The sequence below is a fragment of the Pseudomonas sp. RA_105y_Pfl2_P56 genome, assembly GCF_963970845.1.
Classification (GTDB): domain Bacteria; phylum Pseudomonadota; class Gammaproteobacteria; order Pseudomonadales; family Pseudomonadaceae; genus Aquipseudomonas; species Aquipseudomonas baetica_A.
Genome location: NZ_CAXAPL010000014.1, coordinates 1 through 115343, shown reverse-complemented (window position 1 = coordinate 115343; position 115343 = coordinate 1). Strand labels below are relative to the sequence as shown.

The 115343-nt window shown below is 60.0% G+C and carries 96 protein-coding genes, 1 tRNA gene and 3 pseudogenes (1 of these 100 running past the window's edge); 55 read left to right on the top strand and 45 right to left on the bottom strand.

What is annotated here, in order from left to right:
• The 5 genes from AACY11_RS12250 to AACY11_RS12230 all read right to left on the bottom strand — a co-directional run.
• Positions 1 to 67 (bottom strand) — tRNA-Phe (locus AACY11_RS12250) (it extends 9 nt beyond the left edge of the window).
• Positions 68 to 170: 103 nt separating this feature from the next.
• Positions 171 to 443 carry an oxidative damage protection protein gene (locus AACY11_RS12245; RefSeq protein WP_339494867.1) on the bottom strand — a complete coding sequence of 91 codons (273 nt, stop codon included), beginning with the start codon at positions 441 to 443 and terminating at the stop codon, positions 171 to 173.
• On the bottom strand, positions 440 to 1507 hold the full coding sequence (gene mutY, locus AACY11_RS12240) for an A/G-specific adenine glycosylase (RefSeq protein ID WP_339494866.1): 1068 nt from the start codon (positions 1505 to 1507) through the stop codon (positions 440 to 442). Before mutY ends, AACY11_RS12245 begins: the two co-directional genes overlap by 4 nt.
• Positions 1504 to 3729: an AsmA family protein gene (locus AACY11_RS12235; protein WP_339494865.1), complete on the bottom strand. Its 2226-nt coding sequence runs from the start codon at positions 3727 to 3729 to the stop codon at positions 1504 to 1506. The genes mutY and AACY11_RS12235 overlap by 4 nt, the downstream gene beginning before the upstream one ends.
• 78 nt (positions 3730 to 3807) lie before the next feature.
• On the bottom strand, positions 3808 to 4212 hold the full coding sequence (locus AACY11_RS12230) for an acetyl-CoA sensor PanZ family protein (protein WP_339433539.1): 405 nt from the start codon (positions 4210 to 4212) through the stop codon (positions 3808 to 3810).
• A gap of 233 nt (positions 4213 to 4445) precedes the next feature.
• Here AACY11_RS12230 and AACY11_RS12225 point away from each other — a divergent pair, with 233 nt between their 5' ends.
• From AACY11_RS12225 to AACY11_RS12195, 7 genes are all read left to right on the top strand, one after another.
• Positions 4446 to 6110 (top strand): OFA family MFS transporter, encoded by a 1665-nt coding sequence (locus AACY11_RS12225; RefSeq protein WP_339494863.1) that lies wholly within the window; start codon positions 4446 to 4448, stop codon positions 6108 to 6110.
• A 284-nt stretch (positions 6111 to 6394) separates the two neighbouring features.
• Complete coding sequence (hisB, locus tag AACY11_RS12220) at positions 6395 to 6988, top strand: imidazoleglycerol-phosphate dehydratase HisB (protein ID WP_339494862.1); 594 nt, start codon at positions 6395 to 6397, stop codon at positions 6986 to 6988.
• Positions 6988 to 7626 (top strand): imidazole glycerol phosphate synthase subunit HisH, encoded by a 639-nt coding sequence (hisH, locus tag AACY11_RS12215; RefSeq protein WP_025110934.1) that lies wholly within the window; start codon positions 6988 to 6990, stop codon positions 7624 to 7626. The genes hisB and hisH overlap by 1 nt, the downstream gene beginning before the upstream one ends.
• Positions 7627 to 7887, top strand: coding sequence for a DUF2164 domain-containing protein (locus AACY11_RS12210; RefSeq protein WP_221733149.1), 261 nt, complete (start codon positions 7627 to 7629; stop codon positions 7885 to 7887).
• 42 nt (positions 7888 to 7929) lie between these two features.
• Positions 7930 to 8667, top strand: a complete 738-nt coding sequence (hisA, locus tag AACY11_RS12205; protein ID WP_339433536.1) for a 1-(5-phosphoribosyl)-5-[(5-phosphoribosylamino)methylideneamino]imidazole-4-carboxamide isomerase — start codon at positions 7930 to 7932, stop codon at positions 8665 to 8667.
• Between the two features lie 9 nt (positions 8668 to 8676).
• Positions 8677 to 9447: an imidazole glycerol phosphate synthase subunit HisF gene (gene hisF, locus AACY11_RS12200; RefSeq protein ID WP_095058287.1), complete on the top strand. Its 771-nt coding sequence runs from the start codon at positions 8677 to 8679 to the stop codon at positions 9445 to 9447.
• A gap of 82 nt (positions 9448 to 9529) precedes the next feature.
• Positions 9530 to 10285, top strand: coding sequence for a substrate-binding periplasmic protein (locus tag AACY11_RS12195; protein ID WP_339433535.1), 756 nt, complete (start codon positions 9530 to 9532; stop codon positions 10283 to 10285).
• On the opposite strand, the gene AACY11_RS12190 is transcribed toward AACY11_RS12195, so the two are convergent.
• The 5 genes from AACY11_RS12190 to gpmI form a co-directional block, all read right to left on the bottom strand.
• Positions 10266 to 11639 (bottom strand): Vps62-related protein, encoded by a 1374-nt coding sequence (locus AACY11_RS12190; RefSeq protein WP_339494861.1) that lies wholly within the window; start codon positions 11637 to 11639, stop codon positions 10266 to 10268. The genes AACY11_RS12195 and AACY11_RS12190 overlap by 20 nt on opposite strands.
• A 118-nt stretch (positions 11640 to 11757) precedes the next feature.
• Positions 11758 to 12534 carry a divergent polysaccharide deacetylase family protein gene (locus AACY11_RS12185; protein WP_339433533.1) on the bottom strand — a complete coding sequence of 259 codons (777 nt, stop codon included), beginning with the start codon at positions 12532 to 12534 and terminating at the stop codon, positions 11758 to 11760.
• 2 nt (positions 12535 to 12536) lie between these two features.
• The gene (locus AACY11_RS12180; protein ID WP_339433532.1) at positions 12537 to 13856 is read right to left on the bottom strand and encodes a S41 family peptidase; all 1320 of its coding nucleotides are present in this window, start codon (positions 13854 to 13856) and stop codon (positions 12537 to 12539) included.
• A gap of 34 nt (positions 13857 to 13890) precedes the next feature.
• A complete protein-coding gene (locus AACY11_RS12175; protein ID WP_339494859.1) occupies positions 13891 to 15177 on the bottom strand; it encodes a murein hydrolase activator EnvC family protein in 1287 nt (428 codons plus the stop codon).
• A 241-nt stretch (positions 15178 to 15418) separates the two neighbouring features.
• Positions 15419 to 16948 carry a 2,3-bisphosphoglycerate-independent phosphoglycerate mutase gene (gene gpmI, locus AACY11_RS12170; protein ID WP_339494858.1) on the bottom strand — a complete coding sequence of 510 codons (1530 nt, stop codon included), beginning with the start codon at positions 16946 to 16948 and terminating at the stop codon, positions 15419 to 15421.
• Positions 16949 to 17101: 153 nt separating this feature from the next.
• Here gpmI and AACY11_RS12165 point away from each other — a divergent pair, with 153 nt between their 5' ends.
• The 3 genes from AACY11_RS12165 to secB are packed head-to-tail and all read left to right on the top strand — an operon-like array spanning position 17102 to position 18313.
• Positions 17102 to 17515: a rhodanese-like domain-containing protein gene (locus AACY11_RS12165; RefSeq protein ID WP_339494856.1), complete on the top strand. Its 414-nt coding sequence runs from the start codon at positions 17102 to 17104 to the stop codon at positions 17513 to 17515.
• A 1-nt stretch (position 17516) separates the two neighbouring features.
• On the top strand, positions 17517 to 17771 hold the full coding sequence (gene grxC / locus AACY11_RS12160) for a glutaredoxin 3 (protein WP_221733140.1): 255 nt from the start codon (positions 17517 to 17519) through the stop codon (positions 17769 to 17771).
• 56 nt (positions 17772 to 17827) lie between these two features.
• Positions 17828 to 18313, top strand: coding sequence for a protein-export chaperone SecB (gene secB, locus AACY11_RS12155; RefSeq protein WP_339494854.1), 486 nt, complete (start codon positions 17828 to 17830; stop codon positions 18311 to 18313).
• A 122-nt stretch (positions 18314 to 18435) separates the two neighbouring features.
• Here the strand turns inward: secB and AACY11_RS12150 are convergent, their stop codons facing one another.
• Positions 18436 to 18891 carry a tRNA (cytidine(34)-2'-O)-methyltransferase gene (locus tag AACY11_RS12150; protein WP_339433526.1) on the bottom strand — a complete coding sequence of 152 codons (456 nt, stop codon included), beginning with the start codon at positions 18889 to 18891 and terminating at the stop codon, positions 18436 to 18438.
• On the opposite strand from AACY11_RS12150, the gene AACY11_RS12145 reads away from it, so the two are divergent.
• Together AACY11_RS12145 and AACY11_RS12140 are read left to right on the top strand one after the other, a co-directional pair.
• The gene (locus AACY11_RS12145; protein WP_339433525.1) at positions 18890 to 19330 is read left to right on the top strand and encodes a hypothetical protein; all 441 of its coding nucleotides are present in this window, start codon (positions 18890 to 18892) and stop codon (positions 19328 to 19330) included. The genes AACY11_RS12150 and AACY11_RS12145 overlap by 2 nt on opposite strands.
• 403 nt (positions 19331 to 19733) lie before the next feature.
• Positions 19734 to 21557 carry a leucine-rich repeat domain-containing protein gene (locus AACY11_RS12140; protein WP_339494852.1) on the top strand — a complete coding sequence of 608 codons (1824 nt, stop codon included), beginning with the start codon at positions 19734 to 19736 and terminating at the stop codon, positions 21555 to 21557.
• Positions 21558 to 22036: 479 nt separating this feature from the next.
• Here AACY11_RS12140 and ntrC read toward each other — a convergent pair whose 3' ends face one another.
• From ntrC to glnA, 5 genes are all read right to left on the bottom strand, one after another.
• Complete coding sequence (gene ntrC / locus AACY11_RS12135; RefSeq protein ID WP_339494850.1) at positions 22037 to 23473, bottom strand: nitrogen regulation protein NR(I); 1437 nt, start codon at positions 23471 to 23473, stop codon at positions 22037 to 22039.
• Positions 23470 to 24555: a nitrogen regulation protein NR(II) gene (gene glnL / locus AACY11_RS12130; RefSeq protein WP_339432995.1), complete on the bottom strand. Its 1086-nt coding sequence runs from the start codon at positions 24553 to 24555 to the stop codon at positions 23470 to 23472. The genes ntrC and glnL overlap by 4 nt, the downstream gene beginning before the upstream one ends.
• A gap of 231 nt (positions 24556 to 24786) precedes the next feature.
• Positions 24787 to 25410, bottom strand: a complete 624-nt coding sequence (locus AACY11_RS12125) for a DUF4124 domain-containing protein (RefSeq protein WP_339494848.1) — start codon at positions 25408 to 25410, stop codon at positions 24787 to 24789.
• On the bottom strand, positions 25407 to 25919 hold the full coding sequence (locus AACY11_RS12120; protein ID WP_339432993.1) for a DUF4124 domain-containing protein: 513 nt from the start codon (positions 25917 to 25919) through the stop codon (positions 25407 to 25409). The genes AACY11_RS12125 and AACY11_RS12120 overlap by 4 nt, the downstream gene beginning before the upstream one ends.
• 283 nt (positions 25920 to 26202) lie before the next feature.
• Positions 26203 to 27609, bottom strand: a complete 1407-nt coding sequence (gene glnA, locus AACY11_RS12115; protein ID WP_016985745.1) for a glutamate--ammonia ligase — start codon at positions 27607 to 27609, stop codon at positions 26203 to 26205.
• A gap of 327 nt (positions 27610 to 27936) precedes the next feature.
• Here glnA and thiI point away from each other — a divergent pair, with 327 nt between their 5' ends.
• Together thiI and typA are read left to right on the top strand one after the other, a co-directional pair.
• Entirely contained in the window at positions 27937 to 29391 is a 1455-nt protein-coding gene (gene thiI / locus AACY11_RS12110) for a tRNA uracil 4-sulfurtransferase ThiI (protein WP_339494846.1), read from the top strand.
• 139 nt (positions 29392 to 29530) lie between these two features.
• On the top strand, positions 29531 to 31351 hold the full coding sequence (gene typA, locus AACY11_RS12105; RefSeq protein ID WP_339432991.1) for a translational GTPase TypA: 1821 nt from the start codon (positions 29531 to 29533) through the stop codon (positions 31349 to 31351).
• Positions 31352 to 31566: 215 nt separating this feature from the next.
• Here typA and AACY11_RS12100 read toward each other — a convergent pair whose 3' ends face one another.
• Positions 31567 to 32004, bottom strand: coding sequence for a YkgJ family cysteine cluster protein (locus tag AACY11_RS12100; RefSeq protein WP_339432990.1), 438 nt, complete (start codon positions 32002 to 32004; stop codon positions 31567 to 31569).
• 258 nt (positions 32005 to 32262) lie between these two features.
• Here AACY11_RS12100 and AACY11_RS12095 point away from each other — a divergent pair, with 258 nt between their 5' ends.
• The 5 genes from AACY11_RS12095 (at position 32263) to AACY11_RS12075 (ending at position 41838) form a co-directional block, all read left to right on the top strand.
• Positions 32263 to 34713, top strand: coding sequence for a glycogen/starch/alpha-glucan phosphorylase (locus AACY11_RS12095; protein WP_339432989.1), 2451 nt, complete (start codon positions 32263 to 32265; stop codon positions 34711 to 34713).
• Between the two features lie 254 nt (positions 34714 to 34967).
• Positions 34968 to 38552, top strand: a complete 3585-nt coding sequence (locus AACY11_RS12090; RefSeq protein WP_339494844.1) for a DUF2339 domain-containing protein — start codon at positions 34968 to 34970, stop codon at positions 38550 to 38552.
• A complete protein-coding gene (locus AACY11_RS12085; RefSeq protein WP_339494842.1) occupies positions 38549 to 39913 on the top strand; it encodes a DUF3999 domain-containing protein in 1365 nt (454 codons plus the stop codon). The genes AACY11_RS12090 and AACY11_RS12085 overlap by 4 nt, the downstream gene beginning before the upstream one ends.
• Before the next feature lie 308 nt (positions 39914 to 40221).
• The gene (locus AACY11_RS12080; RefSeq protein ID WP_187678860.1) at positions 40222 to 41232 is read left to right on the top strand and encodes a class 1 fructose-bisphosphatase; all 1011 of its coding nucleotides are present in this window, start codon (positions 40222 to 40224) and stop codon (positions 41230 to 41232) included.
• 3 nt (positions 41233 to 41235) lie between these two features.
• Entirely contained in the window at positions 41236 to 41838 is a 603-nt protein-coding gene (locus AACY11_RS12075) for a DUF924 family protein (RefSeq protein WP_339432986.1), read from the top strand.
• A gap of 100 nt (positions 41839 to 41938) precedes the next feature.
• Here AACY11_RS12075 and AACY11_RS28390 read toward each other — a convergent pair whose 3' ends face one another.
• Together AACY11_RS28390 and AACY11_RS28385 are read right to left on the bottom strand one after the other, a co-directional pair.
• Entirely contained in the window at positions 41939 to 42703 is a 765-nt protein-coding gene (locus AACY11_RS28390; RefSeq protein ID WP_401139223.1) for a methyl-accepting chemotaxis protein, read from the bottom strand.
• 93 nt (positions 42704 to 42796) lie between these two features.
• Positions 42797 to 43831: pseudogene (locus tag AACY11_RS28385) on the bottom strand (cache domain-containing sensor histidine kinase); the annotation flags it as partial.
• A 282-nt stretch (positions 43832 to 44113) separates the two neighbouring features.
• Between AACY11_RS28385 and AACY11_RS12065 the strand changes: the two are divergent.
• Complete coding sequence (locus AACY11_RS12065) at positions 44114 to 44368, top strand: lipoprotein (RefSeq protein WP_042557222.1); 255 nt, start codon at positions 44114 to 44116, stop codon at positions 44366 to 44368.
• 30 nt (positions 44369 to 44398) lie between these two features.
• Positions 44399 to 44968, top strand: a complete 570-nt coding sequence (locus AACY11_RS12060) for a lipocalin family protein (protein ID WP_221733125.1) — start codon at positions 44399 to 44401, stop codon at positions 44966 to 44968.
• Between the two features lie 122 nt (positions 44969 to 45090).
• Here AACY11_RS12060 and AACY11_RS12055 read toward each other — a convergent pair whose 3' ends face one another.
• On the bottom strand, positions 45091 to 46455 hold the full coding sequence (locus AACY11_RS12055; RefSeq protein ID WP_339432984.1) for a formimidoylglutamate deiminase: 1365 nt from the start codon (positions 46453 to 46455) through the stop codon (positions 45091 to 45093).
• Positions 46456 to 46600: 145 nt separating this feature from the next.
• Between AACY11_RS12055 and hutC the strand changes: the two genes are divergently transcribed.
• From hutC to AACY11_RS11975, 16 genes and pseudogenes are all read left to right on the top strand, one after another.
• Positions 46601 to 47311, top strand: coding sequence for a histidine utilization repressor (gene hutC / locus AACY11_RS12050; RefSeq protein ID WP_221733185.1), 711 nt, complete (start codon positions 46601 to 46603; stop codon positions 47309 to 47311).
• Positions 47308 to 47877 (top strand): HutD/Ves family protein, encoded by a 570-nt coding sequence (locus AACY11_RS12045; RefSeq protein WP_339432983.1) that lies wholly within the window; start codon positions 47308 to 47310, stop codon positions 47875 to 47877. The genes hutC and AACY11_RS12045 overlap by 4 nt, the downstream gene beginning before the upstream one ends.
• A 403-nt stretch (positions 47878 to 48280) precedes the next feature.
• Positions 48281 to 49963 (top strand): urocanate hydratase, encoded by a 1683-nt coding sequence (gene hutU / locus AACY11_RS12040; protein ID WP_339432999.1) that lies wholly within the window; start codon positions 48281 to 48283, stop codon positions 49961 to 49963.
• A gap of 174 nt (positions 49964 to 50137) precedes the next feature.
• Positions 50138 to 51610 carry a purine-cytosine permease family protein gene (locus AACY11_RS12035; protein ID WP_339494841.1) on the top strand — a complete coding sequence of 491 codons (1473 nt, stop codon included), beginning with the start codon at positions 50138 to 50140 and terminating at the stop codon, positions 51608 to 51610.
• Between the two features lie 70 nt (positions 51611 to 51680).
• A complete protein-coding gene (locus AACY11_RS12030; RefSeq protein WP_339432981.1) occupies positions 51681 to 52649 on the top strand; it encodes an ABC transporter substrate-binding protein in 969 nt (322 codons plus the stop codon).
• Between the two features lie 70 nt (positions 52650 to 52719).
• The gene (locus tag AACY11_RS12025) at positions 52720 to 53571 is read left to right on the top strand and encodes an ABC transporter permease (RefSeq protein ID WP_221733120.1); all 852 of its coding nucleotides are present in this window, start codon (positions 52720 to 52722) and stop codon (positions 53569 to 53571) included.
• Positions 53568 to 54398: a quaternary amine ABC transporter ATP-binding protein gene (locus tag AACY11_RS12020; protein ID WP_339432980.1), complete on the top strand. Its 831-nt coding sequence runs from the start codon at positions 53568 to 53570 to the stop codon at positions 54396 to 54398. The genes AACY11_RS12025 and AACY11_RS12020 overlap by 4 nt, the downstream gene beginning before the upstream one ends.
• Positions 54399 to 54532: 134 nt before the next feature.
• Complete coding sequence (gene hutH, locus AACY11_RS12015) at positions 54533 to 56056, top strand: histidine ammonia-lyase (RefSeq protein WP_339494840.1); 1524 nt, start codon at positions 54533 to 54535, stop codon at positions 56054 to 56056.
• 117 nt (positions 56057 to 56173) lie between these two features.
• Positions 56174 to 57706 carry a histidine ammonia-lyase gene (gene hutH, locus AACY11_RS12010; RefSeq protein WP_339494838.1) on the top strand — a complete coding sequence of 511 codons (1533 nt, stop codon included), beginning with the start codon at positions 56174 to 56176 and terminating at the stop codon, positions 57704 to 57706.
• A 100-nt stretch (positions 57707 to 57806) separates the two neighbouring features.
• On the top strand, positions 57807 to 59012 hold the full coding sequence (gene hutI / locus AACY11_RS12005; protein WP_339464004.1) for an imidazolonepropionase: 1206 nt from the start codon (positions 57807 to 57809) through the stop codon (positions 59010 to 59012).
• 10 nt (positions 59013 to 59022) lie between these two features.
• Positions 59023 to 59826: an N-formylglutamate deformylase gene (hutG, locus tag AACY11_RS12000; protein ID WP_339432976.1), complete on the top strand. Its 804-nt coding sequence runs from the start codon at positions 59023 to 59025 to the stop codon at positions 59824 to 59826.
• A gap of 227 nt (positions 59827 to 60053) precedes the next feature.
• The gene (pip, locus tag AACY11_RS11995) at positions 60054 to 61025 is read left to right on the top strand and encodes a prolyl aminopeptidase (protein WP_339432975.1); all 972 of its coding nucleotides are present in this window, start codon (positions 60054 to 60056) and stop codon (positions 61023 to 61025) included.
• Complete coding sequence (gene dtd, locus AACY11_RS11990; RefSeq protein ID WP_339494836.1) at positions 61022 to 61459, top strand: D-aminoacyl-tRNA deacylase; 438 nt, start codon at positions 61022 to 61024, stop codon at positions 61457 to 61459. Before pip ends, dtd begins: the two co-directional genes overlap by 4 nt.
• A gap of 277 nt (positions 61460 to 61736) precedes the next feature.
• Entirely contained in the window at positions 61737 to 63551 is a 1815-nt protein-coding gene (locus tag AACY11_RS11985) for a glucan biosynthesis protein G (RefSeq protein ID WP_339432973.1), read from the top strand.
• Positions 63544 to 66114: a glucans biosynthesis glucosyltransferase MdoH gene (gene mdoH, locus AACY11_RS11980; RefSeq protein WP_339494834.1), complete on the top strand. Its 2571-nt coding sequence runs from the start codon at positions 63544 to 63546 to the stop codon at positions 66112 to 66114. The genes AACY11_RS11985 and mdoH overlap by 8 nt, the downstream gene beginning before the upstream one ends.
• A gap of 106 nt (positions 66115 to 66220) precedes the next feature.
• Positions 66221 to 66352: pseudogene (locus AACY11_RS11975) on the top strand (IS110 family transposase); the annotation flags it as partial.
• A 285-nt stretch (positions 66353 to 66637) separates the two neighbouring features.
• Here the strand turns inward: AACY11_RS11975 and AACY11_RS28380 are convergent.
• The 11 genes and pseudogenes from AACY11_RS28380 to ubiE all read right to left on the bottom strand — a co-directional run bounded on the left by AACY11_RS28380 (position 66638) and on the right by ubiE (position 74721).
• A complete protein-coding gene (locus tag AACY11_RS28380) occupies positions 66638 to 67351 on the bottom strand; it encodes a methyl-accepting chemotaxis protein (RefSeq protein WP_401159731.1) in 714 nt (237 codons plus the stop codon).
• 141 nt (positions 67352 to 67492) lie between these two features.
• Positions 67493 to 68437: pseudogene (locus AACY11_RS28375) on the bottom strand (methyl-accepting chemotaxis protein); the annotation flags it as partial.
• Positions 68438 to 68656: 219 nt separating this feature from the next.
• Positions 68657 to 69364: a 16S rRNA (uracil(1498)-N(3))-methyltransferase gene (locus AACY11_RS11965; protein ID WP_339432970.1), complete on the bottom strand. Its 708-nt coding sequence runs from the start codon at positions 69362 to 69364 to the stop codon at positions 68657 to 68659.
• On the bottom strand, positions 69361 to 70149 hold the full coding sequence (gene tatC / locus AACY11_RS11960) for a twin-arginine translocase subunit TatC (RefSeq protein WP_260455779.1): 789 nt from the start codon (positions 70147 to 70149) through the stop codon (positions 69361 to 69363). Before tatC ends, AACY11_RS11965 begins: the two co-directional genes overlap by 4 nt.
• Entirely contained in the window at positions 70146 to 70592 is a 447-nt protein-coding gene (gene tatB / locus AACY11_RS11955; RefSeq protein WP_339494832.1) for a Sec-independent protein translocase protein TatB, read from the bottom strand. The genes tatC and tatB overlap by 4 nt, the downstream gene beginning before the upstream one ends.
• Before the next feature lie 10 nt (positions 70593 to 70602).
• Positions 70603 to 70893: a twin-arginine translocase TatA/TatE family subunit gene (locus AACY11_RS11950; protein ID WP_339494830.1), complete on the bottom strand. Its 291-nt coding sequence runs from the start codon at positions 70891 to 70893 to the stop codon at positions 70603 to 70605.
• A 25-nt stretch (positions 70894 to 70918) separates the two neighbouring features.
• Complete coding sequence (locus tag AACY11_RS11945) at positions 70919 to 71251, bottom strand: phosphoribosyl-ATP diphosphatase (RefSeq protein ID WP_007909355.1); 333 nt, start codon at positions 71249 to 71251, stop codon at positions 70919 to 70921.
• Positions 71244 to 71645, bottom strand: coding sequence for a phosphoribosyl-AMP cyclohydrolase (gene hisI / locus AACY11_RS11940; RefSeq protein ID WP_123470722.1), 402 nt, complete (start codon positions 71643 to 71645; stop codon positions 71244 to 71246). The genes AACY11_RS11945 and hisI overlap by 8 nt, the downstream gene beginning before the upstream one ends.
• An 81-nt stretch (positions 71646 to 71726) precedes the next feature.
• Positions 71727 to 73331: a ubiquinone biosynthesis regulatory protein kinase UbiB gene (ubiB, locus tag AACY11_RS11935; protein WP_339432968.1), complete on the bottom strand. Its 1605-nt coding sequence runs from the start codon at positions 73329 to 73331 to the stop codon at positions 71727 to 71729.
• Complete coding sequence (locus tag AACY11_RS11930) at positions 73328 to 73951, bottom strand: ubiquinone biosynthesis accessory factor UbiJ (RefSeq protein WP_339494829.1); 624 nt, start codon at positions 73949 to 73951, stop codon at positions 73328 to 73330. Before AACY11_RS11930 ends, ubiB begins: the two co-directional genes overlap by 4 nt.
• On the bottom strand, positions 73951 to 74721 hold the full coding sequence (ubiE, locus tag AACY11_RS11925) for a bifunctional demethylmenaquinone methyltransferase/2-methoxy-6-polyprenyl-1,4-benzoquinol methylase UbiE (protein WP_221731323.1): 771 nt from the start codon (positions 74719 to 74721) through the stop codon (positions 73951 to 73953). The genes AACY11_RS11930 and ubiE overlap by 1 nt, the downstream gene beginning before the upstream one ends.
• A gap of 154 nt (positions 74722 to 74875) precedes the next feature.
• Here ubiE and AACY11_RS11920 point away from each other — a divergent pair, with 154 nt between their 5' ends.
• From AACY11_RS11920 to AACY11_RS11910, 3 genes are all read left to right on the top strand, one after another.
• Positions 74876 to 75151, top strand: coding sequence for a polyhydroxyalkanoic acid system family protein (locus AACY11_RS11920; RefSeq protein ID WP_339432966.1), 276 nt, complete (start codon positions 74876 to 74878; stop codon positions 75149 to 75151).
• A 243-nt stretch (positions 75152 to 75394) separates the two neighbouring features.
• Positions 75395 to 75817: a phasin family protein gene (locus tag AACY11_RS11915; protein ID WP_221731321.1), complete on the top strand. Its 423-nt coding sequence runs from the start codon at positions 75395 to 75397 to the stop codon at positions 75815 to 75817.
• Positions 75818 to 75827: 10 nt separating this feature from the next.
• Complete coding sequence (locus AACY11_RS11910) at positions 75828 to 76658, top strand: phasin family protein (protein ID WP_339432965.1); 831 nt, start codon at positions 75828 to 75830, stop codon at positions 76656 to 76658.
• A gap of 196 nt (positions 76659 to 76854) precedes the next feature.
• On the opposite strand, the gene AACY11_RS11905 is transcribed toward AACY11_RS11910, so the two are convergent.
• The 10 genes from AACY11_RS11905 to AACY11_RS11860 form a co-directional block, all read right to left on the bottom strand.
• Positions 76855 to 77475, bottom strand: coding sequence for a TetR/AcrR family transcriptional regulator (locus AACY11_RS11905; protein WP_339432964.1), 621 nt, complete (start codon positions 77473 to 77475; stop codon positions 76855 to 76857).
• A 30-nt stretch (positions 77476 to 77505) separates the two neighbouring features.
• A complete protein-coding gene (gene phaC / locus AACY11_RS11900; protein ID WP_339432963.1) occupies positions 77506 to 79188 on the bottom strand; it encodes a class II poly(R)-hydroxyalkanoic acid synthase in 1683 nt (560 codons plus the stop codon).
• A gap of 137 nt (positions 79189 to 79325) precedes the next feature.
• Positions 79326 to 80180, bottom strand: coding sequence for a poly(3-hydroxyalkanoate) depolymerase (gene phaZ, locus AACY11_RS11895; RefSeq protein ID WP_221731317.1), 855 nt, complete (start codon positions 80178 to 80180; stop codon positions 79326 to 79328).
• Positions 80181 to 80333: 153 nt separating this feature from the next.
• Positions 80334 to 82013: a class II poly(R)-hydroxyalkanoic acid synthase gene (phaC, locus tag AACY11_RS11890; RefSeq protein WP_339432962.1), complete on the bottom strand. Its 1680-nt coding sequence runs from the start codon at positions 82011 to 82013 to the stop codon at positions 80334 to 80336.
• Positions 82014 to 82271: 258 nt separating this feature from the next.
• Positions 82272 to 82649: a DUF971 domain-containing protein gene (locus AACY11_RS11885; RefSeq protein ID WP_339494828.1), complete on the bottom strand. Its 378-nt coding sequence runs from the start codon at positions 82647 to 82649 to the stop codon at positions 82272 to 82274.
• A gap of 153 nt (positions 82650 to 82802) precedes the next feature.
• Positions 82803 to 84140, bottom strand: coding sequence for an ATP-dependent protease ATPase subunit HslU (gene hslU / locus AACY11_RS11880; RefSeq protein WP_339464011.1), 1338 nt, complete (start codon positions 84138 to 84140; stop codon positions 82803 to 82805).
• A 48-nt stretch (positions 84141 to 84188) separates the two neighbouring features.
• Complete coding sequence (hslV, locus tag AACY11_RS11875) at positions 84189 to 84725, bottom strand: ATP-dependent protease subunit HslV (protein ID WP_003220875.1); 537 nt, start codon at positions 84723 to 84725, stop codon at positions 84189 to 84191.
• A gap of 232 nt (positions 84726 to 84957) precedes the next feature.
• Positions 84958 to 85662, bottom strand: a complete 705-nt coding sequence (locus AACY11_RS11870) for an SPOR domain-containing protein (protein WP_339432960.1) — start codon at positions 85660 to 85662, stop codon at positions 84958 to 84960.
• 1 nt (position 85663) lies between these two features.
• Positions 85664 to 87400 carry an arginine--tRNA ligase gene (gene argS / locus AACY11_RS11865; protein ID WP_339494827.1) on the bottom strand — a complete coding sequence of 579 codons (1737 nt, stop codon included), beginning with the start codon at positions 87398 to 87400 and terminating at the stop codon, positions 85664 to 85666.
• Positions 87401 to 87635: 235 nt separating this feature from the next.
• A complete protein-coding gene (locus tag AACY11_RS11860) occupies positions 87636 to 89855 on the bottom strand; it encodes a primosomal protein N' (protein ID WP_339494825.1) in 2220 nt (739 codons plus the stop codon).
• Between the two features lie 284 nt (positions 89856 to 90139).
• Here AACY11_RS11860 and rpmE point away from each other — a divergent pair, with 284 nt between their 5' ends.
• The 3 genes from rpmE (at position 90140) to AACY11_RS11845 (ending at position 92634) form a co-directional block, all read left to right on the top strand.
• Complete coding sequence (gene rpmE, locus AACY11_RS11855) at positions 90140 to 90367, top strand: 50S ribosomal protein L31 (protein WP_339432957.1); 228 nt, start codon at positions 90140 to 90142, stop codon at positions 90365 to 90367.
• A gap of 14 nt (positions 90368 to 90381) precedes the next feature.
• Positions 90382 to 91182, top strand: coding sequence for a thermonuclease family protein (locus AACY11_RS11850; RefSeq protein ID WP_339494824.1), 801 nt, complete (start codon positions 90382 to 90384; stop codon positions 91180 to 91182).
• 183 nt (positions 91183 to 91365) lie between these two features.
• The gene (locus AACY11_RS11845; protein WP_339432955.1) at positions 91366 to 92634 is read left to right on the top strand and encodes a malic enzyme-like NAD(P)-binding protein; all 1269 of its coding nucleotides are present in this window, start codon (positions 91366 to 91368) and stop codon (positions 92632 to 92634) included.
• A gap of 223 nt (positions 92635 to 92857) precedes the next feature.
• On the opposite strand, the gene AACY11_RS11840 is transcribed toward AACY11_RS11845, so the two are convergent.
• Positions 92858 to 95302, bottom strand: coding sequence for a penicillin-binding protein 1A (locus AACY11_RS11840; RefSeq protein WP_401159729.1), 2445 nt, complete (start codon positions 95300 to 95302; stop codon positions 92858 to 92860).
• Positions 95303 to 95521: 219 nt separating this feature from the next.
• Between AACY11_RS11840 and AACY11_RS11835 the strand changes: the two genes are divergently transcribed.
• The 11 genes from AACY11_RS11835 (at position 95522) to hemE (ending at position 111300) form a co-directional block, all read left to right on the top strand.
• The gene (locus AACY11_RS11835; RefSeq protein ID WP_339464012.1) at positions 95522 to 96586 is read left to right on the top strand and encodes a pilus assembly protein PilM; all 1065 of its coding nucleotides are present in this window, start codon (positions 95522 to 95524) and stop codon (positions 96584 to 96586) included.
• Positions 96586 to 97152: a PilN domain-containing protein gene (locus AACY11_RS11830; protein ID WP_339464015.1), complete on the top strand. Its 567-nt coding sequence runs from the start codon at positions 96586 to 96588 to the stop codon at positions 97150 to 97152. Before AACY11_RS11835 ends, AACY11_RS11830 begins: the two co-directional genes overlap by 1 nt.
• Entirely contained in the window at positions 97149 to 97772 is a 624-nt protein-coding gene (pilO, locus tag AACY11_RS11825; protein WP_339432951.1) for a type 4a pilus biogenesis protein PilO, read from the top strand. The genes AACY11_RS11830 and pilO overlap by 4 nt, the downstream gene beginning before the upstream one ends.
• Positions 97769 to 98296: a pilus assembly protein PilP gene (locus tag AACY11_RS11820; protein ID WP_339494823.1), complete on the top strand. Its 528-nt coding sequence runs from the start codon at positions 97769 to 97771 to the stop codon at positions 98294 to 98296. The genes pilO and AACY11_RS11820 overlap by 4 nt, the downstream gene beginning before the upstream one ends.
• A 13-nt stretch (positions 98297 to 98309) precedes the next feature.
• The gene (pilQ, locus tag AACY11_RS11815) at positions 98310 to 100391 is read left to right on the top strand and encodes a type IV pilus secretin PilQ (protein ID WP_339432949.1); all 2082 of its coding nucleotides are present in this window, start codon (positions 98310 to 98312) and stop codon (positions 100389 to 100391) included.
• Between the two features lie 4 nt (positions 100392 to 100395).
• On the top strand, positions 100396 to 100914 hold the full coding sequence (aroK, locus tag AACY11_RS11810; RefSeq protein ID WP_221731302.1) for a shikimate kinase AroK: 519 nt from the start codon (positions 100396 to 100398) through the stop codon (positions 100912 to 100914).
• A gap of 152 nt (positions 100915 to 101066) precedes the next feature.
• The gene (gene aroB / locus AACY11_RS11805; protein WP_339432948.1) at positions 101067 to 102167 is read left to right on the top strand and encodes a 3-dehydroquinate synthase; all 1101 of its coding nucleotides are present in this window, start codon (positions 101067 to 101069) and stop codon (positions 102165 to 102167) included.
• A 10-nt stretch (positions 102168 to 102177) separates the two neighbouring features.
• The gene (locus AACY11_RS11800; RefSeq protein WP_339432947.1) at positions 102178 to 103740 is read left to right on the top strand and encodes an AAA family ATPase; all 1563 of its coding nucleotides are present in this window, start codon (positions 102178 to 102180) and stop codon (positions 103738 to 103740) included.
• A gap of 349 nt (positions 103741 to 104089) precedes the next feature.
• On the top strand, positions 104090 to 108535 hold the full coding sequence (gltB, locus tag AACY11_RS11795) for a glutamate synthase large subunit (RefSeq protein WP_339432946.1): 4446 nt from the start codon (positions 104090 to 104092) through the stop codon (positions 108533 to 108535).
• Between the two features lie 33 nt (positions 108536 to 108568).
• Positions 108569 to 109987 carry an FAD-dependent oxidoreductase gene (locus AACY11_RS11790; protein WP_007909438.1) on the top strand — a complete coding sequence of 473 codons (1419 nt, stop codon included), beginning with the start codon at positions 108569 to 108571 and terminating at the stop codon, positions 109985 to 109987.
• Positions 109988 to 110232: 245 nt separating this feature from the next.
• Entirely contained in the window at positions 110233 to 111300 is a 1068-nt protein-coding gene (gene hemE / locus AACY11_RS11785) for a uroporphyrinogen decarboxylase (RefSeq protein WP_339494821.1), read from the top strand.
• 109 nt (positions 111301 to 111409) lie between these two features.
• Here the strand turns inward: hemE and AACY11_RS11780 are convergent, their stop codons facing one another.
• The gene (locus tag AACY11_RS11780; protein WP_339494820.1) at positions 111410 to 112684 is read right to left on the bottom strand and encodes an MFS transporter; all 1275 of its coding nucleotides are present in this window, start codon (positions 112682 to 112684) and stop codon (positions 111410 to 111412) included.
• A 118-nt stretch (positions 112685 to 112802) separates the two neighbouring features.
• On the opposite strand from AACY11_RS11780, the gene AACY11_RS11775 reads away from it, so the two are divergent.
• Positions 112803 to 113705, top strand: coding sequence for a LysR family transcriptional regulator (locus tag AACY11_RS11775; protein ID WP_339494819.1), 903 nt, complete (start codon positions 112803 to 112805; stop codon positions 113703 to 113705).
• A gap of 86 nt (positions 113706 to 113791) precedes the next feature.
• Here AACY11_RS11775 and AACY11_RS11770 read toward each other — a convergent pair whose 3' ends face one another.
• Positions 113792 to 114229 carry an excinuclease gene (locus AACY11_RS11770; RefSeq protein WP_339494818.1) on the bottom strand — a complete coding sequence of 146 codons (438 nt, stop codon included), beginning with the start codon at positions 114227 to 114229 and terminating at the stop codon, positions 113792 to 113794.
• Between the two features lie 414 nt (positions 114230 to 114643).
• Complete coding sequence (locus tag AACY11_RS11765) at positions 114644 to 114988, bottom strand: hypothetical protein (RefSeq protein WP_339494817.1); 345 nt, start codon at positions 114986 to 114988, stop codon at positions 114644 to 114646.
• Positions 114989 to 115343: the final 355 nt, after the last annotated feature.

Sequence of the window (115343 nt, the reverse complement as noted above, 5' to 3'; positions counted from 1 at the left end):
GAGACGGAATCGAACCGCCGACACGGGGATTTTCAATCCCCTGCTCTACCGACTGAGCTATCTGGGCAACGGGGCGCATTAAAAGGGTTTTTCGGATTCTCGTCAACGACTTTTTTAAAATTTCTTAAATTAATTCCGTTGCTTACGACCCGCCCCCCGATTTTGCGGGGTTACTCGGCAGGCGGAACGTAGCCTTCAGCCTTGGCGTATTCCTCGCCGGAGAAGTACTTGTCCATTTCGCCCTGAAGATATTTGCGGTCTTCGGCGTTCATCATGTTCAGGCGTTTTTCGTTGATCAGCAGGGTTTGGTGTTTTTGCCAGTCGTCCCAGGCCTTGGCCGAGACGTGGTCAAAAATATCCTGACCTTTGGCGCCCGGGAACGGAGGGCGCTCCTGAGCGGGTAATTCTTTTTTGTACTTGCGGCACATTACGGTGCGGGTCATGGCGACTCTCCTGTATTCAATACGGCGGCCGCGCGTTCGAGCAAGGTTTTGACCGGGGCGGCGAGGCCCAGGCGCGGCGGGGTGGCGAGGTTATACCAGAGCCAGTCGGCCTCGGCCACGTGATGGCTGGCCTCCTGCACCTGAACCAGCCAGGGTTCGATGGACAACTGGAAGTGGCTGAACGTGTGGACGAGGCTCGGCAACGCCTGCTGCTCGCCCAGTGCCAGCGAGTGCTGATCGGCCAGATGTTGCAGGTCATCGAGGTCGTCGAGTTCCGGCAGGCTCCACAGGCCGCCCCATAGCCCGCTGGACGGGCGGCGATAAAGCAGAATCGCACCGTCGCCATTGGCGAGCATCGGCATCAGCGTGCGTTTCTGCGGGATGGCTTTGCGTGGCTTGGGAATCGGGTAGCGAGTTTCCAGACCCAGCATGTGCGCCTCGCAGCCACGTTCCAGCGGGCACAGCAGGCAACTCGGCTTGCTGCGCGTGCATAGCGTCGCACCGAGATCCATCATCGCCTGAGTGTAGGCGTTGACCCGATCGTGCGGCGTAAAGCGCTCTGCGTTGGCCCACAGCTGTTTGGCGACCTTCGGCTCGCCCGGATAACCCTCTTGCGCGGTAAAACGCGCCAGCACGCGTTTGACGTTGCCGTCGAGGATCGGCGCGCGCAGGCCCATGCTGATGCTGGCGATGGCGCCAGCCGTGGACAGACCGATGCCCGGCAAATCCGTGAGCTTTTCGACATCACGCGGAAACTCGCCACCGTACTGGCTGACGACGATTTTTGCGGTCTTCTGCAAATTGCGCGCGCGGGTGTAGTAACCCAGGCCCGTCCACAGGTGCAGCACTTCGTCTTCCGGCGCGTCGGCCAGGGCTTCGACGGTCGGCAGCGCGGCCATGAAACGGTCGAAGTAATTGAGCACGGTGCTGACCTGCGTCTGCTGCAGCATGATCTCCGACACCCACACCCGATACGGGTTGATGTCTTGCTGCCAGGGCAGATCGTGGCGGCCGTGGCGGTCGAACCAATCCAGCACCGCCGTGGAAAACTGCTCCGCTTTCATCGCTTGAACAGCCCCTTCAATGCGTTTTTCAATTCCGGACTGACCTTGTCGCCCAGTTTCTCTTCGATTTTTTCGCTGAGCTTGTCGCCGGCCAGTTTGGTCGCGACCTGGCCGAGTCGTTCGTTGTCGATGCGACAAGCCTTGGCGCCCAGTTCCAGAGGGCCACGGCAGCGCAGCGGCCACTCGATACCGACGAATTTGTCACCCACCTGACAGGCCGGGTCGGGCATAGCGCTGGTGTCGCCCTCGACGATGATGCCAACGCGATAATCCATGCCCAGCACGCGCAGGTCGATGTCGCCGTCGCCGTTGACGGTCAAGCCGGGGATGCGCACTTTCAGGTCGGGGTTGCTGGCGATGCCGTTGCGCAACGTCAGGTTGCCTTTGAGTTCCTGGAACGGTGTGTCCTTGCCCCTTGGCTCGCCGCTGAGGGTTTTGCGGTTGAGGGTGGCGATGCCTTTGCACAGTTGCTGTTCAAGGTTGGCGTTGAGCAGCACGCCGTTGTTGATCACGAAACTGGCGTTGCCGTTGAGTGAGTCAATCAGTGCCTGCTGGCTGTTGCCGCTGCCAGTGACGTTGCTGTTGAGGGTTACCAGACCTTTGACCGGCGGGTTCTTGCCTTGGCTCTCAAGGATTTTTTCCACCGGCACACGGTTGATTTTGGTCTGCATGTTCAGCACGGGTGCGCTCGGACGGACGTCGAGTGTGCCTTTGGCTTCGAAAGTGCCGTTGTACAGTTCGCCGCTCAGATTGGTCAGGGTCAGCAGGCCACCCTGGCCGTTGGCCTTGAGCGAAGCGTTCTGGATGGGCAGTTTGTCGAGCGTCAGTTGGCCGAAGGTCAGGTCGGCATCCACGTCGAGCTTGGCCAGACGTTCCACCGGCAGCAGGCGCTCGGTGCTCCAGGCGCTTTTGCTCGGTTTGTCCGGCAGTGGCGTCGTGCCGCCGCCGGCCACGGCATTGGCTTCGGTACTGGCGACTTCAGCCTGACGCACTTGCGTGGCGCTTGTGGCCTGAGCCGATTTCGGCGGCAGGTAGCGGTCAACGTTGAAGGTGTCAGCCTTGAGCGTCGCCCGCAGCGATTGCTTGGCAAAGTCGTCGACGGCGATTCGGCCGCTGAAGCTGCTGTCGTCGAGTTTCAGGTTGATGTTGTCGAACGCGACGCTGGTTGGCGTGGCGGACACGCGGCTGACCAGTTCGACCTTGCTCAGGCTGCCTTCAGCCATGGCTGGCAGGGTCTGGCCGATGCTGTCGACGAATTTTGCCAGATCGAACTGGGCGATCGAGAGGCCGCCAGTGATCTGTGGGGTCTTGTCGAGGTTGTTGGCTTTCAGTTCGCCCAAGGCGCGCAACTGATTGGCGGAGATTTTGATCCCGGTCCATTCGGCGACGTTTGCTGCTTTATCGAGCAACATCTGGCCCTGAGCGGAGAAGGTCATGGCTTTGCCTTGCAGCGGATCGCCGGTCAGTTCACCGGAGAGCTTCAAGTCTTCGAACTTGTAGCGCTGCAGCGCGCGCTCAATGCGCAGTTCACCATTGAGTTCGGTGCGTACCCGCAGCATTGGCTGATTGGTGCTGAGAAATGCGGTGGCCTTCAGCGGAATATTGGTCGAATCGTGCACCGCGCCGGTGCTCAATTGGATGCTTTCGGCGCTGAACTGCTTGCCGGTCTGCTCGTCGTTGTACTCAACGCGGGCGTTGTTGACGGTCAGGCTGTCGATGTCGAGCCGGATCGGCTGCGGTGGTTTTTCCGCTTTGGCGGTTGTCTCGGCAGCGGGTTCGCTGGCAGGCGGCGGGCTGCCCGCCGGTGCGGCGGCTGTCGGCAGCTTGCCGATGTCTTCCCAGTTGCCGTGGCCGTTCTTGTCGCGGTTCAAGCGCAGGTTGAGGCCTTCGACGCGCACGTCGCTCATCTGCACTTCGCGGCGCAGCAGCGGCAGCACGCGCACGGACAGGCCGAGCATCTGCAGGTCAGCAAACGGTTCGGCAGGCTTGATCAGGGTCGCAACGCTGGCGTCGTGCAATTCCAGCCCGAGCCACGGGAACAGGCTCCAGCCGATATCGCCATTGAGCGTCAACTCGATGTGGGCCTTGTCGCGGGCTATCTGGCGGATCTCGTCTTTGTAGTCATTGGGATCAAAGAGGTGGGTCAGGGCAAAACCTGCCGCCACAATGATCAGCAACAGCCCGAGAAGTACCAGACCCAGGATTTTGCCGAACGCTTTCATGGGCGAGTCCTTGTAGTTAGTCGAATTCGTAATTTAGCCGGGGAGTATAGCGCCGCATCTGCCCGGTTCGGTGTGAAGCTATGTTGCCAGCACCTCCAGCGGCACAGGCAACGTGGCGGCGGTGGCCTGAGTTTGAAGATGTCCGGCGGGTGCCGGCAGGCGCAGTCCGGCCTCCGCTTGCGACGCCATTTTCTGCGCTTGGTTCACCCATCGTTCAGCGACGCCACGGCGTGGGGTAACTTTTCGCACGCACAAATGGAACAGATACCAGACGCTGCCGTGCCTTTGCAGGCGTCCCGTGCCGAGTAAGCGGTGATTGAAACGTCCGGCAATAAATGAACCCCCAGCCAAGGCGCTTTCGATCAGATGAACTCCTCCGGAAAACGGCGCAAACAGCGATTCGGGAACATCGCGGCAGGTTTTCTGCAAGTCCTGCTGATCCTGATAACGGACGTTTTCAAGGGTTTGAAGGATGACCGGCATGGCGTTATCGGCAAGAAATGCTTTGTGCAAGAGATCAGACAACTGAAAAAAGGTGATATCAGTTTGGTTTTTCTGTCATCTGCAAATGGTAACCTTCGCGCGTTCGTCCGTCCTTCTGCGACTTAACGTCGCGCCTTCAGGGAGCTTCACCTTAAAAAACGGTCGTGCCTGCGTGCATAAGGCCGAGGGTGAGCAGTGGCTGGCGAACCATTCTAATAATTGGGGGATACACAATGAGCACGAGCATAACGGCGGACGGCTTCAAAGCCGACCAGCCTGCGTTCCTGTCCAAGGAACGCATCATCGCCAAGCCCGGTTTCAACCGCTGGCTGGTGCCACCGGCCGCCTTGGCCATCCACCTGTGCATCGGCATGGCCTACGGCTTTTCGGTGTTCTGGTTGCCGCTGTCCAAGGCGCTGGGCATTACCGCTCCGGTGGCTTGCGCGCCGGACATGAGCTTCATCGCACAAGTTTTTTCCTCGCAATGCGACTGGCCGATCTCGATGCTCGGCTGGATCTACACCCTGTTCTTCATCTTCCTCGGCTGCTCGGCAGCGATCTGGGGTGGCTGGCTTGAACACGCCGGGCCGCGCAAGGCGGGTGTTGTATCGGCGTTGTGCTGGTGCGGCGGTCTGCTGATTTCGGCGCTGGGTATCTATACCCACCAGATCTGGCTGATGTGGATCGGCTCCGGTGTGATCGGTGGTATCGGCCTGGGTCTGGGCTATATCTCGCCAGTGTCGACCCTGATCAAGTGGTTCCCGGACAAGCGCGGCATGGCGACTGGCATGGCGATCATGGGTTTCGGTGGTGGCGCGATGGTGGGTGCACCGTTGGCAACGGCACTGATGAGTCACTTCGCCTCGCCTGAAAGTGTCGGTGTGTGGCAAAGCTTTGCGGTCATGGCAGCGATCTACTTCGTGTTCATGATCGGTGGCGCCCTGGCCTACCGCGTACCGCCAACCGGCTGGAAGCCTGAAGGCTGGACCGCTCCGGCGAAAAAAGCCTCCAACTCGATGATCACCCACCGTCACGTACACGTGAATGTGGCGTGGAAAACCCCGCAATTCCGTTTGGTGTGGCTGGTGCTGTGCCTGAACGTGTCGGCCGGTATCGGCATTCTCGGCATGGCTTCGCCACTGCTGCAGGAAGTGTTCGGCGGCAAGTTGCTGGGTGTTGACGTGCCGTTTGGTCAACTGGACGCCGGGCAACTGGCTTCGATTGCCGCCATTGCTGCCGGTTTCACCGGTCTGCTGAGCCTGTTCAACATCGGCGGCCGGTTCTTCTGGGCTTCGTTCTCGGACTACCTGGGTCGCAAGAACACTTACTTCGTGTTCTTCGCCCTCGGTTTTGCGCTGTACGCGCTGATCCCCAACCTCGGCCACCTGGGCAACGTTGCGCTGTTCGTGGCGGCGTTCTGCATCATTCTGTCGATGTACGGCGGTGGTTTCGCGACCGTCCCCGCGTATCTGGCCGACCTGTTCGGCACGCAAATGGTCGGTGCGATCCACGGTCGTCTGCTGACTGCCTGGGCTGCGGCCGGTGTACTCGGCCCGGTGCTGGTGAACTACCTGCGTGAGTATCAGTTGAGCATCGGCGTTGAACGCGCGGCCGCTTACGACATTACCCTGTACATCCTCGCAGGCCTGTTGGTCTTGGGCTTCCTGTGCAATCTGATGGTGCGCCCGGTGGCCGACAAGTACTTCATGTCCGACGCCGAACTGGCTGCCGAACAGGCGCTGGGTCACGACAAAGGTGCTGATGGGACCACCGTTCTGGAGTGGAAGGCCGCCCCGGGCAACAAGCCGCTGGCGATTGCTGCGTGGCTGGCGGTAGGTATTCCGTTGGCGTGGGGTGTGTGGGTGACCCTGCAGAAGACAGCGGTACTGTTTCACTGAGTCAATGGCCTGAGATCTCTCAGGCCAGCACTTACTTCTGTGGGAGCGGGTTTGCTCGCGAAGGCGTTCTGTCCGTCGACATCAATGTCGGCTGATCCAGCGCTTTCGCGAGCAAGCCCGCTCCCACAGTTGTTTTGGGGGGCCTGTAATGGCTTGTATGGACATGTCTACCCGCGACAGCCGGGGATTCTATCCGTCAGCCATATTGCGTCTCGTGTTTCTGTTTCGGCCCCGCGCCCCTATAATGGCTGCCTTTTTCGCCCAATGATTTTGCGGAGCTGGTGATGGCCGAACGTAAGGCGTCTGTCGAGCGCGACACTCTGGAAACCCAGATCAAAGCCTCGATCAACCTTGATGGCACCGGAAAGGCCCGATTTGATATCGGTGTTCCTTTTCTTGAGCACATGCTGGATCAGATCGCCCGTCACGGGTTGATCGACCTGGATATCGAATGCAAGGGCGATCTGCATATCGACGATCACCATACGGTGGAAGACGTCGGTATCACCCTCGGCCAGGCCTTCGCCAAAGCCATCGGCGACAAAAAAGGCATCCGTCGTTACGGCCATGTCTACGTGCCGCTCGATGAAGCGCTGTCGCGTGTGGTGATCGACTTCTCCGGCCGTCCAGGCTTGCAGATGCATGTGCCATACACCCGCGCCACCGTCGGCGGCTTCGACGTTGACCTGTTTCAGGAGTTCTTCCAGGGTTTCGTCAATCACGCATTGGTCAGTGTGCACATCGACAACCTGCGTGGCACCAACACTCACCACCAGATCGAAACCGTGTTCAAGGCTTTCGGCCGCGCGCTGCGCATGGCCGTCGAGCTGGATGAACGCATGGCCGGGCAGATGCCATCGACCAAAGGCGTTCTGTAATGCAGACGGTTGCAGTGATCGATTACGGCATGGGTAACCTGCACTCGGTGGCCAAGGCCCTTGAGCACGTCGGTGCCGGCAAAGTGCTGATCACCAGCGATGCGGATGTGATCCGCGAAGCCGACCGCGTGGTGTTCCCCGGCGTCGGCGCGATTCGCGATTGCATGGCGGAGATACGTCGTCTGGGGTTCGACTCGCTGGTGCGTGAAGTCAGCCAGGATCGCCCGTTCCTCGGCATCTGTGTCGGCATGCAAGCCTTGCTCGACACCAGCGAAGAGAACGACGGCGTCGACTGCATCGGCCTGTTTCCGGGGGCGGTGAAGTTCTTCGGCAAAGACCTGCACGAAGACGGCGAACACCTGAAAGTCCCGCACATGGGCTGGAACGAAGTGAAGCAGAAGGTCAGCCACCCGCTGTGGCATGACATTCCGGACATGGCGCGTTTCTACTTCGTGCACAGCTACTACATCGCCGCCGCCAATGCGCGGCAGGTGGTCGGTGGCGGTCATTACGGCGTTGATTTCGCTGCGGCGCTGGCCGATGGCTCGCGTTTCGCTGTGCAGTTCCACCCGGAGAAGAGCCATACCCATGGCCTGCAATTGCTGCAGAACTTCGCCGCGTGGGATGGTCGTTGGTAAATGGCCGTCAAGAAATCCAAACCGCCGATCCTGACCCTCACTCCCGAGCAGGAGAGCGAGGCCAGTCACAAGATCAAGCGGTTCATGGAGGATCGTTTCGAACTTGACCTCGGGTCATTCGAAGCGGCGGAGATTCTTGAGCTGTTTACCCGCGAAATCGCTCCGCATTATTACAACAGGGCGATTTTCGATGTGCAGACCCACCTCAAAGAGCGGTTTGAAAGCATCGAAAGCGACCTGTGGGCGCTCGAGAAAAACTGATTTCCGAGCCAAGCTGAACATTCAAATTTGAAGGTTTGCCAGATGCTGATTATTCCCGCTATCGATCTTAAAGACGGTGCCTGCGTACGTCTGCGCCAGGGCCGCATGGAAGATTCCACAGTGTTCTCCGATGACCCGGTGAGCATGGCTGCCAAGTGGGTGGAGGGCGGTTGCCGTCGTCTGCATCTGGTCGATCTCAATGGCGCGTTCGAAGGCCAGCCAGTCAATGGCGAAGTGGTCACCGCCATCGCCAAGCGCTACCCGAACCTGCCGATCCAGATCGGTGGCGGCATCCGTTCGCTGGAAACCATCGAACACTACGTCAAGGCGGGCGTGAGCTACGTGATCATCGGCACCAAAGCCGTTAAAGATCCGGCGTTCGTCGCTCAAGCCTGCCGCGCGTTCCCGGGCAAGATCATCGTTGGCCTCGATGCCAAAGACGGTTTTGTTGCCACCGATGGCTGGGCTGAAATCAGCACCGTCCAGGTCATCGATCTGGCCAAGCAGTTTGAAGCCGACGGCGTGTCCTCGATCGTTTATACCGACATCGCCAAAGACGGCATGATGCAGGGCTGCAACGTACCGTTTACCGCTGCGCTGGCTGCCGCTACCAAGATCCCGGTGATCGCGTCCGGCGGCATTCACAATCTGGGTGACATCAAGTCGCTGCTCGACGCCAAGGCGCCAGGCATCATCGGCGCCATCACTGGCCGGGCGATCTACGAAGGCACCCTCGACGTCGCCCAAGCGCAAGCTTTCTGCGATTCGTACCAAGGCTGAGGACTGACCATGGCGCTGGCCAAACGCATCATCCCTTGCCTGGACGTGGACAACGGCCGGGTCGTCAAAGGTGTGAAGTTCGAAAACATCCGCGATGCCGGTGACCCGGTGGAAATTGCCCGTCGCTATGACGAGCAGGGTGCCGACGAGATTACCTTTCTCGACATCACCGCCAGCGTCGATGGCCGCGACACCACGCTGCATACCGTCGAACGCATGGCCAGCCAGGTGTTCATCCCGCTGACCGTCGGCGGTGGCGTGCGTACCGTGCAGGACATCCGCAACCTGCTCAACGCCGGTGCCGACAAGGTGTCGATCAATACCGCGGCGGTGTTCAACCCGGAGTTCGTCGGCGAAGCCGCGCAGCATTTCGGCTCGCAGTGCATCGTCGTCGCCATTGACGCCAAGAAGGTTTCTGGCCCGGGTGAAACCCCGCGCTGGGAGATCTTCACCCACGGCGGTCGCAAGCCGACCGGTCTCGACGCGGTCGAGTGGGCGAAGAAAATGGAAGGCCTGGGTGCCGGCGAGATCCTGCTGACCAGCATGGATCAGGACGGCATGAAAAACGGCTTTGACCTCGGCGTGACCCGTGCCATCAGCGATGCACTGGGTATTCCGGTGATCGCTTCCGGCGGCGTCGGCAACCTGCAGCATCTGGCCGACGGCATTATTGAAGGCCACGCCAGCGCGGTGCTGGCGGCGAGTATTTTCCACTTCGGCGAATACACCGTGCAGGAAGCCAAGGCGTATATGGCTCATCGCGCCATCGTGATGCGCTAAGCGCCAAAATCGGTACAGGCCAGTGGACACCATGGCGTACCCAAGGCACTCTTGGGCACGCCATGGATTCCGGTAGCCCGACATGATCAAACGCCTGCTTCTTGTTCTCGCCAGTGCCTCTGTGTTGTTGCTCAGCCCGGCCCGGGCCGAAACCAGTCCTGACACCGATCTGGTGCTTCTCACCGAAAACTTCCCGCCGTACAACATGGCGAAGAACGGCAAGAACTTCGCCCAGGGCGAGAACATCAACGGTATCGCTACCGATATCGTGCGCGAGATGTTCCAGCGTGCCGGCATTACTTACAGCCTGACCCTGCGCTTCCCTTGGGAGCGAGTGTACAAGCTGGCGCTGGAAAATCCCGGTTACGGTGCCTTCGTGATGGCGCGACTGCCGGATCGCGAGAGGCTCTTTAAGTGGGTCGGCCCGATCGGCCCTGACGACTGGATCCTGTTGGCCAAGGCTGACAGCAAGATCACCCTCGAAACGCTCAATGACGCACGCAAGTACAAGATCGGCGCCTATAAGGGCGATGCGATTGCCGAGACGCTGACCAAACAAGGCTTGAAGCCGGTGGTCGTACTGCGCGATCAGGACAACGCCAAGAAACTGGTCAGCGGCCAGATCGACCTGTGGGCAACGGGTGATCCTGCCGGGCGTTATCTGGCGCGGCAGGATGGTGTGAGCGGACTCAAGACCGTGCTGCGCTTCAACAGTGCGCAGTTGTATCTGGCATTGAACAAAGATGTCTCGGACGAAGTCGTTGCCAGGCTTCAGGCCGCACTGGACCAACTGCGCAAAGAAGGCGTGGTGGACGACATCATGGCGCGGTATCTGTAGCCGTCGGCAATTCTGGCTCGGGTAGCGGGGCGGCGGGTTCGTCGTCTGCTGCCAGAGTGTCCAGGGGCATTTGCGCTTCTGGTTCCTGTTCGGGAACGACAATGGCTTCAGGCATTTCAGGTACGTACTGGCTGATGTGCAAGCTGTTGCCATCGGTGTAACTGAAACCACTGGTCACAGGTGTACCGTCGGTACGCCGCAGCCTGTAATCGCTCTGAATCAGGTAAATCGCCACGGACTTTTGTTTGTCCACAACCGCTACAACGTCAATGGCGGCTGCGTTGAGCCATTCGTTCGAGTGTATTTCGCACTGGGTGAAATCATGGTTCAGCCTTGCCGAAAACAGGAACGGGTTGGGCAAGTTGGTTTGCCATTGAGCACCAAATTCGACAGAGGTGTTGTAGGTGAATGACCGCAGGCTTCCCGCTCGCTGCGCACGAGGCGCTACCCACCTGAACGTTCTGCTCTCGTTTTCGGCGTTGTGGGCATGGCCGACGAGCAAATACTGATCCGTGCGCTCCAGAAGATACAAAGGCGATCTGCTTAGCTGCTCGAGTGGCGACAGCAATGGGTCTTTTATCGTGAACCACGGAAGTTCGGCGATGTATGTAGGCTGATCCGGTGCCTCCGGCAGGGTCGGTACTTCCCCGCAAAGCAGCGGCGCCACAGGCTTCGGATTGACCTTGATCGGGATCTGCATGCGTAGCGAGTAGACGAGGAAATTCTCGGGTTTTGAGTAACCGGAAAATCCCACAAAGGTGCCGGGGGCCAGGTGGATTTCACCTGTTGCGGCGGTTGGCGGAACGGCATGCCAGGCGCTGATGCTTTGTCGTGCACCGCTCCCCTTGTCGTTCCATGCCAGTTCGCTGGTCGCTGACGCGATCACCAGGTCGGCGCGGACACAACGAACAGCGTTGAACGAAGGTTTTTCGTGGTCGTTTGAACAGACCGAACCCAGCGCCACGTAGCCTTCGGGGGGGATCGGTCGCCAAATCGAGAGGTCTTTCTTCGATCTTGAACCTGCATCTTTCCAGATCAACTCGAAATCGTCGGGGCGGCGCAGTGCCTTGCCTTTGGTGGGGTCAGCGCTGGGTGTGTCAGCTTCGCGAGCCACAACCACCACTCTTTTTCCGTTGATGTTGCCATGGCCGGCAGCGGCGACATCGCCCAAGGGGAAATAGCCTGGCAGTAGATCGGGTGCCGGAGTGGGGTGCCAGAACGCGGCCGGTTTTGTACGCAAACCGGCGGTATCCCAGACACGGAGAAACTCCGTCGTGAAGTTGATCAGAAGGTTATCGATCTTTATGGAGTCAACCTGCCCTGCGGGCGAGGGGATTGGTTCGTGGGTCGTCATAGTCAATCCTGAAAGTAGAAAGGCGACTCAGCGGAGTCGCGACCTGTTGCAGGTCTCACTATCGGGAATTGGGTCAAGTGTCTGGCGGTAACTATGTATTGAGCAACGTATCAGGGTGTTACCGATAAATGCCGTCTTTGCCATGGCCGACCATGGCGCGGTTACTGCGCACACTGATCATCTGCTTGATGTCGATCCACTCGATGCCCTGAGCTGCGAGTTTGGGCAGCTCGCGCTCCAGCACAGCGAGGGTCTGTGGATAAGGGTGGCCGATCATGACGGCCGAGCCCTGCTTGCGGGCCAGGGTGATCGCAGTCTGCAACTGCGTGAAGATCGCCGCTTCAGTGCGTTCGTCATCGAGGAATACATCCCGCGAAACACTCGCCAGATCAATCTTCTGTGCTTGTTGTGCGGCCACTGTCTGCGCGCTGGTGCGACTGTCGACGAAGAATTTGTGCCGGCGCTGCAACTCGCCCATCAACCACGCCATCGCCGCCGGTTGGGACGTCATGCGGCTACCCATGTGGTTATTGATGCCGACCGCGTAAGGGACCTTTTTGAAGGCGGCGTTCAGGCGCTTCTCAAGCGCTTCGATAGGCAGTTCCGGAAGCCAGGCGTAGGGGCCGGTCGCCGGATCCATGGGCATGTGCAGGATAACGATCTTGCCGGCGCGATGGGCTTCGCGGGCAAACTCGGTGGCATGCGGCGTGTCGGGCATGATCGCCGTGGTCACCGGGCCGGGTAGCGCAAGCACACGGCGATCCCGAGGCAGGTTTTGCCCCAGATCGTCGATGATCAGTGTCAGGTAGGCTTTGTGAGGCGTGGGGCTGGCGGGTTCTGCTTGCACAGCACCCGCCAGACAGCACAACAGGACGAAGACGAAACGCAAAGACATCCTCAACGGCCGGACGTAATGCTCAGGCCTTTGAGCAGGCTCAGGGCCTGGGCCAACTGGTAATCGTCATCCTGCGGCATGGCCTTGGCCTTGGTGCCGGATTTGGTCGGTTTGTCGGCGCCGCCGTTACCGTTGCTCAAGTGGCCTTGCAGATCGGCTTCCTTGAAGTAATCGCCATCCGCCTCATTGGTGATCTTCGCCTTGCGCACTTCGATGTCCGGGACGATGCCCTGAGCCTGGATCGAGCGGCCGTTCGGCGTGTAGTACAGGGCGGTGGTGATCTTCAGCGCGCGATCGTTGTTCAGCGGCAGCACGGTCTGTACCGAACCTTTGCCGAAACTGGTGGTGCCCATGATCACGGCGCGTTTCTGATCCTGCAGGGCGCCGGCGACGATTTCCGAGGCCGAGGCGCTGCCACCGTTGATCAAAACGACCATCGGCACCGCTTCGCTTTCGTCCTTGCCAGTGGCGGAGAAGCGCAGTTCGGAGTTGGCGATCCGGCCTTTGGTGTAGACGATCAGGCCTTTGGTGATGAAGTGGTCGACCACTTCCACCGCCGCCTGCAGCACGCCACCGGGGTTGTTACGCAGGTCAAGAACGATGCCGCTGAGCTTCTTGCCATTGTCCTTGCGCATCTTGATCAGGGCCTTGGAAACCTCTTCGCCGGTCTTGACCTGGAATTGGGTGATGCGAATGTAGCCGTAGCCCGATTCCAGCAACTGTGCCTTGACGCTCTTCACTTGAATCACCGCGCGCGCCAGGGTCACATCGAACGGTGTCCCGCCGTCGCGCACCAGGGTCAGGGTGATTTTCTGGCCGATCTTGCCGCGCATCTTGTCCACGGCTTCGGTCATGGTCTGGCCGCGAGTCGGCTGGCCGTTGATCTTGACGATGAAGTCACCGGCCTTGATACCGGCCTTCGAGGCGGGCGTGTCGTCGATAGGCGAGACGACTTTGATGAAACCGTCTTCGGAACCGACTTCGATACCCAGACCGCCGAACTCGCCGCTGGTGCTTTCCTGCAATTCCGTAAAGTCTTCAGGACCCAGATAGGCGGAGTGCGGATCAAGATTGCTGAGCATGCCCTTGATGGCGTTTTCCAGCAGCGTCTTGTCGTCCACCGGCTCGACATAAGCAGCTTTGATCCGGTCCATGACCTCGGCAAAGGTGCGCAACTCTTCCAGCGGCAGCGGTGCCTTGGAGGTCGCGGCAGTGCCTGCCGGAGCGACGACCGGGGCCGGCTGAGCGGCGAACGCCAGAGGCGCGCCGATCACCAGGGCGATCGTCAGGGCCAGCGAGGTAAGACGGGACAAATGCAGCATGTCGAACGAACTCCTAAAGTTGGTGACTCAACGCCTATCCTTGCGCGCGGCACCATTGCGCCGGATCACTCGGGTGACCCTGCTGACGAATTGCGAAATACAGTGCGGGTGTGTCCTGGCCGCCACTGTTACCCACAGTGGAGATGGACTCACCGGCTTTTACCACGTCGCCGGCCGACTTGAGCAGCGTCTGGTTGTGACCGTAAAGACTCAGATACCCGTTGCCATGATCGAGGATCACCAGCAGCCCGGCACCGCGCAACCAGTCGGCGAACACCACGCGCCCGCCATGTACGGCATGCACCTGGCTGCCGGCGGAGGCGCTGATCATCACGCCGTCCCATTTGGTGCGGGCATCATCGCCACGGCTTTCACCGAAGCGCGCCAGTAGTCGACCATCAACCGGCCAAGGAAGTTTTCCCCGGGTTGCAGCAAAAGGGCCACCGAAGGTCTCGCCGCGGCTGGACACCAAAGGGCCGGAGGTTGATCTGGCGGGTTTGCGTGGGGCATCGCTGTTTTCAGCTTGCGCCTCACGCAAACGCTTTTTTTCCGCTTCCTGCTGGGCGATCAGCGCTTTTTGTCGCGCCTCTTCTGCCTCACGGGCCTGGCGGGCCAAGGTTTCTTCAATGGTTTTAAGGACTTTAGACAGGTCTGCCTGATCTTGCTCGCGAGCGGCGAGTTTCTGATCGCGTGCTTTCACGTCGTCGTTGAGTTTGGCGAGGACTTGCTGGCGCTCCTTGCGGACTTTTTCCAGCGCTTCGCGCTGGGTGTCCAGGCTGCTTTTCTGTACCAGCAACTGCGCTTGTTGCATGGCGATGTCTTTTTCGACACTGGCCAGTTGGCGCAGGGTTTCGTTGAAGTTCTTCAACTGCTCCAGGCGGGCCTGGCTCAGATAATCGTAATAGGTGAGGGTACGGGCGAATTTCTCGGGATTCTGCTGGTTGAGCAGCAGTTTGAGGTATTCCTGGCGACCGTTCTGGTAGGCCGCTCGGGCCTGGATCGCGATCAGTCGCTGCTGTTCAGTGCGCGCGCTCTGGAGTTTTTTTTTCTCCTCATCGAGCCGCTGCAGCTCGGATTCGCTCTTGCGCAGTTCCTTTTGCAGGGCATCGACCTGCTTCTGCAGCTTGCCCATCTCGGTTTCGGTGCCCTTGAGCTCTTTCTGAACGCCGGATTTTTCTTCCTGGAGCTTGCCCAGCAGCTTTTTCAGCTCGGCAATGTCCTGGCGCGTGGCGTCCAGTTGCTGTTGGGTTTGCGCGCGCTCGTCAGCGAAGGCCGTTTGGAGCAGGCATGTCAGAGCAAGGGCGATCAGGACGCGAAGCATAGGGGCGGGCGGTACCAGGGTAAGGGACGGCCTAGTATGCCCGCCCGACGCTGCAAAAAAAACGCCCAATTGGGGCTGTGTGATAACTGGAGCCGATTCGCTATTGAAAATAGCGCAAAACCAATGTGGGAGCGGGCTTGCCCGCGAATACGGTGTGTCGGCAACGTTGATGTTGACTGACACTGCGCATTCGCGAGCATGCCCGCTCCCACAGGGGTTTGCGGTGTTTTGTTGTTGAGGGTCAGACCAGAATCGAAGTACCGGTCATTTCAGCCGGTTTTTCCAGGCCCAGCAGTTTCAGCATGGTCGGCGCTACGTCCGCCAGCACGCCGCCTTCACGGACCTTGAGGTCGCGCTTGCCGACATAAATGAACGGCACCGGCTCGGTGGTGTGCGCGGTGTGTGCCTGGTGGGTTTCTTCGTCGGACATTTTTTCGCAGTTGCCGTGGTCGGCAGTGATCAATGCTTCGCCGCCGACCTTTTCCAGCGCTTCGACGATGCGCCCGACGCAGGTGTCCAGGCATTCAACTGCCTTCACCGCCGCGTCGAACACGCCACTGTGGCCGACCATGTCGCCGTTGGCGTAGTTGACCACGATCACGTCGTAACGCTGGTTTTCGATGGCGTCGACGATGCGATCGGTCACCTCAGGCGCGCTCATTTCCGGCTGCAGGTCGTACGTGGCGACTTTCGGCGACGGGATCAGGATGCGCTCTTCGCCGGGAAACGGTTCTTCGCGACCGCCGGAGAAGAAGAAGGTCACGTGCGCGTATTTTTCGGTTTCAGCGATGCGCAGTTGGGTTTTACCGTTTTTCGCCAGGTAGTCGCCCAGCACGTTTTCCAGGCTGCCGGGAGCAAAAGCAGACGGTGCCGGGATGCTCGCGGCATACTGGGTCAGCATCACGAAACCGGCCAGTTCGGGTTGGCGGGCGCGTTCGAATTCCTTGAAATCGTCTTCCACGAACACGCGGGTCAGCTCGCGGGCGCGGTCGGCACGGAAGTTCATGAATACCATCGCGTCGCCGTCTTCGACCTTCACCGGCTCGCCAATGGTGGTGGCTTTGACGAATTCGTCGCTCTCGCCGCGCGCATAAGCCGCTTCCAGGCCTTGTTGAGCGGTCGCGGCGTTGAATTCGCTGTGGCCGTCGACGATCAGGTTGTAGGCCTGGGATACACGATCCCAGCGGTTGTCACGGTCCATGGCGAAGTAGCGGCCGACGATGCTGGCGATGCGTCCCTTGCCGAGCGCTTTGAACGTCGCATCGAGCAGTTCGATCGACGAAGCGGCGCTTTTTGGCGGGGTGTCGCGGCCGTCGAGGAAGGCGTGCAGGTAGATTTTTTCGGCGCCGCGCTTGAAGGCCAGTTCGGCCATGGCGATCAGGTGATCCTGATGGCTGTGTACGCCGCCATCGGACAGCAGGCCCATGAAATGCACGGCTTTGCCGGCGGCCACGGCTTTATCCACAGCGGCGCAGAGGGTCGGGTTCTCGAAGAACTCGCCGTCGCGGATCGATTTGGTCACTCGGGTGAAGTCCTGATACACCACGCGACCGGCGCCGAGGTTCATGTGGCCGACTTCGGAGTTGCCCATCTGGCCGTCCGGCAGGCCGACGTCCATGCCGCTGCCCGAGATCAAACCGTTTGGCACGGTGGCCCACAGGTGATCGAGTACAGGCTTTTTCGCCGCATAAACGGCATTGGATTCGTGGCTGTCACTGTGACCGAAGCCGTCGAGAATCATCAGAACCAAAGGTTTAGGCGTGGTAGTCATGGAATCCACTCGTGGCTAATAAAGAAGGGGGAGATGGAAAAGGGAGTAGGAGTTTAAAGCGAAGTTCCGACGGCGTCACCGCCGGACGGGGTTTGGCCCACCATAGTGGCTGTGTATACTGGCCGACATTTTAACGCCCTGGAACCTCCTTCGATGGTTGCTCACCTGATTGAATTTGCCACTAACCACTACATTCTTGTCGGTATCTTCGTCGTACTGCTGGCTCTGCTGCTGGTGCACACGATGCAGGGCGGCGGTAAAAGCCTGAGCACCGGCGAGCTGACCGCGCTGGTCAATAAAGATGCAGGCGTGGTGGTGGACATCCGTCCGGCGAAAGATTACGCCGCTGGCCATATCGTTGGCGCGATCAACATTCCCCAGGACAAGCTGGTTGCTCGTATCGGCGAGTTGGAAAAACACAAGGCCAAGACCATCATTCTGGTCGACGCCCAGGGCCAGACCGCTGGCACCCACGCCCGCGAGCTGCTGAAGTCCGGCTTCACCGCCGCCAAGCTGTCCGGCGGGATTTCCAGCTGGAAAGGCGACAACCTGCCGCTGGTGAAGTGATATGAGCGAAGTCATCGTCTACTCCAGCGATTACTGCCCTTACTGCTCGCGAGCCAAGTACCTGCTGGCGAACAAAGGCGTGGCCTTCAAAGAGATCAAGGTCGATGGCAAGCCGCAGGTGCGCGCCGAAATGACCCAGAAAGCCGGACGCACGTCCGTGCCGCAGATCTGGATCGGCAGCAAGCACATCGGCGGTTGTGACGATTTGTATGCCTTGGAGCGCGCGGGCAAGCTCGACGCGCTGCTTAAGGCCTGAACGGCTGCACCCACGTACAGCACTCCCTAAAGACCCAAGATCAGAAAGGATCTGAGATGACTGACCAACAGAACACTGCAGCCAGCGAAGAAGAAACCGCACCGCAATTCTCCTTGCAGCGCATCTACGTACGCGACTTGTCCTTCGAAGCCCCGAAAAGCCCGGCGATCTTCCGCCAGCAGTGGGATCCGAGCGTCGGTCTGGATCTGAACACTCGCCAGAAAGAGCTGGAAGGCGATTTCTTTGAAGTCGTGCTGACCCTGTCCGTGACCGTGAAAAACGGCGACGAAGTGGCCTTCATCGCTGAAGTGCAACAGGCCGGTATCTTCCTGATCAAGAACCTCGACCCATCGTCGATGAGCCACACCCTGGGTGCGTTCTGCCCGAACATCCTGTTCCCGTACGCCCGTGAAACCCTGGACAGCCTGGTGACCCGTGGTTCGTTCCCGGCACTGATGCTGGCTCCGGTGAACTTCGATGCCCTGTACGCGCAAGAGCTGCAGCGCATGCAGGAAAGCGGCGAGGCCCCGACCGTTCAGTAAACGGTTAAGCAACACCCTTGTGGGAGCGGGCTTGCTCGCGAAAGCGGTGTGTCAGGCGACATTGATGTCAGCTGATACGGCCCCTTCGCGAGCAAGCCCGCTCCCACATTTGTTTTGCGGTGTTATTTGAAACCGTTCTGGCGCCAGGCTTCGTACACGGCCACTGCCACGGTGTTGGACAGGTTCAGGCTGCGGCAGCCTTCGCGCATAGGCAGGCGCAGGCGTTGTTCGGTGGGCAGGGCGTCGAGTACCTCTGGCGGCAGGCCACGGCTTTCCGGGCCGAAGATGAACGCATCGCCCGGGACGAACGCGGCATCATGGAATGGCCGCGAACCCTTGGTGGTGAACGCGAACAAGCGTGGATTGCCCAGGCTCTCCAGGCAACTGGCAAGGTCGGCGTGACGTTGCAGCGTGGCATATTCGTGGTAGTCGAGACCGGCCCGGCGCAAGCGCTTGTCGTCCATCTCGAAGCCCAGCGGTTCGATCAAATGCAGGTGGCAGCCGCTGTTGGCGCACAGCCTGATAACGTTGCCGGTATTCGGCGGAATTTCTGGTTGAAAAAGGATGACGTGAAACATGCACGGCTCCGAAGGTAAAGATGACGCGCATTCTACGCCGCAAGCGGACCCGCGTTCGAAACTATTCCCGCGGGTGATCGGTTCGCTGGCGATTGTCGGTTTGATGATCGGTTTGATGATCGGTCGCCTGACCACGCCGGATCCGAGCGTGCTGCAGCAGGTTGACGTCACCGACGATGGCCTGGTGGTGTGGTTCAACAACGAGCCCAAGTTGCACGGCGAGATCGTCGATGGTGCGGTGGCGTTGTTGTTTCAGGCCGAAGGCCGCGCGCAGAAAGGTCAGCTCAAGCTCAATGGCAAAGATGTGAATTGGCGTACGCGAGCAAGTGACGGTGGGCTGCTGCTGACAGTACTGGCGGCGCGGCCGCTGCAAGCAGAATGGGCCGGCAGCAAGTTCGATGACCGCTGGCGGCTGGAGATTCGACTGCACGCGAACTGAGCCGAGGCTTACCGTCCTGCTGGTTCACTCCCACGCTGATTGATGCCGTTTCCTACCACACAAGTCTGCCTTTCCGCTCTTCTTCATCGCTAGTGCGCGCTATCGTGCGCTTCTCTTTCAAACCGGCAGGATGCCGGAACCTTCGTCCCTTGAGCGAATGCCAAGGGCGAGTTCTTCAAGGATGAAAAACATGCCAGTAAAACCACCTCGCGGTGGCAGTACCCACGTGGATGTTCCAGGTAGCTCGAGCCGATCGGTTCAGGCGGACACTTTGCTCCCCGGCCCATCGGGCCGCCGAGGCGCCAATTCGGGTATTTCTCTCGATAATCCTCATCCGCGAGCCGGCTCTTCCGGGGATGCAAGCGTTGATGCCATCCGCCCGGCGCCGGCCGTCGTTGTACACATGGCTCCCGATGACATCCGTCCTCCGGCAGCCGCGCCGCTGCTGGAGAATTACGTGATCAACGCAGGCGTAATGCTTCCGGGTGCCGACAGTAGAGGCATCAGGGTTTTTAACAAGCAAACTTACGTCGATCTGTCAGAGGGCGGCACTGTTCTTGTCGCAATGGATCTGGTCGAGGCAACGGTTCGTGCCCGGTTATCCCGTGAACGGTATGCCTCGGGACCGGAGTTGGTGCGCGACAATGACAGCGGCCTCTGGCATGCGCGCGAGGTGGTTGACTCGACCCTTCGAGCGCAAGTCAAACAATACCTTGCGCAACTGTCTGATCGACAGGCGGATGACTTTGTATCCCGGTTTGGTGACAAGGAGACGGTAGAGGCGGAACTCAAGCGTATTCAATCGGGTTTGCCGCAACTGGAGCGTGAATTAAGCGTCTGGACGGATGCGCTCAAGGATTCTCCCGGCGCTGAGCGCGCTAGTCGACTGTTAATGAGTAGCAAGCTGATTCAACTGTATAAGTGGCAAGGCGACTCTCTCGACCCTTGGGGGCGAGTCTATCGCGGTGGGCGAATGGTGGGCTTCAAGGCGTATATCGATCTGAGTGCATGGCCAATGCAAATGACTCCAGTTTTTTCCACACCGATCAATTCCGTTGTTTCTCTTACTCTGAGAGGTCCTTCGCCGCTGCTCGTGAAGGATTTCTTTGCAGCGTTTCCCAACGTTGAAGTGCTGCGTGCGTCAGGCCAGATGAATGGACTACCTGACGGCGTCGGGATGCTCAAGGCATTGCGAGTCGCTGATCTGAGTGACCCATGGGGCCACATAGCGCCAGCCGATATCGAACAGTTGAAAAAGTTGCCACGCTTGCAGGAGCTGAACCTGGAAGGTCAAACCGTCGGGTACGGTTTTTCGGTGCGCGGTATGGCGCAACTGCGCGTGTTGAAACTAGGTAACACAGGGCTTTTAGACCTGCCCGGCGGACTGAGTGAACTGGCCGTGCGGTCACGGTTAGAGGTACTGGACCTTCAACGAAATCCCTATATACGCAATGCCCCTGACGTTACCGGGATGTCCGAGCTGCGGATATTGGATTTGACGCACACCGGAATCAACCAGTTGCCTGTCGGGCTCGGCGCCGAGAATGGCCCCAAAGGGTTGCAAGTGCTGAAACTTGGCGAGAACGCGCTGCTTGAAACGCCTTCGCTGGAAGGAATGAGCAAGTTGCAGGAGCTCGATCTTTCCAACACCGATATCGACACGTTTCCGGAAGGCATTACGTCTGAAATTCCCCGTACAGTTTTGAATCTCGCGAATAATCGAATCAGATCGATTCCCGAGTCCGTGGAGCTTAGAGCAGGCTTCAATTTAACCGGTAATCCTGTCTCCGACCCGGCGTCCCTGAGGCGATTGATATTCGCCCGTCGGCAAACGGGCACCGATATCTGGTTGGGAGTAGAGAGCGTCGATACGTCGGCGGATCTCTGGCTGCGGCATGTACCGCAAGCGCAAGTGCCAGAGAAGCTGGCGCTTTGGGACAGGTTGAATACCATTTCTGAAAGCAACCTGTTCAAACGGATTCGAAATCTGAGCCGTACGCCTGAATTCTTCGTCGAGCGTCAGCTGTTACAGCGCCGGGTCTGGGCGTTCCTTGAACAATTCGAAAAGGCAGGCGCTGTCGAAAAGTCGCGCTTGAGAAGCATCGCAAAGGAGGAGGTCAGTCCCGGACAGATGCTGGACAGGCTGGAAAAGGAGTTAAAGGCGTTTGATCCTGGGCGGCAGAACCACCCCTTGCATCATTTACCCAAGCGTCCGAGGGTCAATTGACCCCGAAACCGGGCCAGCGGTGTAAAAGCGGGAATCCCTGACCTGCCTGTATCAGGGTTCCCAAAAAGGTGGACTTCGCTGTTGGCGTCGGTCCGCTGTAAAGAGGGAACCCCCGGCCTGCCTGTACCAAGGATCCCAAAAGGGTAGGCGCATCCGTTGTGGTATGAGCCCGGTGTAAAGAGGGGAATCCCCGGCCTGCCTGTACCAAGGTCCCCGAAACGGGTGGTGAATCGAATCACCTGTAAGCGATATTGCAGGGGGCGTGCCAGTTTTCAGTATTCGGAAACAGAAAATGTCCCAAGAAGCATGAAAGCCCCGTAATTCGGGGCTTTCATGCTTCTGCAGCTTGGGGTTTTCAGTTTTTTCTGGGTGTTTTTTGAACAGGTTGCGATGCCCGATCACGGGTCCAAGTGCATTAGGTTGGTGCATGGAGGGCTAAATGTGGGAGCAAGCCCACTCCCACATTGGGTCGTGGCTGATCAGCCTTCGTCTCCCTCATCATCATCCCCACCATCGACCTTCATCCCCAGTTCCTTGATCTTGCGCGTCAGGGTATTACGCCCCCAACCCAGCAACACCGCGGCATCACGACGACGCCCGGCGGTATGTTTCAACGCCGTCTCGATCATGATCCGCTCAAATGCCGGCACCGCGCTGTCGAGCAGGTTCGACTGGCCACGCGCCAACGCCTGATCGGCCCACTGACGCAGGGCTTGCTCCCAGTTGGTCACCGGCGCCGAATCCTGTGGCAAGTTCAGCAGTTCCGGTGGCAGGTCGCTGATGTGCACCTCGCGCCCGGACGCCATGACAGTGATCCAGCGGCAGGTGTTTTCCAGCTGACGCACGTTGCCGCCCCACGGCAGGTTTTTCAGGTATTGCTCGGTCTCGCTTTTCAGCAGTTTCGGCTCGACCGCCAACTCCTGTGCCGCGCGGCTGAGGAAGTGCTTGGCCAGGGTCGGGATGTCTTCGCGACGGTCCGACAGACGCGGGATGTGGATGCGGATCACGTTAAGGCGGTGGAACAAGTCCTCACGGAATTTTCCGGCGTGGACCAGGGTTTCCAGGTTCTGGTGGGTCGCGGCGATGATGCGTACGTCGACTTTGACTGGCACATGCCCGCCAACGCGATAGAACTCGCCGTCGGCCAAAACGCGCAGCAGGCGCGTCTGGGTGTCGGCCGGCATGTCGCCGATTTCATCAAGGAACAGCGTGCCGCCGTCGGCCTGTTCGAAACGACCGCGACGAAGGTTGGCCGCGCCGGTGAACGCACCCTTCTCGTGACCGAACAGTTCGGACTCCATCAGATCCTTGGGAATCGCCGCCATGTTCAGCGCGATAAACGGCGAGGCCGCGCGCGGGCTGTGACGGTGCAGGGCGTGGGCCACCAGTTCTTTACCGGTGCCGGATTCGCCGTTGATCAGCACGGTGATGTTGGAGTGGCTCAAGCGGCCGATGGCGCGAAACACTTCCTGCATCGCCGGCGCTTCGCCGATGATTTCCGGGGTGCGGGTCAGCGAAGGAACGACTTCAAGGCCTTGTTGTTCCTGCGCATGCTGATTGGCGCGTTTGACCAGCGATACGGCTTCATCGACGTCGAACGGCTTTGGCAAGTATTCGAACGCGCCGCCCTGATAGGAGGCAACGGCACTGTCCAGATCGGAGTGAGCGGTCATGATGATGACCGGCAACCGTGGGTGCTGCTCGCGAATCCGCGCCAGCAGATCAAGGCCGCTGGCACCCGGCATGCGGATGTCGGAAATGATCACGTCCGGCTGCTGACGGGCCAGACGACTCATCACGCCGTCGGCGCTGTCGAAACTCTGGGTGGTCATGCCTTCTTGCTGCAGGGCCTTTTCCAGAACCCAACGGATAGAACGGTCGTCATCGACGATCCACACGGTTTCACTACGGCTCATGTCGATGTGGCTCCTTGTTCCAGTGGCAGAAAGATCGAGAACGTGGTGTGGCCTGGATGGCTTTCACACTCGATCAGGCCCTGGTGCTGGCTGATGATGTTCTGGGTAATGGCCAGGCCCAGCCCGGTACCGTCCGGGCGGCCGCTGACCATGGGAAAGAAAATGGTTTCCTGGAGTTCCGCCGCAATGCCCGGGCCGTTATCGATGATCTCGATCTTGGTCACCAGGCGATGGCGGATATGGCCGATGGTGAACTGGCGCATGGCACGGGTGCGCAGGCTGATGCGGCCCAGGCGCAACTCGTTCTGGCTGCTGATCGCCTGCATCGCGTTGCGGACGATGTTCAGCACCGCCTGAATCATTTGTTCGCGGTCGATCAACACGTCCGGAATGCTTGGGTCATAGTCGCGCACCAACGTGATGCAGCCCTGGCTTTCGGCTTCAACCAGATGCCCGACGCGCTCCAGGACTTCGTGGACGTTACACATGGCCAGCGACGGCAGCTTGTTGGAGCCGAGCATGCGGTCGACCAGATTGCGCAGGCGATCGGCCTCTTCAATGATCACATTGGTGTAATCGCGCAGACTGTCTTCCGGCAGCTCGCGGGCCAGCAATTGCGCTGCGCCACGGATGCCGCCCAGAGGGTTCTTGATCTCGTGGGCGAGGCCGCGCACCAGCATCTTGCTGGTTTCCTGCTTGGAAATTTGCGCCTCTTCCTTGGTGATCCGCAGCAAGCGATCACGCGGGTGGACTTCCAGCAGCAGCAGGGTTGCGCCGTTACTGAGGATGGGCGTCACCGCATAATCCACGGTCAAGGTCTGACCGGTGAGGGCGGTGAGCATCGCTTCGCGTTTGGTGAACGGGTGCGCTTGTTCGACCGCCTGGCGCAACGAATTGAGCGCCTCGGTGGATTCGGTGAACAGCTCGCTGATGAACTGGCCATGGCTGCGCTGCCCGCTGATGGCCAGCAGCATCTCCGCGGCCGGGTTCATGTACTCAAGGCGCAATTGGGCATTGAGCAGAATGGTGGCGGTGGTCAGGTTGTCGAGCAGCAAGCGTGGGATTGCGTCGCTAATAGTCATCAAGGCCTCTTTTGGGGGCGGAGCGTGCGCAAGAAACAAGCGTGTTTGGATGGAAAATGCAAAAACCAAACCAAGGCTCCGAAAAGAAGCGTTCAGCCCCTGAAACGGGCGTTTGACGCTCGTTTGCGTGGCGCTTTGCCAGCTCTTGCGGGTACTTTCGAACCAAAATGGGTTGGAATGTGGGAAGTGTGCAGTTTTTTGCACCAATATAGTGCGCAAAGCACAATGGCGTTAGAAGAAACGCAGGAAGGGGTTTTTCGGCTCTTCAGGTTTGTCTTTCAGCGGACATTCCGGGCGCACACCGTAATCGTCTTTTGTGCAGGGTTTGACCTGGCGTTTCTGTGCCAGCGAAATGCGCAGCATGTGGAAAGGCTGGTTGGCGGTGCGCTCGACGGTGCGGCCCGCGGCATCCAGGATTTCCACCGACAGGTTGTGGCTGCCCCGGTCGATGTTGCGTAGCGGAAAAACCGGGCTGACGCCGGGCTCGCCGGCGGCCTGACCATCCAGCAACAGGCGATATCGATCGCCGGCTTGCAGGCCTGGCTCGTTGGTGACACTGACGATCAATTCGCCGGCGCTGCTGCGGATGGTTGCGTCAGGCTCGGGCACCAGAATACGCAGCATGTCGTAATGAAATGGCGGTTGCTCCGGGGGCTTTTTCGCGGGGGTGATCGGTGCTGCGCCGGTCGGATTGGCGGGCATGCGATTGCTGGTCGCCAATGGAACCTTCCTGGCGTTCCCGCGTGGCTGGTCGGTGTAGACGCGATTGCCTTGGCCATCGACGTAGATGAACACCTCCGCCGTGGCTTGCAGTGCCGTCAGTGCCAACACAACGATCAGCCATGCGCGGATCATGGCGTGTGCACCCGCTGCACGGTGAAGGTCACTGGAGGGCTCTGCTGAATGATCGTCTGACCATCGATCACCTGCACCGCGAGTCGATGCTCGCCACGATTGATGTTCACCAGTTGCAGGATGGGTACGTTGCTGGGCTGGCCGTAAGGCTCGTCGTCCAGGACCAGCCTGAATTGGTGCGGCGGCTGCAGGCGCGGCTTGATCAACACATTGACGGTGAAGGTGCCGTTGTTGGCGCGCAGGGCTTCTTCGGTGGGCAGGCCGGCGAGTTCGAGAATGTCATAGGCATTGCGCGACGGCTTCGGGTTGTCGGTAGTGGGCGCGGCGGGTGCGCTCGGTGACGGAGGCTCGACTGTGTTGAGCGGCGGCAGGTCAACCGGCTGTGCCTTGACGCCGTCCGGCGAGTGGTCGCTGTACACCGTGTTGCCGTTGGCATCGGTGTACTTGTAGATCTGCGCGGCCGCGGGAACGGCGATCAGCAGCAGGATGGAGAGAAAGAAGCGACCCATGAAATCGACCGGGAATGAACGCGATGGGTTGCAGCATAGGCCAGGTGCGGCGGTAGGCCCAACCCTGGACATATCCAGAGATTATTTGCCCGCCAAAAATCCCTTGTGGGAGTGGGCTTGCTCGCGAGCGCGGTCGGTCACTGAAGGATATGGTGACTGACAAGACGCCTTCGCGAGCAAGCCCGCTCCAGGGTGGTACGTCGCCAATGAAATCACGGGCAATAAAAAAGGCCTTCCGAAGAAGGCCTCTTTTTGTCACGCCGCGTAGCGCGGCGCTACCGGATCAGCAGCTGTAGTACAGCTCATATTCCAGTGGGTGTACGAAGGTACGGACTTTGATTTCTTCTTCGGATTTCAGCGCGATGTAAGCATCGATGAAGTCGTCGGAGAACACGCCGCCCTTGGTCAGGAACGCGCGGCCCTTGTCCAGCTCTTCCAGGGCTTCTTTCAGGCTACCGCAAACTTGTGGGATCTCTTTCGCCTCTTCAGGCGGCAGGTCGTACAGGTTTTTGTCAGCGGCATCGCCTGGGTGGATCTTGTTCTGGATACCGTCCAGGCCGGCCATCAGCAGTGCTGCGAAAGCCAGGTACGGGTTGGCAGCCGGATCCGGGAAACGTGCTTCGATACGACGGCCGCGTGGGCTGTTGACGTAAGGGATACGGATCGAGGCGGAACGGTTGCGCGCCGAGTAGGCCAGCATGACCGGAGCTTCGAAGCCTGGCACCAGACGCTTGTAGGAGTTGGTCGCCGGGTTGGTGAAGCCGTTCAGCGCTTTGCCGTGCTTGATGATGCCGCCGATGAAGTACAGAGCGGTTTCGGACAGGCCGGCATAGCCTTCGCCAGCGAAGGTGTTCTTGCCATCTTTGGCGATGGACATGTGAACGTGCATACCCGAACCGTTATCGCCGTACAGTGGCTTCGGCATGAAGGTCGCGGTGCGGCCGTAAGCGTCGGCAACGTTGTGTACAACGTATTTCAGAGTCTGAACTTCGTCAGCTTTCTTCACCAGGGTGTTGAACTTGACACCGATTTCGTTCTGACCGGCAGTCGCCACTTCGTGGTGGTGAACTTCAACGGTTTGACCCATTTCTTCCAGTGCGTTGCACATGGCAGTACGGATTTCGTGGTCGTGGTCGAACGGCGGAACCGGGAAGTAACCACCTTTGATGCCTGGACGGTGGCCTTTGTTGCCGCCTTCGATGTCCTGGTCGGACATCCACGAGCCTTGTTCGGAGTAGATTTTGAACATCGAGCCGGAGATGTCGGACTTGAACTTCACTTCGTCGAAGATGAAGAATTCTGGCTCGGGACCTGCGAAGACGGTGTCACCGATACCGGTGGTCTTCAGGTATTCCTCGGCGCGGTGAGCGATGGCGCGCGGGTCACGATCGTAACCTTGCATGGTCGACGGTTCGATGATGTCGCAGACCAGGATCAGGGTCGCGTCTTCGGTGAACGGGTCGAGCACGGCCGTTTCGTCGTCCGGCAGCAGGATCATGTCGGAGGCTTCGATGCCTTTCCAGCCTGCGATGGAGGAACCGTCGAACATCTTGCCGACTTCGAAGAAGTCGTCTTCCAGCGCATCGCGAGCCGGCATGGTCACGTGGTGCTGAGTGCCTTTGGTGTCCGTGAAGCGCAGATCAATCCACTTGACGTCATGATCTTTGATGAGTTGAACCGACTTCGACATAGTGTCCTCCGGGTGGCTTAGGGCTAGTAATGGATGCCCTTAATATGGGTGATGCCGGCGCAGATACTCTGCCAAGGCAACCTGCCTCACAAGGGAGCAAATTGCATGCCAGTGCCCCAGCATGGGTTTTTTGCCCCAAATTTACGCTTTTAAAGGTTCAAAGCGCCTTAAAGATGAAAATGTCGCCCCTTAATGTAGCGCTTCAGGTGAAAAATGACCTGTTTTGGTGCAAGCAAAACCTTCTGCACATTAACTGGTTAAACCTTGAGCAATTTCCGCTATAATCCGCGCCCCCCTTTTTCGGCTGGCCCAGCGCGCGCTGTTTTCATGAAACTAATCGTAAAAGTCTTCCCCGAGATCACCATCAAAAGCCGACCTGTCCGGACGAAATTTATCCGCCAGTTGGCCAAGAACATCCGCACCGTGCTCCGTGACCTGGACCCGGCCGTGGTGGTGAACGGTGTGTGGGACAATCTCGAGCTGGAAACCCGCGTTACCGACCCCAAAGCCTTGAAAGAGATGGTTGAGCGCCTGACCTGCATGCCCGGCATCGCGCACTTTCTGCAGGTCGACGAGTACCCGCTGGGCGACTTCGACGACATCACCGAAAAGTGCAAGCAGCACTACGGCGATGCGCTGGCCGGGAAGGTTTTCTCGGTACGCTGCAAGCGCGCGGGCAAGCATGCATTCAGTTCGATGGACGTCGAAAAATACGTCGGCAGCAAGCTGCGTCGCGAGTGCGGCGCTGCCGGAATCGACCTCAAGGCACCGCAAATCGAAGTGCGGATGGAAGTTCGCGACAAACGGTTGTTTGTCATCCACAGCCAGCACAACGGCATCGGCGGTTATCCGCTGGGCGCACTTGAGCAGACCCTGGTTCTGATGTCCGGCGGCTTTGACTCGACCGTTGCGGCCTACCAGATCATGCGGCGCGGCCTGATGGCGCACTTCTGCTTCTTCAATCTCGGTGGTCGTGCCCACGAATTGGGCGTGATGGAAGTCGCGCATTTCATCTGGAAGAAGTACGGAAGCTCGCAACGCGTGCTATTTGTCAGTGTTCCGTTCGAAGAAGTGTTGGGAGAAATTCTCGGCAAAGTCGATAACAGTCATATGGGCGTCGTATTGAAGCGTATGATGTTGCGCGCATCCACGGCCATTGCCGACCGCCTGCACATCGACGCGCTGGTCACCGGTGAAGCGATCTCCCAGGTGTCGAGCCAGACGCTGCCGAACCTGTCGGTGATCGACTGCGTGACCGACAAACTGGTCCTGCGTCCGCTGATCGTCGCCCACAAGCAGGACATCATCGACACGGCCAACGAGATCGGCACTGCCGATTTCGCCCGGCACATGCCCGAATACTGCGGGGTCATTTCGGTCAATCCGAAGACCGCTGCCAAGCGTGGTCGCGTTGAGCACGAAGAGAAAGAATTCGACATGGCGGTGCTCGAGCGAGCGCTCGAAAACGCCAAACTGGTGCCGATCGATCGGGTGATCGACGAATTGGGCCAGGATTTGCAGATTGAAGAAGTCGGCGAAGCGCTGGCCGGTCAGATCGTTATCGACATCCGTCACCCGGATGCCGCCGAGGATGACCCGCTGCAGCTTGCCGGAATAGAAGTACAGACGATGCCGTTCTACGCAGTGAACGCTCGTTTCAAGGAGCTGGATCCGACTCGCCAGTACCTGCTGTATTGCGACAAAGGCGTGATGAGTCGCCTGCATGCTCACCATTTGCTCAGTGAGGGGCATGCCAATGTGCGCGTTTATCGACCGAGCTAAGTGCCCGGGGCTGTTTGCCTGTGGCCTGCGTCACCGGCCCCCCGACACCGCCGTCAAGCTGTAACGGCCATGCCGGACACTACTGTTAATCGCTGCCAAGACTTGTCAGCAAACCGAATCCTCTGATCGAGATACACAAGTGATCGAAAATCTACGCAACATCGCCATCATTGCTCACGTTGACCATGGTAAGACCACCCTGGTAGACAAACTCCTGCGTCAATCCGGCACTCTGGAGCGCAACGAGCTCAACGACGAGCGCGTGATGGACTCCAACGACCAGGAAAAAGAGCGCGGTATTACCATTCTGGCGAAAAACACCGCCATCAACTGGAACGGCTACCACATCAACATCGTGGACACCCCGGGCCACGCCGACTTCGGCGGCGAAGTTGAACGCGTAATGTCGATGGTTGACTCCGTTCTGCTGCTGGTTGACGCTCAAGACGGCCCTATGCCGCAAACCCGTTTCGTGACCAAGAAGGCTTTCGAAGCCGGCCTGCGTCCAATCGTGGTCATCAACAAGGTTGACCGTCCAGGCGCGCGTCCGGACTGGGTTCTGGACCAGATCTTCGACCTGTTCGACAACCTCGGTGCGACCGAAGAACAACTGGACTTCCAGGTTGTTTACGCCTCGGCCCTGAACGGCATCGCCGGTCTGGATCACACCGCCATGGCTGAAGACATGACCCCGCTGTACCAAGCGGTCGTCGACCACGTTCCGCCTCCGGCCGTTGACCGTGACGGTCCGTTCCAGATGCAGATCTCCGCTCTGGACTACAACAGCTTCCTGGGTGTTATCGGTGTTGGCCGTATCGCTCGTGGTCGCGTCAAGCCGAACACCCCGGTTGTCGCTATCGATGCCGACGGCAAAGAACGCAAAGGCCGTATCCTGAAGCTGATGGGTCACCACGGTCTGCACCGCATTGACGTTGAAGAAGCAGCGGCCGGCGACATCGTCTGCATCAGCGGCTTCGACGAGCTGTTCATCTCTGACACACTGTGCGACCCGCTGACTGTTGAAGCGATGAAGCCGCTGACCGTTGACGAGCCAACCGTTTCCATGACGTTCCAGGTAAACGACTCGCCATTCTGCGGTAAAGAAGGCAAGTTCGTGACCTCCCGTAACATCAAGGAGCGTCTGGACAAAGAGCTGCTGTACAACGTTGCACTGCGCGTTGAAGAAGGCGACACCGCTGACAAGTTCAAGGTTTCCGGTCGTGGTGAGCTGCACCTCTCGGTACTGATCGAAACCATGCGTCGCGAAGGCTTCGAAATGGCTCTGGGCCGTCCGGAAGTGATCATTCGTGAAGTGAACGGCGTGAAACAAGAACCGTTCGAAAACGTGACCATCGACATCCCTGAAGATTCGCAGGGCAAGGTCATGGAAGAGATGGGTCTGCGTAAAGGCGACCTGACCAACATGGTGCCGGATGGTAAAGGCCGTGTTCGTCTGGAATACAACATCCCTGCTCGCGGTCTGATCGGTTTCCGTAACCAGTTCCTGACCCTGACCAACGGTGCTGGCATCCTGACCTCGATCTTCGACCGCTACGACACCGTCAAGTCGGGCCACATGTCCGGCCGTCAGAACGGCGTTCTGGTGTCGGTTGAAACCGGTAAGGCACTGACCTACTCGCTGGAAACCCTGCAGGCTCGCGGCAAGCTGTTCGTAGAACACGGCCAGGAGATCTACAACGGTCAGATCGTTGGTCAGAACAGCCGTGACAACGACCTGGGTGTGAACCCAACCAAAGGCAAGAAGCTCGACAACATGCGTGCTTCGGGTAAAGACGAAACCATCGCTCTGGTCCCACCTGTTCGCTTCACTCTGGAACAGGCTCTGGAATACATCCAGGAAGACGAGCTGTGCGAAGTCACGCCTAAGTCCATCCGTCTTCGCAAGAAGATCCTGGACGAAAGCGAGCGTACCCGCGCTGCCAAGAAAGCCAAGGCGTAATTTAGCCCGCGCTTGAAAAAACGCCCCCGGTCGCGAGACCGGGGGCGTTTTTGTTTGTCTGGGGGGATTCGGTGTTTTTGTCGGCCTCTTCGCGAGCAAGCCCGCTCCCACAGGGAACCATGGCGTACACAAGATTTGTGTTCACCGAGAATCTACTGTGGGAGCGGGCTTGCTCGCGAAGGCGGCCGATCAGCCGCCGAAAATCTCAATAACGATCAAAACTTCTCGATCGCGCGGAAATTCTGCTCGCGCACCACTTCCTTCGGCTTGTACGCGCAATACCCCGGTCGCGGCCCAATCCTGGGGTGATTGCGGCAGGTGTCCGGGCGCTTGTCATAAATGGTGCACAGGCGCGACTTACGATCCAGGTAGTAGCAATCGTTGTTGCTCATGCGCTGCAGGGTGAAGATCCCAGACTTCTGATTGAAGCGCTCGACCAGTCCTTCCTTTTGCAGGCGCTTGGCGATGTTTTTCGGCGGATCGCCCAACTCGAACTCGTCGACCACGCCGATGCGCACCAGATCCTTGATCTTCACCTCGACCGGCAGCGTGCAGCAGCTGGAGACACAAGAGCCGCACATCGGGGCCGAGTATTTGGCCCACGTATCGAGACGATCGATCTCGGCGGCGGCAATCAGGTTGGGCTTCATCATCGGGAGTTACCAGGCGTGTGCATCAGGGCGCGCGATCATACCGGGACGGGTGAATTTTTGAACAACCTTTCGCCAGATTTTTTCTATAGGCCGCCATTTGACCGGACAAGTCGGCACGGCCCCTGCATTCATTGGGGGAGATGCCAAGCGATTGCCGGGCTATCTCACAGTCCCGGGAAATACCGCCGAACCAGAGCCGCTACCGTCGGTCAGACCGTCTAGGCTCAGACAATTCCCCGCTCGCCCGAGGTCGTATCGATGACTCAAGAACCATTAGTTCGCGAAGCAGAGGTGGCCGCATTCCGCGACGCCGTCCTGACCAAACTCACCTACGCGGTGGGCAAAGACCCCGATCACGCCTTTGACCATGACTGGTTCGAAGCCATTGCCCTGGCGGCGCGCGATCACATGGTCGAGCACTGGATGGATCACACCCGGCAGATCTACCGCAAAGGCCAGAAGCGGGTGTATTACCTCTCGCTGGAATTCCTCATCGGCCGCTTGCTCTACGACAGCCTGAGCAACCTCGGTCTGCTCGACGTTGCCCGAGAGGCGCTGACCGAACTGGGTGTCGATCTGGAACGCATTCGCCTGCTGGAGCCTGACGCAGCGCTGGGTAATGGCGGTCTCGGACGATTGGCTGCGTGCTTCATGGAAAGCATGTCCACCCTCGGCATCGCCGGCCATGGCTACGGCATTCGCTATGAACACGGCTTGTTCCGTCAGGCCATCGTCGACGGCTGGCAGCAGGAACAGACCGAACACTGGCTGGATTTCGGTAACCCGTGGGAGTTCGAGCGGCCGGAAGTCGTCTACGCCATCGGTTTTGGTGGCAGCGTTGAAACCGTCACCGATGCCAGCGGTAAGACCCGGCAAGTCTGGTCGCCGGCCGAAACCGTTCGGGCGATTGCCTACGACACGCCGGTCGTCGGCTGGCGCGGGGCAAGCGTCAACACCTTGCGCCTGTGGCGGGCTCGGGCCATGGAAGATCTGCACCTGGAACGTTTCAACGCCGGTGACCACTTGGGCGCCGTGGCCGAGGTGGCTCGTGCCGAAAGCATCTCCCGCGTGCTCTACCCGGCGGACAGCACCGAAGCGGGGCAAGAACTGCGTCTGCGCCAGGAATATTTCTTCGTCGCCGCATCTTTGCAGGACTTGCTCCGTCGTCATCGCAACATGCACACCTCGGTGTTGACCCTGGGTGATCACGCCGCCATTCAGCTCAACGACACCCACCCGTCAATTGCCGTCGCCGAACTGATGCGCCAACTGGTCGACGTCTACGACGTGGCGTGGGATGCGGCGTGGCAGGTCACCGTGGACACGCTGTCGTATACCAACCACACCTTGCTGCCCGAAGCGCTGGAAACCTGGCCGGTGGGTTTGATGGAGCGCATGCTGCCGCGGCACATGCAGATCATTTACCTGATCAATGCCCAGCACATCGATTCATTGCGGGCCAAGGGTATTCACGACTTCGACGTACTGCGTGCGGTGTCGCTGATCGAAGAGGACAACGGCCGCCGGGTGCGTATGGGCAACCTCGCGTTCCTCGGTTCGCATAGCGTCAACGGCGTGTCAGGGCTGCACACGCAACTGATGCGCAAAACCGTGTTTGCCGAATTGCACAAGCTCTACCCGGAGCGGATCAACAACAAAACCAACGGCATCACCTTCCGCCGCTGGCTGTTCCAGGCCAACGCCGAATTGACCTCGATGCTGGTCGATGCGCTTGGCCCGGATATTTTGGACAAGCCGGAAGAACGCCTGCTCGACCTCGAGCCGTTCGCAGAAAAACCGGCCTTTCGCAAAGCCTTCGCCGAGCAGCGGTTACACAGCAAAAAGGCCTTGGCTTATCTGATTCACGAACGGCTGGGGATCGCGGTCAACCCGGCGGCGATGTTCGATGTGCAGGTCAAACGGATCCACGAATACAAACGCCAGTTGCTCAACCTGATGCACACCGTGGCGTTGTATCAGGCGATCCGCGCCGAGCCTGAAATCGACTGGGTGCCGCGAGTGAAAATTTTCGCCGGTAAAGCGGCGGCCAGCTATCACCAGGCCAAGCTGATCATCAAACTGACCAACGACATCGCCCGGGTGGTGAACAACGACCCGACCGTGCGTGGCTTGCTGAAAGTGGTGTTCCTGCCCAATTACAACGTCAGTCTGGCAGAGAGCATTATTCCGGCGGCGGACTTGTCCGAGCAGATATCCACCGCCGGTTTCGAGGCTTCAGGCACCAGCAACATGAAGTTCGGCCTCAACGGTGCCCTGACCATCGGTACGCTGGACGGCGCCAACGTGGAGATGTGCGAGCGTATTGGCGCCGAGCACATGTTCATCTTCGGCCTCAGCGCCCAGCAGGTCGAAGCGCGTAAACAGAACCACGAGTTCAGCGCTGCGCCGGACATCGCCGCGTCCCATCGCCTCAACGATGTGCTGCAAGCGATCCGCAGCGGCGTGTTCTCGCCGGACGACACCTCGCGTTATACAGGGCTGATCGACTCGCTGGTCGATTACGACCGGTTCCTGGTCTGCGCCGACTTCGACTCCTACTGGGAGGCGCAGAAGCGCGTTGAAGAGCTTTGGCACGACAGCAATAAATGGTGGCGTTCGGCGGTGCTCAACACGGCGCGGATGGGCTGGTTCTCCTCCGACCGGACGATTCGCGAGTACGCCACGGATATCTGGAAAGCGCTGGAGTAACTTTGCGCAACAAATGTGCGTAAGGCCCAACGTTTGTTGGGCGGCATCGATATACTGAGCGCCGGTTACCGGATGTATCAGTCACCACAAGACCCCGGTGGGAGCGGGCTTGCTCGCGAAAGCGGTGCATCAGTCAATTTTAATATCGACTGACGACGCCTTCGCGAGCAAGCCCGCTCCCACCGTTAGATTGTGCCTAGACTGAAGCAACTGCCGGGATTGCCCCTTTACGGGGCCGCTTAGGGATATCGACCATGCAATGGATGTTCATGTTGATCGGGCTGGTGCTCGGCTGGCTGCTTGACGAGTCGTTCAGCACGGCGCTGTTGGGTGCTCTGCTGGGACTTGCGAGTGGGCAAACGCTGCGCATCGCCCGGATCGGCACACAGGCCGCCGAACAACAGCGTCAACTTGAACAGGCAAAGGTCGCCTTGCAGGCGGTCGAGCAGCGGCTGTTTCTGCTCGAAGGCACGCCCGTGCAAGCCGCACCGCCGTCGAGTGCGGCTCCGGCCAGTGAACCTGTCGTCGAACCCCAAAACATCGTTGAACAGGCGCCGGCGTCCGAACTGGTTTGGGAACTGCCGCCCGAACTCGAACCGATCTCTTCCGCTGCCGAGGAAACCAGCCAACCGCTGCCGGACGACGTCTGGCGCCTCGAAGCCGTTACCACCGAACCTCAACAACCCGTCGAGCCCCGTGGCCCGAACTTGATCGAGCGTGGCATCAGCGCGGCACGCAACTGGCTGTTCGGTGGCAACACCGTGCTGCGCGTTGGCGTGGTGCTGTTGTTCTTCGGCCTGGCGTTTCTGCTGCGCTATGCCACCGAAGGCATGGTGGTGCCGATCGAACTGCGTTACGCCGGGGTCGCTGCCGCGGCACTGGGCTTGCTGGCGCTGGGCTGGTGGCTGCGGCACCGCAACAGCAGTTATGCGTTGATGCTGCAAGGCACCGGCATCGCGGTGTTGTACCTGACAGTGTTTGCGGCGATGCGCCTGCATCCGTTACTGGAGCCGTCGGCCGCGCTGGGCTTGCTGGTGGCGGTCACGGTGTTCTCGGCGATTCTGGCGATTACCCAGGACGCCCTGGCGCTGGCGTGTGTCGCCGCGCTCGGCGGTTTCGCTGCACCGATTCTGACTTCGACCGGCGCTGGCAACCATGTCGCGCTGTTCAGTTATTTCGCGCTGCTCAACGCCGGCATCCTCGCCATCGCCTGGTTCAAAGCCTGGCGCCTGCTCAACCTGATTGGCTTCGTTGGCACCTTTGGCATCGGTTTTGCCTGGGGGCTGCGTTCTTATGCGCCGCAGCTTTTGTGGAGCACCGAGCCGTTTCTGATTCTGTTCTTCCTGATGTACCTGGCCATTGGCTTGTTGTTCGCCCGCCGAAAACTACTCGACATGCCTGATGCTCCGGCAGACGGCGACCGTGAGGCGCTGCTGCACTGGTCGGCGCGCAAGGGTGACTACGTCGATGGGACGATGCTGTTCGGCCCGCCGATTGTCGGCTTTGGTTTGCAGTTTGCGCTGGTGCAGCATCTGGAGTTCGCGGCGGCATTCAGCGCCCTCGCACTGGGCATGATCTACATGGGCCTGGCCAAAGTGTTGATGGGCGGGCGTGCCGTGCTGCTGGGCGAAACCTGTCTGGCGCTGGGGGTGATTTTTGCCAGTCTGGCGATTCCGCTCGGGCTCGATGCACGTTGGACGTCTGCGGCGTGGGCAGTGGAGGGCACGGGGATTTTCTGGCTCGGCTTGCGTCAGCATCGCCCCTTCGCCCGGGCCTTTGCTTTGCTGTTGCAACTGGGGTCGGCGCTGGCGTTCCTCAGTCAGTTGCGCATCGGCGAGAGCAGTCTGCTCGATGGGGCACCGTTAGGTGCGCTGATGCTCGGCGTCGCGTTGTTGTTCAGCTTCTATCAACTGCGCAAAGCCACGCCGGAACAGGCCTCGCCTTGGGAGCGCCAAGGTCTGCCGGTGCTGGCGTGCCTGGGCCTGACGTGCCTTTACCTGCTGGCGCCGCTGTACTTCTTCATCCAGGGCGCGGCGATCAGTTGGGCGCTGGCCGGTCTGGCGACGTTGTTCGTCGGTCTGCGCCTGCAATCGCGCACGTTCCTGTTCACGGCGTTTGCCGTGCAACTGCTGGGCGGCGCGTTGTTCCTGCTGCGCTTGCAAGGCGGGGGCGTAGATTCGGCCGCGGTTTTCAGCGCCGGCTGGAGCGGTTTGCTCAGTGCCTCCTTGATCGGGCTGGCCCTGATCGCCGGCATGTTGCTGGCCGCTCGCGATGAGATGGTGCGCGCCGATGTGCGTCTGCTGCGCGGCTTGTCGGTGGTGCTGCTGGCCGGTCTGGTGCTGATCAATCTGGCGGTGCTGTTCGTGCTGCCGTGGCAGACCGCGAGTGCGGTGTGGGCCGCCAGCGGTTTGCTGATCATCTGGCTGAGCCTGTACCTCAAGCAGCGGGTGAGTTTTGTTTTCGGTCTGCTGTTGCAGGTGATCGGTGGCGCGGCGTTTTTGCTCGCCGGTTCCGAGTGGCTTGGGCCGTTGGCCAGTGAAGGTTACAAGCCGTTGGCGCACGACGGATTCTGGACGCCGTTGGTGCTGAGCCTGGCCGCGATGATCGGCGCTTGGCGCCTGCAACTGGGTCATCACGCGTCGGCGTTTGATGTGTTGAGTTTGCAGCGTTTGTCCGAGGTGTTGCTGGTGTGGGGCGCCGGTTGGTGGACGTTCGCGTGGGTCAATGAAGTGCTGGGCTTTGCGCCAGTGAATCTTGAAGACTCTCTGCTGTTGCTGGTCGCGGCACTGAGTGTGGCATTGTGGGCGCTGCTGTCACTGCGCTTGAAATGGCCGGCGCTGGGTTTGCTGTGCACCTTGTTGATGCCGGCCGCCGGGCTGGTTTTGCTCATGGCTTGGCATTCGCGTTATCACCCGGCGGCAGACGTCGGCTGGCTGGCGTGGGCTGTGGTGTTCGCGGTGCATTTCCTCAGCTTGCGGCGCTTGGCGCCGATGCTGCCGGCGCGGGCCTTGAGCACTGCGCATGTGCTGGGCTGCTGGCTATTGATCGGCGTGCTGGCGCTGGAACTGCGCTACGGCTTGCTGCTGTTGTCCGAGCAATACAACGCTTGGCGTTGGTTGGGCTGGGCGATTTTGCCGAGCCTGTATCTGTTGCTGGCGGCCGCACCGCGCAATTGGCCTTGGCCCGGCGCCGCGTTTGCCCGCCAGTACCGCTTGTACGCCGCTGCACCGTTGGCGGTGTTGATGCTCGGCTGGTTCTGGCTGGCCAACGGGATCAGCGATGGCAACGCCGAACCGCTGCCTTACGTGCCGCTGCTCAACCCGCTGGAACTGGGCCTGCTGTTTGCGCTGTTCGGCGTTTATGTCTGGTCGCGCAGCACGGTGTCGCAGTTGTCGATCCGACAGGACTACGCCGATTACGCCACGCAACTGATCGCCGGAGTTTCGCTGTTCGCCTTCTGCACCGCGTTGGTGACTCGCGCCGCACATCATTGGGCCGGGATCCCCTTCGAACTCGATCAGTTGCTGGCGTCGATGCTGGTGCAGGCCGGGTTGTCCATTGTCTGGACGCTGATGGCGCTGGGACTGATGATCGGCGGGCATCTGCGTCATCGCCGCGAAGTGTGGCTGATCGGCGCGGCGCTGATTGCGCTGGTGGTGGCCAAACTGATTTTTGTCGAATTGAGCAACCGTGGCGGCCTCGCCCGGATCGTCTCGTTTATCGGCGTTGGCGTGTTGCTGCTGGTGGTCGGCTACTTCGCGCCGCTGCCGCCCAAACGCACCGAAGCTGACCCGGTGGCGGACAAACCGGCCCCGGACACCGAAGGAGTTTCATCTTGAGTCGTATGCTGAATCTGGGTTGGTTGGCGTTGGGCGTGGTGATGACGGCTGGCGCCCAGGAAAAACCGGCGGACTTCGCCACGCAGGTGCCGCTGACCGTCAGTGGCAACGGCCCGTGGTATCGCCTCGAACTGCCGCTGAATGTGCAATTGCAGGCGCGCCAGACCGATCTCAGCGATCTGCGCGTATTCAACGCCGCCGGCGAACCGCAGGCTTACGCCTTGGCCCGCGAATCGGCGCAGACCCGCGACGACGGGCAGTTGCATGACGTGAAGTGGTTCCCGCTGTACAACGCCGCTGACGCCTCGGAGCGCGCACCGAACGTGCGCGTGCAATCGACCACCAACGGCACGCTGGTCGAGGTGCAGCCGTCCAGCCAATTGGAGGCGGGCGAAGAAGTGCTGCGCGGGTGGTTGCTCGACGCGAGTGCGATCAAGGCGCCGTTGCAGCAATTGATTCTCGACTGGACCAGCGAGCGCGACGGCTTTCAGCGCTTCAGCATTGAGGCCAGTGATGACTTGCAGCATTGGCAGGCCTGGGGCGAGGGGCAGGTCGCACGGCTGACCTTTTCCGACGAGCGAATCGAGCAGCATGAAGTGACGCTGCCGGGGCAGTCGGCGCGTTATGTGCGCTTGCTGTGGGATTCACCGAACTCGGCGCCGAACCTGACGTTGGCGCAAGTGAAAAGCAGCGACCCGCGCAATTTGCCGCTGCCGTTGGTCTGGTCGCAGGACCTGGCCGGCAGCAGCACCAAGGCCGGGGAATACACCTGGCAGTTGCCGATGGGGCTGAACGTCGAACGGGTGCAGGTTGAACTCAAAGAGCCGAACAGCCTGGCACCGGTGACGTTGGCGGGGCGGCGCGAGAGTAGTCTGCCGTGGCAGACGTTGAGCAGTGGCTTGCTTTATCGCCTGACGCAGAATGATCAGGACGTGGTGCAGAACGAAATGTCGCTTTACGGGCAGCCCGTTCAGCAGTTGAAACTGACCGTAGATGAGCGCGGCGGCGGCTTGGGAGAGCAGGCGCCGAGCTTGAAATACGCAGTGCGGGCGACGCAGGTGGTCTTTCTGGCGCGTGGCGCAGGGCCGTACAGCCTGGCGCTGGGCAATCCGACGGTGAAAACGGCGAACCTGCCGTTGGCTACGCTGATTCCCGATTTCAAACCGCAGAAACTTGCGACGTTGGGTAAGGCGACGGTGCAGGGCCAAGCCATCAGCACGCCCGCCTCGACAACAGCCACTACGGCAGTTGTTGAAACCAACTGGAAGAAGTTGGGGCTGTGGGCGGTGTTGTTGTTGAGTGTGGTGTTCCTCGGGGTGATGGCGGCGAGTCTGCTGCGTAAACCTCCCGCCAATTCCTGAGAATGGCTGGCGCTGTGCGCCATGCGCGAGCAAGTCCGCTCCCACAGTTGATCTTCAGTGGACACAAGTCTGTATTCAAGGGAGATCCCTTGCTCGCGAAGACGGCCAATCGGTCGAAAAAAAACCGGGCTACCATCCATCCCGTTTCCAACTACGCTAAATCCGGTGCCTGAACTCTCCGGGCCCGATCACGTCTGATAGATGCAATTGCACCCCAACGCACGTTACCGGGCGTCTTTGCTCGCTACGTTTTCAGACTCCCTGTAAACTGCGCGGGTTTTCAGCCCACCATTCCACCGGAGCCGTCCATGTCCCGCGTTACCTTGAGTCGCTATTTGATTGAGCAGACCCGCAGCAACAACACTCCTGCCGATCTGCGCTTCCTGATCGAAGTGGTGGCGCGTGCCTGTAAGGAAATCAGCCACGCCGTGTCCAAAGGCGCCCTGGGCGGTGTTCTGGGCAGCATGGGCACTGAAAACGTACAAGGCGAAGTGCAGAAGAAGCTCGATGTGATCTCCAACGAGATCCTGCTCGAAGCCAACGAATGGGGCGGTCACCTGGCCGGCATGGCGTCCGAAGAAATGGACAATGCCTACCAGATCCCGGGCAAGTACCCGAAAGGTGCCTACCTGCTGGTATTCGACCCACTGGACGGTTCGTCGAACATCGACATCAACGCCCCGGTCGGCACCATTTTCTCGGTATTGCGTTGCCCGAACGAATACCTGAGCCAGAACGAAGCGCTGAACGAAAAAGCTTTCCTGCAGCCAGGCACCGAGCAGGTCGCTGCCGGTTACGCGATCTACGGGCCGCAGACCATGCTGGTACTGACCCTGGGCGACGGCGTCAAAGGCTTCACCCTGGACCGCGAAATGGGCAGCTTCGTGCTGACTCACGAAGACATCACCATTCCTGAGTCCACCCAGGAGTTCGCCATCAACATGTCCAACCAGCGGCACTGGGAAGCTCCGGTGCAGCGCTACGTCGACGAGTTGCTGGCCGGCGAAGAAGGTCCACTGAAAAAGAACTACAACATGCGTTGGGTCGCGGCGATGGTTGCCGACGTGCACCGCATCCTGACCCGTGGCGGTCTGTTCATGTACCCGCGCGACAGCCGCGAGCCGTCCAAGCCGGGCAAATTGCGTCTTATGTACGAAGCCAACCCGATGTCGTTCCTGGTGGAACAAGCGGGCGGCGCGTCCACCGACGGCCACCAGCGTATCCTCGACATTCAGCCGGAAGGTCTGCACCAGCGTGTTGCTGTGTTCCTCGGTTCGAAAGAAGAAGTCGCACGCGCCACGGCCTACCACAAGGCTTAAGCCATGAACGCGCCTTGGCAGCCGTTGCTCGATTGGTGGTTCGGTCACGCCGAATCACCGGACGAAGTTTCGGCTGACAAGGGCAAGCTGTGGTTCGGCAAGAAAGACAGCCAGGACCTCGAAGCGCGTGAGCGGTTCGGGGTCTTTGTCGATCAGGCCCTGGCGGGCGAACTGACCGAGTGGACGCAATGTCCCGAAGGTTGGCTGGCGGTGGTGCTGTTGCTCGATCAACTGCCGCGAATGATCTTTCGCGATTCTCCCAAAGCATTCGCTGGCGATCTGCGCGCGCAGCAACTTGTCGCGCAAGGCATTGCTGCGGATTTCGACCGGCAACTGAAGCCGATTCAACGGGTATTCATCTATCTGGTGTTCGAACACTGCGAAAACCTTGCGGTGCAGAACGAAGCGGTTTCGCGGTTTATCGGTCTGGTGGCTGAGCAGCCGGAGGCAGAGCGTGCGGTGTTTGCCGACAATCTGGATTATGCCGAGCGGCATCAGAAAGTGATTGCAAGGTTTGGGCGGTTTCCGCATCGCAATGCGGTGTTGGGGCGCGAGTCTACGGCTGAGGAGTTGGCGTTTCTTTGCGGGCCGGGTTCCAGATTTTAGATCTCAGTGCGGCTGATGCTGCTTTCGCGAGCAAGCCCGCTCCCACACTGAAATGCATTCCAATGTGGGGCTTGCTCGCGAAGGGGCCAGTGGCAGCGCCTTAGATCCTGAAGCTACCCACCAATTGTTTGAGACGCGCCGCTTGCTGCTCCAGATCCGAGCACGCCCGCAACGTCGCCTGCAAGTTCTCCACACCTTCCTGATTCAGCGTGTTGATCTCGTTGATGTCGACGTTGATCGACTCGACCACTGCCGTCTGCTCTTCAGTCGCAGTCGCCACCGACTGGTTCATCCCGTCGATCTCGCCGATGCGCTGGGTGACGCTGCCAAGGCGTTCGCCGGCCTGGTTGGCGATGCCGACGCTGCTTTCGCTCTCACGCTGGCTCTCGGTCATGATGTTGACGGCCTGACGGGCGCCGACTTGCAGCTCCTCGATCATGCCCTGCACTTGCTGCGCCGAATCCTGGGTGCGGTGTGCGAGGTTGCGCACTTCATCCGCGACCACGGCGAAACCACGCCCAGCCTCACCCGCACGGGCCGCTTCGATGGCGGCGTTGAGCGCGAGCAAGTTGGTCTGCTGCGAAATGCTGGTGATCACTTCCAGAATCTGGCCGATGTTCACCGTGTTGCTGTTAAGGGTTTCGATGTTGCCGCAGGAGTCGCTGATCTTCGCCGACAACTGCTGCATGGCGTGGATGGTTTTATCCACCACCTGCTGACCGTCGACGGCCAGGCTGCGCGCATCGCTGGAGTGCTGCGAGGCGAGGGCGGCATTCTGGGCGATTTCCTGGGCAGCGGCTCCGAGTTGGTTGATCGCGGCGGCGACGCTGTTGGTACGGCTCGCTTGCTGATCGGAGTTGTACATCGACGAGTTCGACGCGGCGACCACGCGCAGGGCGACTTCGTTGACCTGGCCGGTCGCGGAGGCCACTTCGCGGATCGAGGTGTGGATACGTTCGACGAACCGGTTGAACGATGTGCCCAGCGCGCCGAACTCATCGTTGCCGTGGATCATCAGACGTTTGGTCAGGTCGCCTTCGCCTTCTGCGATGTCGTGCATCGCGCGGCCCATGGTCAGCAGTGGTTGCATCAGCACGCGGATCAGCATGCCGAGCAGGGCGATGATGATCACCACGGCGATGACCATGGCAATCAGCGCCGAGGTGCGGAATTCGCTAAGCATCGCGAACGCGGTGTCTTTATCCAGCACCAGCGCCACGTACCAGTCAGCCGATGGCACGCCATTGACGCGGGTGAAGGAAATCAACTGCGTCTTGCCGCCGAACTCGACTTCCTTCAAACCGGGGCTGACGTTTGGCGCACCGTTCGGATAGGCCTCGGCGAGGGTCTTGAGCACCAGTTTGCTGTCCGGGTGGATCAGGATTTTGCCATCGGCGCTGACGATAAATGCGTGACCATGGCCGCCGAAGTTCAGCGAGTTGATGATTGCGCTGACGCTGCTCAGATCGATATCGGCACCGGCGACGCCAATCATCTGGCCCTGGCGCTGCACCGGGGTGGCAACAGTGATGACCAGTTTGCCCGACGACGCGGCGATGTACGGTTCGGTGACGATGGTTTGCTGCGCACTGTCGGCCGCTTTGTACCAGCCACGGGCGCGCGGGTCGTAATCCGGTGCGCGGTTGCCGGCCGGTACCGAGAACATCACGCCATCCGCGCCGCCGAAGTAGCTGAGCTGGAAGTTACCGGTGTAGGCGGGCAGGTCGATGATGCGTTTCAGGCTGGCGGGCGCGTTGCCGTCGGCGACAACTTGCTGGGCCAGCGATTGCAGCAATTGGATGCGGCTTTCCAGCCAGGTCTGGATGTTGCTGGTGGTCAGGCTGCCCAGTTCCTGCATCGAGGCTTCGGTGCTGCTGTTCAGGGCTTCGCGTTGTCGGTAGTCATTGAAAAAGATGAAACAGGCGAACGCAACGGCCACCACGAGGGCGGCAGCCAACAAGATTTTGTGGCTGAATTTCAGGTTTCTGGTCATCGAATGAGCTACCGCGAAGGGGCTGGTCAAGAAAGGGCGGCAATTTGCCACATCTGGGGGCTTTGCGCTGCTCTTGTTTCGACCGCTGCGCGCCAAAGATTAGGCGGCTTTGATGAAAGGCGACGAAATGCTCAATAGCCGCACGAAGTGCCTGATTTTCCGGTAAATGCCGGACGAGTGGCCATATAAATAGCCAACTTGGAAGGGAACCAGAAGAGGGTTTTCTCTTCTAAGCTTCTGGTTGGCACCCTGCCATCCCCCCCTCGCTCCAGGAGTTACACCATGTCGCTGCGATCTATCGCCCTGCTGTCGTTTTGCGTGCTGTTGGCCGCATGCAGCAAGGTCAATCAGGAAAACTATGCCAAGCTTTCGGCCGGCATGGCCAAGGCCGAGGTTGAAACCTTGCTCGGCAAACCCACCGATTGCTCGGGCGCGCTCGGCATGTCCAGTTGCACCTGGGGCGACAAGAACAGCTTTATCAGCGTGCAGTACGCCGGTGACAAAGTGCTGATGTTTTCCGGCCAAGGCCTGAAGTAAACCGGGGCTTCGCGCCCACGGAGAAGAAGAATGAAGCGGTTATTGCTAATCCTTTTTGCCGGCCTGGTACTGGCCGGCTGCGCCACGTCCGGCGTGGACCCTTTGGCGCCGAAAACCGTCAACAGCGTCAATCTCAAGCGTTACCAAGGCACCTGGTATGAACTGGCGCGCTTGCCGATGTATTTCCAGCGCCATTGCGCGCAATCCGAAGCTCGCTACACCCTTCAGCCCGACGGCAACATGGGGGTGTTCAACCGCTGCCTGACAAAAGACTGGGAGTGGCAAGAGGTCAAGGGTACGGCTTATCCGCAGGTTCCGGGCAAGACCGACAAGCTGTGGGTCGAGTTCGACACCTGGTTCTCACGGTTGATACCGGGTGTGGCGAAGGGTGAATACTGGGTGTTGTACGTCAGCGATGACTACAAGACCGCCATCGTCGGCGACCCGAGTCGCAAGTACATGTGGTTGTTGTCGCGTACGCCGACTGTCAACGGCGTGGTGCGTGAGGATCTGCTGAGCAAGGCGCGGCAGCAGGGTTACGACACCACTCGACTGATCTGGCGCACCACGGATCGGCAGATGGCCAAGACGTCGAATTAACCAGCACCGCCTATCAAATGTGGGAGCGGGCTTGCTCGCGAAGAGGGCGTGTCAGTCGACGCAAGTGTTGACCGATACACCGCTTTCGCGAGCAAGTCCGCTCCCACATTTTTTGCGTTGTGTCAGCCTAAAAGCTCGCGCAGGACTTGAGTGAAGGCTCGCGCACTGTCTTCTTCCCCCGCATGCCGCCCATCGCGCACCACCCACTGGCCATTAACCAGCACGTCACGCACCTGACGATCACCGCCGGCAAACAACCAGCGATTCAGAATCCCGTCGCCATTGGCCGTCGCCAGGTACGGATCATTGCCATCGAGCACAATCCAGTCCGCCCGCTTACCGACTTCAAGCGCTCCAATTGGTTGCCCCAGTGCCTGAGCACCGCCCTCCAGCGCGGCGTCGTACAACGTGCGCCCGACCATCGGCTGATCCGCGCCATACAAGCGGTTGCGTCGTTGATCACGCAGACGCTGGCCGTATTCCAGCCAACGCAATTCTTCCACCACGCTGAGTGACACATGGCTGTCAGAGCCGATACCCAGGCGGCCACCTTGAGCGAGGAAGTCCACGGCCGGGAAAATCCCGTCGCCCAGGTTGGCCTCGGTGGTCAGGCACAAACCGGCGATGGCGCGACTCTTGGCCATTAGCGTGACTTCTTCCGGATTGGCGTGAGTGGCATGGACCAGGCACCAGCGTTGATCGACTTCGGTGTTTTCATAGAGCCATTGCAGGGGGCGGCGCCCGCTCCAGCTCAGGCAGTCATCGACTTCCTTTTGCTGCTCGGCGATGTGGATGTGCACCGGGCACTGCTTGTCACTGGCCGCCAGCACTTCGCTGATTTGCTGCGGGGTGACCGCGCGCAACGAGTGGAAGCACAGACCCAACGATTGCGCCTTTTGCTGTGCCAACAGCGGCTGCAAACGTGATTGCAGCTTCAAGTAGTTTTCGCTGCTGTTGATGAAGCGGCGCTGGCCGTCATTCGGGGGCTGGCCGCCGAAACCTGCATGGCTGTAGAGCACCGGCAGCAGCGTCAGGCCGATGCCGCTGTCACTGGCAGCCTGACTGATGCGCAACGCCAGTTCGGCCGGGTCGGCGTACGGCTGACCCTTGCTGTCGTGGTGTACGTAATGAAATTCGGCCACCGAGGTGTAACCGGCCTTGAGCATTTCGATGTACAGCTGTCGGGCGATCACGCCGAGTTGATCCGGGCTGATTTTTCCGACGAGCCGATACATCAGATCGCGCCAGGTCCAGAAACTGTCGTTGGGATTGCCGGCCACTTCGGCCAGCCCGGCCATCGCCCGCTGGAACGCGTGGGAGTGCAGATTGGGCATCCCCGGCAGCAACGGCCCGCTCAGCCGTTCGGCGCCCTCTGCGGTGGAATCGGCCTGGATTTGGGTCAACACGCCATCAGCGCTGACCTCAAGACGTACATGATTGGCCCATCCGTTAGGCAGCAGCGCGCGTTCGGCAAAGAAAGCGGACATGGTTCAGCACCCCATCGTGTGTTATTTGTATATACATATACAGACGTTTGCCTGCTCGGTAAACTCCGGCAAGCTAGCAACCTCTACCGACGAACAAGGATCCACCGTGCCGACTCCGCCTCCAGTTTCCCCGTTGGCCGCGAACATGGGCGACAGTCCGGCGCCCTTGTACGCGCGTGTCAAACAGATGATTACCCAGCAGATCGACAGCGGTAACTGGCCGCCGCACTACCGCGTGCCGTCGGAAAGCGAATTGGTCAATCAACTCGGTTTCAGCCGCATGACCATCAACCGCGCGCTGCGCGAGATGACCGCCGACGGCCTGTTGGTGCGCATGCAAGGTGTCGGCACTTTTGTCGCCGAACCGAAGAGCCAGTCCGCGCTGTTTGAAGTGCACAACATCGCTGATGAAATCGCCTCCCGTGGTCATCGCCATACTTGCCAGGTCATCACCCTTGAAGAAGAGGCCGCCGGTTCCGAGCGGGCGCTGGCGCTGGACATGCGCGAAGGGCAGAAAGTCTTTCACTCGCTGATCGTGCATTACGAAAACGACATCCCGGTGCAAATCGAGGACCGTTTCGTCAACGCGCTGGTCGCCCCGCAATACTTGAAGCAGGACTTCACCCTGCAAACGCCTTACGCCTACCTCAACCAGGTCGCGCCGCTGACCGAGGGCGAGCATGTGGTTGAAGCGATTCTTGCCGAGCCGTCGGAGTGCAAGTTGCTGCAGATCGAGAAAGGCGAGCCGTGCCTGCTGATTCGCCGCCGCACCTGGTCGGGGCGTCAACCGGTGACGGCTGCGCGTCTGATTCACCCAGGTTCTCGTCATCGTCTGGAAGGACGCTTTCATAAATGAATGGTTTGAAAGTTTTACGCGCCGAAGGCTACCCGCGCATGCCGTGGAAGAACGGCGGCGGCAGCACTGAAGAAATCACCCGCGATGCGGGCGCAGGTCTGGAGGGTTTTGGCTGGCGCCTATCGATTGCCGATATCGCGGAGTCGGGCGGTTTTTCGACCTTCGCCGGTTATCAACGGGTGATCACCGTGTTGCAGGGTGACGGCATGACCTTGTGTGTGGACGGTGACGACACCCAGCCTCTGTTACCCCTCGACCCGTTCGCTTTCGGAGGTGAAAGCCAAGTGTCCTGCACGTTGCTTGGCGGGGCGATTCGCGATTTCAACCTGATCTATGCTCCGCAGCGCTACAGCGCACGTTTGCAATGGCTGGACGGCGCGCAGCGGTTTTTCAGCTCGGCGGGGACGCTGCTGGTGTTCAGTGTCAGTGAGTTGCTGCAAGTGACAGTCGGTGAGGACAGGGCACAACTTGGCCGGCATGATTGCCTGCAACTGGACGGTAACACCGGGTTGGTTGAAATCTCCGTCGATGGCGGTTGCTGCGTAATCGAGCTGACAGCACGCTGACCTGAATCGGGTCACACATCCTGTCCATGTATTCACACTTCTTGTTTCCCCGGCGCACCAATTTGTTACCGAACGCCCCAGCGTGGCGCAACACCACGCTTTCGTAACCCTCTCGCAATGCCCCAAACACACCCCCGCGAAAAATTTAACCCACGCCAGAACCCTTGATTCAGGCGTCCTCCAGCCTCGTCCGCTATGTTTCTTGAGCCGCCCTTCAACAAGTTGGCCGCTTGATTGCATATGCTTGTATGTACAAGTAAAGACGTATGCGTATGAGTCGCTCGAGACTCTCTGCAGCGTCCACTGATTCGCTTGCGCGCATTGAAGCGCACAGGCTGCTTGCCCACTGCCAGGGTTGGTTTGAATTGATCGCTGAGGAGTCTTTTTCGTGACTGACAACAAAATGACCGCTGCCCCTTTTACAAAGCACCGTGACGTCGAAATCCGTGCCGCACGCGGTAACAAGCTGACCGCCAAAAGCTGGCTGACCGAAGCGCCGCTGCGCATGCTGATGAACAACCTTGATCCGCAAGTGGCCGAGAACCCGAAAGAACTGGTGGTCTACGGTGGCATCGGTCGTGCGGCGCGTAACTGGGAGTGCTACGACAAGATCGTCGAGAGCCTGACCAATCTCAATGACGACGAGACCCTGCTGGTGCAATCCGGCAAGCCGGTCGGCGTGTTCAAGACTCACAGCAACGCCCCGCGCGTACTGATCGCCAACTCCAACCTCGTCCCGCACTGGGCGAGCTGGGAGCATTTCAACGAACTCGACGCCAAAGGCCTGGCCATGTACGGCCAGATGACCGCCGGCAGCTGGATCTACATCGGCAGCCAGGGCATCGTCCAGGGCACCTACGAAACCTTCGTTGAGGCCGGTCGTCAGCACTACAACGACAACCTTACCGGCAAGTGGGTCCTGACCGCCGGGCTGGGCGGCATGGGTGGCGCTCAGCCTCTGGCCGCAACCCTGGCCGGCGCTTGCTCGCTGAACATCGAATGCCAGCAGGTCAGCATCGATTTCCGCCTGAAAAGCCGTTACGTCGACGAGCAAGCCACTGACCTCGACGACGCCCTGGCGCGCATCGACAAGTACACCAAAGAAGGTAAAGCGATTTCCATCGCGCTGCTGGGCAACGCCGCTGAAATTTTGCCGGAACTGGTCAAGCGTGGCGTGCGCCCGGACATGGTCACCGACCAGACCAGCGCCCACGACCCACTCAACGGCTACCTGCCGGCCGGCTGGAGCTGGGACGAATACCGCGCCCGCGCCAAGACCGAACCTGCCGCTGTGATCAAAGCCGCCAAGCAGTCGATGGCCGTGCACGTCAAAGCGATGCTGGAATTCCAGAAGCAAGGCATCCCGACCTTCGACTACGGCAACAACATCCGTCAGATGGCTCAGGAAGAAGGTGTTGAAAACGCATTCGACTTCCCGGGTTTCGTACCGGCCTATATCCGTCCGCTGTTCTGCCGTGGCATCGGTCCGTTCCGTTGGGCGGCCCTGTCGGGCGATCCACAGGATATTTACAAAACCGACGCCAAGGTCAAAGAGTTGATCCCGGACGACGCCCACCTGCACAACTGGCTGGACATGGCCCGTGAGCGCATCAGCTTCCAGGGCTTGCCGGCGCGTATCTGCTGGGTTGGCCTGGGCCTGCGCGCCAAGCTGGGTCTGGCATTCAACGAAATGGTCCGTAGCGGCGAGTTGTCGGCGCCGATCGTGATCGGTCGTGATCACCTCGATTCCGGCTCGGTGGCCAGCCCGAATCGTGAAACCGAATCGATGCAGGACGGTTCCGACGCCGTGTCCGACTGGCCTCTGCTCAACGCTCTGCTCAACACCGCGAGCGGCGCGACCTGGGTGTCCCTGCACCACGGCGGCGGCGTGGGCATGGGCTTCTCCCAGCACTCGGGCATGGTGATTGTCTGCGACGGTACGGACGAAGCGGCCGAGCGTATCGCCCGCGTGCTGCACAACGACCCGGCCACGGGTGTCATGCGTCACGCCGATGCCGGTTACCAGATCGCCATCGACTGCGCCAAGGAACAGGGCCTGAACCTGCCGATGATTACCGGTCAATAAACGCAACTCTGTGGGAAATGCTTTGGGTGGGGGTGGGCTTGCTCACGAATGCGGTGGATCAATCAGCACATGTTTCGAATGTGCCGACCCCTTCGCGAGCAAGCCCGCTCCCACCAAAAGCAACCCACGCAAGACGCTCAGTGAACTCGAATAACAATCCACAGAGGTTGAATCATGGCTGTTAACCCTGATCGTGCAGGCAACAAACCGTTGATCGAAAGGCGTTCGATCGACTACATCCCGGAAGCGGAAAGACACGGTCGTCTGTTTAGCCAATTCACCCTGTGGATGGGTGCCAACCTGCAAATCACCGCGATTGTCACCGGGGCGTTGGCCGTGGTGCTGGGCGGTGATGTGTTCTGGTCGTTGATCGGTCTGTTGATCGGTCAACTGCTGGGCGGCGGGGTGATGGCACTGCATGCGGCGCAAGGGCCGAAGCTCGGTCTGCCGCAGATGATTTCCAGCCGTGTGCAGTTCGGCGTTTATGGCGCGGCCATCCCGATTGTGTTGGTGTGCCTGATGTACCTGGGTTTCACCGCTACGGGCACGGTGCTTTCCGGCCAGGCGCTGGGCCAGTTGTTTGGCGTCAGCGACAGCATCGGCATTCTGATCTTCGCCAGTGTCATCGTGCTGGTCACGGTGATGGGTTATCGGGTGATCCACTGGATTGGCCGCGTCGCCAGCGTCATTGGCGTGATTGCTTTCGTATTTCTGTTCTGGCGTCTGATGAGCCAGACCGACGTCGGTGCACTCCTGCAAATCCGTCACTTTAGCTGGAGCAGTTTTTTGCTGGCGGTGTCGCTCGCGGCGTCCTGGCAGATCGCTTTCGGCCCTTACGTGGCGGACTACTCACGCTACCTGCCGAGCAAGACGTCAGCGGTGAAAACCTTTTTCGCTGCGGGCGCCGGTTCGGTGATTGGCGCACAAGTGGCGATGATCCTTGGTGTGTTCGCTGCCGCTTCAGCCAACGGCCAGTTCGCCGGCCATGAAGTGGCTTATATCGTCGGTCTGGGCGGAACCGGTGCCACCGCTGCGTTGCTGTATTTCAGCATCGCGTTCGGCAAGGTCACCATCTCGACGCTGAACTCCTACGGCAGCTTCATGTGCATCGCGACCATCATCAGCGGTTTCCGTGGCCACCTGACGGTGTCGCGCTTGCAGCGTCTGGTTTTCGTGGTGGTCATCGTCGGGGCGGCAACGCTGATCGCATTGCTCGGTCAGCACTCGTTCCTCGGTGCGTTCAAGTCCTTCATTCTGTTCCTGCTGGCGTTTTTCACGCCTTGGAGCGCGATCAACCTGGTCGACTACTACTGCATCACCCGCGAGCGCTATGACGTGCCGGCACTGGCCGATCCAAATGGTCGCTACGGCCGCTGGAACGTCCTCGGTATCAGCGTCTATGTGTTCGGTGTGCTGGTGCAACTGCCGTTCATTTCCACCAAGTTCTACACCGGCCCGCTGGTGGCCGCCCTCGGCGATGTGGATATTTCCTGGATCATCGGCCTGGTGCTGCCCGCCGCCCTTTATTACGTGTGCGCAAAAAAATGGCACAGCACGGTGCCCGATCACCTGATTCTGCCGGTCGAGCAGGACAGCCATGCACAACCTGAGAAAAACAGGGCCAGTCGCGCTGCGGCGCAGGCCTGATTGGACGTGGACAGGGCTGGATGCCTCTTGACTGCCGTAAGCCCAACTCATGATTAGGAGCGTCACGACAATGAAATCGAACAAGACCCTGCTGACCACACTGCTTTCGATGGGCCTGCTCGCCAGTGCCGGCGCCACCCAGGCGGCCGGCTGGTGCGAATCGGGCAAACCGGTGAAATTCGCCGGGCTGAACTGGGAAAGCGCCATGCTGCTGACTGACGTGCTGCAAGTGGTGCTGGAGAAAGGTTACGACTGCAAGACCGATAGCTTGCCGGGCAACTCCATCACCATGGAAAACGCCCTGAGCAGCAACGACATTCAAGTGTTCGCCGAAGAATGGGTCGGCCGCAGCGAGGTCTGGAACAAGGCCGAGAAGGCCGGCAAGGTCGTTGGTGTCGGCGCGCCGATCGTGGGCGCCGTTGAAGGCTGGTACGTGCCGCGCTACGTGATCGAAGGCGACGCCAAGCGCAAGCTTGAGCCCAAAGCCCCGGACCTGAAAAACATCGCAGACCTGGGCAAATACGCCGCCGTGTTCAAGGACGCTGAAGAACCTTCCAAAGGCCGTTTCTACAACTGCCCGGCTGGCTGGACCTGCGAACTGGACAACAGCGAAATGCTCAAAAGCTATGGTCTGGAAAGCAGCTACACCAACTTCCGTCCGGGCACCGGCCCGGCGCTGGATGCGGCGGTGTTGTCGAGCTACAAGCGTGGTGAACCGATCCTGTTCTACTACTGGTCGCCGACCCCGCTGATGGGCCAGATCGACGCGGTCAAGCTCGAAGAAAAACCGGGCGTCGACAAGACAGTGAGCATCAAGGTCGGCCTGTCGAAAACCTTCCACGAGCAAGCCCCGGAACTGGTGGCCGTGCTGGAAAAGGTCAACCTGCCGATCGACCTGCTGAACCAGAACCTGGGACGCATGGCGAAGGAACGTATCGAGTCGCCGAAACTGGCGAAAATCTTCCTCAAGGAACATCCTGAAGTCTGGCACAAGTGGGTGAGCGACGACGCCGCCAGGAAAATCGACGCGGCCTTGTAGGTTGAGCTTCTCCGGCTGCCGGCATCGGCAGTCGGACGCTTGATCGCAACCCCTTGATTGAGAGTCTCTTATGTTTCCCGAAAGCTTTACCTTTTCCATCGCCGACTGGGTCAACGGTTGGGTCGATTCGCTGGTCACCAACTACGGCGATGTGTTCCGCCATATCTCCGACACGCTGCTGTGGGCCATCGTCAACCTCGAAGGCATGCTGCGTGCAGCACCCTGGTGGTTGATGCTGGCGATCGTCGGCGCCGTGGCCTGGCACGCCACACGCAAAGTGGCGACCACCGCGGTGATCGTCGGTTTGCTGTTTCTGGTGGGCGCTGTCGGCCTGTGGGACAAGCTCATGCAAACCCTGGCGCTGATGATGGTCGCGACGATCATTTCGGTGCTGATCGGCATCCCGCTGGGGATTCTCTCGGCACGCAGCAATCGCCTGCGTTCGGTGTTGATGCCGCTGCTCGACATCATGCAAACCATGCCCAGCTTCGTGTACCTGATCCCGGTGCTGATGCTGTTCGGTCTGGGCAAGGTGCCGGCGATTTTCGCGACCGTCATCTACGCCGCACCACCGCTGATTCGCCTGACTGATCTGGGCATTCGCCAGGTCGACGGCGAGGTGATGGAGGCCATCAACGCTTTCGGCGCCAACCGCTGGCAGCAACTGTTCGGCGTGCAACTGCCGCTGGCCCTGCCAAGCATCATGGCCGGGATCAACCAGACCACCATGATGGCCCTGTCGATGGTGGTGATCGCCTCGATGATCGGTGCCCGGGGTCTGGGTGAAGACGTACTGGTGGGCATTCAGACCCTCAACGTCGGACGCGGCCTCGAAGCCGGTCTGGCGATCGTGATTCTCGCAGTGGTCATCGACCGCATTACTCAGGCATACGGTCGGCCACGGCATGAGGTGAGCAAATGAACGACGCAACCGTGAGCAAGATCGAAGTCAAAAACGTCTTCAAGATTTTCGGCAACCGTGCCAAGGACGCACTGGCGATGGTCGGCCAGGGCAAGACCAAGGATCAGGTACTGAGCGAAACCGGTTGCGTGGTCGGGGTCAATGACCTGTCGCTGAGCATCGGCACCGGCGAGATCTTCGTGATCATGGGCCTGTCCGGCTCGGGCAAATCGACCCTGGTGCGCCACTTCAATCGTCTGATCGACCCGACCAGCGGCGCGATCCTGGTCGACGGCGTGGACATCCTGCAATACGACATGGATGCCCTGCGCGAATTTCGTCGGCACAAGATCAGCATGGTGTTCCAGAGCTTCGGCCTGCTGCCGCACAAGACCGTCCTCGACAACGTCGCCTACGGCCTGAAAGTGCGTGGCGAGAGCAAGCAGATGTGTAACGAGCGTGCGCTGCACTGGATCAATACCGTGGGCCTCAAGGGCTACGAAAACAAATACCCGCACCAACTGTCCGGTGGCATGCGCCAGCGTGTCGGCCTGGCCCGGGCTCTGGCGGCGGACACCGACATCATCCTGATGGACGAAGCGTTCAGCGCCCTGGATCCGTTGATCCGCGCCGAGATGCAAGACCAGTTGCTGGAGCTGCAAAAGACCCTGCACAAGACCATCGTCTTCATCACCCACGACCTCGACGAAGCCGTGCGCATCGGGAATCGCATTGCAATTCTCAAGGATGGCAAGCTGATTCAGGTCGGCACGCCAAGAGAAATCCTGCATTCGCCGGCTGATGAATATGTCGACCGGTTCGTGCAGCGGCGGGCGGCGGTGGTTTAGGCAGTTTTGTGTTGGCTGGTCCGGCCCCTTCGCGAGCAAGCCCGCTCCCACATTTGGAATGCGTCCCCTGTGGGAGCGGGCTTGCTCGCGAAGGCGTCGGTAAAGCTGCATCAATATTACGGTTGAGGTTTTAGATGTCCCAGGCTGAAAAAATCGTTATCACTGGCAGCCCCCTGCGTTGGCAGGACGTGGTCGCCGTCGCCCGGCACGGCGCGCAATTGGAGTTGTCGAGCGAGACCTGGGCGCGCATCGAAAACGCTCAGGGTATCGTCCAGCGCATCGTCGAAAGCGGCGAGCGCGCGTATGGCGTCAACACTGGTCTGGGCGGGTTGTCCAACGTCTCGCTCAAAGACGAACAACTCAGCCAGTTGTCGCGCAATACCTTGCTCAGCCACGCCTGCGGCGTTGGTCCGGTACTGCCTGACGAACAGACCCGCGCGATCATCTGCGCGGCGATCCACAACTACAGCCACGGCAAATCCGGCATTCATCGGCGGGTGGTCGAAGGGCTGCTGGCGCTGCTCAATCGCGGCATCACCCCGCAAGTGCCGTCGCAAGGTTCGGTGGGTTACCTGACCCACATGGCACACATCGGCATCGCGCTGCTGGGCGTGGGCAATGTCAGCTATCGCGGCCAGATCACCTCGGCGCAACAGGCGTTGGCCGAAGAGGGGCTGCAACCGGTGCCACTGGGGGCGAAGGACGGTTTGTGCCTGGTCAACGGCACGCCTTGCATGACCGGCCTCAGTTGCCTGGCGATTGCCGATGCCACGCGTCTGCTGCAATGGGCCGACGTGATCGGCGCGATGAGTTTCGAAGCCCAGCGCGGACAGATTGCGGCGTTCGATGCCGAGATCATCGCGCTCAAGCCGCACCCGGGCATGCAGCAGGTTGGTGTCAATCTGCGCGCCCTGCTCGACGGCAGTGAAGTGATCGCCTCAAGCAAAGGCATTCGCACGCAGGACGCCTTGAGTATCCGTTCGATCCCGCAGGTGCATGGCGCCGCGCGCGATCAACTGGCGCACGCGATCAAGCAGGTCGAAGCCGAACTCAACGGCTGCACTGACAATCCGTTGCTGCTCGGTACGCCGGATAACTTCCGGGTCATGTCGCAAGCCAATCCGCACGGCCAGTCGGTGGCGATGGCGGCGGATCTGCTGGCAATCGCCATGGCCGAAATCGGCTCGATTGCCGAACGTCGTCTCGATCGCTTGGTCAACCCGCACGTCAGCGGTTTGCCGGCGTTTCTGGTGGCCAACCCGGGGGTGAACTCGGGGATGATGATCGTGCAATACGTCGCCGCGTCGCTGTGTGCCGAAAACCGTCAATTGGCGCAGCCGGCGGTGCTCGACAACTACATCACCTCAGGCTTGCAGGAAGACCACCTGAGCATGGGCACCAACGCTGCGCTGAAGCTGCACCGCGCCCTGGAAAACTGCACGCAGATCCTCGCCATCGAATATCTGCTGGCGGCGCAGGCGTTTGAATTCTTGAAAGAGCAGCGTTTTGGCGCGGGCACTGATATCGCGTGGCGCCTGCTGCGTGAGAAAGTCCCGGCCTACGATCAGGACCGCTGGCTGGCGCCGGATATCGCCGCTGCTGCGAGCGTTTTGAAAGATACGAACGCGCTGCACAACGTCTTACCGAATCTGCACTGACAAACACCCATACCAGCGTGCCAAGGCGCGGATCGTCCACAAGACGAGAAACGACGGATAACGGAATGCTCCGGAGCGACTGGTAGTTAATAACAAACTCTCAAAAGGAGCATTTAAATGACTGCGCTGAACCTGATCCCCGGCCAACTGAGCCTGGCCCAACTGCGTGATGTTTTTCAAAACCCGGTCAAGCTGACCCTCGACAACAGTGCATCAACGCAGATCGAAGCCAGCGTTGCCTGCGTCGAGCAGATCCTCGCCGAGAACCGCACAGCCTACGGCATCAACACCGGTTTCGGCCTGCTGGCCTCGACCCGCATCGCCAGCGAAGACCTGGAAAACCTTCAGCGTTCGCTGGTGTTGTCCCATGCCGCCGGTGTCGGTGAGCCGATCAGCGATGCGCTGGTGCGGCTGGTTATGGTGCTCAAGGTCAACAGCCTCAGCCGTGGTTTCTCCGGCATCCGCCGTGTGGTGATCGATGCGCTGATCGCGCTGATCAACGCCGAGGTTTATCCGCACATTCCGCTCAAGGGGTCGGTGGGCGCATCCGGCGACCTCGCGCCACTGGCGCACATGTCGCTGGTGCTGCTGGGCGAGGGCAAGGCGCGGCACAAGGGCGAGTGGATGGAGGCGACCGAAGCGCTGAAAGTCGCCGGTCTGACGCCGCTGACGCTGGCGGCGAAGGAAGGTCTGGCGCTGCTCAACGGTACTCAGGTGTCTACTGCGTTTGCGCTGCGCGGTCTGTTTGAAGGTGAAGACCTGTTCGCTGGCGCCTTGGCGCTGGGCGGTTTGACGGTTGAAGCGGTGCTCGGTTCGCGCTCGCCGTTCGACGCGCGTATCCACGCCGCCCGTGGTCAGAAAGGCCAGATTGACGCCGCTGCCGCTTACCGTGATCTGCTCGGTGAGCGCAGCGAAGTATCCGACTCGCACCAGAACTGCGAAAAGGTTCAAGACCCTTACTCGCTGCGCTGCCAGCCGCAAGTCATGGGCGCGTGCCTGACCCAGTTCCGTCAAGCGGCTGAAGTGCTGGCGATCGAAGCCAACGCCGTGTCGGATAACCCGTTGGTGTTCGCCGCTGAAGGCGATGTGATTTCCGGCGGTAACTTCCACGCCGAACCGGTTGCCATGGCCGCTGACAACATGGCCCTGGCCATCGCTGAAATCGGCTCGCTGAGCGAACGCCGCATCTCGCTGATGATGGACAAGCACATGTCGCAACTGCCGCCGTTCCTGGTGGCCAATGGCGGCGTGAACTCCGGTTTCATGATCGCCCAGGTGACGGCGGCAGCGCTGGCCAGCGAAAACAAGGCGCTGTCCCATCCGCACTCGGTGGACAGCCTGCCGACGTCGGCCAACCAGGAAGACCACGTCTCGATGGCCCCGGCGGCCGGCAAGCGTCTGTGGGAAATGGCCGAGAACACCCGCGGGATTCTTGCGGTGGAGTGGCTGGCGGCGGCGCAGGGCCTGGACTTGCGTAACGGTCTGAAAACCTCGGCGAAGCTGGAACAGGCCCGGGCGATTTTGCGTAAAGAAGTGCCGTTCTATGAGAAGGATCGGTTCTTTGCGCCGGACATCAATGCCGCGACTGAGTTGTTGGCATCGCGTTGCTTGAGCGAGCTGGTTCCTGCCAGGCTTTTGCCGAGCCTGTGATGGCCTTTTCCCGAGCAAGCCCGCTCCCACAGGGAAACGCATTCCAAATGTGGGAGCGGGCGTACTCGCGAATCGATTTTGAACAAGACGAGGACTTGGGATGAAAACCCTCTGGCAACACTGCCACGTCGCAACCATGGCGCAAGGCGTCTACTCGATCATCGAGGATGCGGCCATCGTGACGTCCGGTGCGCACATCGAGTGGATCGGCCCGCGCAATCAATTGCCATCCGGCGAATACCCGGCGGTCAATGACTTGCAAGGCGCGTGGGTCACCCCCGGCCTGATCGACTGCCACACCCACACGGTGTTCGGCGGCAACCGCAGCGGCGAGTTCGAAAAGCGCCTGCAAGGCGTTAGCTACGCCGAGATCGCCGCGGCCGGCGGTGGCATCGCCAGCACCGTACGTGCGACGCGCGAAGCGAGCGAAGACGAATTGTTCGCCAGTGCCGCCAAACGCTTGAAAAGCCTGATGCGTGACGGCGTGACCACGGTCGAGATGAAATCTGGCTACGGCCTCGATCTGGCCAATGAGCGCAAGATCCTGCGGGTGATTCGGCGTCTGGCTGCCGAACTGCCGATCAGCGTGCGCAGTACCTGTCTGGCCGCACATGCGCTACCGCCGGAATACAAGGATCGCGCTGACGATTACATCGATCTGGTCTGCACCCAGATGCTGCCAGCGTTGGCCGCCGAAGGTTTGGTTGATGCCGTGGATGCGTTTTGCGAATACCTGGCGTTCTCGCCGGAACAGGTGGAGCGCGTGTTCATCGCCGCCCACAAACTGGGTCTGCCGGTGAAGCTGCACGCCGAGCAATTGTCCTCGCTGCACGGCTCCAGTCTGGCGGCGCGCTACCACGCGTTGTCGGCCGATCACCTGGAGTTCATGGACGAAGCCGACGCCATCGCCATGGCCGAATCCGACACGGTCGCGGTGCTGTTGCCGGGCGCGTTCTACTTCCTGCGTGAGACCCAACTGCCGCCGATGGAAGCCTTGCGCAAGCACAAAGTGAAGATCGCCATCGCCAGCGACCTCAACCCCGGCACTTCGCCGGCGCTGTCGTTGCGCCTGATGCTCAACATGGCGTGCACCTGTTTTCGCATGACCCCGGAAGAAGCCTTGGCCGGCGCGACGATTCATGCGGCGCAAGCGCTGGGCATGGCTGACACCCACGGTTCGCTGGAAGTCGGCAAGGTTGCGGATTTCGTCGCCTGGCACATTGATCGTCCGGCGGACCTGGCCTATTGGCTCGGTGGTGATCTGGACAAACGCGTCGTGCGTCACGGCGTCGAATCAAGTCTGTAGGAGAACGGATGTGGATAAGGTTCTGAGTTTCAAACAAGGTCGTGTGCCGCTGCTGATCAGCATGCCTCACGCGGGGCTGCGTCTGACGCCTGCGGTCGAGGCTGGCCTGATCCCTGATGCGAAAAGCCTGCCGGACACCGACTGGCATATTCCTCAGTTGTACGATTTTGCCGAAGAACTGGGCGCCAGCACTTTGGCAGCCGAATATTCGCGTTTCGTCATCGACCTGAACCGGCCGTCTGACGACACGCCGCTGTACGCCGGCGCCACCACCGGGCTGTACCCGGCGACGCTGTTCGATGGCATCCCGTTGTTCAAGGAAGGCCAGGCGCCTTCCAAAGAAGAACGCGCGACGTACCTTGAGCAAATCTGGACGCCGTACCACCGCACCCTGCAGGAAGAACTGGCGCGGTTGAAGGCCGAATTCGGTTACGCGTTGCTGTTCGACGCGCACTCGATCCGCTCGATCATCGCGCACCTGTTCGACGGCAAACTGCCAGACTTCAACCTCGGCACCTTCAATGGCGCCAGTTGTGATCGGCAACTGGCCACGCAACTGGAAGCGATCTGCGCCCGCCACGGCGAGTACAGCCACGTCCTGAACGGACGCTTCAAGGGCGGCCACATCACTCGCCATTACGGCAACCCGGCCGAGAACATCCACGCCGTGCAACTGGAACTGTGTCAGTGCACTTACATGGAGGAGTTCGAACCGTTCCGCTATCGCGCCGACCTGGCCGAGCCGACGCAAGTGGTGCTCAAGGAATTGCTGCAGGGCTATCTGGCCTGGGCAAAGTCTCACTACACCGCATAACCCACTGTGGGAGCGGGCTTGCTCGCGAAGGCGTCACATCAGTCAACATATGGGTTGAATGACACACCGCTTTCGCGCGCAAGCCCGCTCCCACTCGGTTTATCGGCAGCAGAAAAATCGCGGTAGTGCACAGGCATGCTCATTGACGTAAATCGGGTTTATGATGCCCAACGGCAGAATAATAGAAGTCCCCCCAGGGATGACCTCGACCCCTTACGGAGCGCGCAATGCAGACTTTGTTCCCGCAGATCAAACCTCACGCCCGGCACGATCTGGCTGTCGACGACACGCATACGCTGTACGTCGACGAGAGCGGTTCACCGCAAGGCTTGCCGGTCGTGTTCATCCACGGCGGCCCTGGCGCCGGTTGCGATGCTCAGAGCCGACGCTATTTCGATCCGAACCTGTACCGCATCGTCACTTTCGACCAGCGCGGTTGCGGACGCTCCACCCCGCACGCCAGCCTGGAAAACAACACCACTTGGGATCTGGTCGCCGACCTTGAGCGCATCCGCCAGCACCTGGGCATCGAAAAATGGGTGTTGTTCGGTGGTTCGTGGGGTTCGACCCTGGCGCTGGCCTATGCACAAACCCATCCGGAGCGTGTGCATGGCTTGATCCTGCGCGGGATCTTTCTCTGCCGCCCGCAGGAAATCGAGTGGTTCTATCAGGCTGGCGCCAGCCGTCTGTTCCCCGATTACTGGCAGGACTACATCGCGCCGATCCCGCTGGACGAACGCGACGACCTGCTCAGCGCTTTCCACAAGCGCCTGACCGGCAACGACCAGATCGCCCAGATGCACGCCGCCAAAGCCTGGTCGACCTGGGAAGGGCGCACCGCGACCCTGCGGCCGAACCCGCTGGTGGTCGATCGGTTCTCCGAGCCGCAGCGCGCGCTGTCGATTGCGCGGATCGAATGCCACTACTTCACCAACAATGCCTTCCTTGAACCGAACCAACTGATTCGCGACATGGGCAAGATCGCTCACTTGCCGGGCGTGATCATTCACGGTCGTTACGATGTGATCTGCCCACTGGATAACGCCTGGGAATTGCATCAGGCGTGGCCGAACAGCGAGTTGCAGGTGATTCGCGACGCCGGTCATGCGGCGTCCGAACCGGGTATCACCGACGCGCTGGTGCGCGCCGCGGGCAACATGGCCCAGCGCCTGCTCGACCTGCCGCCCGAAGAAGCATGAAGGGCCTGTTACAGCGAGTGCGTGGCGCTCGCGTAGAGGTGGCGGGCGAAATAGTGGGTGCGGTCGATCAGGGGTTGCTGGTTCTGGTGGCGATCGAGCCCGACGACACGCGTGTCAGCGCCGACAAACTTCTGCATAAGCTGCTTAACTATCGGGTATTCAGCGACGCCGAGGGCAAGATGAATTTGTCCTTGACGGACGTGGGAGGCGGGTTGCTGCTGGTCTCTCAGTTCACCCTGGCCGCCGACACCAAAAGCGGGTTGCGGCCGAGCTTTTCAACGGCGGCGCCACCGGCTCTGGGTGAGGAATTGTTCGACTATCTATTAAGCAAAGCGAAACAGGTGCATGGCACTGTGGCATCAGGTAGATTCGGCGCCGATATGCAGGTGCATTTGGTCAACGATGGCCCGGTTACCTTTTTGTTACAGACCTGAAAACACCGGAAACACCTTCTTTAGGAAATTTCGACTGTTTTTAGGGTGTTTTCGCGATAAATACTTTGCTAGCCCTGATGCGTTGTCACGCGGGCTACTAGATAATCGCGCGCTATGGGGATCAGCGTTCGTTGGTCCATTTTTGACTTAGGTAGAGACTTGTCTGGATCCGATTGGGGAATCATTTTGCCCCAGCGGAGTCGGAACAATGCTCGCCAACCTGGCATATAGATAGCTGGCCGTTGGTTTTTTGATCTGTTTTCGGCGAGGGTTGCTCGTGATTGTTAGTCCCTGTAATGCAGCAAAATTGTCTGCCAAACGCGTTCGAAGTGCTTTGGTAGCGGGCTCCGCGCTCCTGTGCCTGCTCAGCGCCAGTCAGCTTTGGGCGTTCAATCTTGACGATGTATCGGCCAAGGCTAAAGAGCTGGCCGGACAGAAGTTCGAAGCCCCCCGCAGCAACCTGCCGAACGAATTCCGCGACATGAAATTCGCGGACTATCAGAAAATCCGCTTCCTCACCGAAAAGGCTGAGTGGGCTGATCAGAAGACCCCGTTCAAACTGTCCTTCTATCACCAGGGTATGCACTTCGATACACCGGTGAAAATCAACGAAATCACGGCTAACACCGTCGAAGAGATCAAATACGATCCTTCGCGTTTCGATTTCGGCGATCTGAAATTCGATCCCAAGGCCACCGATAAACTCGGTTATGCCGGTTTCCGTGTGCTGTACCCGATCAACAAGGCCGACAAGCAAGACGAAATCATGACCATGCTGGGCGCGAGCTACTTCCGCGTCGTCGGCAAGGGGCACACCTATGGGCTGTCGGCGCGTGGCCTGGCCATCGACACCGCATTGCCGTCGGGCGAAGAGTTTCCGCGTTTTCGCGAGTTCTGGATTGAACAGCCCAAGCCGGCTGACAAGCATCTGGTGATCTACGCCCTGCTGGATTCGCCGCGTGCCACCGGCGCCTATCGTCTGATCCTGCGTCCGGGCAGCGACACCATTGTCGACGTCAAGGCGCAGATGTTCCTGCGTGACAAGGTCGGCAAACTGGGCATCGCCCCGTTGACCAGCATGTTCCTGTTCGGCGCCAACCAGCCGTCCAAAGTCCTCAACTACCGTCGAGAACTGCACGACTCCAGCGGTCTGTCGATCCATGCCGGCAATGGCGAGTGGATCTGGCGTCCGCTGAACAACCCTAAACACCTGGCCGTGAGCAACTTCAGCGTCGACAACCTGCGCGGTTTCGGTCTGCTGCAACGTGGCCGTGACTTCAGCCACTACGAAGACCTCGACGACCGCTACGACAAGCGCCCAAGCGCCTGGATCGAGCCGAAGGGCGATTGGGGCAAGGGCACCGTTGATCTGGTAGAGATTCCGACCGCCGACGAAACCAACGACAACATCGTTGCGTTCTGGAGCCCGGAAAAAATGCCGGAGCCGGGCCAGCCACTGGACTTCGCCTACCGCATGCACTGGACCATGGATGAAGCCGCGATTCACGCACCGGACAGCGCCTGGGTTGCGCAGACGCTGCGTTCGACCGGTGACGTCAAGCAGTCGAATCTGATCCGTCAACCCGATGGCAGCGTTGCCTACCTGGTCGACTTCGAAGGTCCATCGCTGGCGGCGCTGGCCCCGGATGCCGACGTTCGCAGCCAGGTCAGCGTCGGTGACAACGCCGAACTGGTTGAAAACAGCGTGCGCTACAACCCTGAAACCAAGGGCTGGCGCTTGACCCTGCGGATGAAAATCAAGGACGCGAGCAAGTCGACCGAAATGCGTGCCGCCCTGGTGCAGCCATTGGTAACCGCTGATCTGGCCAAGTCGGCCGTGCCGACGTCCAACTCCTCCGTTGCCAAAGCCGACAAGGTGGCCGCCAAGCAACAAGCGAAAGCCGACAAGGAAGCCAAGGCAGCCGAGGCCAAACAGGCAGATGCCAAGCCAGACGCAGAGGCCAAGGACAAGGCCAATAAAGACGCCAAGCAGCCAGCCGCTGCGGACGCGGCCCCAGCCACACCGGAATCGGCACCGACTGAAGAAGTCCTGACCGAGACCTGGAGCTATCAGTTGCCTGCCGATGAGTAACTCTCAAGTACAGCCAGAGACTCTGTCCGAGTATCTGGCGCATCTGCCGATGACCGACGAGCAGCGCGCGGAACTCGCGGGTTGCCAGTCGTTCAGCGAGTTGCATGAACGCCTGTCATCCTCGACGTTCGACGCGCCGACCGAAGCCGCCCAGGCTTCGGTGGGCAAGCGCCTGACCCTGAGCACGGCCGAAGCGCTGGAAGATGCGCAAATGCTGGTGCTCGACGCCAGCGGCCGGATCAGCCTCAAGGCCACGCCGCCGATTCGTCGCACCAAGGTCGTGCCGGAGCCTTGGCGTACCAATGTTCTGGTGCGTGGCTGGCGCCGCTTGACCGGCCGCACCAACCCGCCGCAACCGCCCAAAGACGAAAACGTACTGCCGGCCGCGCGCTGGCGTACCGTCGGTTCGATCCGCCGCTACATTCTGTTGCTGCTGATGCTCGGCCAGACCATCGTTGCCGGCTGGTACATGAAAGGCATCATGCCGTACCAGGGCTGGTCGTTCGTCGACCTCGACGAAGTCCTGCACCAGCCGCTGCTGCAAACGGCCACGCAAGTGCTGCCGTATGCGCTGCAAACCAGCATCCTGATTCTGTTCGGGATTCTGTTCTGCTGGGTGTCTGCCGGTTTCTGGACCGCACTGATGGGCTTTCTCGAATTGCTCACCGGTCACGATAAATACCGCATCTCCGGCAAAAGCGCCGGCAACGAGCCGATTCCAAAAGATGCGCGCACCGCACTGGTGATGCCGATCTGCAACGAAGACGTGCCTCGGGTGTTTGCCGGTCTGCGTGCGACGTTCGAATCGGTGGCCGCTACCGGTGACCTGGATCGTTTCGACTTCTTCGTGCTCAGCGACAGTAACGACACCGACATCTGCGTGGCCGAGCAACAAGCCTGGCTGGACGTCTGCCGCGAAGCCAAAGGCTTCGGCAAGATTTTCTATCGCCGCCGACGCCGCCGTGTGAAACGCAAGAGCGGCAACCTCGACGACTTCTGCCGTCGCTGGGGCGGTGACTACAAGTACATGGTCGTGCTCGACGCCGACTCGGTCATGAGCGGCGAGTGCCTGACCAGTCTGGTGCGCTTGATGGAAGCCACGCCGGACGCCGGGATTATCCAGACCGCGCCGCGTGCGTCGGGCATGGACACCCTGTATGCGCGCATGCAGCAGTTCGCGACCCGCGTGTATGGCCCGTTGTTCACTGCCGGTCTGCACTTCTGGCAGTTGGGTGAATCCCATTACTGGGGTCACAACGCGATCATCCGCATGAAGCCGTTCATCGACCACTGCGCCCTGGCGCCGTTGCCGGGCAAAGGCGCGTTTTCCGGGGCGATCCTGTCTCACGACTTCGTGGAAGCGGCGCTGATGCGGCGTGCCGGCTGGGGCGTGTGGATTGCCTACGACCTGCCGGGCAGCTACGAAGAGTTGCCGCCCAACCTGCTCGACGAACTCAAGCGTGACCGTCGCTGGTGCCACGGCAACCTGATGAACTTCCGACTGTTCCTGGTCAAAGGCATGCACCCGGTGCACCGTGCGGTGTTCCTGACGGGCGTGATGTCGTACCTGTCGGCGCCGTTGTGGTTCTTCTTCCTGGTGCTGTCCACCGCGCTGCTGGCGGTGAACACGCTGATGGAGCCGCAATACTTCCTCGAACCGCGCCAGCTCTATCCGCTGTGGCCACAATGGCACCCGGAAAAGGCAATCGCGCTGTTCTCGACCACGATCGTGCTGCTGTTCCTGCCGAAGTTGTTGAGCATCATCCTGATCTGGGCCAAGGGCGCGAAAGAGTTCGGCGGCAAGTTCAAAGTGACGCTGTCGATGCTGCTGGAGATGCTGTTCTCCATGCTGCTGGCGCCGGTGCGGATGATTTTCCACACCCGTTTCGTACTGGCTGCGTTCCTGGGGTGGGCCGCCACCTGGAACTCGCCACAGCGTGACGACGACTCCACGCCATGGAGCGAGGCGGTCAAGCGCCACGGTCCGCAAACGCTGCTGGGCTTCTGCTGGGCGCTGTTGGTGATCTGGCTGAACCCAAGCTTCCTGTGGTGGCTGGTGCCTATCGTCGGTTCGCTGATGCTGTCGATCCCGGTGTCGGTGATTTCCAGCCGTGTGGGTCTGGGCTTGAAGTCCCGTGACGAGAGCCTGTTCCTCATCCCTGAGGAATACAATCCGCCACAGGCGCTGTTGGCCACCGATCAGTACACCCACGAAAATCGCTGGCACGCACTGAACGACGGCTTTGTCCGCGCCGTGGTCGACCCGCAGCAGAACGCTTTGGCGTGCTCGCTGGCGACGGCCCGTCACGGCCAGGCGGAGCCGATCGAGTGGCTGCGTCAGGAGCGTGTGCGTCACGCACTGAAGGTTGGCCCGGCAGCGCTGAGCAACCATGATCGCCTGCAACTGTTGAGCGATCCGGTCGCTTTGGCGCGGCTGCACGAGCAGGTCTGGGCCGAAGGTCACGCCGAGTGGCTCAACGCCTGGCGCGCATCGGTGAAAGCCGACCCACACGCGCCGCTGCTACCGCTGCGACCGGTCAGCCCGCAGGCTCAACCGGCCTGATGAAAAAAACCCGCGAAAGCGGGTTTAATGAGATGGTCAGCCTGACCGAGAAGCCCTGCAGGTTTACGCTTGCAGGGCTTTTCTCGTTTTCGGCGGAGGATCTCTCATGAATACGATAACGCTTCTCGGTATCGACATTGGCAAACACAGTTTCCACCTGCATGGCCAGGATGCCAAAGGTCATCAGGTATTGCGCAAGAAAACCAACCGCGGCCAATTGCTCAGCACATTGGCGCAGGTACCTGAGAACCTGGCATAAAAATCAGCTTTAGAGGCTGAGGGTTTTTTCAGGACAGTCGGGAGCGGCTACTCATCGAGGGTCGAGCGTTGTTGCAGCAACGCTCACAATGAGCCCGGATACATTAGCGCAAGCCAGCTTTACCGAAAACAGCCCATGAGGTTGCAGGAGATGGGCTGACCATACATTTTTATGGCGCTGAGAAGTCCCGCGCCTTGGGATGAAGCTGGCTTGCCAGCGATAACATCACCTCGGGCCAGAGCGAACCGAGGCAGATCCGTTAGCTCAAACCTTGAATCGACCCACCAGCATTTGCAAATGCGTCCCCAGTCGCGCCAGTTCAACGCTGGACGCTGCTGTCTCTTCACTCGCCGCCGAGGTCTGATCCGACACATCGCGCACGTTCAGCACGCTACGGTTGATCTCTTCGGCCACGGCGCTCTGCTGCTCGGCTGCTGCCGCGATCTGCTGGTTCATCGCCTGAATCGCCGAGACGGTGCGGGTGATGCTTTCCAGCGAACCGCCAGCACGACGAGTCAACTCAACGCTGCTGTCAGTCAGGCTGCGGCTGTTGTCCATGATCGTCGCCACTTGCTGGGTGCCGTTTTGCAGGCCGACGATCAGTTCTTCGATCTCTTCGGTGGACTTCTGCGTGCGCTGGGCAAGGCTGCGCACTTCGTCAGCAACCACCGCGAAGCCACGGCCGGCCTCGCCCGCACGCGCCGCTTCAATTGCCGCGTTGAGCGCCAGCAGGTTGGTTTGCTGGGCCACGGACTTGATCACGTCGAGCACGCTGCCAATCTTGTCGCTTTCGCGTTTGAGGTCGCCCATTGCTTCGGTGGAGTGGCCCACCTCAACGGCCAGACGCTCGATCTGGGTGATCGCCTCACCCACCACTTTGTCGCCTTCGCGGGCCTGCTGGTCGGCGGCAACGGCGGCTTCGGAAGCCTCTTCGGCGTTGCGCGCGACTTCCTGCACGGTGGCGGCCATTTCGTTCATGGCGGTGGCGACCTGGTCGGTCTCGATCTTCTGATTGTTGACCCCGGCGCTGGTCTGCTCGGTCACGGCCGACAGTTCTTCGGCAGCGCTGGCGATCTGGGTGACGCCTTCGCTGATGCCACCGATCAACTCGCGCAGGCCTTGGGTCATGCTCTGCATCGAGCGTTGCAATTGGCCCAGTTCATCGCGCCGCAGCGAGACCAGGTTGTGGGTCAGATCGCCGGCCGCCACGCGTTCAGCAACCTGCAGGGTCTGGTTCAACGGAATGATGATCTGCCGGGTGATCGCCCAGGCCGCCAGCAGGCCGAAAGCTACCGCCAGCAGGGTGGCGATGATCAGCATGTTCTTGGCGTGTGCGGCATCGGTGTCGCGCACGATGGTCTGGGATTCGGTGAGTTTTTTGCTCACATCGAGGAGGATGTCGCCCTGAGCCGACATGATTGCCTTGGCCTTGGCGGTGTTGATCTGGGAGTCGCGGAACTGGGCGACCGCTGCGCGATAGGCCTTGATTGAGTCAGTGGCCTGCTGCAGGTTGGCGATGTGCTGTTCCGGCAGCTTCGATGGCAGGCTCTCGAGATTCTTCAGCGCATTGTCGATGGCGTCCAGCGCCGGCTGCTCAGCATCGGCCTTGCCGCTGTAGGTGTAGCCGCGCACCTGATAGCGCGCCTGCTGCAGCAGTTTGCTCAGTTCGATCACGCTGTTGAATTGGGCGACGCTGTCGCCCTGCAGCATGGATTTTTCAACTTCCGAAATCTTCGCCACGGCGTTGTCGGCATTGGCGCCAAGCTTGCTGCGGGCGTCTTCGCGCTGAACGGTGGCCTGGGTCATGTCGGCAAAGGCGCGTTTGTATTCGGCGACGGCGGCCAGTTGCTGATCGACCATTGCCGCATCGGAGGGTTGCTCGATCAGGGTGCGAGCGGTTTGCAGGCCGCTGTCGAGTTTGCCAAGCAGTTCGTTGACGGTGCCGGGACCTTGTTCGCCACGACGGGCTTCATAGTCCAGGCGCGCCAGGCGCAGATCCTTGGTCAGCTCGTTCAGGCCGGAGATGAAACCAAGCTTGTCGCCACGGCTGATGATGCCGCTCATGCCGGTCCAGCCGGTGAAGGTGATCAACAGCGTCAGCACCAGCACCAGGCCGAAACCGATTCCCAGCTTGCGTTTGACGCTGACGTTTCCAAGACTCTCGGCTAACCAACGGTACATGCGACGACTCCCTCAGACCACTCATTGGACTTATGGGAACTGTATCGGCTGGGTGATGGCAATCTGTAACGCCATTTGTCCGCCACAGGGGATGTGGCGAATTTAGAACAGGCGGGCGAGCAGGGCGGTCACGGCGGTTTCAACCCGCAAAATGCGCTCACCCAGTTGCACCGGTTGCAATCCGGATTTGGCCAGCAGATCGATTTCGTAGGGGATCCAGCCACCTTCGGGGCCGATCGCCAGGGTCACCGGTTCGTTGAGCGCGCGTGGGCACGGCGGGTAGTTGCCGGGATGGCCGACCAGGCCGAGAGTGCCGTCGGTGATGGCTGGCAGACGGTCTTCGACAAACGGTTTGAAGCGTTTCTCGATGATGATGTGCGGCAGGACGGTATCCCGGGCCTGTTCGAGGCCGAGGATCAATTGTTCGCGGATCGCTTGCGGTTCAAGAAACGGCGTCTGCCAGAAGCTCTTTTCGACGCGGTAGCTGTTGACCAGAATCACCTTCGACACGCCCATGGTCGCCACGGTCTGGAACACCCGACGGAGCATCTTCGGGCGGGGCAGGGCCAGCACCAATGTCAGTGGCAGCTTGGCCGGTGGCGGTTGGTCGAGGGTGACGCGCAGTTCAGCTTCACCCGCTTCCAGGCGCAGCAACTCGGCCGAACCCATCAACCCGTCTACACGCCCGACCCGCAGGCTGTCACCGACTTCCGAGCGGTGAACGTCCTGCATATGGGTCAGGCGACGATCACGCAGCACCACACGGTCGGGCGCAATGAAATCGGCCTCTTCGAGCAGCAGCAGGTTCATGCCTGGGTCGCTGGCGGCGGGTCGTTGTGATCGTCGGCTGCTTCTTCCGGGCGTTCGCGCTTGCTGACCAGGCTGCCGAACAGAATGCCGATTTCAAACAACATCCACATCGGCACGGCCAGCAGGGTCTGGGAGAAAATGTCCGGCGGGGTGAGGATCATGCCGACCACGAAGCAGCCGATGATCACGTACGGGCGGATCTTCTTCAGGTATTTGACGTCGACCACGCCGATCCACACCAGCAGCACCACGGCCACCGGGATTTCGAATGCCACACCGAAGGCGAAGAACAGCGTCATGACGAAATCGAGATAGCTGGCGATGTCGGTCATCATTTCCACGCCGGCCGGGGTGGCGGCGGCGAAGAATTTGAAAATCAGCGGGAACACGAAGTAATAGGCGAAGGCCATGCCGGTGTAGAACAGCAGGATGCTGGAAACCAGCAGCGGCACGGCAATGCGCTTCTCATGCTTGTACAGGCCCGGCGCGATGAAGCCCCAGATCTGATGCAGAATCACCGGAATCGCGAGGAACAGCGAAACCATCATCGTCAGCTTCAGCGGCGTCAGGAACGGCGACGACACGTCGGTGGCGATCATCGTCGCGCCCACCGGCAGGTACTGGCGCAGCGGCGTCGAGACGAAGGTGTAGATCTGCTGGGTGAACGCGAACAACCCGGCGAAGATGATGAAAATCGCCGCCACGCAACGCAGCAGACGGGTGCGCAACTCGGTGAGGTGCGAAACCAGCGGCATGTGCTGGTCGTTTTCGGGGAGATCGCTCATGGGGCTCGCGGCGGCAGTGTAGGGTCGTGAGGCGCTGGTGTGGTCGGCGCGGCGGTTGGGGCTACGTGTTCAACCGAAGTATTTGCAGCAGCGGGCACTGGTTCTTTCGGCGCTGCAACAGGTGCAGGTGCAGCGGGCGCGGCTGGCGCATGAATCGTCTGCTCGCCGACATGCTCAACCGGGGTCGGCTCCTGCTGAACCGGATTGAAAATCTTCCGCGCCTCCTGCTCCAGCGACAGAATGTGCTCGTTGTGCAGTTGCCGACGAATCTCGTCGGCACCGATTTCACGTTCAACTTCCTGTTTGATCGCGTTGAAGCTGCGCTTCAGTCGCCCGACCCACAGGCCGGCGGTGCGTGCAGCGCCCGGCAGTCGCTCGGGGCCCAGCACCAGCAGGGCGACGAGGCCGACGAGCAGCAGTTCAGTGAAGCTGATACCAAACATTAGTCAGTGCTCACACGTCTTTGCGGATCGGCTCTTCAACTTTCTGCGCCTGCACATCGATGGTGTGCGGCGGATTGGCCTGAGCGGTGGCTTGCGGCTGCACCGGTGGCACCGGCTGCGCAGGCTGCGCAGGCGTCACGGTTGGATCGGCGGCTGGCTTCTCGTCGTCGTTCATGGCTTTGCGAAAGCCCTTGATCGACTCACCCACGTCGGTGCCTAGGTTTTTCAGTTTCTTGGTGCCGAACACCAGCACCACGACTACCAGAATGACGATCCAGTGTTTCCAGTCAAAAATGCCCATGTTGCAGTTCCTCTCTCAAAGTTGTTCAGGCGGACGGACGCGAGGCTTTCTCGACGTGTCCGGACAGACCGAAGCGACGATCCAGTTCATCGAGCACAGCCTGCGGATGCTGCCCCAGTTGGGCGAGCATGACCATGCTGTGGAACCACAGGTCGGCGGTCTCGTAAATCACGTCGCTGCAATCACCGCTGATGGCGGCGTCCTTGGCGGCAATAATGGTTTCGACCGACTCTTCGCCGACTTTCTCCAGAATCTTGTTCAGACCCTTGTGATACAGACTAGCCACATACGAGCTGTCGGCAGCGGCGCCTTTGCGCTCTTCGAGCACTTCGGCCAGACGGGTCAGGGTGTCACTCATGTTTGTGTCCTGCGCAATAGATGGCGTGCGGGTCTTTGAGTACCGGGTCGACTGTTTTCCAGTCGCCGTTTTCGAAGACACGGTAAAAGCAGCTTTGACGGCCGGTATGGCAAGCGATGTCGCCGATCTGTTCAACCATCAGGATGATCACGTCGGCGTCACAGTCCAGACGCATTTCATGCAGGGTCTGTACGTGGCCGGACTCTTCGCCCTTGCGCCACAGCTTGCCACGGGAACGTGACCAGTAGATGGCACGGTTTTCCGCCGCTGTCAGTTCCAGCGCTTCGCGGTTCATCCAGGCCATCATCAGCACGCGTCCGGTCTTGTGATCCTGGGCAATCGCCGGCACCAGGCCATCAGCGTCCCACTTGATCTCGTCCAGCCAGTTTTTCATCTTCGACTCCGACAGCGAACCCGCACTTCTAATAGTCGGGTTCAGGCGTTGAAACAGTGTGCCAGCCGATCATGGAACTGGCTATCGGCGAACGACCAGATACAAGCCGACAGCCACCATGATCCCCGCAGGCCAATGCCCCAGTTCGTTCAGCGGGCCACCGGCGGCGAGGACCGTACCGCCCGCCAGATGGGCACTGCCAAGCAGGCGCAGGAACCAGTCGTCCTTGCGTTTGTGCCACGGTGGCGGTGGGTCGTTGGCATGGGGCTGGGACATGCGCTCGAGCAGGTCGCGGGCCATATTGGCCAGGTGCGGCAACTGTTCGAACTGGCTCTGCACGTTGCCGATCAAGGTTTTCGGGCTGACGCGCTCGCGCATCCAGCGTTCTAGGAACGGCTGCGCGGTGTTCCACAGATCCAGATCCGGGTACAGCTGACGGCCGAGGCCTTCGATGTTCAATAACGTCTTTTGCAGCAGCACCAACTGCGGCTGCACTTCCATGTTGAAGCGCCGCGCGGTCTGGAACAGGCGCATCAGCACCTGACCAAATGAAATATCTTTTAATGGTTTTTCGAAGATCGGTTCGCACACGGTACGGATCGCCGCTTCGAATTCGTTGAGCTTGGTTTCTGCCGGCACCCAACCCGAATCAATGTGCAGTTGCGCCACGCGGCGGTAGTCACGCTTGAAGAAGGCGAACAGGTTGCGCGCCAGGTAATCCTGATCCTCGGGGGTCAGGCTGCCGACGATGCCGCAGTCGATAGCAATGTACTGCGGACTCCACGGGTTGACCGTGCTGACGAAGATGTTGCCCGGGTGCATGTCGGCGTGGAAGAAACTGTCGCGGAATACCTGGGTGAAGAAAATCTCCACGCCGCGTTCGGCGAGCATTTTCATGTCGGTGCGCTGGTCGGCGAGGGTCGCCAGATCCGTCACCTGAATCCCGTAGATACGCTCCATCACCAGCACTTTCGGGCGGCACCAGTCCCAATGGACTTGCGGCACGTAGAGCAGCGGCGAGCCTTCGAAGTTGCGCTTCAACTGGCTGGCGTTGGCTGCCTCGCGCAGCAGATCGAGTTCGTCGTAGATGGTTTTTTCGTAATCCTGAACCACGTCAACCGGGTGCAGCAGACGGGCATCCGCCGATACTTTTTCGGCGGCGCGGGCGAGGATGAACAGCCATGCCAGATCCTGCGCGATCACCCGTTTCAGGCCTGGGCGGATGACTTTGACCACCACTTCTTCGCCGGTTTTCAGTTGCGCGGCATGCACCTGTGCAACCGAGGCCGAGGCCAGTGGTTTGACGTCGAAACGGCTGAAGACTTCGTCGATCTTTCTGCCCAGTTGCTCTTCGATCAGCTTGATTGAAACCTGCGAATCGAACGGCGGCACGCGATCCTGCAGCAGCATCAGTTCATCGGCGATGTCTTCCGGCAGCAGGTCGCGACGGGTCGAGAGAATCTGCCCGAACTTGATGAAAATCGGCCCCAAATCCTGCAATGCCAGGCGTAAACGCGCACCCCGGCTCAGATCCAGCGGCTTGCGCGCAAACCAGCGCCACGGCAGCACAAAGCGCAGCGCCAGGAGGAACCAGGGCAGCGGCAGATCGAACAGCAGGTCATCGAGGCGGTAGCGGATCACGACGCGCTGGATGCGCAACAGACGGCGGACGGCAAGCAGCTTCATGCGTTATCGCTTGGGTCGAGGGATCGGGAAAGGCGCTCGAAACGCGCCTCGAGACGTTCCAGATCAAGTTTGATCCGGTCCAGTTCGCTGAACCGCGCTTCGGCTTCGCGCTGCCCGACGAGGGTGCGTGATTCTTCGGCGAGGTATTCGGCGAGGTTCTGGTTGAGACTGGCAAATCCTTGTTGATACCAGCGTGCGCGGCTGCGCAGATGGCCACCGACCAGATGTGTGGCGACAGGGCCGAGCCAGCGCGAGAGTTCGTACTCCCAGTCCAGCTCGAGGTCCTGCAACACGCCGGCCAGTTCCAGCAGCACGCCGCTGTCGCCATCGAGCTCGACTTGCGGGGCATGCAGCACCGCGGTCTTGTCTTTGCTCAGGGCCAGTTTCACCAGGCTTGAAGCCGGAGCGCGCAGGGTGCAATCGACGCCGGTTTCCCAGTGGGAGGCCAGCATCAGCCCTTCATCACTCGGCAGGATGAACAGTTGCAACGCCGGGCTGCGGCAATCGACGGCAATCACTTTGCCAGTCAAATGCGCCAGCCGCGCCAGCGCCGTGCTGTCGAAACGCAGCACCCGGTTCAGGCCGAGTTCGACGCTGGCCAGCAGCCCGGTGAGCAACATCAGGGCTTGATGCCGCGGTGCAGGGCAACGATGCCCGAGGTCATGTTGTGATAGGTCACGCGGTCGAAACCGGCGTCGACCATCATCGACTTCAGGGTTTCCTGATTCGGGTGCATGCGGATCGACTCGGCCAGGTAGCGATAGCTCTCCGAATCGTTGGTGATCAGCTTGCCCATCAGTGGCATGAAAGCGAACGAGTAGGCGTCGTAGGCTTTGGACATCAGCGCGTTGGTCGGCTTGGAGAATTCCAGCACCAGCAGACGGCCGCCGGGCTTGAGTACGCGCAGCATCGAGCGCAGGGCGTCTTCTTTATGCGTCACGTTGCGCAGGCCGAAGGCGATGGTCACGCAGTCGAAATGGTTGTCCGGGAACGGCAGTTTTTCAGCGTCCGCCTGAACGAATTCGACGTTGCCGGCCACACCCAGATCCAGCAGACGGTCACGGCCGACCTTGAGCATCGATTCGTTGATGTCGGCCAGTACGACCTGACCGGTCGGGCCGACCAGGTGGGAGAACTTCTTGGTCAGGTCACCGGTGCCGCCGGCGATGTCGAGCACGCGATTACCGCTGCGCACGCCCGACAATTCGATCGCGAAACGCTTCCACAGGCGGTGCATGCCGCCCGACAGAAGGTCGTTCATCAGGTCGTACTTGGCGGCTACGGAGTGGAACACCTCAGCGACTTTTTCCGCTTTCTGGCTTTCCGGAACGTTTTTGAAGCCGAAGTGAGTGGTGGGTTCGGCATCGCTGCCTTTGCGCTGATCAGTCATATCGCTGTCACCAAAAGAGAATGCGCGACATTCTAATCCCCAAGCCATGCTTTGTCTTGGAATGGCTAAAGGTAAGATGGGCAACCTTCGGGACGATTTGCCGCAGATGCGGTCAAGATTTACCGACAAGCATTCATAAAGCAGGAGTCATTCAATGGCCCGTATTAGTGTTGAGCGTGCCCACAACCTGGGCAAGGAAGCGGCCCGCGAGAAGGCCGACAAGCTGGCGCAGAAACTGTCCGATCAATATGGCCTGGAGCCGCAATGGTCGGGCGACACCTTGAACCTCAAGCGTTCGGGCGTTAAAGGTGCGGTGCATGTCGCCGACGATTCGATCAGGGTCGACGTGGAGCTGGGCCTGATGATGTCGGCCATGAGCGGCATGATCAAAACCGAGATCGAGAAGGCGCTGGATAAAGCGCTGGTCTGATTTACGCCTGCAATCCAATCCCCTGTGGGAGCGGGCTTGCTCGCGACAGCGGTCTGTCAGTCAATGCATAAGGTGACTGACACGACGCCTTCGCGAGCAAGCCCGCTCCCACATTTGTTTCGTGGTGCTCCTGCTGTTTATGTCGGTTGTTAGGGTGCCGTTTCTAATTTTTCTGCCTACTTTGTGCCTGAGCCCGACACTTTCGCGGGCAGTTCCTCAAACCTTCTGCGCGTGAGGTGCACCATGGCCAAAGTAATTTTGAAGAAAAAAATCGACGCTTCGACTTCAGCCCTGAGCGACGTGAAATCCTATGCCCGCAAGATCTGGCTGGCAGGCCTGGGTGCCTACGCCAAGGTCGGCCAAGAGGGCAGCGACTACTTTCAAGAGCTGATCAAGGCCGGTCAAACGGTTGAAAAGAAAGGCAAAAAAGCCGTCACCGAAAAACTCGAAGCGGCCAACACCGAGATCGATGAAGTCAAGGGTGAGGTCAGCTCTTTCAAAGGTCGCGTCGAAGTTCAACTCGACAAGGTCGAGAAGGCCTTCGACTCCCGTGTTGCAAGCGCCTTGAATCGTATCGGCATTCCGTCTAAACATGACGTTGAGACACTCTCTGCTAAGCTCGATGAGCTGACGGCATTGCTCGAACGCGTCGCGCGTAAATCTTAAGGAGAACGGGATGGCTGGTAAAAAGAACACCGATAAAGAAGGCAGCTCGTGGATCGGGAAAGTCGAAGACTACTCCCGCAAAATCTGGCTGGCTGGTTTAGGCGTGTACTCGAAGATCGACACTGACGGCAGCAAACTCTTCGATACATTGGTCAAAGACGGTGAGAAAGCCGAGAAACTCACCAAATCGGCTGTCGGCAAAAAAGTCGATGCCGCCAAGGACTCTGCTTCTTCGGCCAAGTCGCGCATCAGCGGCGTGAAAGATCGCGCACTGGGCAAGTGGGACGAGCTGGAAGGGGCGTTCGACAAGCGCCTGAACAGCGCGATTTCGCGCCTGGGCGTTCCGAGCCGCAATGAAGTGAAAGCGCTGCACAGCAAGGTGGAAACCTTGACCAAGCAGATCGAAAAACTTACCGGGGAGAAAGCTCGCCCGGTAGCGGCGAAAACCGCTGCAGCCAAGCCAGCAGCCAAAACGGCGGCCAAGCCACTGGCTAAAGCGGCTGCAAAACCTGCGACCAAACCGGTTGCTGCCAAAGCCGCTGCCAAGCCTGCTGCAAAAACTGCCGCCAAACCAGCAGCTAAACCTGCCGCCAAGCCAGCAGCGAAAACCGCAGCCGCCAAACCTGCTGCCAAGCCAGCGGCCAAACCGGCTGCGGCGAAGAAACCGGCAGTGAAAAAACCGGCCGCACCGAAAGCCGCTGCGCCGAAACCGGCCGCTCCAGCGGCCAAGCCTGCCACTTCGGCAACCCCGGTGAGCACGTCGAACTCCGCCGCTGCACCGACTCCGGCGGCCACCCCGACTGTTGCATCGACCCCGTCGACGCCAACCAGTCAGTCCTGATTTTTCAGGAAGCAAGAAAACGCCCGGCCTTTGAAGGTCGGGCGTTTTTGTTTGTGTAGATAATCTCAAGCCCACTGCGAACCCCTGTGGGAGCGGGCTTGCTCGCGAAGGCGGCATTCCGGTCACACAAGATGTCGCGGATGTACTGGCCTCTTCGCGAGCGAGCCCACTCCCACAGGGTTCCTGGTATTTTCGATTAGTCGTGATCTTCCAGGTATTGCAGCGCCATCCGCTCCGTCGCCACCTTCACCGGCGGCAGCAAGTGCGGCGCCACCAGCATCATGATCTGGTAAACCACCAATCTGACTTCCCCCTCCCGATCAAGAATCCGCTGATAGTCCAGTGAAAACAGCAGCGTCAGGGTGATCTGCTCCACCAATTGCCCCAGCGCCTGCGTATCGCTGACCAACTGTCCTGCCGCCTTCAACCGCGCCAGCAACGATGCCAGTGTGCGTTTCAAGGCATTGAGCAAATGACGAATCCCCTTCGCCAGTTTCGGCAGGCGTCCGGCCAGGTTCGACAGGTCCTGAAACAGGAACCGATACTGCGCCAGTCGCTCGACGATCAGATGCAAGAACAGCCAGTAATCTTCCGGCGCCAACTCCACCTCCGGCGGCGGATCCAGCAGCGGCGCCAACTCATTCTGGAAACGTTCGAACAGTCCGAGTATCAGTGGCTCCTTGCCGTGGAAGTGGTAATAGAGGTTGCCGGGGCTGATCCCCATTTCATTGGCAACTTCCATGGTGGAAACGTTCGGCTCGCCCTTTTCGTTGAACAGTTGCAGAGCACATTCGAGAATCCGGTCGCGGGTTTTCATCCAGTCTTCTTAGAAAAATTCGGTTAAGCGTCAGCGCACATGCACGTAAGTGCCGGGTGCTGCCTCCATCGGTGGATAGTTCGGGTTGCCGAGGGTCATCTGGGTTTCGTGCTGGGCGCCGGAGCGTTGCTGAATCCATTCCAGCCACTGTGGCCACCAACTGCCGTCGACGTGTTTGCCGTCGTAGTACCAGGCGCGCGGATCGCTGCTCATCTTGCCGTTATCGATGTAGGCGGCTTTCGGGTTGGTCGGTGGGTTGAGAATGCTCTGTACATGGCCACTGTTGGACAGCACAAAACGTCGATCCCCCCCCAACAGCAAGGTTGAGCGATACACCGCATCCCATGGAGTGATGTGGTCGTTCATGCCGGCGACGCTGAAACTGTCGACAGTGACTTTCTGCAGATCGATCGGCGTACCGCAGACCTCAAGACCACCGGGGTGGGTCAGCGGGTTGTGCTTGAAGAAGTCCAGCAGGTCGCCGTGAAACGCGGCGGGCAGCCGTGTGTTGTCGTTGTTCCAGTAAAGAATGTCGAAGGCTGGCGGCTCTTTGCCCAACAGGTAGTTGTTGACGAAGTAGCTCCAGATCAAATCGTTGGGGCGCATCCAGGCGAAAACCTTGGACATGTCGCGACCGTCCAGCACGCCCTTCTGATAGGAACGGCGTTTGGCGGCTTCAAGGGTTTGCTCGTCGGCAAATAGCGTGGCCGGGGTTTCGATCTGGCTGTCGAGCAGGCTGACCAGATAGGTCGCGCTGGAGACCCGCCGCAGTTGCCGTTTGGCCTGCAAATGCCCTTGCAGAGCGGCGATGGTCAGCCCGCCGGCGCAGGCGCCCATCAGGTTGACCTCGCGGGCGCCGGTGATCGCCCGGCACACGTTCATCGCTTCTTCCACCGCTTCAACGTAAGTCGAAAGGCCCCATTCGCGGTGGCGCACATCGGGGTTGCGCCAACTGATCATGAAGGTCTGCAAGCCGTTTTTCAGGGCGTATTGGACGAAGCTGTTTTGCGGACTGAGGTCAAAAATGTAGTACTTGTTGATTTGCGGCGGTACTACCAGCAGTGGCTTGGCGTACTGTTTTTCGCTCATCGGTCGATACTGGATCAGCTCCAGCATCTCGTTGCGAAACACCACTGAACCGGTAGTGGTAGCGACGCTTTTGCCGACTTCGAATGCTTGCTTGGTGACCTGTCGAGGCAGGCCGTCGTTGTGCAGCAAATCATCAAACAGATGACTGAGGCCGCGCACCAGACTGTGGCCGCCGGAGTTGAACAACTCCTTGATCGCCAGCGGGTTGAGCAACGTATTGGACGGCGCTACGGCGTCGTTGAGCAGGGTGAAGGCAAACTGCGCGCGCGCGCGATCGTCCGGGCTCATGTTGCTCTCGTCGATCCAGCTTTTGACCTGTTTCTGCCAGGCCAGATACGCCTGCAGACTGCGCCGGTAAAACGGATTCAGGCTCCATGCCGGGTCGGCGAAGCGGCTGTCCTGTGGATTGGTCGGGTGCAGGGTTTCGCCCAGCAGCACGCGGCCCAATTGGCCGCCGAGTTTCAACGCGTGCTTCGCGCTGTGGATCGGGTTGCGCAAGCCATGGACGGCCACGCTGCGCAGGGTCGAGATCAGGTCTCGGCCACGCAGCCCGGCGATCGCACTTTGTGCATTGATGAACACGGCGGAGCTGGGTACAACGCCCTTTGCTGGTTTTTCGCGCATGTATCAACACTCCTTCGTCTTCAGGCCAAAAACAAACTCACCGAACCAGAACACCATAGTCGCTGTTGCGGGTTGTTGCCTGCGGGGCGTCCTGCCACGCATTCTGAAAAGGCACTGCATAAAACCTGCCGTAGCGGTTAGCCGCCCAGCGGTGTCGGGTGCGGGTGCATCACCGCGCGCTGACGTTCCTCCTCGAGGAATTTCATGATGATCGGCGCCACGGCTTCGGCGCGGGTAATCAGGAACAGGTGACCGTCATCGATGATGTGCAACTGCGCGTTGGGAATGCGCCAGGCGAGCATGCGCATGTTGACCAACGGGATCAGTGGATCGTCATCGCCGGCCAGCACCAGCGTCGGCTGGTGGATCTTGTGCAGCCAGTGAATGCTGGTCCAGCCCAGACCGGCGAACAGTTGCCAGTAGTAACCGAGCTTGCCCGCCGAACGCACTTTTGCTGCGTGGCTGGCGGCCAGGGTTGGGTCACGGCGGAACGAGCCGCCGTAGATCAACGGTGCGATACGGATGACATGGGACGGCTGAATGTAGCGCCGGGGGCTGGCCATCATCCACAGCACTTTCGGTTTGCCCGGCACCATCACCGCACCGGCAGCGGTCGCCGCCAGCACCAGTTTCTTGCAGCGCTCGGGGTAGTCGTAGGCGAACTGCTGCGCGAGCGCGCCGCCCCACGACACACCGATCACGTTGACCTGACCATAGTCGAGGTAATCGAGCATCCGTGACGTCAGCTTGGCCAGGCCGGGAAAGCGATACGGTCGGTTCGGCGTCGAGGAACCACCGACACCGGGCACGTCGAAGGCGATCACTTCCAGATCCGGGTCCAGCGCCGCGACAAACGGAAACACCAGCTCCAGGTTGGCGCCGATGCCGTTGAAAATCAGCAAGGGCGTCAAGTGAGGCTTGCCGGGGCGTACCGCCGTGCGAATGGTCTGGCCATCCAGATCGACGGTACGGAATATGAACGGTTGCGGCATGCTTCAGGCCCTGTGGGTCGATCTCAATATCACCCTTAACCCTTGTGGGAGCGGGCTTGCCTGCGAAGGCGTCATGTCAGTCAATATCGATACTGGCTGAACGATCGCTTTCGCGAGCAGGCTCGCCCCCACATTGGGGATGAGGTGTGTCAATTACCGCTCATGTACATAAGTGCCCGGCGATGCTTCGCCTGCCGGATGCGCCTTGTTGCCCAGTTTCATTGGAGCCTTTTTCAGATTGCCCGAGCGCTCGGCCTGCCACGCCTGCCAGTACAGCCACCAGGAATCCGTGTGCTTGGTCGAGTTCTCTTGCCAGTCATCGGCGTTGGCGGCCATCCCTTCGCTGGTCATGTAGCGCGATTTCGGATTACCCGGCGGGTTCAGAATGCTCTGGATGTGGCCGCTGCTCGACAATACGAATTCAACCTTGCCACCAAACAACTGCGCCGACTTGTAGCAGGACTTCCACGGGGTAATGTGGTCGTTGGTGCCGGCCAGCGAAAAGATATCGGCGGTGACTTGCTTGAGGTCGATCGGCGTGCCGCACACTTCCAGTGCATTGGGGCGGATCAGTGGATTGTTTTTGAACATCTCGATCAGGTCGCCGTGGAACGCGGCCGGCAACCTTGTGGTGTCGTTGTTCCAGAACAGAATGTCGAACACCGGCGGCTCATTGCCAAGCAGGTAGTTGTTGACCCAGTAGTTCCAGATCAGGTCGTTGGGGCGCATCCACGCGAAAACCTTGGCCATGTCTTTGCCTTCGAGCACGCCGGCCTGATACGAGTGGCGCTTGGCGGTCTCCAGGGTCTGCTCGTCGACGAACAGGGCAACGTCGCTGTCCAGGGTGGTATCGAGCACGCTGACCAGCAGGGTCAGGGCGTTGACCTTATTCTGGCCAAGGGCTGCGTAGTGGCCGAGCAGGGCGGTGCAGGTGATGCCACCGGAACAGGCGCCGAGCATGTTGATGTCTTTGCTGCCGGTGATCGCGGTCACCACATCGACCGCTTCTTTCAGCGCATCGATGTAGGTCGACAGGCCCCACTCGCGCTGAGCCTTGGTCGGGTTGCGCCAGCTGACGATGAACGTCTGCACGTTATTGCGCAGGCAGAAACGCGCCAGGCTCTTGTCCGGGCTCAGGTCGAATACGTAGAACTTGTTGATTTGCGGCGGCACGACGAGCAACGGACGCTCGTGGACTTGCTCGGTGATCGGCTTGTACTGGATCAGCTCCAGCACGTCGTTGCGAAACACCACCGCGCCTTCGGTCACGCCCAGGCTCTTGCCGACCTCGAATGCGCCCATGTTGACCTGGCTCGGCATGCCGCCGTTGTGCACCAGATCCTTGGCCAGATGCGAGAGGCCGTCGAGCAGGCTTTTGCCGCCGGTCTCGAAGAAGCGTTTGACCGCCGCCGGGTTGGCTGCCGTGTTGGTCGGCGCCATCGCTTCGGTCATCAGATTGATCACGAAATGGCCGCGAGCGACGTCTTTGGGTGACAGGCTGCTGTCGTCGATCCAGGCGTGGAGTTCCTTGCGCCAAGCCAGGTAGGTTTGCAGGTAGCGTTTGTAGAGCGGGTTCTGGCTCCACGCAGGATCGGCGAAACGACGGTCATCGCCTGCCGGTTGCAGTTCGGATTTGCCGAACAACACGTTCTTCAGTTCGAGACCGAAATGGGTGACGTGCTTGACGCTATGGATCGGTTGTCTGATGGCCTGTTTCAGCACCATACGAGCAGAGGCCAGCAGATCCTTTCCGCGCAGCCCAACGACGGGATTAAGCCCCAGAGTGTTTTCCGAGGCTTGATACTTCAGGTCATCGTTATTCTTGTTACTCATCTACGACGCTCCATTGTCCTGAGACGAGTACCCGGTTTTCTGCTGTGCAGTTCCACAGCCAATGCCAGATACTACTGCTCGGGTGACCGTTAATTCTGCATAGCTGCTTTACAGTCGTAGAGCACTGCAGGGAACTTGCCAGCTCCATTGGTTACCCGAGTTTAATTTTTTTCGCAAGCGGGCCGATCCTCGACGCCGCAGCAGAGCATTCAAACAGATGAATTTAGAAAATGCCCTCTAAAGAGCAAGACGCTGGGACTAGAGCATCAGCTTGACGATCGACTGATCCGGATCGCGGGTTTTTCCGGCCGCTTTGAGCTCAGCCAGATAATCGGCCCAGAGTGCGTCATGACGTCGCCCCAGCTCATAGAGATATTCCCAAGTGAACAGGCCGCTGTCGTGCCCGTCGTCGAAGGTCAGTTTCAGTGCGTAGTGACCGGCCGGTTCCAGCTTGCTCAAGCCAACGTTGAGCTTGCCGAATTGCAGGATGGGTTTGCCGTGGCCCTGGACCTCGGCGGAGGGGGAATGCACACGCAGGAATTCGGCGGGCAGGGTGAACTCCTCGCCGGACGCGTAGGTGAGCGTCAGGGTTTTCGAGGCTTTTTGCAGTTTGATGTCGGTGGGAATTGAGGTCATGGTCTGGCGTCCGTTGTGTGGGCGACCCTGATTCAAATGTGGGAGCGGGCTTGCTCGCGAAAGCGGTGTGTCAGCCAACATGGATGTCGACTGGCACGGCCTCTTCTCGAGCAAGCCCGCTCCCACAGGGTCCGCTACCGCTGTAAGTATGGCTTACAGGATATAACGGGACAGGTCTTCGTTCTGCGCCAATTCGCCCAAGTGGCTGTTGACGTATTCGGCGTCGATCAGGATCGGCTTTTCATCATGGGTGCTGGCCATATCGCCGGCACTGAACGACACCTCTTCGAGCAGACGCTCAAGCAGCGTGTGCAGGCGACGGGCACCGATGTTTTCGGTTTTCTCGTTGACCTGCCAGGCGATCTCGGCGATGCGCTTGATGCCTTCGGGCTGGAACTCGATGTTCAGGCCTTCGGTTTTCAGCAGCGCGCAGTATTGCTCGGTGAGCGAGGCATGCGGTTCGCTGAGGATGCGCTCGAAATCTTCCGGGCTCAGGGCCTTGAGTTCGACGCGGATCGGCAGACGACCTTGCAGCTCGGGCACCAGATCGCTCGGTTTGCTCAGGTGGAACGCACCGGAGGCGATGAACAGGATGTGATCGGTCTTGACCATGCCCAGCTTGGTGTTGACGGTGCAGCCTTCGATCAGCGGCAGCAGGTCGCGCTGCACACCTTCACGGGAGACATCGGCGCCGCCGACATTGCCGCGCTTGGCCACCTTATCGATCTCGTCGATGAACACGATGCCGTGCTGCTCAACGGCTTCCAGGGCCTTGGCCTTCAACTCTTCTTCGTTGACCAGGCGCCCGGCTTCTTCGTCGCGCACCAGTTTCAGCGCTTCTTTGACCTTGAGCTTGCGGGACTTCTTCTTGCCCTTGCCCATGTTGGCGAACAGGGACTGCAACTGGTTGGTCATTTCTTCCATGCCTGGCGGCGTGGCGATCTCGATGCCGGCCACTTCGGCGACTTCGATTTCGATTTCCTTGTCATCCAGTTGGCCTTCGCGCAGACGCTTGCGGAACAGCTGACGGGTGTTGGAATCGGAGCTTGGCGCTTCTTCGTTGCTGAAGCCCATGCGCGCCGGTGGCAACAACGCATCGAGGATGCGGTCCTCGGCGGCGTCTTCAGCGCGGTGGCGCACGCGGGTCATTTCCTGCTCGCGCAGCATCTTGATCGCCGCGTCGGCCAGATCACGGATGATCGATTCGACGTCACGGCCGACATAGCCAACTTCGGTGAATTTGGTCGCTTCGACCTTGATGAACGGCGCGTTGGCCAGTTTCGCCAGGCGACGGGCGATCTCGGTTTTACCGACGCCGGTCGGGCCGATCATCAGGATGTTCTTCGGGGTCACTTCAACACGCAGCTCTTCAGGCAACTGCATCCGGCGCCAGCGGTTGCGCAGGGCAATCGCGACGGCGCGCTTGGCATCGTCCTGGCCGATGATGTGGCGGTTGAGTTCGTGGACGATTTCGCGGGGAGTCATGGACATAATAATTGGCGGTCCTCAAGCAAAAAAAGCCGTGGCACAGGGGCCGTATCAGGCTTCTTCAGCGAGATCCTGCTCCTCAATGGTCTGAGTGTGGTTGGTGAATACACAGATGTCGGCGGCGATACCCAAAGCGGTTTCGACGATTTCACGGGCCGACAGGTCGGTCTTTTTCAGCAGCGCGCTGGCCGCAGCCTGGGCGTAACCGCCACCGGAACCCATGGCGATGAGACCATTCTCAGGTTCGACCACGTCACCGTTGCCGGTGATGATCAACGAGGCATCTTTGTTGGCGACCGCGAGCATGGCTTCGAGGCGGCTGAGGGAGCGGTCGGTGCGCCATTCTTTGGCGAGTTCGACGGCGGCGCGGATCAGGTGGCCCTGATGTTTCTCAAGCTGGCCTTCGAAGCGTTCGAAGAGGGTAAAGGCGTCAGCGGTGGCACCGGCAAAACCGGCGATGACCTGGCCGTGGTAAAGGCGACGGACTTTCTTCGCGTTGCCTTTCATCACGGTGTTGCCGAGAGAAACCTGGCCGTCGCCGCCCATGACGACTTTGCCGTGGCGGCGGACTGAAACGATGGTGGTCAAGGGAAGAGTCTCCACACTGCGGGGCGAAAATGCCTTATGCCCATTCATATGGGGGTGGTGAAGCGGATTTCAACCGGGGAGGGCGCAGGGGGACGAACGGCGAGGGTGTGTCAGGATGACGGGGTGTCAGCCATGACGCCTTCGCGAGCAAGCCCGCTCCCACAGGGTTAGCGCAGATCCTGTGGAAGCGGGCTTGCTCGCGAAGAGTGATGACGCGGTACCGCTGATGGGATCAGCGATTCTGGCGTTGTTGTAACAACAGGTTGCTAAAACCAGCGCCAGCCAGTTGCTTCTGGGCCGTGGTCAGTTGTTCGCGGTTGCTGAACGGACCGACCAATACGCGGTACCAGGTTTCATCCTTCACCGTGCCGGACTCAACGGCCACCGACTGACCCAGCAGAATGATCTGCGCGCGCACCTTGTCCGCATCGGTCTCTTTACGGAACGAACCGGCCTGCAGGAAGAACTTGGTCACCGGCGCCGCTTTAGCCACCGGTGGCGCGGGCGGCGGGGTAATGCCCGACAGCGCAGCTTGAGCCCGTGCTGTGTCGATTTTCGCCGCTTCCGCCGGGGTGACCGGCGTGGTCGGCACTTGTGGCGTCGGCAGGGTTTTCTCCGGCACGGCGTCCGGCGGTACGATCACTTCCGATTCCGGCAGCAGGGTGTAGAAGTCGTACTTCGGCTTCACGGGCTGCGTCGGGCTCGGCGGGGTCTTGTTGGCCTCGGCGATTTTCGACGCTCTCTGCTGCTGTTGTTCGACCTTCTCACGCTTGACCGTGTCGCTGCCCTTGCCCGGTTCCAGTTTCATCAGGAACACGATGAACGCACCGACCGTCAGGCCGATGGCCATCCACAGCCAACCCGGAATCGGTTGCTTCGCAGGGGCTTGGTAACGGCTGGCGCCACGCTTGGGTGCAGGTTTTTTCTTGGCAGCCAACTTACATACGCTCCAGAGTTTCCAGACCCAACAGCTCCAGGCCTTGCTTGAGGGTGCGACCGGTCAGCGCGGCCAGACGCAGACGGCTCTGCATCTGTGCTGGCGTCTCGGCGGCGAGGATCGGGCAGTTCTCGTAGAAGCTGGAGAACAGACCGGCAACGTCGTACAGATAAGTGCAGAGGATGTGCGGCGTGCCTTTGTCGGACACGTTATTCAGCACTTCGCCGAACTGCGCCAGTTTCGCCGCCAGCTCGTGCTCGTGCGCCGCTTCCAGAACGATCTGACCGTCGACTTCGCTGAAGTCCTTGCCCAGTTTGCGGAACACACCGGCCACGCGGGTGTAGGCGTACAGCAGGTATGGCGCGGTATTGCCTTCGAAGTTGAGCATCAGGTCGAAGTTGAAGCTGTAGTCGCTGGTGCGGTGCTTGGACAGGTCGGCGTATTTCACCGCGCCGATGCCAACGACTTTGGCGATATTGCGCAACTCGTCTTCGGCCAGCGTCGGGTTCTTCTCTTTCACCAGGCTGTAGGCACGTTCCTGCGCTTCGGTGAGCAAGTCGATCAGCTTCACGGTGCCGCCGTCACGGGTCTTGAACGGACGGCCGTCGGCGCCGTTCATGGTGCCGAAGCCCATGTGCTCCATTTCCATCGGATGGGTCACGAAACCGGCCTTGCGCGCCACGGCGAACACTTGCTGGAAGTGCAGGGCCTGACGCTGGTCGACGAAGTACAGCGCGCGATCAGCCTTCAATTTGCCACTGCGGTAGCGCACGGCTGCCAGGTCAGTGGTGGCGTACAGGTAACCGCCGTCAGCCTTGACGATGATCACCGGCAGCGGGTCGCCGTCGGCGTTCTTGAACTCGTCGAGGAATACGCACTGGGCGCCGTTACTCTCGACCAGCATGCCGGCGGCTTTCAGGTCGTTTACAACGTTGATCAGGTCGTCGTTGTAGGCGCTTTCGCCCATCACGTCGGCCATGGTCAGCTTGACGTTGAGCAGTTCGTAGATCTTCTGGCAGTGCGACAGCGAGATGTCCTTGAACCTGGTCCACAGCGCCAGGCACTCGGCATCGCCGGCCTGCAGCTTGACCACCAGGCCACGGGCACGGTCGGCGAACGCTTCGGACTCGTCGAAACGCTGCTTGGCGGCGCGGTAGAAGTTTTCCAGATCCGACAGCTCATCGCTGGTGATCGGGTTTTCCTGCAGATACGCCATCAGCATGCCGAACTGGGTGCCCCAGTCGCCGACGTGGTTCTGGCGGATCACTTCGTCGCCGAGGAATTCCAGTACACGGGCCACGCCGTCACCGATGATGGTCGAGCGCAAGTGGCCGACGTGCATCTCTTTGGCCAGATTCGGTGCCGACAGGTCGACCACGGTGCGCTGCGCCGGGCCGGCCTTGCGCACGCCAACATGGGCGTCAGCCAGGGCAGCGTCGAGGCGGTTGGCCAGGGCCTGAGTGTTCTGGAAGAAGTTGATGAAGCCGGGGCCGGCGATTTCCGCTTTGGTGACGTTCTCGTCGGCCGGCAGTGCGGCAATGATTTTTTCCGCCAGATCGCGCGGCTTCATACCCGCAGGCTTGGCCAGCATCATGGCGATGTTGCTGGCGAAGTCGCCGTGGGTCTTGTCGCGGGCGTTCTCCACCTGAATCGCCGGCGTCAGGCCTTCAGGCAACACACCTTCGTTGACGAGTTGGGTGAGGGCTTGTTGGATCAGCTGGCGGATGGTGTCTTTCATGGTCTTCTCTTTCGACCGCAAGCGCGGCGGCGCATCGATGCGCGGGTGGAAAAACTGGGCATTATCCGTTGCGAAGACGGGCTTGCCAACCTTAGCAGGCAGCTTATGGATATGTGGTGACAATTCGGGCCTTTTCGCGAGCAAGCCCGCTCCCGCAAGGGATCGGTGCCAGACACATAATGTATGAATGCCGCAGATCCAATGTGGGAGCCTGCTCGCGAAGGCGATCTTCAGGTCAATACAGATCCACGGGATCGACATCCAGCGACCAGCGCACCGCCCGCCCACTCGGCATCTGTTCCAGCACCAGCAACCAACTGGCGAGCAACCGATGCAGTGGCCCCCGTGCTGTCGCCTGTAAAAGCAGTTGCGCACGGTAGCGCCCCGCCCGCCGTTCCATCGGTGCCGGCACCGGCCCGAGCAATTCGATCCCGCTCAGGTTCTGCTCAGCCAACAAACGTTCGGCCTCGCTGCATGCCTCATCGAGAAAGCCTTCGGCCTGCCCCGGCTTGTGCGCTTCGGCGCGCAACAGCGCCAGATGTGAAAACGGCGGCAGGCCGGCGGCGCGGCGCTCGCTCAACGCCTGTTCGGCGAACGCGAAGTAACCCTGCTCGGTCAGTTGCACTAATAAAGGATGGTCGGCCAAGTGCGTCTGAATGATCACTTTGCCCGGCTCTTCCGCTCGTCCGGCACGCCCGGCAACCTGAACGATCAACTGCGCCATTCGCTCGCTGGCGCGGAAGTCGCCGGAGAACAGCCCGCCGTCGGCATCGAGGATCGACACCAGCGTTACTCGCGGAAAATGGTGCCCCTTGGCCAGCATCTGCGTGCCGACCAGAATGCACGGCTGGCCCTTCTGAATCGTCGCGAACAACTGATTCATCGCGTCCTTGCGCGAAGTGCTGTCGCGGTCAACGCGCAGCACCGGGTAATCGGGGAACAGAATCGCCAGCCGTTCTTCGGCACGCTCGGTACCGGCGCCGACCGGGCGCAGATCAACCTTGTTGCACTTGGGGCACTGGCGCGGCACGCGTTCGACGTAACCGCAATGGTGGCAGCGCAGTTCGCCGTGACGCTGGTGCACGGTCATCCGCGCGTCGCAGCGCGAACATTCGGACATCCAGCCGCAATCGTGACAGAGCAGCGTCGGCGCAAAACCTCGACGGTTGAGGAACACCAATACCTGTTGGCCGTTGGCGAGCGTCTGGCCGATGGCTTGCTGCATCGGGCCGGAAATGCCGCTATCCAGCGGACGACTTTTTACATCCAGGCGCAGGAAACGTGGTTGCTTGGCACCGCCGGCGCGCTCATTCAGTCGCAGGAGGCCGTACCGACCGGTGTAGGCGTTGTGCAGACTTTCCAGCGAAGGCGTGGCCGAACCCAGGACGATCGGAATGTTTTCCTGCCGCGCGCGCACCAGTGCCAGGTCGCGGGCGTGATAGCGCAGGCCTTCCTGCTGTTTATAAGAACCGTCATGCTCCTCGTCGATGATGATCAGGCCCGGGTTTTTCATCGGGGTGAACAGCGCCGAACGGGTGCCGATAATAATGTCGGCCTCGCCATCGCGGGCGGCAAGCCAGGCGTCGAGGCGCTCGCGGTCATTGACCGCCGAGTGCAGCAGGGCGATGCGCGCATTGAAGCGCTGCTCGAACCGCGCCAGGGTTTGCGGGCCGAGGTTGATCTCCGGGATCAGCACCAGCGCCTGCTTGCCGGCCTCGAGGGTCTCGCGGATCAGTTGCAAATAGACTTCGGTCTTGCCGCTGCCGGTGACACCGGCCAGCAGAAACGCGTGATAACTGTCAAAGCCTGCGCGAATCGCTTCATATGCGGCGCGTTGCTCAGTGTTGAGCGGTAATTCCGGCTGCGCGAGCCAGTGCTCGTGGCGTGCACCGGGTGCATGCCGGCGGATGTCGACTTGCACCAGATTCTTGGCCAGCAACAAATCGAGGCTGTCCTTGCTCAGCATCAGCTTGCTCAGCAACTGATGGGCAACGCCGTGCGGGTGTTGGGCCAGGGTGGCCAGTGCCTCACGTTGGCGCGGGGCGCGTGCGACACGCGGATCATCGAGGCTGGCGCCGGGGGTGATCGACCAGAAGCGTTCCTGCCGCGCTTCGGCCAGTTCGCCCTGACGCAACAGCACCGGCAGCGCCCAGCTCAGAGTGTCGCCAAGGCTGTGCTGATAATACTGCGACGTCCACAGGCACAGCTTGAACAGCGCCGGTGGCAGTGGCGGCGTGGTATCGAGCAGGGCCAGTGCCGGTTTGAGCTTTTCCACCGGCACTTCGCTGGTGTCAGTGACCTCGACCAGAATCCCGATCATCTCCCGCCGGCCGAACGGCACCCGCAGACGCATGCCTGGTTGTAACTGGGCGCGCAGCACGCCGGCCGGGGCTCGATAGTCGAACAGGCGGCGCAAGGGTGAAGGCAGGGCGAGGCGCAGAATGGCGTCGGGCACGCGGGGGTCTCTATCAACACAAAAGAAGGGCGAGCGCAGATCAATTGTGGCAGCGGGCGTGCTCGCGAATGCGGTGTGTCAGGCACCGTAATGTTGGGTGAGACGCCGCATTCGCGAGCAAGCCCGCTCCCACAGGAGAATGTGTTCGAGGCCGGGAGCCTAGCAGACGGTCGGTCTAAGGGACAGCTTGCACGATTGACATTGTCTGGTAGAATCCGCGGCCTAATTACGTGCGGTATTCAACAATAGTGTTGGATGGCGGCACGCTAGCTGAGGAAGACACCATGAAAGCTGATATCCACCCGAACTACCCAGAAATCGCTGTTACCTGCAGCTGCGGCAACAAATTCGAAACTCGTTCGACCTTCGGCAAAGCCCTGGCGATCGACGTTTGCAACGAATGCCACCCGTTCTACACCGGTAAGCAAAAGACTCTGGACACTGGCGGCCGCGTTCAGCGCTTCGCCGACCGTTTCGGTGCTTTCGGCAAGAAACCTGCTGCTGCAGAGTAAGGTTGAAGAGCCCGGTGGGCTGTTCCTCACTGCTGAAAAAGGCGTCCCTCGCGGGCGCCTTTTTTGTGTCCGCGATTTGGCTGTCCGCAGCGCAAGCCTTCTGTCCTGTGCCCTCGGGGCTGACTACCGTGGCAGTGCAGCGCGTGGTCGATGGCGACACCTTGCGCCTGAGCGACGGGCGCAGCGTACGCATGATTGGTCTCAACACGCCTGAACTGGGCAGGCAGGGTCGCAGCGACGAACCGTTAGCCGTGGCGGCACGCAAACGCCTCGAAGCGTTGGTGGCTGCCAGTGGCGGACGTGTCGGTTTGCTCCCCGGTAAGCAAGCGAAAGACCATTACGGTCGTACGCTCGCCCACCTCTATAGCGTCAGCGGCGCCAATCTTGAAGCGCAAATGCTCGCCGACGGCCTCGGTTTTCAGGTCGCCGTAGCACCGAATGTCGATTTGGTGGCCTGTCAGCAAGCCGCCGAGCGCAGCGCGCGACAGGCTGGGCGAGGTCTCTGGCGGCAATCACCTGTACTGAAAGCGGAGCAGATCCAGCGCTCTGGTTTCGCGGTGGTCAGTGGTCGTGTGAGCAAGGTGCAACGCAATCGAGGTGGAATCTGGATCGAGTTGCAGGGCGCACTTGTATTGCGCGTTGCACCCAATCTGGTCGGACAATTTGACAGCGCTCGCCTGCAAGCGCTGAAGGGCAAGCAAATCGAGGCTCGTGGCTGGGTGGTTGATCGTTCGCGTCGCGGTGGGTTGCAACCGGGTCAGCCGCGTTGGCTACTGCCACTGACCGATCCGTCGATGTTGCAACGCGCCCGCTGAGTAAACTTGTAGACATTTTTCCTGTTGATTGTGAACAGTCAAGCCCTTGCCCGCCGTGGCTCTTGGCCCAAAGTCGTAGGGCTGGGCGCTTGACAGGGGTGACTGCTCAGTCTTGTGGGGACTTTGCGAGGCGCGTATCCTCGCTGACCAGTCTGTCCAACAGTAAAAAAGCGGAATGCCAAAATGTCTGATCTGAAAACTGCCGCTCTCGAATATCATGCCAATCCTCGTCCGGGGAAGCTGAGTGTCGAGCTCACCAAGGCCACTGCTACCGCCCGCGACCTGTCGCTGGCCTACAGCCCCGGCGTAGCTGAACCAGTGCGTGAGATCGCTCGCGATCCTGAACTGGCCTACAAGTACACCGGCAAGGGCAACCTGGTTGCAGTCATTTCCGATGGCACCGCGATTCTCGGCCTGGGCAACCTCGGCCCATTGGCTTCCAAGCCTGTAATGGAAGGTAAAGGCGTACTGTTCAAGCGCTTCGCTGGCATCGACGTTTTCGACATCGAAGTCGACTCCGAAAGCCCGCAAGCCTTCATCGACACCGTCAAGCGCATTTCCATCACCTTCGGTGGCATCAACCTGGAAGACATCAAGGCACCCGAGTGCTTTGAGATCGAACGCGCTCTGATCGAGCAGTGCGACATTCCAGTGTTCCACGATGACCAGCACGGCACTGCAATCGTGACCGCTGCAGGCATGATCAACGCCCTGGAAATCGCTGGCAAAACCCTGGCTGACGCCAAGATCGTCTGCCTGGGCGCTGGTGCTGCTGCCATCTCCTGCATGAAGTTGCTGGTGAGCATGGGCGCAAGCATCGAAAACATCTTCATGGTTGACCGTACTGGCGTGATTCACTCCGGCCGTGACGACCTGAACCAGTACAAAGCCGTGTTCGCCCACGCCACCGAGAAGCGCACCCTGGCTGACGCTCTGAAAGGCGCTGATGTGTTCGTTGGTCTGTCCGGCCCGAACCTGCTGAGCGCGGAAGGCCTGCTGTCGATGGCGGCCAACCCGATCGTGTTCGCGTGCTCGAACCCGGATCCGGAAATCTCCCCGGAACTGGCGCACGCCACCCGTAACGACGTGATCATGGCCACCGGCCGTTCGGACTACCCGAACCAGGTCAACAACGTACTGGGTTTCCCGTTCATCTTCCGTGGTGCCCTGGACGTTCGCGCCAAGCGCATCAACGAAGAAATGAAAGTGGCTGCTGCCAACGCCCTGCGTGAACTGGCCAAACTGCCAGTCCCTCAGGACGTGTGCGATGCCTACGGTGGCGCCCCGCTGGAATTCGGTCGTGAGTACATCATTCCGAAGCCAATGGACCAGCGCCTGATCACCCTGATCTCCGATGCCGTGGCCAAAGCCGCCATCGAGACCGGTGTGGCAACCCTGCCGTATCCGAAGAACTACCCGCTGAAAAGCGTCGATGATGTGTTCAACGGCTAAGTCGTTGTAGCGCTTCAAGCGAAAGCCCCGACTCGCAAGAGTCGGGGCTTTTTTGTTTCTGATGTCTCCTCGCGCGCAAGCCAGCTGCCGCAGGGGGGGGGCTCGCATAGTGGGTGCGCGAGCGGTTTTACCTGTGAAGAAGGCGGTTCATCCACTGCAAATCCTGAAGGCACAAAAAAGCCCCGCACTTCTCTCGAAGACGGGGCTTTTCAGCGGTTCAGGATCAGAACAAATCGATTGGCGCCTGTTCATCCGCTGGCAACGGACTGCCCGGTGCGGTGCCGTTACCCAGTTCATTCACCGATGGCGGCGTGTCTTCGGCCTTGAACAGCTCGAAGTAGGCGCCCGGCGTGCTCGGTGTTGCCGCACGGCCGCTGACCGGATCAACCCGCAGGCTTAGGATGCCTTCCGGCTCAGGCTGCACGTGTGGCGGCTTGTCCTTCAGCGCAGCCGACATGTAGTTCATCCAGATCGGTAGCGCCACCGTGCCGCCGAATTCACGGCGGCCTAGGCTTTCCGGCTGATCGAAGCCTGTCCAGACCGTGGTCACGTAATCGGCGTTGTAGCCAGAGAACCAGGCATCTTTCGATTCGTTGGTCGTACCGGTTTTACCGGCGATGTCGCTGCGACCCATGGCCAGTGCGCGACGGCCGGTGCCGAGCTTGATCACGTCCTGCAACATGCTGTTGAGGATGTAAGTAGTGCGACCATCGACGATCCGCTCGGCCACTGCCGGCACTTGTGGTGCTGCTGTGTTGTCTGCGGATTCGCCCGGAACCGGCGCCGTGTCGACGGTGAGCGGTTGAGTGGCTGGCGCCGCGATGCCGTCCGTGGCCGAGCCGCCCTGCGGCACGGTTGGCGGGTTGGCGACGAACAGCGTGTCGCCATTGCGGCTTTCAATCTTGTCGATGAGATACGGAGTGATCTTGTAGCCGCCGTTGGCGAACGTGCTCCAACCGGTAGCGATCTCCATTGGCGTCAGGGTCGCGGTGCCCAGCGCCAGAGACAGGTTGGGCGGCAGATCCTGCTTGTTGAAGCCGAAGCGGGTGATGTAGTCGATGGTCTTGCCGACGCCCATCGCCTGCAGCAAACGGATCGACACGAGGTTGCGTGACTTGTACAGCCCCTCGCGCAGACGGATCGGACCCAGGAACGTGTTGTTGTCGTTCTTTGGTCGCCAGACCTTGTCCATGTATTCGTCGACGAAAACGATCGGTGCGTCGTTCACCAGGCTGGCGGCGGTGTAGCCGTTATCCAGCGCAGCACTGTAGACGAACGGCTTGAAGCTCGACCCCGGCTGACGCTTGGCCTGCATGGCGCGGTTGTAGTTGCTCTGCTCGAAGGCAAAACCGCCGACCAGGGAGCGAATCGCACCGTTCTGTGGATCCAGCGACACCAGCGCACCTTGCGCTTGCGGAATCTGGCTGAATTTCAGCGAATTGTCCTTCTGGCGCTGTACTCGCACCAGGTCGCCGACCTGCGCGACATCCGACGGCTGACGCGGGGTGGCGCCCATGCTGTTGGTGTTGAGGAACGGCCGCGCCCATTTCATGGTGTCCCAGGCGACATGTTCTTCACCGGTACGGGTCAGCACTTGTAGGCCGTTCTTGTCGACCTGGGTGACGATCGCCGGTTCCAGGCTGCTGATGGTGCGCTGTTTGGTCAGTTCGTTGGCCCAGGCTTCGCGGGTTTTGCCCGGCAAGCGCGATTCAGGGCCGCGATAGCCGTGACGCTGGTCGTAGGTCATCAAACCTTCGTGCAGCGCAGTGTTGGCCATTTCCTGCAGGTTGCTTGGCACCGTGGTGGTGACGCGGAAGCCTTCGGTGTAGGCGTCGCTCCCATAGCGGCCGACCATTTCGGCGCGGGCCATTTCGGCGATGTACGGCGCGTTCACTTCTGGCGTCGGTACGTGATAGCTGGCGTTCAGCGGTTCGTTGACCGCGGCGGTGTAGTCCGCCTCGCTGATCTTGCCGAGTTTGTACATGCGCCCCAGGATCCAGTCGCGGCGTTCTTTGCTGCGCACCGGGTTCGCCAGCGGGTTGAAGCGCGACGGGGCTTTTGGCAGGCCGGCGATCATTGCCATTTGCGCCAGGCTGATGTCGCGGATCGACTTGCCGTAATACACCTGCGCCGCCGCCTCGATGCCGTAGGCGCGGTTGCCCAGATAGATCTTGTTCACATACAGCTCAAGAATCTCGTCCTTGGTCAGCTGTCGTTCGATTTGCAGGGCCAGCAAGATCTCGGTGGTTTTGCGCGAGAAGCTGCGTTCGCTGCTCAGGAAGAAGTTCTTCGCCACCTGCATGGTGATGGTGCTGCCGCCGGACTGAATGTGGCCGCTTTTGACCAATTGCGTCGCGGCGCGCATCAGGCTGCTCGGATCGACACCGTAGTGATTGGCGAAATTGTCGTCTTCAGCACTTAGTAACGCATTAATGAAATTGGGGGGAATGTCGGCGAAACGGATCGGAGTCCGGCGCATTTCGCCAAATTCTGCGATCAACTTGTTGTCGCTGCTGTAGACCCGCAGTGGAATCTGCAACTGAATGCTTCTCAGCGCCTCCACAGATGGCAAACCCGGACTAAGGTAAAGATACGCGCCGCTGAGACCTAATAGCAGTCCGCAGAAAACGGCGACGATGGACCAACCGAAAAATTTCAGCAGACGAATCAAGGCTTTTGGACATCCAGGGCAAAGAATGAATTTGGCGACGGGGTTCCGGCTATACACAGAACGGCCCGCGCTGGCAGTAAAAAGCGGAAAAAATCGCTGGGCATTATAAGCACTTTTCTGCCGGAGGCGTCATTGGCGCTTCTGTCAAGACGGGGTGAAGGAACGCAATGCGTATTACAGAGTCCGTAACTCACGGAAAGTCATAGGGAATTGGTAGTGCTGGGACTCTTCAATAAAAAGGCCAATACGTTACTGGGGATCGACATCAGTTCCACGTCGGTGAAGCTGCTGGAGTTGAGCCGTCAGGGTGACCGCTACCGGGTCGAGGCATACGCGGTGGAGCCGTTGCCAGCTAACGCTGTGGTCGAGAAAAACATCGCCGAGCTCGAAGGTGTCGGCCAGGCGCTGAGCCGGGTGCTGGTCAAGGCGCGCACCAGCAACAGGAGCGTGGCGGTGGCGGTGGCCGGTTCCGCGGTCATCACCAAAATCATCGAAATGGACGCCGGACTGTCAGACGACGAGCTGGAAAACCAGCTCAAGATCGAAGCTGACCAATACATTCCCTATCCGCTGGACGAGGTTGCTATCGACTTTGAAGTCCAGGGCGTGTCGCCGCGCAACCCCGAGCGAGTCAACGTGTTGCTCGCTGCCTGCCGAAAGGAGAACGTCGAAGTCCGTGAAGCAGCCCTCGCGCTCGCCGGGCTGACGGCTCGCGTGGTGGACGTCGAGGCGTATGCGCTGGAACGCTCGTTCGGCCTGCTCGCGACGCAACTGGCGGCCTCCCAGGAGCGCCTGACCGTGGCGGTGGTCGACATCGGCGCAACCATGACCACCCTCAGCGTTCTGTACAACGGCAAGATCATCTACACCCGAGAGCAACTGTTCGGCGGTCGTCAACTGACCGAAGAAATCCAGCGTCGCTATGGCCTGACCGTCGAGCAGGCGGGGCTGGCGAAGAAACAGGGTGGCCTTCCCGACGACTATGTCAGCGAGGTGTTGCAGCCATTTCGTGAAGCGCTGGTGCAGCAGGTTTCGCGTTCGTTGCAGTTCTTCTTCGCCTCAGGGCAGTACAACGCGGTCGATCACATTCTGCTGGCCGGCGGCACCGCATCGGTGTCGGGTCTGGATAGATTGATCGAGCAGCGCCTCGATACGCCGACTCAGGTGGCCAATCCTTTTTCCGACATGGCCTTGAGCAGCAAGGTCAACGCCGGGGCCCTGGCCAGTGACGCGCCGGCCCTGATGATTGCCTGCGGGCTCGCGCTCAGGAGTTTCGACTGATGGCGCGGATCAACCTTTTACCCTGGCGTGAGGAGCGCCGCGAAGCACAGCGCAAACGCTTCCTGCTGGTGCTGACGGGCGTGTTGGTCGGCTCTGTGGGCGCAGTGTTTATCGCCGATCAGATCATCAATACGGCCATCGCCCGGCAAGCGGCCCGTAACGACTACATTGGCAAACAGATTGCTGTAGTCGACGAGCGGATCAAACAAATCAGCGAGCTTAAGGCTCATCGCCAACAATTGCTCGAGCGCATGAACATCATCCAGGACCTGCAGGGCAACCGGCAGGTCATCGGGCGGATTTTCGATCAACTGGCGCGCACTTTGCCCGATGGCGTGTATTTCACTGACGTGAAAATGGCTGGTAAAACCCTGTCGATCAGTGGGGCAGCGGAGTCGAACAATCGTGTTTCCGAGTTGATGCGCAATCTGGAGGCGTCCGACTGGTTCGAAGCGCCGAGTCTGAACGAAGTGAAGGCCGCTTCAGCCGACCAGGTGGAGCAGGCCAACGTCTTTCAATTGACTGTTCGTCAGACCCAGCCCATGACGCTGGAGGGCGAGCAATGAAGCCGTCCGAATGGCTGGAGAGTCTGCGCAACGTCGATTTCAACGATCTGGACACCAGCAACATCGGTTCCTGGCCGGCCGCGGTGAAGGCCATCGCCGGCGCGCTGGTGATGGTTCTGGTATTGGCGTTTGGCTATAACTTTTTCATCAGCGACATGGAAAACCAACTCGAGGCCAGGCGCCTGGAGGAGGCCGCGCTCAAGGAGCAGTTCGCCAGCAAGGCGCACCTGTCGGCCAATCTCGAGTTGTACACCCAGCAGATGAAGGAAATGGAAAACTCCTTCGGCGTGTTGTTGCGGCAATTGCCGAGCGACACTGAGGTGCCGGGTTTACTGGAAGACATCACCCGCACGGGATTGGGTAGCGGCCTGGAGTTCGAGGAGATCAAACTGCTGCCGGAAGTGACTCAGCCGTTCTACATCGAACTGCCGATCCAGATTACCGTCACCGGCTCCTATCACGATCTTGCCACTTTCGTCAGCGGAGTGGCCGGGTTGCCGCGCATTGTCACGCTGCATGATTTCGAACTGGCACCGGCCAATAAGGAAGGCGGGCCGAAGCTGCGCATGAGCATTCTTGCCAAGACTTACCGCTATAACGACAAGGGGCTGCAGAAATGACCCTGACTCGTTATCTCGCGCTGTCGGCGGCGCTGCTGGCATTGAGCGGGTGTGGCGGCAGCGAAGGTTTCAGTGACCTCGACGCCTATATAAATGAAGTGCGTCTGCGCCCGGCGGGCAAGATTGAACCCACGCCGACATTCCACACTTACCCGAAATTCACGTATAGCGCCGCCAATCTGCGCAGTCCGTTCTCACGTCAGGTGCGTGTCGATCTGGCCGGGCAGAAGCACGGTTCGCGCAACGTCAAACCTGACCCGAACCGGGTCAGGCAATACCTCGAAGGCTTCAACATCGAGCAGTTTGAAATGGTCGGCACGATTTCCAATGCCAACCGCTCCTTTGCGCTATTGCGCGGGGCGGGCGGGGTGCATCGGTTGAAGGTCGGCGACTACCTGGGGCGCAACGACGGGCGCATCGTTGCCATCAGCGCCACTCAGGTCGATGTCATTGAAATCGTGCCCGACGGCGAAGGCGCCTGGCTGGAGCGTCCACGCACCATTCCTTTGAAAGAGCACTCTTAGTGGAAGTCGAATAATGAACAGGATTTTCTCCACCCTCGGTTTTTCGCTATGGATAGCGCTGATGTCGCCGATGGTAATCGCGGCCAATCTGAAGACGCTGGACGTGGCGGCATTGCCGGGTGATCGCGTCGAACTGAAGCTGTCGTTCGACGGCCCTCCACCGCAACCCAAGGGCTACACCACCGAATCCCCGGCGCGGATTGCCCTGGATTTGCCCGGTGTAGCCAGTCATTTGGCCAAAAAGAATCTCGATCTGGGCCGCGGCAATGCGCGCACGGCCACGGTGGTTGAAGCCAAGGATCGCACCCGCCTGATCGTCAGCCTGACGCAGCTTGCGCCTTACAGCACGCGGGTCGAGGGTAAGAATCTGTTCGTGGTGGTAGGTCAGGGGGCTCCAGCGGCCACGCCGCGTTCCGCCGCTGTTGCAGCGCCGCGCGTGACCACGGCGGCGCCTCCCGCCACGGCGTTCGTCGCCAAGGCCCGAGCCATTCGCGGCGTTGATTTTCAGCGCGGTACCGCAGGCGAGGGCAACGTGGTCATCGACCTGTCTGACCCGACCATCGCCCCGGATATCCAGGAACATGATGGCAAAGTCATCCTCAGCTTCGCGCGCACCCAGTTGCCCGACAAGTTGCGGGTGCGCCTCGACGTCAAGGATTTCGCCACGCCTGTGCAGTTCGTCAATGCTGCCGCGACCGGCAATCGTGCAATCATCACCATCGAGCCCAGCGGCACTTTCGATTACTCCACATTCCAGACCGACAACAAGCTGACCGTCAGCATTCGTCCGATGACGATGGACGACCTGCAAAAACGCAACGCTGACCGTCAGGCGTACACCGGCGAAAAACTCTCGCTGAATTTTCAGGACATCGATGTACGTTCGGTGCTGCAACTGATCGCTGATTTCACCAACCTCAACCTCGTGGCCAGCGATACGGTGCAGGGCGGCATCACCTTGCGCCTGCAAAATGTGCCGTGGGACCAGGCACTGGATCTGGTGTTGAAAACCAAAGGGCTGGATAAACGCAAGATCGGCAACGTGCTGCTGGTGGCGCCGGCCGATGAGATCGCCGCCCGTGAGCGCCAGGAGCTGGAATCGCAGAGGCAGATCGCTGAATTGGCACCGTTGCGCCGTGAACTGCTGCAGGTGAACTACGCCAAGGCCGCGGACATCGCCAAGCTGTTCCAGTCAGTGACCAGCGCCGAGGCGAAAATCGACGAGCGCGGTTCGATCACCGTCGATGAACGCACCAATAACATCATTGCCTACCAGACTCAGGATCGTCTTGATGAGCTGCGGCGGATCGTGGCGCAACTGGATATTCCGGTGCGCCAAGTGATGATCGAGGCGCGAATCGTTGAGGCCAACGTCGATTACGACAAAAGCCTGGGCGTGCGCTGGGGCGGCTCCATCCAGAACAAGGGCAACTGGAACACGTCTGGTGTGAGCAACGGTTCTTCCACCACCATCGGAACACCGGGCAGCACCAGCACCAACTCGCCGTTCGTCGACATGGGCACCGTCAACAACACGTCCGGGATTGGTATCGCTTTTATCACTGACAACGTGTTGCTCGATCTTGAGCTGACGGCCATGGAAAAAACCGGCAACGGCGAAATCGTCTCGCAACCGAAAGTCGTCACCTCCGACAAGGAAACCGCCAAGATCCTCAAAGGCACCGAAATTCCCTACCAGGAAGCCAGCTCCAGCGGCGCCACCTCGGTGTCGTTCAAGGAGGCTTCGCTGTCGCTGGAGGTGACGCCACAGATCACGCCAGACAACCGCATCATCATGGAGGTCAAGGTCACCAAGGACGAACCGGACTACCTGAACAAAGTGCAGGATGTCCCGCCGATCAAAAAGAACGAGGTCAACGCCAAGGTGCTGGTCAATGACGGCGAAACCATCGTGATTGGGGGCGTTTTCTCAAATACTCAAAGCAAGGTTGTAGATAAGGTGCCATTTCTTGGCGATGTGCCGTATCTTGGCCGCCTTTTCCGGCGTGATGTGGTTTCGGAGAAAAAATCCGAGCTGCTGGTATTTCTCACTCCGCGTATCATGAATAACCAGGCGATTGCTGTGAGTCGTTGATTCTGTGCGAAATTTGATTCTTGTAGGACCGATGGGCGCTGGAAAAAGCACCATCGGCCGGTTGCTGGCCAAAGAGCTGCGCCTGCCGTTCAAAGATTCCGACAAGGAAATTGAACTGCGCACGGGCGCCAATATCCCGTGGATCTTCGACAAGGAAGGCGAGCCGGGCTTTCGCGACCGTGAGCAGGCGATGATCGCCGAACTGTGCGGATTCGATGGCGTGGTGTTGGCGACCGGCGGTGGCGCAGTCATGCGCGATGCCAACCGCAAGGCCCTCCATGACGGCGGGCGTGTGGTGTATTTGCACGCCTCTGTCGAACAGCAGGTTGGCCGCACCTCCCGCGATCGCAATCGGCCGTTGCTGCGCACCGCTGATCCGGCGAAAACCCTGCGAGACCTGCTCGCGATCCGTGATCCTCTTTATCGGGAAATCGCCGATCTGGTGGTGGAAACCGACGAACGGCCGCCACGCATGGTGGTGCTCGACATTCTCGATCGCCTGGCGCAGCTTCCACCCCGTTAAAGCATCGCCCGAAATGCGCTATCCTCGGCGTCCTGTCACAGCCCGTCGAGGTTGTGGCGGATGGCGTGCGAGCGGCGTCATACCCGCTATAGGCCGCAGACAACCAATAATTCAGGGCAGGACGCCTGCTTCCATCTTCACTGTGGGGACACATGCAGACACTCAAGGTCGATCTAGGCGAGCGCAGCTACCCGATTCATATTGGCGAAGGTTTGTTGGATCAGCCGCAACTGCTGGCACCGCATATTCACGGGCGGCAGGTGGCAATCATCTCCAATGAGACCGTTGCGCCGCTCTATCTCGAACGTCTGACCCGCAGCCTGGCGCAGTTCTCGGTGATTTCCGTGGTGTTGCCCGACGGCGAAGCCTTCAAGAACTGGGAAACCCTGCAACTGATCTTCGACGGTCTGCTGACCGCCCGTCATGACCGCCGCACGACCGTTATTGCCCTGGGTGGCGGTGTGATCGGCGATATGGCCGGTTTCGCCGCGGCCTGTTACCAGCGTGGCGTCGATTTCATCCAGATTCCCACCACTTTGCTGTCCCAGGTCGATTCGTCGGTGGGCGGCAAGACCGGTATCAATCATCCGCTGGGCAAGAACATGGTTGGCGCGTTCTATCAGCCGAACGTGGTGCTGATCGATACCGCTTCCCTGAAGACGCTGCCCGAGCGCGAGTTGTCGGCGGGGCTGGCGGAAGTCATCAAGTACGGCCTGATTTGCGACGAACCGTTCCTGACCTGGCTCGAAGACAATGTAGACGCCTTGCGCGCGCTGGATCAAAAGGCCCTGACGTACGCCATCGAGCGCTCCTGCGCAGCCAAAGCTGCGGTGGTCGGCGCTGATGAGAAGGAAACCGGCGTACGCGCCACGCTCAACCTCGGTCACACCTTCGGCCACGCCATCGAGACTCACATGGGCTATGGTGTCTGGCTGCATGGTGAGGCGGTGGCGGCTGGCACCGTGATGGCGCTGGAGATGTCCGCGCGTCTGGGCTGGATCAGCGAGCAGGAGCGTGATCGCGGTATTCGCCTGTTCCAGCGTGCAGGTCTGCCGGTGATCCCGCCTGCCGAAATGACCGAAGCCGATTTTCTTCAACACATGGCAATCGACAAAAAAGTGATCGACGGTCGCCTGCGCCTGGTGCTGCTGCGCCGGATGGGCGAAGCGGTAGTGACCGACGATTATCCGAAAGAGGTTCTACAGGCCACGCTGGGAGCGGATTACCGCGCCTTGGCACAGCTTAAAGGTTAATAAGATTCCGATGACTAGTTTGCATGCCGACGAGGCGTTCCTCGGCCATTTTCAGTTAAGTCACGATCCCTTCGCGCCGCGGGTGCCGGGCTTCAAGTTCTTTCCGGCCCAGCGCAAACCGGTGCTGGGACAATTGCATCATCTGGCGCGTTACAGCCAGTTGCTGCTGGTGGTCACCGGCCCGGAAGGCAGCGGCAAGACCCTGCTGCGTCAGGCGCTGGTCGCCAGCACCAACAAACAATCTGTGCAGAGCGTGGTGGTTTCCGCCCGCGGTGCTGGTGATGCGGCTGGCGTGCTGCGCCAGGTGGCGCAGGCGCTGAACGTCGCTCAGGCCGATGTCGCTGCGATTCTGGATCAGGTGGTGCAACTGGCGCTGACCGGTCAGGAAGTCTATCTGCTGGTGGACGATGCCGAGCAACTCGACGAATCGGCCCTCGATGCGCTGATGGCACTGGGTGCCGGCGCGCCGGAAGGTCGCCCGCATGTATTCCTGTTCGGTGAATCGTCGCTGATCGCTCAACTCGAGGCTTTGCAGCTCGAGGAAGAACGCTTCCACGTCATCGAGTTGCAGCCTTACACCGAAGAAGAGACCCGCGAGTATCTCGACCAACGGCTCGAAGGTGCAGGCCGGGGTGTCGAACTTTTCACCGCGGATCAGATCTCTGATATTCACGAAAGCGCCGAGGGTTGGCCGGGTAACATCAACCAGGTCGCTCGCGATGCTCTGATCGAAGTCATGATTGCCAGCCGCTCTGCGGTCAAGCGTCCAAGTATGGGGTTTAACATGCCGAAGAAACACGTATTGGCGATTTCTGCCGTCGTTGTGGTCGCGGTTGCCGCCGCCTGGTTGATGCCGGGTCGCAGCAAGGCACCCACCACCGGCGCGCCGGCCAATGAGCAGGCTCAACTGCCATTGGGTCAGGGCGCAGCGAATGGCGGTGCTCCAGCGGTCGAATTCGCCGGTAATACACAGCCGATGCCGTTGCCGCTGGTCGGCAACTCGCAACCCGTCATGCGCGGCCCATTGGCCGAAGCGGCTGGCGGTATCACTGAAGGCGACGACGGCGTGCCATTGGAAGGCTCCAGCGATACGCCGCCAACCGTGACCACTTCGGCGCCACCGGCGGGTGTTCCGGCCGGTCCTGCACCGACGCCGGCACCGACGCAAATCGCCACTGCCAAGCCTGCTCCGGCAGCGCCAGCAGCCAAACCGGCTCCAGCGCCTGCCAAGCCAGTGGCAGCCGCTAAACCGGTCGAGAAGCCGGTTACTGTCGCCAAAGCCGCCGGTGGCAGCTGGTACGCCGGGCAACCGACGGGCAACTACGTGGTGCAGATCCTCGGCACCAGCTCCGAAACGAGCGCACAAAACTTCGTCAAAGAGCAGGGCGGCGAGTACCGTTATTTCAAGAAAATGCTCAACGGCAAGCCTCTCTACGTGATCACCTACGGCAACTTCGCCAATCGTGACGCGGCTGTTTCTGCCATCAAGGCCTTGCCAGCGAAGGTTCAGGCTGGTAAACCTTGGCCTCGCACTGTCGCCAGCGTCCAACAGGAACTGGCAACAACTCGCTGAAGATTCGGCGGCCTTACCCAGGCCGCCTCTCCAAGCACCTCAAAATTTCTACGAGTGCGCGCGTCCTTCCAGGTCGCGTGCCTTGTGGTGTCTGCGTCACAGTAGTCTTTGAGTCGTTGCGGTCAAAATTAAAAAAGTTTTGACTAGCACAGCAGATCGCTTTAAACCTTTCACAAATGCGACATGAATTTGCGACATTTCGTCGTCAAATTTGTGAGCCTCTGTGTCGCTGTGTACAATGACCACCCTTTTGCCCCCGCTAAGCCGGCGTACGTTCGGCGCGGAACGCAAGTGGTTGAATTGAAAAGAAATTTGCCTCGAAAAGAGGCAGCCTGGTGAGAAAGTGTCTATGAAAGCAGGTCTGTACCAACCAGATGAATTCAAGGATAACTGCGGTTTCGGCCTGATAGCCCATATGCAGGGCGAGCCCAGTCATACCCTTTTGCAAACGGCCATTGAGGCCCTGACCTGCATGACCCACCGCGGTGGGATTAATGCCGACGGCAAGACCGGTGACGGTTGCGGTCTGCTGATTCAAAAGCCCGATGCGTTCCTGCGTGCGATTGCCCAGGAAGCCTTCAGCGTCGAACTGCCCAAGCAATATGCCGTGGGCATGGTCTTCTTCAATCAGGATCCGGCCAAGGCCGAAGCCGCTCGCGAGAACATGAACCGCGAGATCCTCGCTGAAGGCCTGCAACTGATCGGCTGGCGCAAAGTGCCAATCGACACCAGCGTCCTTGGTCGCCTGGCCCTTGAGCGCCTGCCGCAGATCGAGCAGGTCTACATCGGCGGCGAAGGCCTGAGCGATCAGGACATGGCGGTCAAGTTGTTCAGCGCCCGCCGTCGTTCGTCGGTGGCCAATGCCGTCGACTCCGACCACTACATCTGCAGCTTTTCGCACAAGACCATCATTTATAAAGGCCTGATGATGCCGGCCGACCTGGCCGCGTTCTATCCGGACCTGAGCGACGAGCGCCTGCAAACCGCGATCTGCGTGTTCCACCAGCGTTTCTCCACCAACACCCTGCCGAAATGGCCGCTGGCTCAGCCATTCCGCTTCCTCGCCCACAACGGCGAGATCAACACGATCACCGGTAACCGTAACTGGGCGCAGGCCCGTCGGACCAAGTTCACCAACGATCTGATGGATCTGGAAGAACTCGGCCCGCTGGTCAACCGTGTCGGTTCCGACTCCTCGAGCATGGACAACATGCTCGAACTGATGGTCACCGGCGGCATCGACCTGTTCCGTGGCGTGCGGATGATCATTCCGCCTGCGTGGCAGAACGTTGAAACCATGGACCCGGATCTGCGTGCGTTCTACGAGTACAACTCGATGCACATGGAGCCTTGGGACGGCCCGGCCGGCGTGGTCATGACCGATGGTCGCTACGCGGTGTGCCTGCTTGACCGTAACGGTTTGCGCCCGGCGCGCTGGGTCACCACCACCAACGGTTTCATCACCGTTGCTTCGGAAATCGGCGTCTGGAACTACCAGCCAGAAGACGTGATCGCCAAGGGCCGTGTCGGTCCGGGGCAGATCCTCGCCGTGGACACTGAAACCGGGCAGATCCTCGACACCGATGCGATCGACAACCGCTTGAAATCCCGTCATCCGTACAAGCAATGGCTGCGCAAGAATGCCCTGCGCATTCAGGCGACCATGGAAGACAACGATCACGGTTCGGCTTTCTACGACGTCGATCAGCTCAAGCAATACATGAAGATGTATCAGGTCACGTTCGAGGAGCGCGATCAGGTCCTGCGTCCGCTTGGCGAACAAGGCTACGAAGCCGTGGGCTCGATGGGCGACGATACGCCGATGGCCGTGCTGTCCCAGCGCGTGCGCACGCCGTACGACTATTTCCGCCAGCAGTTCGCGCAGGTCACCAACCCGCCGATCGACCCGCTGCGTGAAGCCATCGTGATGTCGCTGGAAATCTGCCTCGGTGCCGAGCGCAACATCTTCCAGGAGTCGCCGGAACACGCCTCGCGCGTGATCCTCAGCTCGCCGGTGATTTCCCCGGCCAAGTGGCGCTCGTTGATGAATCTCGACCGCCCGGGCTTTGAGCGGCAGATCATCGACCTCAACTACGACGAAAGCGTCGGCCTCGAAGCGGCCATCCGCAATGTGGCCGATCAGGCTGAAGAAGCCGCGCGCGCCGGTCGTACCCAGATCGTCCTGAGCGACCGCCATATCGCGCCGGGCAAACTGCCGATTCACGCCTCGCTGGCCACCGGTGCGGTACACCACCGCCTGACCGAAAAAGGCCTGCGCTGCGATTCCAACATCCTCGTTGAAACCGCGACCGCACGCGATCCGCACCACTTTGCCGTGCTGATCGGTTTCGGCGCCTCGGCGGTCTATCCGTTCCTGGCTTACGAAGTGCTGGGCGACCTGATCCGTACCGGTGAAGTGCTGGGCGACCTCTACGAGGTGTTCAAGAACTACCGCAAAGGCATCACCAAAGGTCTGCTCAAGATCCTGTCGAAGATGGGCATCTCGACCATCGCTTCGTACCGCGGTGCGCAGTTGTTCGAAGCCATCGGCCTGGCCGAAGAAGTGTGCGAGCTGAGCTTCCGTGGCGTGCCGAGCCGCATCAAGGGCGCACGTTTCGTCGATATCGAAGCCGAGCAAAAGGCACTGGCCACCGAAGCCTGGAGCCCGCGCAAGCCGATCCAGCAGGGCGGCCTGCTGAAGTTCGTCCACGGTGGCGAATACCACGCCTACAACCCGGACGTGGTCAACACCCTGCAAGCCGCCGTGCAGCAGGGCGACTACGCCAAGTTCAAGGAATACACCTCGCTGGTGGACAACCGTCCGGTGTCGATGATTCGCGACCTGTTCAAGGTCAAGACCCTCGACACGCCGCTGGACATCAGTGAAATCGAACCGCTGGAATCGGTGCTCAAGCGCTTCGACTCCGCCGGTATCTCGCTGGGCGCCCTGTCGCCGGAAGCTCACGAAGCCCTGGCCGAAGCCATGAACCGCCTCGGTGCGCGTTCCAACTCCGGCGAAGGTGGTGAAGACCCGGCGCGTTACGGCACCATCAAGAGTTCGAAAATCAAGCAGGTCGCCACTGGCCGTTTCGGCGTGACGCCGGAATACCTGGTCAACGCCGAAGTGCTGCAGATCAAGGTCGCCCAAGGCGCCAAGCCGGGCGAGGGCGGGCAACTGCCGGGCGGTAAAGTGAACGGGCTGATCGCCAAGCTGCGCTATGCAGTGCCGGGTGTAACGCTGATTTCGCCACCGCCGCACCACGACATCTATTCGATCGAAGACTTGTCGCAGCTGATTTTTGACCTCAAGCAGGTCAACCCGAAGGCGCTGGTTTCGGTGAAACTCGTCGCCGAAGCGGGCGTCGGCACCATCGCTGCCGGTGTGGCCAAGGCCTACGCGGACTTGATCACCATCTCCGGCTACGACGGTGGCACCGGTGCTTCGCCGCTGACCTCGATCAAATACGCTGGCGCACCGTGGGAACTCGGCCTGGCTGAAACCCACCAGACCCTGCGCGGCAACGACCTGCGCGGCAAAGTCCGGGTGCAGACCGACGGTGGCCTGAAAACCGGCCTCGACGTCATCAAGGCTGCCATCCTCGGCGCCGAAAGCTTCGGCTTCGGTACTGCGCCGATGATCGCGCTGGGCTGCAAATACCTGCGCATCTGCCACCTGAACAACTGCGCCACCGGCGTCGCGACTCAGAACGAGAAGCTGCGCAAGGATCACTACATCGGCACCGTCGACATGGTGGTGAATTTCTTCACCTACGTCGCCGAAGAAACCCGTGAGTGGCTGGCCAAGCTCGGCGTGCGTTCCCTCGAAGAGCTGATCGGCCGCACCGATCTGCTGGAAATCCTTGAAGGCCAGACCGCCAAGCAAAACCACCTGGATCTGACCCCGCTGCTGGGCAGCGATCACATCCCGGCGGACAAACCTCAGTTCTGCGGCGTTGAGCGCAACCCGCCATTCGACCAAGGCCTGCTGGCCGAGAAAATGGTCGAGATGGCGTCGTCGGCGATCAATGACATGAGCGGCGCCGAATTCGACCTGGACATCTGCAACTGCGACCGTTCGATCGGCGCGCGGATCTCCGGTGAAATCGCGCGCAAGCACGGCAACCAGGGCATGGCCAAGGCGCCGATCACCTTCCGTTTCAAAGGGACGGCGGGTCAGAGCTTTGGCGTGTGGAACGCCGGCGGTCTGAACATGTACCTGCAAGGCGATGCCAACGACTACGTCGGCAAAGGCATGACCGGCGGCAAACTGGTCATCGTGCCGCCGAAGGGCAGCGTCTATCAGACTCAGAACAGCGCCATCATCGGCAACACCTGCCTGTACGGCGCCACGGGCGGCAAGCTGTTCGCCGCTGGCACCGCAGGTGAGCGTTTCGCCGTGCGTAACTCAGGTGCCCACACGGTTGTGGAAGGCACTGGCGATCACTGCTGCGAGTACATGACCGGTGGTTTCGTCTGCGTCTTGGGCAAAACCGGTTACAACTTCGGTTCTGGCATGACCGGTGGTTTCGCCTACGTGCTTGATCAGGACAACTCTTTCGTTGACCGGGTCAACCACGAACTGGTGGAAATCCAGCGGATCAGCGGCGAGGCGATGGAGGCCTATCGCAGCCATCTGCAAAACGTGCTGAACGAGTATGTCGCCGAAACCGACAGCGAGTGGGGGCGTGAACTCGCCGAGAACCTCGATGACTACTTGCGCCGTTTCTGGCTGGTCAAGCCGAAGGCTGCCAACCTGAAATCGTTGCTTTCCAGCACTCGTGCCAACCCGCAGTGATATGCGCCTGAAGAGTTTGATGAGGTTTTAACAATGGCTGAACGTCTGAATAACGACTTCCAGTTCATCGATGTCGGGCGCAAAGATCCGAAGAAGAAACTGTTGCGTCAACGCAAGAAAGAGTTCGTCGAGATCTACGAACCGTTCAAACCCCAGCAGTCGGCCGATCAGGCCCACCGCTGCCTGGGTTGCGGCAACCCGTATTGCGAATGGAAGTGCCCGGTGCACAACTTCATTCCCAACTGGCTCAAATTGGTGGCCGAAGGCAACATCCTTCAGGCCGCCGAGCTGTCGCACCAGACCAACACCCTGCCGGAAGTGTGCGGCCGGGTGTGCCCGCAGGATCGTCTGTGCGAGGGTGCCTGCACCCTCAACGACGGTTTTGGCGCGGTGACCATCGGTTCGGTCGAGAAGTACATCACCGACACCGCGTTCGCCATGGGCTGGCGCCCGGACATGTCCAAGGTCAAGCCGACCGGCAAGCGTGTCGCGATCATCGGCGCAGGCCCGGCGGGCCTGGGCTGTGCCGACGTGCTGGTACGCGGCGGTGTGACCCCGGTGGTGTTCGACAAGAACCCGGAAATCGGTGGTCTGCTGACCTTCGGTATCCCCGAGTTCAAGCTGGAAAAGACCGTGCTGAGCAATCGTCGCGAAGTCTTCACCGGCATGGGCATCGAGTTCCGCCTCAACACCGAGGTCGGCAAAGACGTGACCATGGAGCAACTGCTCGCCGAATACGATGCGGTGTTCATGGGCATGGGCACCTACACCTACATGAAGGGCGGTTTTGCCGGTGAGGATCTGCCGGGCGTCTACGACGCGCTGGACTTCCTGATCGCCAACGTCAACCGCAACCTGGGCTTTGAAAAGTCGCCGGAAGATTTCGTCGACATGAAAGGCAAGAAGGTTGTGGTGCTCGGCGGCGGCGACACGGCGATGGACTGCAACCGCACGTCGATTCGTCAGGGCGCCAAGTCGGTGACCTGCGCCTATCGTCGTGACGAAGCGAACATGCCCGGCTCGCGCAAAGAGGTGAAGAACGCCAAGGAAGAGGGCGTGAAATTCCTCTATAACCGCCAGCCGATCGCCATCGTCGGTGAAGACAAGGTCGAAGGCGTGAAGGTGGTCGAGACCCGTCTCGGCGAACCGGACGCCCGTGGCCGCCGCAGCCCCGAGCCGATCCCGGGCTCCGAAGAGATCATCCCGGCCGACGCCGTGGTCATCGCTTTCGGTTTCCGTCCGAGCCCGGCGCCGTGGTTCGAACAGTTCGAAATCCAGACGGACAGCCAGGGCCGCGTAGTTGCGCCCGAGCAAGGTCAGTACAAGCACCAGACCAGCAACCCGAAGATATTTGCGGGTGGCGACATGGTGCGCGGTTCGGATCTGGTGGTGACGGCGATCTTCGAAGGCCGTAATGCCGCCGAAGGTATCCTCGATTACCTTGGTGTTTAACCAGACTTGAAATGCGATTAAATGTGGGAGCGGGCTTGCTCGCGAAAGCGGTCTGTCAGTCAACATCTCTGTTGAGTGTGCCGGCCTCTTCGCGAGCAAGCCCGCTCCCACAGTTGTTTCGTGGTGTTGCAAAAAGCCGGTTTCAACCGCGACAAATTGACCCGATAGACAAAAGGCTGACCTGCATCCGTGCCTTTTGCGTCGCGCTCTGAGAAAATGCCCGCACTTTTTTTCCGGATGCCGACATGACTGCCCTGAAGAACGACCGTTTCCTGCGCGCCCTGCTCAAGCAACCCGTTGACGTCACCCCGGTGTGGATGATGCGTCAGGCCGGTCGCTACCTGCCGGAATACCGCGCCAGCCGTGCCCACGCCGGTGACTTCATGAGCCTGTGCATGAATCCGGAATTCGCCTGCGAAGTCACGATGCAACCGCTCGACCGCTACCCGCAACTGGACGCGGCGATCCTGTTTTCCGACATCCTCACCATCCCCGATGCCATGGGCCAGGGCCTGTACTTCGAGACCGGTGAAGGCCCGCGCTTCAAGAAAGTCGTCAGCACCCTGGCCGACATTGAAGCTTTGCCTATCCCTGATCCGCACAAAGACCTTGGTTACGTGATGGATGCGGTCAGCACCATCCGTCGCGAGCTCAACGGTCGCGTTCCGCTGATCGGCTTCTCCGGCAGCCCTTGGACGCTGGCCACATACATGGTCGAAGGCGGCTCGTCGAAAGACTTCCGCAAGACCAAAGCGATGCTCTACGACAATCCGCAAGCCATGCACCTGCTGCTGGATAAACTCGCGCAGTCGGTGACCTCCTACCTCAACGGCCAGATCATGGCCGGTGCGCAAGCGGTGCAGATCTTCGATACCTGGGGCGGCAATCTGTCGGCGGCGGCGTATCAGGAGTTCTCGCTGGCCTACATGAAGAAAATCGTCAGCGGCCTGATCCGCGAGCACGACGGTCGCAAAGTGCCGGTGATCCTGTTCACCAAAAACGGCGGCCTGTGGCTGGAAAGCATCGCTGACGCTGGCGCCGACGCACTGGGTCTGGACTGGACCTGCGACATCGGCAACGCCCGCGCCCGTGTCGGCGACAAAGTCGCGCTGCAAGGCAACATGGACCCGACCGTGCTTTATGCAAAACCGCAAGCGATCCGCACCGAAGTCGGGCGCATTCTGGCCAGCTACGGCAAGGGCAGCGGCCACGTGTTCAACCTCGGCCACGGCATCACCCCTGAGGTCGATCCGGAGCACGCGGGCGCCTTCCTGCGCGCGGTGCATGAGCTGTCGGCGCAGTATCACGTGTGATCGACGCCCAGCTCTAAGTTCAGCAAAGCAAAACGCCCGGCAAATGCCGGGCGTTTTTGTTTCCACGATCTGGAGCCGAAAACAGACCAACTGTGGGAGAGGATTTTTGTCAGGCGTTGACGCCGCCCAACGGCGGCAACTTCGCCAGCTTCAACGCCACCAACAGCGCCACCAGCAACAGCGCGCCGATAAACAAACCAATCCCGTTCCACCCGCCCAAGTGCCAGAACACCCCGCCTGCCGTGCCGGCAATGCTTGATCCGGCGTAATAGCTAAACAGGTAAAGCGAAGACGCCTGTCCTTTGGCTCTGGTCGCCCGCCGCCCGATCCAGCTACTCGCCACCGAGTGCGCCCCAAAGAAGCCAAAGGTGAAGATCAGCATGCCGATGATGATCAGCGGCACAGGGGTGAACATCGTCAGCGCCAAACCTGCAAACATCAGCGCAATCGTCGCCCACAACACTTTGCGTCGGCCCAGTTTGTCCGCCAGTGAACCGATCTTCGCCGAGCTGTAGATACCCGACAGGTACACCACCGACAGCAAGCCGACAAACACCTGATCAAGATTGTACGGCGCAGCCAGCAAGCGATAGCCGATGTAGTTGAACAGCGTGACGAACGCGCCCATCAGCAAAAAGGCTTCAAGGAACAGCAGCGGCAAACCGGCGTCGCGAAAATGCATGGTGAAGCCGTCGAGCAGGCTGCGCGGGTGTAGCGAGCGCGAACGAAAGTTGCGCGACTCGGGGAGGATTTTCCAGAACACCGCTGCCGCGACCAGCGCCAGGCCGCCAATCACCAGCATCGCCGTGTGCCAACTGACGAAGTCGATCAGCACCCCGGTGATCAACCGTCCGCTCATCCCGCCAATTGCGTTGCCGCCGATGTACAAACCCATGGCAAGGCCGATGTGCTGCGGATGAATTTCTTCACTCAGATAGGTCATCGCCACCGCCGCCAGACCGCTCAATGACAACCCGATCAGTGCGCGCATGATCAGCACACCCTGCCAGCTCGGCATCATTGAACTGGCGATGGTGCACAACGCCGCCGCGAACAGCGCGGTGACCATCACCGGTTTACGCCCGACCCGATCGGAAATCGGCCCGGTAATCAGCAGGCCGATGGCGAGCATACCCGTGGACACTGACAGAATCAGGCTGCTCTGCGCCGCGTTGATCCCGTATTCGTGGGACAGCAGCGGCATCATCGGCTGTACGCAATACAGCAGGGCGAAGGTCGCGAAGCCGCCGCTGAACAGCGCGAGCACCGTGCGCATGAACATCGGCGTGCCTTTTTCGATGTAGATCTCTTGCCGTTCGGCGACGACATCGTCCGCCGCTGTGGGCGGGACTTCATGGGCAAGAGGGGCAGCGGCGGTTTTCACATCAGACCTCGAAGGGCACGGCCAGGCAGGCAATGAAAAAATCATATAGCTGGCTAATGTTTCTATCCAATATATTGTTCGACCTGTTTGATAGCTTTAACGACCTAATGGGGTTTCCATGGAATTGCGTCATCTGCGCTACTTCATCGCCGTTGCCGAAGAACTGCATTTTGGCCGCGCCGCACAAGTGCTGGGGATTTCTCAGCCACCACTGAGCCAGCAGATTCAGGCGCTGGAGCAAGAGGTTGGCGCGCGACTGTTCGAGCGCACCAATCGTCGGGTCGAGCTGAGTGAGGCCGGCAGATTGTTTTTGGAGGAAGCGCGGCTGGTGTTGGCCCAGGTCGACAAAGCGGCGGACGTCGCCCGACGTGCGCAACTCGGTGAATTGGGCGAGTTGAAGATTGGTTTCACCTCGTCGGCGCCGTTCAACTCGACTATTCCGCAGGCGATCTTTTCCTTTCGCCAGCGTTTTCCGGCGGTGCACCTGAACCTGCGGGAGATGAGCAGTACCCAAGTGGCTGAGGCGCTGGTCGATGAGTCGATCGAGGTCGGCATCATGCGCCCGCTGGGGTTGCCGGATTCGTTGAGCGTAGTCGAGTTGATGCGCGAACCGCTGGTGGCGGTGCTCAGTGCCAAGCATCCGTTGGTCCAAGGCAGCGAGGAAGGCCTGTTCCTCTCGGCACTGGCGCTGGAACCCTTCGTGTTCTTCCCGCGCAGCTATGGCAGCGGTCTCTACGCACAACTGCTCAGCCTGGCCCGCGATGCCGGGTTCAGCCCACACTTCGCCCAAGAGGCCGGCGAGGCGATGACCATTATCGGACTGGTCGCGGCGGGGTTGGGCGTCTCGGTATTGCCTGCGTCCTACCAGCGGATGCGCATCGACGGCGTGGTCTACCGGCCGCTGCTGGATCCTGAAGCGGTTTCAGCGGTGTGGCTGGTGCAGCGCAAGGATCAGAAATCGCCGATGGCCAAGGCGTTTGTCGACCTGCTCACGCGCAAGGTCGAGCCTTCAATTGGGTGATGGCTGCGGGCCTTTTCGCGAGCAAGCCCGCTCCCACAGTGGGCCGGGGCTTGTTCGCGAAGGCCTACGCACCAGCGCCACCTGTTTTATGGCAACCGCACCAGATCCCCCTTCAACGCCACCCGCGTGACAAAAATCCCCGCCCGGCACTCATACGTATTCAAATCCTTGCGCACATGCTGGTCGTAATAGCTGACGATATTGACCACCGCATTCGCCCCGCCCCGTTTGGCATCGGCCTGCAGCTTGATCAGATTCGACTGCAACACCCACTCGCAGGAATCATGATCACTCTTGTTGAATCCGTTGGTCTTCAAATCACTGACTACTCCGCTGCGCAACAACTGCTGAGTCCCCTGCGGCCCATTGCCGAGCAGATAGAACTTCACGCTGCCATCCAGCCGTCCGGCGCGAACCGCGTCCGACAGCACGGTTTCGAAGGGCATGTACATCAGATTGGTGGCGTGGCTGGCGCTGGGCAGTAGCGCGAAAAGCGCAGCGGCGATCAGGGCTTTCACTTGCATGGTCATCTCCTTGACGGTGAAAGAGAACCGCGAGTGCTCGACAAATTGGACTCGCCATTCCGGCAGGCTGTTTGGGGCTACCTGCTTGAGCAAGTGTAGTTGGCTGGCAGGCAATGTTGTTTAGGCGTTCAAGGAAATACGAGCAGCCTTATGGAAAGGAGGCGCGCAGGTGAGCGCTACCAAAAAGCTAAAACAGTGTGGTGTAAAGCCGAAGCAGGAAGCGGGAGCGTCGCGATCTAATAAAGGAGAGCGATATGTTGTCAGTATGGGGTTAATGTTGTCACAGGTCAGGTATTCGCTCGGGTTTTACTTTGGTTAAGTTTGAGGCTGAATAATAACTTCTGCGAGGAATTCACGTCTGAAGTCACCGGTATTCCATTACAGAGATAAACCGGTGACTTTTTGCATGCGAGATCAGTAACCGGGCTCTTTATAGGCAGGAGGAGCTGCCTCAATAATTATCTTGCAATACATTGTTTTTCCTTTTAAAGTTTCTTTAACTTTTTTTTCGTATTTGCCACCCTCGTAGAAATTTATTTCATTGTGAAGGTTATCAACGAAATCATTGAGGGACATTGTGGTTGATGATCCCTCGGCAATTACGTTTATCGTCAGAAACGCACTAACTTCTTCAGTGTACTCAACTTTTTCGGTCCAGGTTTTTTCAGCGCTTTTAGCATCTTCGGTTGCAGCGGACATCATGTCTAAAAGTTTTTCTTCAAGTTCGTCTCTTGAGTTTATCCATTGATAGTCAGACATTGTTTGTTTCCTTTTGATAGTTGTTGGTTTTCAAATGCCACAAGTAAAAAAACGCCTTTTTGAAGGTTTTTTTGCTTAATCAATGTATAAGGATTTACTTTTCGTGCCACCTGTCATAAGTGACAGGTTAATAGAGAGTTTTGGAATGGATGGTCCTAGGTTCAGAGCTTTTTGTTCTACGTCAATTGGTTGTGAAATGGCTCCCGGTAAAACAAAAGGGCGCCAATTCAGACTGTGTGAAAACCTAGCAATCTGTGCGGCACTCAAAGAAAATGCTCCGTATCGAAAGATACGGAGCATTTTTCGTTATGGCCTACATCCAAGGAGAGTCCCGCAGCCAGACCAGCGTGTTCCC

Bases quoted from the DNA above. Each gene is read 5' to 3' on its own strand.
- AACY11_RS12245 (WP_339494867.1), bottom strand. From the start codon at position 443: ATGACCCGCACCGTAATGTGCCGCAAGTACAAAAAAGAATTACCCGCT.
- mutY (WP_339494866.1), bottom strand. From the start codon at position 1,507: ATGAAAGCGGAGCAGTTTTCCACGGCGGTGCTGGATTGGTTCGACCGC.
- AACY11_RS12235 (WP_339494865.1), bottom strand. From the start codon at position 3,729: ATGAAAGCGTTCGGCAAAATCCTGGGTCTGGTACTTCTCGGGCTGTTG.
- AACY11_RS12230 (WP_339433539.1), bottom strand. From the start codon at position 4,212: ATGCCGGTCATCCTTCAAACCCTTGAAAACGTCCGTTATCAGGATCAG.
- AACY11_RS12225 (WP_339494863.1), top strand. From the start codon at position 4,446: ATGAGCACGAGCATAACGGCGGACGGCTTCAAAGCCGACCAGCCTGCG.
- hisB (WP_339494862.1), top strand. From the start codon at position 6,395: ATGGCCGAACGTAAGGCGTCTGTCGAGCGCGACACTCTGGAAACCCAG.
- hisH (WP_025110934.1), top strand. From the start codon at position 6,988: ATGCAGACGGTTGCAGTGATCGATTACGGCATGGGTAACCTGCACTCG.
- AACY11_RS12210 (WP_221733149.1), top strand. From the start codon at position 7,627: ATGGCCGTCAAGAAATCCAAACCGCCGATCCTGACCCTCACTCCCGAG.
- hisA (WP_339433536.1), top strand. From the start codon at position 7,930: ATGCTGATTATTCCCGCTATCGATCTTAAAGACGGTGCCTGCGTACGT.
- hisF (WP_095058287.1), top strand. From the start codon at position 8,677: ATGGCGCTGGCCAAACGCATCATCCCTTGCCTGGACGTGGACAACGGC.
- AACY11_RS12195 (WP_339433535.1), top strand. From the start codon at position 9,530: ATGATCAAACGCCTGCTTCTTGTTCTCGCCAGTGCCTCTGTGTTGTTG.
- AACY11_RS12190 (WP_339494861.1), bottom strand. From the start codon at position 11,639: ATGACGACCCACGAACCAATCCCCTCGCCCGCAGGGCAGGTTGACTCC.
- AACY11_RS12185 (WP_339433533.1), bottom strand. From the start codon at position 12,534: ATGTCTTTGCGTTTCGTCTTCGTCCTGTTGTGCTGTCTGGCGGGTGCT.
- AACY11_RS12180 (WP_339433532.1), bottom strand. From the start codon at position 13,856: ATGCTGCATTTGTCCCGTCTTACCTCGCTGGCCCTGACGATCGCCCTG.
- AACY11_RS12175 (WP_339494859.1), bottom strand. From the start codon at position 15,177: ATGCTTCGCGTCCTGATCGCCCTTGCTCTGACATGCCTGCTCCAAACG.
- gpmI (WP_339494858.1), bottom strand. From the start codon at position 16,948: ATGACTACCACGCCTAAACCTTTGGTTCTGATGATTCTCGACGGCTTC.
- AACY11_RS12165 (WP_339494856.1), top strand. From the start codon at position 17,102: ATGGTTGCTCACCTGATTGAATTTGCCACTAACCACTACATTCTTGTC.
- grxC (WP_221733140.1), top strand. From the start codon at position 17,517: ATGAGCGAAGTCATCGTCTACTCCAGCGATTACTGCCCTTACTGCTCG.
- secB (WP_339494854.1), top strand. From the start codon at position 17,828: ATGACTGACCAACAGAACACTGCAGCCAGCGAAGAAGAAACCGCACCG.
- AACY11_RS12145 (WP_339433525.1), top strand. From the start codon at position 18,890: ATGCACGGCTCCGAAGGTAAAGATGACGCGCATTCTACGCCGCAAGCG.
- AACY11_RS12150 (WP_339433526.1), bottom strand. From the start codon at position 18,891: ATGTTTCACGTCATCCTTTTTCAACCAGAAATTCCGCCGAATACCGGC.
- AACY11_RS12140 (WP_339494852.1), top strand. From the start codon at position 19,734: ATGGCTCCCGATGACATCCGTCCTCCGGCAGCCGCGCCGCTGCTGGAG.
- ntrC (WP_339494850.1), bottom strand. From the start codon at position 23,473: ATGAGCCGTAGTGAAACCGTGTGGATCGTCGATGACGACCGTTCTATC.
- glnL (WP_339432995.1), bottom strand. From the start codon at position 24,555: ATGACTATTAGCGACGCAATCCCACGCTTGCTGCTCGACAACCTGACC.
- AACY11_RS12125 (WP_339494848.1), bottom strand. From the start codon at position 25,410: ATGATCCGCGCATGGCTGATCGTTGTGTTGGCACTGACGGCACTGCAA.
- AACY11_RS12120 (WP_339432993.1), bottom strand. From the start codon at position 25,919: ATGGGTCGCTTCTTTCTCTCCATCCTGCTGCTGATCGCCGTTCCCGCG.
- glnA (WP_016985745.1), bottom strand. From the start codon at position 27,609: ATGTCGAAGTCGGTTCAACTCATCAAAGATCATGACGTCAAGTGGATT.
- thiI (WP_339494846.1), top strand. From the start codon at position 27,937: ATGAAACTAATCGTAAAAGTCTTCCCCGAGATCACCATCAAAAGCCGA.
- AACY11_RS12100 (WP_339432990.1), bottom strand. From the start codon at position 32,004: ATGATGAAGCCCAACCTGATTGCCGCCGCCGAGATCGATCGTCTCGAT.
- AACY11_RS12095 (WP_339432989.1), top strand. From the start codon at position 32,263: ATGACTCAAGAACCATTAGTTCGCGAAGCAGAGGTGGCCGCATTCCGC.
- AACY11_RS12090 (WP_339494844.1), top strand. From the start codon at position 34,968: ATGCAATGGATGTTCATGTTGATCGGGCTGGTGCTCGGCTGGCTGCTT.
- AACY11_RS12080 (WP_187678860.1), top strand. From the start codon at position 40,222: ATGTCCCGCGTTACCTTGAGTCGCTATTTGATTGAGCAGACCCGCAGC.
- AACY11_RS12075 (WP_339432986.1), top strand. From the start codon at position 41,236: ATGAACGCGCCTTGGCAGCCGTTGCTCGATTGGTGGTTCGGTCACGCC.
- AACY11_RS28390 (WP_401139223.1), bottom strand. From the start codon at position 42,703: ATGTACAACTCCGATCAGCAAGCGAGCCGTACCAACAGCGTCGCCGCC.
- AACY11_RS12065 (WP_042557222.1), top strand. From the start codon at position 44,114: ATGTCGCTGCGATCTATCGCCCTGCTGTCGTTTTGCGTGCTGTTGGCC.
- AACY11_RS12060 (WP_221733125.1), top strand. From the start codon at position 44,399: ATGAAGCGGTTATTGCTAATCCTTTTTGCCGGCCTGGTACTGGCCGGC.
- AACY11_RS12055 (WP_339432984.1), bottom strand. From the start codon at position 46,455: ATGTCCGCTTTCTTTGCCGAACGCGCGCTGCTGCCTAACGGATGGGCC.
- hutC (WP_221733185.1), top strand. From the start codon at position 46,601: ATGGGCGACAGTCCGGCGCCCTTGTACGCGCGTGTCAAACAGATGATT.
- AACY11_RS12045 (WP_339432983.1), top strand. From the start codon at position 47,308: ATGAATGGTTTGAAAGTTTTACGCGCCGAAGGCTACCCGCGCATGCCG.
- hutU (WP_339432999.1), top strand. From the start codon at position 48,281: ATGACCGCTGCCCCTTTTACAAAGCACCGTGACGTCGAAATCCGTGCC.
- AACY11_RS12035 (WP_339494841.1), top strand. From the start codon at position 50,138: ATGGCTGTTAACCCTGATCGTGCAGGCAACAAACCGTTGATCGAAAGG.
- AACY11_RS12030 (WP_339432981.1), top strand. From the start codon at position 51,681: ATGAAATCGAACAAGACCCTGCTGACCACACTGCTTTCGATGGGCCTG.
- AACY11_RS12025 (WP_221733120.1), top strand. From the start codon at position 52,720: ATGTTTCCCGAAAGCTTTACCTTTTCCATCGCCGACTGGGTCAACGGT.
- AACY11_RS12020 (WP_339432980.1), top strand. From the start codon at position 53,568: ATGAACGACGCAACCGTGAGCAAGATCGAAGTCAAAAACGTCTTCAAG.
- hutH (WP_339494840.1), top strand. From the start codon at position 54,533: ATGTCCCAGGCTGAAAAAATCGTTATCACTGGCAGCCCCCTGCGTTGG.
- hutH (WP_339494838.1), top strand. From the start codon at position 56,174: ATGACTGCGCTGAACCTGATCCCCGGCCAACTGAGCCTGGCCCAACTG.
- hutI (WP_339464004.1), top strand. From the start codon at position 57,807: ATGAAAACCCTCTGGCAACACTGCCACGTCGCAACCATGGCGCAAGGC.
- pip (WP_339432975.1), top strand. From the start codon at position 60,054: ATGCAGACTTTGTTCCCGCAGATCAAACCTCACGCCCGGCACGATCTG.
- dtd (WP_339494836.1), top strand. From the start codon at position 61,022: ATGAAGGGCCTGTTACAGCGAGTGCGTGGCGCTCGCGTAGAGGTGGCG.
- mdoH (WP_339494834.1), top strand. From the start codon at position 63,544: ATGAGTAACTCTCAAGTACAGCCAGAGACTCTGTCCGAGTATCTGGCG.
- AACY11_RS28380 (WP_401159731.1), bottom strand. From the start codon at position 67,351: ATGAACGAAATGGCCGCCACCGTGCAGGAAGTCGCGCGCAACGCCGAA.
- AACY11_RS11965 (WP_339432970.1), bottom strand. From the start codon at position 69,364: ATGAACCTGCTGCTGCTCGAAGAGGCCGATTTCATTGCGCCCGACCGT.
- tatC (WP_260455779.1), bottom strand. From the start codon at position 70,149: ATGAGCGATCTCCCCGAAAACGACCAGCACATGCCGCTGGTTTCGCAC.
- tatB (WP_339494832.1), bottom strand. From the start codon at position 70,592: ATGTTTGGTATCAGCTTCACTGAACTGCTGCTCGTCGGCCTCGTCGCC.
- AACY11_RS11950 (WP_339494830.1), bottom strand. From the start codon at position 70,893: ATGGGCATTTTTGACTGGAAACACTGGATCGTCATTCTGGTAGTCGTG.
- AACY11_RS11945 (WP_007909355.1), bottom strand. From the start codon at position 71,251: ATGAGTGACACCCTGACCCGTCTGGCCGAAGTGCTCGAAGAGCGCAAA.
- hisI (WP_123470722.1), bottom strand. From the start codon at position 71,645: ATGAAAAACTGGCTGGACGAGATCAAGTGGGACGCTGATGGCCTGGTG.
- ubiB (WP_339432968.1), bottom strand. From the start codon at position 73,331: ATGAAGCTGCTTGCCGTCCGCCGTCTGTTGCGCATCCAGCGCGTCGTG.
- AACY11_RS11930 (WP_339494829.1), bottom strand. From the start codon at position 73,951: ATGTTGCTCACCGGGCTGCTGGCCAGCGTCGAACTCGGCCTGAACCGG.
- ubiE (WP_221731323.1), bottom strand. From the start codon at position 74,721: ATGACTGATCAGCGCAAAGGCAGCGATGCCGAACCCACCACTCACTTC.
- AACY11_RS11920 (WP_339432966.1), top strand. From the start codon at position 74,876: ATGGCCCGTATTAGTGTTGAGCGTGCCCACAACCTGGGCAAGGAAGCG.
- AACY11_RS11915 (WP_221731321.1), top strand. From the start codon at position 75,395: ATGGCCAAAGTAATTTTGAAGAAAAAAATCGACGCTTCGACTTCAGCC.
- AACY11_RS11910 (WP_339432965.1), top strand. From the start codon at position 75,828: ATGGCTGGTAAAAAGAACACCGATAAAGAAGGCAGCTCGTGGATCGGG.
- AACY11_RS11905 (WP_339432964.1), bottom strand. From the start codon at position 77,475: ATGAAAACCCGCGACCGGATTCTCGAATGTGCTCTGCAACTGTTCAAC.
- phaC (WP_339432963.1), bottom strand. From the start codon at position 79,188: ATGCGCGAAAAACCAGCAAAGGGCGTTGTACCCAGCTCCGCCGTGTTC.
- phaZ (WP_221731317.1), bottom strand. From the start codon at position 80,180: ATGCCGCAACCGTTCATATTCCGTACCGTCGATCTGGATGGCCAGACC.
- phaC (WP_339432962.1), bottom strand. From the start codon at position 82,013: ATGAGTAACAAGAATAACGATGACCTGAAGTATCAAGCCTCGGAAAAC.
- AACY11_RS11885 (WP_339494828.1), bottom strand. From the start codon at position 82,649: ATGACCTCAATTCCCACCGACATCAAACTGCAAAAAGCCTCGAAAACC.
- hslU (WP_339464011.1), bottom strand. From the start codon at position 84,140: ATGTCCATGACTCCCCGCGAAATCGTCCACGAACTCAACCGCCACATC.
- argS (WP_339494827.1), bottom strand. From the start codon at position 87,400: ATGAAAGACACCATCCGCCAGCTGATCCAACAAGCCCTCACCCAACTC.
- rpmE (WP_339432957.1), top strand. From the start codon at position 90,140: ATGAAAGCTGATATCCACCCGAACTACCCAGAAATCGCTGTTACCTGC.
- AACY11_RS11845 (WP_339432955.1), top strand. From the start codon at position 91,366: ATGTCTGATCTGAAAACTGCCGCTCTCGAATATCATGCCAATCCTCGT.
- AACY11_RS11830 (WP_339464015.1), top strand. From the start codon at position 96,586: ATGGCGCGGATCAACCTTTTACCCTGGCGTGAGGAGCGCCGCGAAGCA.
- pilO (WP_339432951.1), top strand. From the start codon at position 97,149: ATGAAGCCGTCCGAATGGCTGGAGAGTCTGCGCAACGTCGATTTCAAC.
- AACY11_RS11820 (WP_339494823.1), top strand. From the start codon at position 97,769: ATGACCCTGACTCGTTATCTCGCGCTGTCGGCGGCGCTGCTGGCATTG.
- pilQ (WP_339432949.1), top strand. From the start codon at position 98,310: ATGAACAGGATTTTCTCCACCCTCGGTTTTTCGCTATGGATAGCGCTG.
- aroB (WP_339432948.1), top strand. From the start codon at position 101,067: ATGCAGACACTCAAGGTCGATCTAGGCGAGCGCAGCTACCCGATTCAT.
- AACY11_RS11800 (WP_339432947.1), top strand. From the start codon at position 102,178: ATGACTAGTTTGCATGCCGACGAGGCGTTCCTCGGCCATTTTCAGTTA.
- gltB (WP_339432946.1), top strand. From the start codon at position 104,090: ATGAAAGCAGGTCTGTACCAACCAGATGAATTCAAGGATAACTGCGGT.
- AACY11_RS11790 (WP_007909438.1), top strand. From the start codon at position 108,569: ATGGCTGAACGTCTGAATAACGACTTCCAGTTCATCGATGTCGGGCGC.
- hemE (WP_339494821.1), top strand. From the start codon at position 110,233: ATGACTGCCCTGAAGAACGACCGTTTCCTGCGCGCCCTGCTCAAGCAA.
- AACY11_RS11775 (WP_339494819.1), top strand. From the start codon at position 112,803: ATGGAATTGCGTCATCTGCGCTACTTCATCGCCGTTGCCGAAGAACTG.
- AACY11_RS11770 (WP_339494818.1), bottom strand. From the start codon at position 114,229: ATGCAAGTGAAAGCCCTGATCGCCGCTGCGCTTTTCGCGCTACTGCCC.
- AACY11_RS11765 (WP_339494817.1), bottom strand. From the start codon at position 114,988: ATGTCTGACTATCAATGGATAAACTCAAGAGACGAACTTGAAGAAAAA.